This is a genomic window from Bradyrhizobium sp. Bra78 (genome assembly GCF_024519855.1).
Lineage (GTDB): Bacteria > Pseudomonadota > Alphaproteobacteria > Rhizobiales > Xanthobacteraceae > Bradyrhizobium > Bradyrhizobium japonicum_G.
Genome location: NZ_JALJRE010000017.1, coordinates 1 through 109,999, shown reverse-complemented (window position 1 = coordinate 109,999; position 109,999 = coordinate 1). Strand labels below are relative to the sequence as shown.

The window sequence follows — 109,999 nt, the reverse complement described above, 5'->3', positions numbered from 1 at the left end:
CATCACGACGGACGAGACCGCGTGCTTGGTCGCCGTGACGCGGACGGTGCCGGACGGCTTGCCGCGCAGAGCGCCGACCGCGTCTACACCTGAGGAGATTTCGTCCAGCGCGGGACGCAGCGAACGCAGCAGCGTCTCCCCCGCTTCCGTCGTCGACACGGAACGCGTGGTCCGCGACAGCAGCCGCACCCCGAGCCGCTCCTCCAGCGCCTTCATGGCATGGCTCAACGCCGACTGCGACATGCCGAGCTCGGCCGCCGCACGGGTGAAGCTGCCCTGTTCCGCGACCGCAGCAAAGGCTGCGAGGTCATACAGATCGTCTCGCTTCATTCATGCACCACATACATAAGCTTAAGCAGATTATAATGACTAATCGAAATCCGCATCTAGGTTTATCAGGCTGTCAGCGGGCCCGTAGCGCACCGGTCGAGACGACGCCGTCGTGGCTGTCCGACGGCTCCAAACGTAGCCGAATGTCGGCACGCCTAGTTGACCAACTCGGCCTGCGCGACAGGCCGCAAGGAGCGGATTGATGAAGCTTATCGTGAACAACCGGGAGGTCACGATCGATGCAGACCCTGCGATGCCCCTGCTCTGGGCGCTGCGCGACGTGATCGGGCTGACCGGCACCAAGTTCGGCTGCGGTGCCGCCCAATGCGGCGCCTGCACGGTGCATCTGGATGGCGAGGCCATCCGTTCCTGCATCACGCCAGTCTCGGATGCCGAGGGCAAGAAGATCATCACCATCGAGGCCGCGACCGACGGCACCGACCGCGTCGGCGCCGCCGTGCATGCAGCCTGGGTCAAGCACGACGTGGCGCAGTGCGGCTACTGCCAGAGCGGCCAGATCATGAGCGCCATCGCCTTGATCAAGTCCCTGCCCGCCGGACAGCAACCCACCCCCGACAACATCGACGCGGCGATGGCCGGCAACATCTGCCGTTGCGGCACCTACGTCCGCATCCGCGCCGCCGTCGCCGACGCCGCGCGCACGCTCGCCTGAAGGAGCCGCCATGCTGCCGAACATCGACTACAGCGAATTACCGCGCGCGCTCCAGCACATGCTGGAACGGGGTCAGCCCGTGAAGACGCTGCCGCGCCGCAGCTTCCTGAAACTCGCCGGGGCCACCGGGCTGGCGCTCGGCGCATTTCCCCACGTCGCCATGGGCGCGACGACCGCTGGTGGTAACCCCGCCAGCGCCCTCAAGCCGACACAGCAGCCGTCGGCCTTCGTCCAAATCGCCGGCAACGGCGAGGTCACCGTGACCATCAACCGGCTGGAATTCGGACAGGGCGTCCACACCGCGCTGCCGATGATCCTGGCCGAAGAGCTCGACGCCGACTGGACCCTGGTGCGCAGCCGGCACGGCACCAACGATGCCGCCTATGTCGATCCGCTGTTCGGCATTCATCTCACCGGCGGCTCGCATTCGATCAAGAACAGTTTTTCGCAGTATCGCGAACTCGGCGCACGCGCACGGGCCATGTTGCTCGCAGCTGCCGCGGCGCGCTGGAAGGTGGATATAGCCACGCTGCGAACGCAGGCCGGGACGGTGCTTGGCCCCGGCGGCCGCAAGCTCGGTTATGGCGAACTGGCCGAAGCCGCCATGGCACGGCCGGTGCCTGAGAAGGTTACGCTGAAGGATCCGAAGGATTTCCGCATCATCGGCTGCCCTACGCCGCGCCTGGATGCGCGGGCCAAGAGCAGCGGGCGACAGGATTTCGGCATCGATACGCGCCTGCCCGGTCAGTTGACAGCCGTCGTGGCGCGTCCGTCAGTATTCGGCGCACGCCTAGCCGCGGTCGATGACAGCGCGGCGCGCGCCGTCAATGGCGTGAAGGCCGTGCTGCGCGTGCCGCTGGATGGCGGCGCCGAAGGCGTCGCGGTGGTCGCCGACGGATACTGGCAGGCCACACAGGGCCGCGACGCCCTGAAGCTGAAGTGGGACTCCGCGAAGGTGGAGAAGGTCGACAGCGAACGGCAGCTCGTCCACTACCGCGAGCTGGCCGGCCGTCCCGGCCCGCGCAAGTTCGACGCCGACATGGCGCCGCTCGCCACAGCGCCCCGGCAACTGGAAGCCGAGTTCGTCTTCCCCTACCTCGCCCACGCGGCGATGGAGCCGTTGAACTGCACCGTTGCCCTCACCGAGGGCCGCGCCGAGCTGTGGGTCGGCAGCCAATGTGCCGGGCTGGATGCGGGCGCGGCGGCGCGCGTGCTGAACCTCAAGCCCGAACAGGTGACTGTGAACGTGCAAATGGCCGGCGGTGGCTTCGGCCGGCGTTTCTCCAGCACGAGCGACACCGTGGTCGAGGCCTGCGAGATCGCGAAGGCTGCGCGGGCCGCCGGACTGAATGCGCCGGTGCGCACGCTGTGGAGCCGCGAGGATGACATGCGGGGCGGCTTTTACCGTCCCATGCATCTGCACCGCGCCCGCATCGGCTTCGACGAGCGCGGCAACGTACTGGCCTGGGATCACGTCATTGTCGGCCAATCCATCACCACCGGCTCCGTGTTCGAGCAGTTCCAGGTCAAGAACGGCATCGACGGCACGGCAACCGAAGGCATGCGCGACCCCTACCCGCTGCCGATGCGCCTGACCGTGCATCATCCCAAGCTCAACGTACCGGTGCTGTGGTGGCGCAGCGTGGGCTCCACCCACACCGCCTTCGTGATGGAGACCCTGCTCGACGAGATCGCCCGTGCGACGCAGCAGGATCCGGTCACCTATCGGATGCGGCTGTTCGGCGACAAGCATCCGCGCCACAGGGACGCGCTGCAACTGGCGGTGGACAGAAGCGGCTACGGCAAGACGCACCTTGCTGCGGGCCGGGCCTGGGGCGTGGCCGTGCACGAGTCCTTCGATTCCGTGGTGGCTTATGTGGTGGAAGCGTCGGTGAAAGACGGCCGGCCTGCGCTACACCGCGTAACCGCCGGCGTGCATTGCAATCTGGCCGTGAACCCACGCACCGTGGAGGCCCAGGTACAGGGCGCCGCAGTCACTGGCCTCTCGATGTGCCTGCCGGGGTCGGCGATCACGCTCAGGGACGGCGTGGTCGAACAGAGTAATTTTGATGGCTACACCGTCGCGCGCATCACCGACATGCCCGAATTCAACGTCCACATCGTGCCCAGCGTCGAACCACCCACCGGCATCGGCGAGCCTGGCCTGCCGCCCCTGGCACCGGCGTTCGGCAATGCCATCGCACGGCTGACCGGCAAGCCGCTGCGTCAGCTCCCGTTCAAACTGGCCTGATCAGGCGGCGGCCGCCACGGTCGTCTTCCGAATATCCACATTGTCCATGAATAGAGAGATGACGTCATGACATCAGACGTGAGCAAGAAGGTGATGATCCGTTTCACGGAGTTCATCAACACTGCTAGCCAGACTCTGGCCGCAGAGCTCATTTCTCCCGATGCGACCTTCCATGTCCCCGGACGCAGCGAGCCGATGCGAGGGCCGGCGGGTTATCTTGCCATCATCCAGATGATGCGCGGAAGTTTCCCGGATATTCAATGGACGCTCGAGGAGATGGTTGCCGAAGATGACAAGGTGGCTGCGCGCTTCACCATGGGAGGGACTCACCTCGGCACCTTCTTCGGCACCCCATCGACCGGGAAGAAGATCGCGGTCCAGGCCCTGAACATCTATCGCCTGTCGCATGGGCAGATCATCGAAGAAACAGGCCAGCCCGATCTGCTCGGATTGCTTCAGCAAATCGGCGCAGTCCCTGCAAATTAGCGGCTGACCGCCAAGCCCCGGCGCCAGTGCCCTCTCAACACCGAGAACAGGAAGTAATCATGAGCAAGGTCTGGTTCATCACGGGCGCCGGCAGCGGCATCGGTGTGGCAACCGCAAGGGCGGCATTGAAGGCCGGCGATCGCGTCGTCGCGACCGGCCGCAACCTCGACAAGGTCCGCAATGCCCTGAACGACGTCGCAGGCGACAACCTCGCGTTCGTGCAGTTGGACGTCGCCGACGAGGCCCAGGCCAAGCCCGCTGTCGACGCGGCGATCAAGGCGTTCGGCCGCATCGACGTTCTCGTCAACAATGCCGGCTATAGCCTGCTCGGCAATTTCGAGGAGTTGAGCACGGCTGAAATCGAGCGACTGATCGCGACCAATTTCTACGGCGTGATGTACATGATGCGCGCGGTACTTCCGGTGATGCGCAAGCGGAGATCCGGCCGGATCATCAACATCAGCTCCCTAGCAGGTATCGTCGGTTTCAAGCATTGCGGGGCCTATAGCGCCGCAAAGTTCGCGGTCGAAGGCCTGTCGGCATCGGTGGCCCATGAGGTCGAGCCGTTCGGCATCAAGATCGTCGCAGTCGAGCCCGGGTTCTTCCGGACAGACCTGCTCGATGCTCACAACGCCAAATATGCCGGCAGCACGATCGAAGACTACGCCGCGGAAGGCACCGCAGAAAACATGTGGTCAGGCTACCACGGCGCCCAGCAAGGTGATCCGGCCAGGCTCGGCGATGCCCTGGTCAAAATCGCCGGGATGGACAATCCGCCGAGGCAGTTCGCGGCCGGCAGCGACGCGCTCGCGGTGGCCCAGCCGGCCCTCGAAGCTCGCCTCGAGGAACTGCGAGCGTACTCTGACCTGTCCAAGTCGACAGACGGCTCTTTCTGAGATCACGCCGCCGTCGGAGCTCGAACGCTCAAACCATCACGAGCTTGACCTGGCCGTCCTCAACGGTTCCCGTCGCGAGAGCGTCGCGCGCCATCTTCTCGACGGCCGGCCAATTCGCCAGAAGGTATCTCTGCGCCTGCACTTTGGTGGGGAAATTGGTTTGCAGAATACAGCTCTGCCGCGCGTTCCCATTCGCGATCTGAAAGGACACTGCCTGGGGCCCCTCTCTAAGCTCTTGCTCGGTGGGCTGGGGAAGCTTGCGCATGCTGGTCCTTCTCGTGGCTCAGCGAACCGGTGCGGCGCCCCCGGACGCTGGATTGGCGGGAGCCGTCCCGGCCGCGATCTTCCTGGATTTCGACAGCCGCTCCGGCTCAAGGCCCGGCTGCGTATTGCGGACCGCCTCGGTCAGCATGAGCCGGAGCTCAGCCTTGGTCTTGGGTGCTTGTCGCGTGGTCGACTTCTGCCAATTGCTCATGGAGTCCATATGGGGATCTTTGCGCGAAATGCGACCATTGGCGTTCTCATTTGCGACGGGCGTCAGCCGGTGCAAAAAACCCGCGGCCGATGAACGGTCGCGGGTCCAGAAATCAGAAGCTCTGCCAGTACATCCGTGGTCAAAGCGACGTCATGGCGATTGCGGCAGCCTATGCGGCGCGCAGATCCTCAGCAGCAGACTTGCCGGTTCGGCTGTCTGCAACGATTTCGAAAGAAACCTTCTGCCCTTCGTTGAGGGTATTCATGCCGGCGCGTTCAACGGCGCTGATATGAACGAACACATCCTGGCTTCCCTGGTCTGGCTGAATGAAGCCGAAACCCTTTTGGCTGTTAAACCACTTCACAGTTCCCGTCGTCATGGGGGTCGTCCTTTAAGACAGATAAGCGTTTGGCCGGGCTCAGAAGCGCGGTCGGTGTCGTCGAGATCTGGAGGGAGGGTCGTCAGTCAGGCGCGCTTGAAAGCGGCGAGGCCAAGTCATTCGGCCGAAACTCGATGGAATGGATATGGCTACTGCTCGGTCATTCCGCAAGTAGCCATAAGTCGTTGTTTTCGGATCCAGGAGCGCCGCATCGTTTCGCGCTGCGCCGCTCCTGGAGGCGCGATAGCGTCTACGCCGCCTTCTTGCTCTGCGCGAGGTGCGCCAGTTGGCGCATGATCTCGGTGGTACCGGCGAGACGCTCTTCCGGCGTCTCCCAGTCCTGGAAGAACACCACCTTCATGTCGGGCCGCACCTTGGCGGCCTGGCCGTGGCTGCGGATGAACGACACCAGTCGGTCGGGATGGGCGAACGAACTGTCGCGGAAGGCGATGACGGCGCCCTTCGGACCGGCATCGATCTTCTCGACATTGGCCTGGCGGCAGAACGCCTTGATCGCGGCGACCTTGAACAGGTAGCGCACCTCGTCCGGCAGCACGCCGAAACGGTCGCGCATCTCGGCGCCGAAGTTCTCGATCTCCTCCTCGCTGTCGAGATCGGCGAGCCGCCGGTAGAGCGACAGCCGCACCGAGAGGTCGCCGACATAGTCCTCCGGGATCAGCACGGGCATGCCGATCGTTATGGTCGGCGACCAGCGGTCGGCGGCCGGCTCGGACACGCCGGCCTTGAGGTTGACGATCGCCTCCTCGAGCATCGACTGGTAGAGCTCGAAGCCGACTTCCTTGATGTGGCCGGACTGCTGCTCGCCCAGGATGTTGCCGGCGCCACGGATGTCGAGGTCATGGGAGGCGAGCTGGAAGCCCGCGCCCAGCGTCTCCAGCGATTGCAGCACGGTGAGCCGGCGCTCGGCCTGCGCCGTGATCTTCTGCTGCGCCGGCAGCGTGAACAGCGCATAGGCCCGCAGCTTGGAGCGACCGACGCGGCCGCGGAGCTGGTAGAGCTGGGCAAGGCCGAACATGTCGGCGCGGTGCACGATCAGAGTGTTGGCGTTGGGGATGTCGAGGCCGGATTCGACGATGGTGGTCGACAGCAGGATGTCGAACTTGCCGTCGTAGAACGCGGTCATGATGTCCTCGATCACGGCGGGCGGCATCTGGCCGTGCGCGACCGCGACCTTCATCTCCGGCACGTTCTTGTCGAGGAAATCCTTGACCTCGGCGAGGTCGTCGATGCGCGGCACCACGTAGAACGCCTGGCCGCCGCGATAGCGCTCGCGCAGCAGCGCCTCGCGGATCATCAGCGGATCGTGCGGGGCGACGAAGGTGCGCACCGCGAGACGGTCGACCGGCGGCGAGGCGATGATCGAGAGTTCGCGTACGCCGGTGAGCGCCAATTGGAGCGTGCGCGGAATCGGCGTTGCCGACAGCGTCAGCACGTGCACCTCGGCGCGCAGTTGCTTCAGCCGTTCCTTGTGGCTGACGCCGAAATGCTGCTCCTCGTCGACGATCAGCAGCCCGAGATCCCTGAACTTGATCGACTTGCTGAGTAGCGCGTGGGTGCCGACGACGATGTCGACCGAACCGTCGGTGAGGCCCTTCTTGACCAGATTGAGCTGCTTGGTCGGGACCAGGCGCGAGGCCTGTGCGACCTGCACCGGAAAACCCTTGAACCGCTCGCTGAACGTCTTGTGGTGCTGACGGGCGAGCAGCGTGGTCGGCACCACGACCGCGACCTGCTTGCCTTCGAGCGCCACGGCGAAGGCCGCGCGCAAGGCCACCTCGGTCTTGCCGAAGCCGACGTCGCCGCAGATCAGCCGGTCCATGGGACGGCCCGTTTCGAGGTCCTTCAGGGTGGATTCGATCGCCCCTAGCTGGTCCTCGGTCTCGTCGTAGGGGAAGCGTGCGCAGAACTCGTCGTAAAGGCCCGGCTGCACCGGAAGCTTCGGCGCCTCGTGCAAATGCCGCTCCGCGGCGATCTTGATCAGCTCGCCCGCGATCTCGCGGATGCGGTTCTTGAGCTTCGCCTTGCGGGTCTGCCAGCCGCTTCCGCCGAGACGGTCGAGCTCGACCGTGGTCTGATCGGAGCCGTAGCGCGACAACAGCTCGATGTTCTCGACCGGCAGGAACAGCTTGGTCTCGGCGGCGTAATGCAGCTCGAGGCAGTCGTGCGGCGCGCCGGCGACGTCGAGCGTCTGCAGGCCGATGAAGCGGCCGATGCCGTGGTCGACGTGGACCACGATGTCGCCGGCGGCAAGGCTCGTCACCTCCGAGATGAAATTGTCGAGCTTGCGGCTCGCCTTGCGCGGCCGGACCAGGCGGTCGCCAAGGATGTCCTGTTCGCTGATCAGCGCGATCTCGTCGGTCTCGAAACCGCTTTCCAGGCCGAGCACGGCGAGCATGGTCTCGTTGCGCGGGGTCGCCTGCACCGTGCGCCAGCTGTTGACGCTGGTGGTGTGGGTCAGCTTGTGGTCGCGCAGCATCGAGGTCATGCGGTCGCGCGAGCCTTCGCTCCAGAGCGCGATCACCACTTTCTTGCGCTGGGCGTGCAGCCCCATCACGTGGCTGACGACGGATTCGAATACGTTGGCGGCGGTGTCGTTGCGCTCCGGCGCGAAGTCGCGGCCCTTGCGCGCTCCGGCATCGACGACGCTCGTGCCATCGGCCGGAACCGAAAACTGCGTCAGCCGCACCAGGGGCATCTCGCTCTCGCGCCTGCCCCACTCCTGCTCGGTCAGATAGAGCCTGTCAGGCGGCAGCGGCTTGTAGATGGCGCCGCCGCCCGGATGCTCCATCGCATCGTGGCGGGCCTGGTAATAGTCGAGGATCTGCTTGAAGCGCTCGCGGATGGCGTCCTCGGCCTGTGGCTCGATCGCGACGGCCGCGCCTTGCAGATAGTCGAACAGCGTATCCATCCGGTCCTGGAACAGCGGCAGCCAATGCTCCATGCCGGGATGGCGGCGCCCCTCGCTGACGGCCTCGTACAGCGCGTCGTCGCGCTCGGGCGCGCCGAACTCGGCGACATAGCCCATGCGGAAGCGGCGGATAGTGTCGGTGACGAGCTGGAATTCGGAGATCGGCACGAGATCCAGCGATCGCATGTCGAGCAGCGTGCGCTGGGTCTCCGCGTCGAAGGAGCGGATCGATTCCAGGCTGTCGCCGAAGAAGTCGAAGCGGACGGGCTGCTCGAGGCCGGCCGGAAACAGGTCCAGGATGCCGCCGCGCACGGCGTATTCGCCGGGCTCGCGGACGGTGGAGGAGCGGTTGTAGCCGTTGTGCTCGAGCCAGGCGATGATGGTGTCCATCGGCACGACGTTGCCCGGCGCCACCGACAGCGCTTGTGCCGCGACCAGCTCGCGCGCCGGCACGCGCTGAACGACGGCGTTCACGGTGGTCAGCACGATCAGTGGCTTGTCGCTGCCGGTAAGCGAGGCAAGCCGCGCCAGCGTCGTCAGGCGCTGCGCCAAAACGCCGCCATGCGGCGAGACGCGGTCATAGGGCTGGCAGTCCCAGGCCGGAAACGTCAGCACCGGCAGATCGGGCGCAAAGAATTGCAGCGCGCGCTCGAGCTGCTGCATCCGCGGGCCGTCGCGGCAGACCACCGCGAGGCTGACGGCCGGCTTCTTCGGCCGCGCCGCGATGGCGCGTGCCAGATCGGAGACGACGAGGCCCTCGGCGCCCTCGGCAACATTGGCAAGCGTCAGCGCACGGCCGGGCGTGAGCAGCTCGGCCGGAGATTTCATCCCCTGCTTCATGCGTTGCCGTCCGCGATCGGAAACGCCTTGATGCGGGCAAACAGCGCGCCGGTGACATCAGCCGGCAGCACCTTGTCGCCGGTGATGGCGGCATAGAGATCGGGATCGTTGACCTCGAGCAGCGTCTCGAGCTCGGTCAGCTCGGTGTCGGACAAATTGCCGATCTCGGCGTCCGCGAAGCGGCCGAGAATCAGGTCCATCTCGCGCGTGCCGCGGTGCCAGCAGCGGAACAGGAGCCGCTTGCGGCGGTCATCCAGCCCGTTGCTCGATCGTGTCGTTCCCGTCATGTCTCAAATCCAGTCAAACGCAGAAAGCCCGGACGTGCCGGGCCGGGGTGATATAGCCATTCAGGCGAGCCGTGTCAGCCCTTTGTTATTGCAATTGTTTGCGGACCGTCATTGCCGGGCTTGACCCGGCAATCCATCGTCATTGAAAAGATGGACGCGCGGGTCGAGCCCGCGCATGACGAATGTTGCAAGAATGCGCCCCAGCCTGCTCAATCCGCTGTTCGCTCCCGTGACCAGCCTGCCCGGCGTCGGTCCGAAGCAGGACAAGCTGCTGCAATATTTGCTCAGCCGCAGCGAGACGCCGCGGCTGGTCGACCTGTTGCTGCATCTGCCGAGCCAGGTCATCGACCGCCGGGCCCGGCCGAAAATCCGCGACGCCGCCCAGGGAACCATGGTGACGCTGGAGGTCACCGTCGATCGCCACCGCCCGCCCCCGCCGCGCAATGCGCGCGCGCCCTATCTCGTCTATGCCAGCGACGACACCGGCGACGTCGTGCTGACGTTCTTTCGCGCCAAGCCCGGCTATGTCGAAAAGCTGCTGCCCGTTGGCGAGAAGCGCTACGTCTCGGGCACGCTCCAGATGTATGACGGCATCCCGCAGATCGTGCATCCCGACCGCGTGCTGGACGAGGAGGCGATCTCGAAACTCTCCGGGATCGATCCCGTCTACCCGCTGACCGAGGGCCTCGCGCTCGGGTCGCTGCGCCGCGCGGTCACCCAGGCGCTGCATAAACTGCCGGCCCTGCAGGAATGGATCAGCCCGGAGGTGCTACGCCGATGCAATTTCCCGCCGATCACCGAAGCGCTGACCCGCGTGCATCAGCCGGTCGAGCTCACGGACATCTTGCCCGACCAGCCGTTCTGGTCGCGCCTTGCCTTCGATGAGCTATTGGCAGGACAACTGGCGCTCGCCCTGATCCGCGCGCAACTGCGCCGCCCCGCCGGCGTGCGCAACGCCGGCGACGGGCATCTCCGCAACAAGATCATCGACGCGCTGCCCTATGCGCTGACGTCATCCCAGCGCGACGCGGCAGCCGCCATCGCCAATGATCTGCAACAGCCCGTGCGCATGCTGCGCCTGCTCCAGGGCGACGTCGGCTCCGGCAAGACCGTGGTGGCGCTGCTCGCTGCCGCGGCCGTCACCGAGGTCGGCAAGCAGGCGGCGCTGATGGCCCCGACCGAAATTCTGGCCCGCCAGCACATCAAGACCATCGCGCCGCTCGCCGAGCGCGCGGGAATGCGAGTCGCGATCCTCACCGGCCGCGAAAAGGGCAAGGAGCGGCGCGACATCCTCGCGCAGCTTGCGGAAGGCGAGATCGACCTGCTCGTCGGCACCCATGCGCTGATCCAGGACGACGTCATCTTCCACGATCTCGCGCTCGCGATCGTCGACGAGCAGCACCGCTTTGGCGTGCGCGAACGGCTCGCGCTGACCTCGAAAGGCGAAGCGGTCGACGTCCTGGTGCTGAGCGCCACGCCGATCCCGCGAACGCTGGTGCTGACTTATTTCGGCGACATGGACATCTCCGAGCTGCGTGAAAAGCCTGCCGGCCGCCAGCCGATCGAAACCCGCACCATATCGATGAGCCGCCTCGAGGAAGTCACCGACAGCATCGGCCGAGCGCTTCAATCGGGCAAGCTGGTCTACTGGATCTGCCCGCTGGTCGAGGAATCCGAGGCCGAGGGCACCGAGCACCTGACCAATGCGACCAAGCGCTTCGAAAATCTGCAAAAGCGTTTCGGCGACCGCGTCGGCCTCGTCCACGGCCAGATGAAAGGCACCGAGAAGGACCGGGTGATGGGCCAGTTCGCCGCCCACGAAATCGGGCTGCTGGTTGCGACCACTGTGGTCGAGGTCGGTGTCGACGTGCCGGCGGCGACCATCATGGTGATCGAGAACGCCGAGCGCTTCGGCCTCGCCCAGCTGCACCAGTTGCGCGGCCGCATCGGGCGCGGCTCGGAGGCATCGACCTGCCTGCTGCTCTACTCGGAGCCGCTCGGCGAGATGTCGAAGGCACGGCTGAAGGTGATCCGCGAGACCACCGACGGCTTCCGCATCGCCGAGGAGGATCTGAAGCTGCGCGGCGAAGGCGACGTGCTTGGCGTGCGCCAGAGCGGCCTGCCCGGCTACCGCATCGCGCGCTCGGAGGTGCACGGCCAGCTCATCACGCAGGCCCGCGACGAGGCGCTGCGCATCCTGAAGGACGACCCGAAGCTCAAGGGCGAGCGTGGCGAAGCGCTGCGGTGCCTGCTGTATCTGTATGAGCGGGACGAGGCGATCCCGCTGATCGGGGCAGGTTAGCCCGCAGCTCTCTGACGCCCGATCTCATAAGCCGCCACATGCGCCCGGGCGAGATCCAGCAGCGGCGTGTCGATGCCCAGCGCACGGGCCCGGTTGGCCATATCGCCGAGGATGTGCTCCGCCTCGGTGATCGAGCCGCGCTCGATATCGCGCAGCATCGAGGCCTTGAGCGGAGAGTCCAGGGTCGTGAACAGCTTACGGTCGAACTCGATGAACGGAGCGCGCGGCTCAAAACCGGAAGCCGTCGCGACTGCGCAGCATTCGGCGAACAGGCGGAAAATAGATTGCTCGCCGTTCGGCACAGCCAGGATGTCGCCAACGCTTGCACGCATCAGGCAGGTGATGCCGGCAAGCGTGCTGAGCTGGACGAACTTCTCCCACATGTCCTGCATGATCGCTTCGCTGGCGCGTACGTCGATGCCGGGGACATGGAGCAGTGCCTCCAGCGCAAGGGCGCGCTCGCTCAACGAACCCTTGATCTCGCCGAACACAATCGTCTGATTGGCCATGAACTGAACGACCCTGCCATCCGCATCGAGTCCGGCACTGACGTTCGCAAGCCCGCCGAGGACGCACCTCGCGCCGAACCGCGCGATCAGAGCATCGATATGCTTCAAACCGTTGAGGATCGGCAGAACCATCGTATCGGCGCCGACTGCCGGGGCAAACTGGGCCATCGCATCGTCGAGCGAGTAGGATTTCACCCCGACGAGCACGACGTCGAACGCTTCCTTGAGGTCGTCAGCCAGGATGACTTTCGGCTGCACGGCAAAGTCGCCATGCGGGCTCACGACCTGCAGTCCGTTCCGCCGCAATTGCTCCGCCCGCCCCAGCCGTACCAGAAAGGTCACATCGCCGCCGGCGCGGACCAGGCGAGCTCCGTAGTAGCCTCCGAGCGCCCCTGCGCCGATCACGAGCACTCTCATTCGAACTCCTATTGCACGCGACGCACATACAGCCACCCGGCCCCTGGAACGGCAAGTTGAAATCCAATCTATCGTCTCGGCGGTTTTCGTGAAACCTTGCCGCGATGCGCCGGATCATCGTCGTAGGCAGTCAGGGTAGCGGAAAGACGAGCCTCTCCCGGAATCTCGGGAGCAAGCTCGGGCTGCCCGTGGTGCATCTCGACGTGCTCTACTGGCGGCCGGGCTGGAAGCCGTCCGACAAGCCGGGCTTTCGGGCGCGCGTCGCCGAGGCGATCGCCGGCGAGGCGTGGGTCGTCGACGGCAGCTTTTCCGGTCTGGCCTTCGATCTCACCCTCGCCCGCGCCGATACTCTGGTCATCATCGACCGCCCGCGTTGGCTCTGCCAGTGGCGCATTCTCTGGCGCTCCGCCCTCGATCGCGACACGACGCGGCCCGATCTGCCCCAGGGGTGTCCGGAACAGTTCGACTGGAAACTGATGAAGGAAGCCTGGCGCTACGACACGGAACGTGTGCCAGTCATTGAGGCCGAACGCATCCAATATGGCCCTGACGTCCCGGTCGTGCGCCTGAGACGCGACCGGGACATCCAGGGCTTTCTGGATTCGGTTTCAGTGCACGACGAGTGAGTGATTGGCTGACAATCAGGATTTCTTCTGTGCAACGCGCGCGGCAAACGCCTTCATCAAGTCCGCCTCCATCGCATCGCCATTCGCGTCCTCGGCGAGATGCTCGAACCAGCGCGCAAAGCCCTCGTAGATCTGGCTGGCCGGATGATCGGAGCCGAGAAAGCCGGAAATCTCCCGCATCTCAGCCACCCAGCGATAGGCTTTTGGAACCATGTCCGGCAGGGCGACTTCGAGGCGGGCCAAAATCGCGGGCTGGCTCAGCGCGAGTTCGTCGCGCAGCGCGTCCGCCGCGCCTGCCTTCGTTGCCGCGACCACCATCGCCGAGCCGATGCCGGCGAGGCCCTTGACGATACCGGCATAGGACATTTTCAAGGCCGACGCGGCGCCGACCGGGCCTTCGACGATCCGCACGTCGAGCCCGAGTTCCTTCAGCACCGCGACGTCTTTGGCGTGCTCGCCGGACATGTAGAAGGCCGGGCTCTTGCCGCTGGGCTGCGGCGGGAATCCGATGATGCCGGCATCGACGAACGGCGCCTGTGCCGAGCCGATGATCTCCTCGATCCGCATCACGGTATCGACATTGACGGCGTTGCAGTCGACCACGACCGGCTTCTTCTCGCGCCTGACGATCAGGGCGGCCAGCCGCTCGGCGAGTGCCACAGCTTCGCCCGGCGGCACGATCGAGAGGATGATGTCGGCGTCCGCGATCGCTTCGTCCTCGGCGCCGATCATGCCGGCGTCCGCCGCGCGCTTTTGCGTCGCCTCGCTCCGCCCCTTCAACGACGTCAGCACGCGTGCACCGTGCTCGCTGAGCCGGCGGGCCACCGCGCTGCCCATGGCGCCGGGGGCGAGGATCGCAATGGTTTTGGACATCGTGCACTCCAGGTCGAATTCCGAGCGAGGCGCTCAATTCGACCGGGAGACTAGCAGAGGACGAAAGTGCTTTGCGCCAATGCGGCCATCCGAAACGGGAATGGCCCTACTCCACCTTCGCAGGCTGCGGCTGGAGCGCCGCCGCATTGGCAATGCGCGCGGCGTTCGCCATGCCGGCGAGTGCCGCAGCCTTCTTCGGGTCGGGCGCCGAGCCCGGCTGCACCACACCGGCCGACATGATCAGGGTCGCGGCATCCTCGGTGCTCATGTCGACCTCGACGATCTTGCTCTTGGGCACGTAGAAGAAGAACCCCGTGGTCGGGTTCGGCGAGCAAGGCAGGAACACCGAAACGTGCTCCTGCTGCCCCGGCAGGCTGCGCGCGACCTCTTCATTCGGCGATTGCGAGATCAGCACGATCGACCACATGCCCGGCGAGGGAAACTCGACCAGGCCAACTTTCCGGAAGCTCGAACCCTTGCCCGAGAACAACGTCTCGAACACCTGCTTCAGGCCGCGATAGATGGCGCGCACCGCCGGAATGCGACCGAGAAAGGTCTCGCCGACATCAACCAGCGTCCGCCCGATCAGGTTGGCCGCAAGGAAGCCGACCAGCGTCAGCGTGAAGAACGCGACAATCAGTCCCCAGCCGGGAATGACGTAAGGCAGATAGGTCTCGGGCCGATAGGCCAGCGGCACGAAAGGCCGCACCACGCCGTCAACCCAGGTGACGAACCACCAGACCAGATACAGCGTGATCGCAATCGGCCCCGTCACGACGAGGCCCGTGAGGAAATAATTGCGGAAGCGGCCCATCAGGCCGGTATGCGGTTCCGGCAGGGGATCCAGAGGCGCAGGCGCGTCGTCACGGGGGGTCATTCGGGTTCCAGGTCGGTCGCAGCACACAAGCTATGGTCTTGTAGCAGGTTTTGGAAGACCACGAAGCGAACCGGCCGATATCCCCTCTGCCTATTCCACGGTCACCGATTTTGCGAGGTTGCGTGGCTGGTCGACGTCGGTGCCCATGACGACGGCCGTGTGATAGGCGAGCAGCTGCACGGGAACGGCATAGACCATCGGCGTGAACGCCGCCGCCATGTCAGGCATGACGATGGTGACGAGGGACTCGACGGTCGCCTCCGCCGCGCCCTTGGCGTCGGTCATCAGGATGATCTTGCCGCCGCGGGCCGCGACCTCCTGCATGTTGGAGACGGTCTTCTCGAATACGCGGTCGTAGGGCGCGATGACGACGACCGGCATGGTCTCGTCGATCAGTGCGATCGGGCCGTGCTTGAGCTCGCCGGCGGCATAGCCTTCGGCGTGGATATAGGAGATTTCCTTCAGCTTCAGCGCGCCTTCGAGCGCCAGCGGGAAGCTGGTGCCGCGGCCGAGATAGAGCACGTCGCTGGATTTGGCGATCCTGTGCGCGAGCTTTTCGATCTGGACCTCGGTGGTGAGCGCATCCGCCATCAAACGCGGAATCTCGACAAGACCGTGGACCAGCTTGGTCTCGTCCTCGTCGGACAACTCACCCCGGGCCTTGCCGGCCGCGATTGCAAGGTTCGCCAGCACCATGAGCTGGCAGGTGAAGGCCTTGGTCGAGGCGACGCCGATCTCGGGTCCGGCGAGCGTCTGGAGGACGGTCTCGCTCTCGCGCGCGATCGTCGAGGTCGGCACGTTGACGACGGCCACCGTGTGCACGCCCTCGGCCTTGGCATAACGCAATGCCGCCAGCGTATCGGCGGTCTCGCCCGATTGCGAGATGAAGATGGCAAGGTCGCCCTTGCGCAGCGGCGCCTCGCGGTAACGGAATTCGGAGGCGACATCGACCTCGACCGGCACGCGCGCAAAGCGCTCGAACCAGTATTTTGCGACGAAGCCGGCATAGCTCGCGGTGCCGCAGGCCGTGATGTTAATGCGCTGGATGTCCTTGAAGTCGAACGGCAGCTTGACCGGCAGCGAGACGCGCTCGGTCGCCATGTCGACATAGCGCGCCAGCGTGTGGCCGACCACTTCCGGCTGCTCGTGGATCTCCTTCGCCATGAAGTGGCGGTAATTGGCCTTGTCGACCAGCGAGGTCGAGGCGGCGTGCTTGATCTTGTCGCGCTGGACGGCCTTGCCGTCCTTGTCGAAGATATCAGCGCTCTTGCGGGTCAGAACGACCCAATCGCCGTCCTCGAGATAGCTGATCGTGTCGGTGAACGGGCCGAGCGCGATGGCGTCGGAGCCGAGATACATCTCGCCGTCGCCATAGCCGATCGCGAGCGGCGGGCCGTTGCGGGCCCCGATCATGAGGTCGTTATCGCCTGCGAAGATGAAGCCGAGCGCGAAGGCGCCGCGCAGCCGCGCCAGCGCCAGCTTCACCGCCTCGACCGGCTTGTTGCCGCGGGTCAAGAGATCGTCGACCAGATGCAGCACGATCTCGGTGTCGGTCTCGGTGTGGAACACCGCGCCCTTCTTCTCGAGCTCCTCGCGCAGCTCGCGGAAATTTTCGATGATGCCGTTGTGGACCACGGCGACGCGCTCGGTCGCGTGCGGATGGGCGTTGTTCACGGTCGGCTTGCCATGGGTCGCCCAGCGGGTATGGCCAATGCCGATCGTGCCCTTCAGAGGCTCCGCTTCGAGCCGCTTCTCCAGATTCTTCAGCTTGCCCTCGGCGCGGCGGCGCTCCAGGTGGTTGCCTTCGAGCGTGGCGACGCCCGCGGAATCGTAGCCGCGATATTCAAGACGTTTGAGCGAATCCACCAATTGCTCTGCAACCGGTTCGCGCCCGAGAATGCCGACAATCCCGCACATGCGGATCAATATCCCCCAAATCGTCGAAAAATCGCCTAAACGACGCGCTCGGCTTTTAGCGAAGTTCCTAAGGAACCAGATACTCAATAATTATTGCTGATTGAGACAGCACCGGCACGCACGCGACTTCGCCTGCGTCGAACTGGCCGGCCTTAAATCGCGCGCGTTAACTTGTTGTCAACAGGTTTGGCCAACGATTCCGGGTCAGGAGAGCAAGGCCATGAAGAGCTCGTCCGACCGCAAAGGTCTGTCACCGATGTCCATGCGCGCCAGCGAGACCTCGGGCACGCATCTGGCGCATTGGCCGCCGCCCCACCGCGGCAAGGAAAGCAAGCCCGTCTTCGTCAAGCATGCGGAAGGCGAACCGGCCAAGCGCGCCAAGCCCCGCGGCTGGCGCCTGACGCGCGCCATCTTCTCCGAATTCGCCGACGACGAATAGCGCAAGCCTATTTCCCGGTCTTCTTGCCGCCTGTCTTCATCTCGCGATAGCGCGCCGCGCCGCCTTCCCTGATGGTCTGCGGGCTCCGCTCCAGCGCCATCGCATCGTCGGGCACGTCGCGGGTGATCACCGAGCCCGAACCGATATAGGCGCCGTTGCCGATTTTCACCGGCGCGACCAGCGAGGAGTTGGTGCCGACGAAGGCGCCCTGCCCGATGATCGTCTTGTGCTTCTTGAAGCCGTCATAGTTGCAGGTGATGGTGCCGGCGCCGATGTTGGAATTGGCGCCGACAGTGGCGTCCCCGATGTAGGAGAGATGGTTGACCTTGACCCCGGCCTCCAGCGTCGCCGCCTTGGTCTCCACGAAATTGCCGATCCGCGCGCCGTCGCCGAGCGAGGTGCCGGGCCGCAGCCGCGCATAGGGGCCGATCGAGACCTTCTTGCCGAGCGACGTCTCGACGATGTGCGAGAAGGAATGGACCACCGTGCCGTCGCCGATCGAGACGCCGGGGCCGATCACCACGAACGGCTCGATCGTGACGTCCTTGCCGAACACGGTGTCGGCGCACAGATAGACGGTCTCGGGCGCGATCAGCGTCACGCCGGCCTCCATCGCAGACCTGCGCAGCCGCGCCTGCATGACGCTTTCGGCCTCGGCGAGCTGCGCCTTGGTGTTGATGCCGCGCACTTCGTCCTCGCTGGTTTCGATCACCACGGCATCCCATCCCTTGTCGCTGATAATGCCGACCGCGTCGGTCAGATAATATTCGCCCTTGGAATTCGCATTGCCGATTTGCCCGAGGATCTCGAGCGCGCGGCGCCCATCGATCGCCATCACGCCGGCATTGCAGAGATCGATCTTGCGCTCTTCGGAGCTCGCATCGGCCTGCTCGCGGATCGCGACCAGGCGGTCGCCCTCGACGATGAAGCGGCCATAGCCGGTGGGATCGGCGGCGCGAAAACCGAGCGCGGCAATCGCAGCGCCTTTGGCGAGCGGCGCGCGCAGGCGCGCAAAGGTCTCGGCCGAGATCAGCGGCGTATCGCCGAATGCAATCAGCAGGTCGTCCACGCCCCGCGCAATGGCATCACGCGCCGCCAGCACCGCATGCGCGGTGCCGAGCCGTTCGGCCTGCACGAAGGTGAGCGCGTCGGGACGGATGCGCTTTGCTTCGTCCGCGACCGCCTGATGATCGGGGCCGATCACGACGGCGAGCGCGGTGCCGGTTCCCTTGGGGGCGGCGGCGAGCACGTGGGCGAGCAGGCTCTGCTGTGCGACGGGATGCAGCACTTTCGGCAGGCTCGATCGCATGCGCGTGCCTTCCCCGGCGGCGAGCACGATCGTGAGGCTGGAACGGGCGGTCATCAAAATCCTGTCAGATACGGCCGAATCAAATGGTGCCGGCGGGCGGCGACCGCCCTCATGAGCTGCCCGCCTTGCTACCCCCGCAAACGCCCGGAGTTCAAGTGCGACGCAGTTTTACTGCTAATGTTCCCTGATTGATTCGGGGAAGCCGGACAGGGGCTGGGCACTTAACGTTCATGGCAAAGGATTCCGACCCACTGGCGGACGCCTTCGGGACCAAGCAGACCGGCGGGCTGTTCTCCGGACTTTTGGCCGAGGAGAGTTCGTTCGATCGCCGCATGATGTGGCGGCTGGGCTCATGGGGCGTGGCGGCTGTCGGTGCGGTCGTGCTTGCCGTGACGGCCAACCAGGCCCAGCTCGGCTGGCGGCGCGACCAGGTTGCGTCCGCCGATCTCGCCCGCCAGTCCGACCGGCTCCAGCTGCTGACCAAGGAGAGCCAGAACGAGGCCCGCCGCCTCGCCTCCGCCATCGAGACGCTGAACACCGATCGCGACCGGCTGTATTCGCGCGTCACCGTGCTGGAGCAAGGGCTCGATTCCGTCACCGGCGCCATCGCCAAGCAGAGCGCCGCAACACCGCCGCCGGCGTCCGCAGCCAAGTCGCAGGATACGCCGGCCTTGATCGGGCCAACGGCCCCCAGCGTCGCGCCGGTCGCCTCGACGCCCGCCCTGGCCAACGACAAGCCGCGTGCTGAACTCGCCAAGGACGCTCCAAAGGACGCTCCGAAGGACGCCGCGAAGGAGCAGCTGATCCCCCCGCCTCAGAGCGCGGCCGCGGCCTCGCTCGTGCAGCAGGCGCCGCTGACGACGTCGGCACTGCCGATGCTTCCGCTGGTGCCCTCCAAGTCGATCATGGCGCCGCCCGATCCGGCTGCGTCGAAACTGGTCCAGCCCGAGGCAACTGAGAAGCCAACCGAGAAGGCCGCCGAGACGAAGCCCGAGCCGGCGCCCGCTCCGACCGAAGTCGCAGCCGCATCAGCCAAGCCGCCGGAGGCAACCGAAAGCGAGACTCCAGCGATCCCGGTTCAGCAGACGCGCTTTGCGATCGATCTCGGCGGCGCCCACTCGATCGACGGCCTGCGCGCACTCTGGCGCGGCCTGACCAAATCCAATCCGGAAGTTGCGGCGCTGCGGCCGATCATCATGATCAAGGAAGGCAATACCGGCCTCGGCATGCAGCTTCGTCTCGGTGCCGGCCCCCTGATCAATGCGGCTGCCGCTGCAAAGCTCTGCGCAGGTCTCGCGGAGAACAGCCGCCACTGCGAGACCACTGTGTTCGACGGCCAGCGCCTGTCGATGCGCGGCGGCCAGGAGAAAGGTCAGGACAAGGCTCAGGAGAAGGGACAAGAAAAGTCCCAGGACCGGGTTCAGGAGAAGAACGCCGATAAGAATCCGGACGCAGCGCCGCAAGCCGAGACTGCACCTGCGCCCGCCCCCACCGCCAAGCCGGACAAGCGCCGCCGCAGCTACTCCTCAAAGCGTTCGTCAAAGCGCGAGGAGCCCGCGCCCGCACCTGCGGCGCAACCGGCCGCGCCGGCCAAGCCGGAGACGGCGTCGGCGGGCTCGACGCTGTCGTCGTTCTTCAGGCGGTAGGGTCGAAGTTTCTCACGCAGGCCCGCGAGAAACTTCCACCCGCCCTGTTGCCCCTCCGCGCCTTCCCGACCATATTGCCGCCATGACAAAAAAGCCCTTCCGCCTCACGCCCTACCAGGTGCAGTTCCTGATCGTCGTCGGCTTCGCATCCGTCGGCTATGCGCTCTACTTGCGCTATCTCGGCATCGAGTTCTCGACCGTCGGGCTCGCCTGCGACGCCGGGCTGCAGACACTGATCTGCAAGGCGCGCTCGGTCGCGACCGTGCTGTTCAAGAACTCGGTGTTCGGGATCGTCGCGCTGGTGGTTGCGGCGCTGAACCTGATGCGGCCGTCGATCGTGCTGCTCACCGTCGGCATCATCGCCGCCGGCCTCGGCATCGTGCTCTACAATGTCGTGCTGTCTGGCCTGGCGATCGGCCTGTTCATTCTTGGATTTGCTCGGCCCGCGCCCGCCACAGCGTGAGCGCGAACAACAGATAGATCGCGCAGGTCCACAGCGACTGCCAGTTGTCGCGCCCCTCGTTGAAGAGCACATACGCGGCCGACAGCGCCAGCACACCCGCGAACACCGACTCCGCGATCGGACGCTGGCCGATCTGCGGCCGGTTCAGCATCAGCAGCGCGAACGGCACCACCGCCATCGTCAGCGCGGCGTAAGGGAAATCCTTGTAGCGTGGATCGAACACGAAGCCGAGCGCGGTCTGCGCCGCAATCACCGCCGTCACCGCCAGCGTGAGACCCAGCACGGCGGTGAGCTTCGACCATTTCCGGCCCTCGCGCGGGCCCAGCAGATCGAGAAAGGTCGGAAGACTGCGGCCGATCACCATCGCCTGCGCGCAGAAGATCGGCGACAGTATGCCGGCCGCGAGCAGCATGCCCCACAACAGCCAGCCGCCGATGCCGTAGCTCTCATAATACATCTTGTCGGCGCCGATCCCGAGCAGGATTCCCGCCGAGGTCGCCGAGATGCCGACCCCGAGCCAGGCCGAGAAGCGCGGCGTCCAGGGCCTGCGCCGCAACGTCAGGCCGGCGACCGCGAACACCAGGACGCAGAGGCCCATGCCGACGCCCATGTACCATTTCCAGTACGGGAAATTGCTGATCGGCTCGCCCGGCGGATATTTCAGGCTTCGGCGCACCGAGTCGTAGAGGCCCCAATAGCCGCCGACGGTGCCTTCCAGCTTGCGCTTCCACGGCTGGTCGTATGACTCGATCAGATTGACGCGGAATTTCTGCGCTTTCGCCAGGCCCAGGATTTCCGACACGACGCGCGCCTGATTGGTGCGCGACGGCAGCGCGCCATCGCGCATGCGGCCTTCGCTCGGCCAACCGGTTTCGCCGATCAGGATCTCCTTGCCCGGAAACGCCACCGCCATGCGCTCGCGGATTGCCTCGACATGGGCGGCGGCGAATTTTGCTTTAATCGGGAAATCCTCCCAATAGGGCAGGATGTGGATCGTGACGAAGTCGACGGCGTCATAGACCTCGCGGTTCTTCAGCCAGTACTCCCAGACGTCGGCATAGGTGACGGGCACGCTGACCTGCGTCTTCACCAAGTGGATGATGGAGACGAGGTCGGCCGTCGTCATCTCTCCGCGGAGCAGCACCTCGTTGCCGACGATGACCGCCGTGATGATGGAAGGGAATTCCTTGGTGAGGCGAACCGCGAGCGCGGCCTGCTCAAAATTCTTGGAGCGGTTGCTGGAGAGCCAGATGCCCTGGAGCACCTTCAGCCCGCCGACCTTGGCGGCGATCGCCGGCACCTGGTCGAGCCCGTTCTCCATCGAATAAGTGCGGACGCAGTCGGTGATTTCCTTGAGCTGGCGCAGGTCCTGCTCGATCTGGTCCGCGTCGATATGAGTCCACGCGTCCAGCGGCGACTGTTCGCCGCGGAACGGTGCATAGGAGACGCATTGGACCTTCTCGGCAGGATCGATCGGAGCGCGCGCGAGTGTGATCGGCGTCGCCAACCACCACCACACGGCAGCAATCGCACCCAGCGAAACGAGCAGAAGCGCCAGTGGCGTACGAAGAGAAATCGGTTCCGTCCTCCGCGAAGGGTCCGTCGATTACCTGCTTGCAAGCCGTCTGCCAAGGGGGGTGCCCGGGTGCGGATCCGCTCCTCCCCCAAAGGAATTTGGCCGCGGCCGTTCGACCGGGAGCTAGGATCGTGACTTTGCTGGACAAAATTCCAAATACAGGTCATGGACTCCCGAGGACTTTTCCGCCGCATTGGGGACCCATTTGGACGCCATCACCGGCGCGTCCGCGAGGTCGGGATGCGGACGGTCAGCGGATCTATTGGGGAATTCATGCGGCAACGGGTGTTCGAGTTACGAAATGCGGTCCTGCGGCGGTTCGCCGCCACCTTGGCCGTTTCTTCCCTTCTCGTCCTGGTCGGCGTTAACGCCACCTCCGCCCAGAGCGGCACGCCCGCCCCGGACCAGAGCAAGGCAGCGGCCCAGCCCGCCGACGCCGCCAAGGATGCCGCACTGAACCAGCGCCGCACCGATGAGTTCGCCGAAGCGGCCCAGGTCATCAACGGCCCGGCCGGCAATCCCGAATGCGTATGGCTCGGCCGGCGCGTGGTGCGGCTGATGTGGCGGGATGACCTCGATACCGCATTCCGCCATCTCGATCTCTACGACCGCTTCGGCTGCCCCGGCGGCCACATCCAGGCCGCCTTCCGCTGCCTGACCCGGTTCGGCGGCCAGATCGATCCCAAGGTCGCCGAGACCCTGGACAGCCGCGTGCACGCTTGCTGGATCAACCCGGCCTCCCAGCCACAGCAGGCGGCCGCCGCGGCATCTCAGCCGGCCGCGCCGACCACCGGCAACTCGCAAGCCCCGCAGCCGGCCGCGACCCCCTCGCCTGCGGCAAGCCCGTCGCCGGCGCCCCCGAAATAGCCGCGATCGTTTCAGCCTGCGTTCAGGAACGATCGGCGATAAGGGCGGTTGGCACTGCCGCACATTCCGAAACTGGCCATGCCCTCATAAGGTCATGAGGGCATGACAGTTGTGAAACCGCGCAGCAGAGATATGCTCCATTTGCCGCGGACTTGGTCGGATCTCGGGGTCGGATCCGCTTCCCTGCCACCTCAGCCCCTTTTGGTTTAGCCGCGATGCGCGTTGTCGCCGCCGTCCTGTTGCTTGTGTCCGTGCTCCACGCCGGCCTGTGGGGAGTCTTGCGCGACAAGGAACCCGCACCGGACTTCAAGGGCCTGCTGCCCAGCGTCTCCTACGCGCCGTTCGAGGGCTCGGCTCACCCCGACATCGACAACATCCCGACGGTAGAGAAAATCCGCGCCGACCTGAAGACGCTGTCGACCATGACGCGCGCGATCCGCCTCTATTCGTCCACGGGCGGCGTGGAACTGGTGCCGCCGATCGCAGCCGAGTTCGGGCTCAAGGTCACCGTCGGCGCCTGGATCGACAAGGACAAGGACCGCAACGAGCGCGAAATCAAGGCCGCGATCGAGCTCGCCCGCAAGAACAGCAACGTCAACGGCGTCGTCGTCGGCAACGAAGTGATCTACCGCGGCGAGCAGAAGGTCGAAGACCTCATCGACATGATCAAGAAGGTCAAGGGCGCGGTCCGCGTGCCCGTCACGACCGGCGAGATCTGGAACATCTGGCGCGACAATCCCGACCTCGGCTCCAACGTCGATTTCATCGCCGCCCACGTGCTGCCCTACTGGGAAAACTTCCGCTCGGACCAGGCGGTCGATCAGGCCGTCGATCGCTACAATTTGTTGCGCAACCTGTTCCCCGGCAAGCGCATCGTGATCGCCGAGTTCGGCTGGCCGAGCGCGGGCTACAATCTGCGCAATGCCGACCCGGGTCCGTTCCAGCAGGCACTGACCTTGCGGAATTTCGTCAGCCGCGCCGACGCCATCGGCATGGAATACAACATCGTCGAAGCCATCGATCAGCCCTGGAAATATTTCGAGGGCGGCGTCGGTCCGTACTGGGGCATCCTCAACGCCAGCCGCGAGCCGAAATTCGCCTGGACCGGGCCGGTGGAGAATCCCGACTACTGGAAGCTGATGACGATCGCCCTGCTGGTCGGAATCCTGCTGTCGCTGCCGATTCTGCGGCTGCAGCAGCCGACGGCGAAGCAGGCGTTCCTGCTGTCGGCCACCGCCAACGGCGTCGGCGCCTGGGCCGCCACCGTGTTCGCGTTCTGGAACGGACACTATTTCATCTTCGGCTCGGCCTTCGCGCTGACGCTCGGCATGATCCTGCTTGTTCCCCTCGTCCTCATCGCGATGGCGCGCATCGACGAGATCGCCGCGGTCGCGTTCGGCCGGCCGCCCCAGCGGCTGCTCAGCAAGGACAAGCCGGTCGAGAACGTGCCCGAGAACTACTTTCCGAAAGTCTCGATCCACATCCCCGCTTATTTCGAGCCGGTCGAGATGCTCAAGCAGACGCTCGATGCGCTGTCGCGGCTGAACTATCCGAACTACGAATGCGTCGTGATCATCAACAACACGCCGGACCCCGCCTTCTGGCAGCCGATTCAGGACCATTGCCGCACGCTCGGCGAACGCTTCAAGTTCATCAATGCCGAGAAGGTGCAAGGCTTCAAGGCCGGGGCACTTCGCATCGCGATGGACCGCACCGCCGTCGATGCCGAGATCATCGGTATCCTCGATGCCGACTACGTCGTCGAACCCGACTGGCTGAAGGACCTCGTGCCGGCGTTCGCCGATCCGCGCGTCGGCCTCGTGCAGGCACCGCAGGAGCATCGCGACGGCGATCTGTCGATCATGCACTACATCATGAACGGCGAATATGCCGGCTTCTTCGACATCGGCATGGTCCAGCGCAACGAGACCAACGCCATCATCGTGCACGGCACAATGTGCCTGATCCGCCGCGCCGCGATGGACATGGCCGGCGGTTGGTCGAGCGACACGATCTGCGAGGACAGTGATCTTGGCCTTGCGATCCAGGAGCTCGGCTGGACCACCCATTACACCAACCACCGCTACGGCCAGGGCCTGCTCCCCGACACCTACGAGGCGTTCAAGAAGCAGCGTCACCGCTGGGCCTATGGCGGCCTCCAGATCGTGAAGAAGCACTGGCGCCACTTCCTGCCCGGCCGCAGCCGGCTGACGCCCGACCAGAAGCGTGAATACGGCCTCGGCTGGCTGAACTGGCTGGGCGCCGAAAGCCTCGGCGTGGTCGTGGCGCTGCTCAACCTCGTCTGGGTGCCGATCGTCGCCTTCGCCGACATCGCCATCCCCGACAAGATCCTGACGCTGCCGATCATCGGCGCCTTCATCGTCTCGCTCGCGCACTTCCTGTCGATGTACCGCGCGCGCGTCGCGATCAAGCCGGGCCAGATGCTGGGCGCCATGATCGCGGCGATGAGCGTGCAGTGGACGGTGTCGCGCGCGGTCGCGCAGGGTCTCATCACCGAGCACATCGCGTTCGCGCGCACCTCCAAGGGTGGCCTGTCCAGGATGTCGATCGAGTTCCAGGCGTTCTGGGAGGCCGTGATCGGCGCCCTGCTCCTGATCGGCGCCGGCGTCCTTGTTGCCTCCAACAGCTTCAGGCAGATCACCGAGATCTACATCTTCGCCGGCGTGCTGGTGCTGCAGAGCCTGCCGTTCCTGGCGGCGGTCGCCATCGCCATCCTCGAACTCAGCCGCATCAACTCGTTCCAGTTCTGGCGCGACAGCGCGATCCGCACCGCCGAGCTGATCGGCCTGCGCCCCGTCGCGCTGCCGACCCCCGCAGGCACGCCGCAGCCCGTGCCGAGCGAGGTGCGGCGGGAGACGAATTGACGGCGCAGGCAAGCCATCGGTGCCGTTCGGCGTGGACAGCGGGCCGCCAATCGAGTTGAAAATTCCGGCCTAAGCGGCGGATACCGCGAGCAAATCCCCGCTCCTGCTGCGAACTTCGGCAGCAACCGCTGCTATTGACCTCAGCGCCCCATCCCCCTACACAGCGCGGGCCGAGAGCATGATCCGGAAACAGCCGGTTTTCCCCGCGACGCGAGCTTCAGCGCAGCGGCAAGACATGCTTCTCGAATGTCCGAAGACGATGGCGATCGATCTTGAATGCCATCAGCGGCCATGGGAGCGCGTAGCTCAGCCGGTAGAGCACGTGACTTTTAATCACGGGGTCCTGGGTTCGAGCCCCAGCGCGCTCACCAAAATTCCTTGGTTTCGTCGCGATCACGACACCGGGCATTTGGCGCGGGATCGACCACGCCGCGAGTGACTGAAGTCACTCGGCCAAGCCCATTTCGTCGAAACCAACTCCGCCGATTTGCTCGACGCGTCCTCAACTCTCCGGAGCCGACGCCGCGACCGGCACACTCAGCGGCGCTCCGCCGACCGAAACCGGCCCGATAGCTTTCGGCTGCCGCGCCATCCGTTTGCGAATCGCCGCAGACAGTCCATAGCGAGCATGCGCTCTTCGGATGGAGGACGTGACGTCCGACATCATTGTAGTTTGCAGCGAGTCGACCTTCGCGATGAGCGTGGACAGCTGCGAGGAGATCTTCCTCACATCGACCCGCTCGTCCGTAATGCTCTGTCGCAGAGACAGCAGCACCATTGTATCCTGCTGCCGAACAGCTGCATTTTGCTGCGCTAAGTAATTGTTCTCCTGCAGCGAAGCCGTGTGTTGCTGCTGGGCCGACTGAATATCCTTCAAGGCAGCGACAACCGGATCCGGTTTAGGCACGGAAGCTTCCCGGCGCGGAAGCAGTTCAGCCAGACTTCCGACATTCAGCGACGCAAAATCAGACGGCAATGTGTAGATGGCGGCCGCTCCGTTGATGGCCAGGGCACACACCGACAGTGCCAGGACCGATTTCCGGCTGGACCGCTCGACCGGGACTGCTGCTTCCGGCGCTGCAGTTTCGGGTGCGGCGGCGAGTGCGAGTGCTACGGGGTCGAATTGTTCGACGATGCCTTGCGCTTCCGGTGTCGTGGTCATGTGCATTGACCTCAAATGAGCGAGCAAAAGGAAGCCGACGCCGGAACGTCCTAGCGACGGCTCCTCTACGCAGCACCCACCTACAACTGCCTAAAATTGTGAACATTTCGGATTAATTCCACCTTAGCGACGTAGCCGCCCGGCGTCTCCAGCCACCCCGGCCGATTACGGGGTCCATGCGCTGGAACTGGTCATGCGGGCAGCCTGCTTCGAGGCGCGACAAAGCCGCAGACAACGCCCCAAAAAGGTGTAGGATTCGCCAAAACAGGAGGGAGCGGCATGTTTGAAATCAGCGGTTTCGACACGGCAGGCGCGGTCAGCCTGAAGCGGCTGTCACTCGCGGCCGCCCTCAAGAAGGCAAGAGAGCTTGTCGAGGACGGGTGCCGAGACGTTCAGATCGTTGATCCAAATGGCCGGGTCTACACCTCGTTCGAGGAGCAAGCAGCCTAGCCGCCCCGCCTCCGCTATTCGGAAGCCACCACCCGCCGATCAGATCGCGCTTCGCGAAATCCGGGCGTTGAAGTCTGGGCTTTGCGGCGATCTAAATGAAAACCCCAGCGCCTGGTGGCAGCGCTGGGGCGTTTTCAAATATCAATCGGTAAAGCAATGGAGCCTTTATAGCGGCGGCCCCGGAGATCGCGTGTGAACTGGTTCACAATCCTGCGCCGATCTTTCCACAGCCACGATACGCCAACCGTCGCACCCCGATCTGACGCGGTTTCACGGCCGAGGGATGCGAGTGCGACGCAACGCGCTGCATCGTTGCCAATCAACTCGTTTGGGAGCACGTTCGCTTCAGGCGCTCAAGACGCCGCACAGGGAGAGGCACATGAAGGGATCGGGCCTGGATGGTCGCCATCGGGACAAGGATGGCGCGATCGGCAAGAAGCATGGCAACACGCTGGTCGGCACGTTGCGCAAGATCTACGGCAAGGGTTTTGCGGCCGGCTATCCGGATGCGACTGAGCTCAACGAGGTCCTGCTTCAGCTGAACGAGACGTCGTTGAGCCAGTTGCGCCGCGATCACGACACCGGGCATCTGGGACACAAGATCGACCACGCCGTGAAGTGACGGGCCTGGCTTGATCAACTTCAAGTCGCCGATTCCAGCTCCGCCAAGCCCACAGCGACGCGGCCCGGATGCATTGCGCCATCGGTCGCCTCATCGCACTTAGCGTTTGAGCCCTCGCAGCGCTCGCGCTAGCATGAGCCTTTTTACGGAGGCTCATTTGAAACAGCTCATTATGGTCGTCGCCATTGCACTCGCCGTGACAGCCCCCGCGCGCTCCCAAGCCCTCGTCGATCCTAACAAGGTTGCTCCCGAATATCGCGAGGCGGCCGAGAAGCGGCGCGCCGAGCAGATCAAGCAGCGCGAATGCGCGCTGAAGGCCGATCTCGAGAAGGTGCTGCCGAGGGACCGCACCGCCTTTCTCAACCATTGCCTGGACACGATAGCGGCCAAGCAATAGCGACCGATCGGGCGGTTCTGACGGGCTGATCCCGTCGCCTGTTGCGGCGGCCTGATGACGCCTCACCGTGCGGCTTTTGCGAGCGGCTCCGGCGCATCCGCATCGGGCGCGGCGAACCCGATGGTGAATTGGCGGAACCATTCAGGCTTTCTTCAGACATTTGGGATCACCTGACACTCCATTTCCATCAATCATTTTCGGCGGCGCATGAGTTTCATCCAGATTCAGTGCCAGCGCTGCAAGACCGCATTCCGCGACCGCGCCGGGCGGTTGCAGGACGGCTACTCCAGGCAATGTCCGAGCTGCGAGGTGGTGCTGTTCTTCGCGGAGGATTCGCCGAACCCTCAGGTCAAGGCGGCGATGAAGCGCGCGCGCAAGGCTCGCAAGGAGCAGCGCGAGACCGAAATGACCATGGCGTTCGCGCCCAAATCACGCAGCAATGCCTCGCGATCATACGACGGACGGACGGAGTCGTCGGCAGAGGACGCAGACGAAGACTAAACGCTCCAGCTCACCCGCGCCGACGCGGTTTCCTCGGAAACAGGCGGTCGCGGATGTAGCGCGAGGTCGGCGTCAGGCGGATGCCGCGCGGCTTCTGCCACGCAGCCCGGTCGATCTCGTTCTTGTCTCCGATCGCGAGCCTTCCCTTGGCGCCCTTGGCGATGAAGATCGCGTCGCTCATCTTGCGGCCGGAGCGCTTGTTCCTGGCCGTTACCTCCTTCCAGAGGCTGATGCGGCCGAGCTTCAGCTTGGGCAGCTCTTCCTTGATCTCCCGCCGCAGGCAGTCCTTGTCGGACTCGCGCGCACGCTTGCGGCCGCCCGGGAACATCCACAGGCCGTCCGACCGGCGTCTGACCAACAATACCTTGCCGCGCTTCGCTGCAACCAGCTTGGAAGACTTCGCCATTACAATCGTAGGCTCGAACAGAATCTAACCTATCGTAACTTGTCTAGCTGAATAGACAAGTTCGGCCGGGGCGTTGATCACAGCCCGCGCGGGCAGCTCAGCCCTCCCCCGTCCGCGCCTCCGCCTCGGCCCGGTCCTCCGTCCTGATCCAGGCCATCATCATCTCCCATGCCACCGACAGGATGATCGGCCCGATGAACAGGCCGACGATGCCGTGGGCGAGCGTGCCCCCGATCACGCCGACGAAGATCACGATGGTCGGCGTCGTCAGGCCGCGCCCCATGACGAGCGGCTTCAACATGGTGTCGAGGAAGCCGACGAGGACGAGAAACACGGTGAGCAGCAGCGCCGTGGTGACGTCCTTGGCGGTCCATATCCAGATGATCACCGGCAGCAGCACCAGGAAGGCGCCGATCTGCACGATCGAGAGCAGCAGCACGATGAAGGCGAGCAGGCCTGCGCTCGGCACGGCCGCGAGCTTGAAGCCGATGCCGGCGAGCAGTGCCTGCACGATCGCGACGCCGATCACGCCCTGCGCCACGGCGCGGATGGTCGCGCCCGCGAGCCCGAGGAAATGCTCGGTCTGCTCGGGCACGATGCGAAACAGGAAGCCGCGGCCGGCCGCAACCAGCCGCGGCCCGTGCGGAAACAAGAAGCCGGCGACGAACACCGAGACCAGGAACTGGAGGGTGCCGACGCCGGCATCGCCCGCGAGCGAGAGCAGTGGTCCGGCCAGCGGCTGGAGATAGGGCGCGACCTCGCGCAGCACCGCGCGGATGTTGTTGTAGGCCTGCTCCCAGAGGTCATAGAGCCACGGGCCGACGAGCGGCCACGATTTGAGCTGCTCCGGCGCCGACTGGAGCGCGAGGTCGCCGGTGCCGAGCTGGCGCGCCAGCTCACGCACGCCATCCACCGCGCTGATGCCGAGCCAGGTCGCAGGGCCGATGACGATGCCGAGCGTGATCAGGGTCAGGATCGCCGCAGCAGTCTTGGGCCGGCCGCCGAGGACTTTGGCGACCCAGCTGAAAGCGGGGTAGAACGCCACCGCGAGCACGCCGCTCCAGGCCAGGATCGGCACGAACGGGCGGATGATCAGGAAGGTCCAGATGATCAAAAGGCCGAGCAGGCCGACCCGGATCACGAGCTGGATGATGTCCTCTCCGGTCAGGAGCTGGCGGAGACTTTTCACGGGCACAGCTTTCCTTGCGGCATGAACGCGCCGGCGCTTGCGGGCCTAGCGTTATTGCCAGCCGTGCCTCCCGCGTCAAGGCGACAGGGCCCGCCCGAGCCGGCGGCCAGGAACGTATCGGCCATCCCGCATTGCTAGACGATGGGGCGCCGTCACAAAGAGCCTGACGCACATGCGGGAATTCACCGCGGCATCCACTTTTCCCTGACGCGAAACGCCGCACCTGGCTATTGGTGCTATGCCTATGCGGTCGGGGCGCGGGTTCGCTCCGGGCGTGTGCAAGGCAGGCTGTCGCTGCTCGCCATCAGGCGCGTGCAGATGTGCATCGACCGGGACATGCGGAGCAGCCGGACCGGCGATTAATCTTGCGGCAGCGCCGGCGTGGCTAGAAGTGGTAGTTCACGCCGACCGTTCCGGTCTGGATGTTCAGCTTCACGTTCGCCGGCGTCGCCGCCAGATTGCCCGTCGTCACCGGCTGCTCGGTGATGGTGCCGAAGCCCATGTAATTGTATTCGGCCTTCACCGACCAGTTCGGCATGAACATCCATTCGACGCCGCCTCCGGCGAGCCAGCCGGTGCGGTTGAAGCTGCCCGAGGCGGAGCCGGCGAGAGCACCGGCGAGGCCGTTATCGGCGCTGTACCTGTCGCGGGTGAAGGCCGCGCCGCCCTTGGCGTAGAGCAGCACGCGGTCGAAGGCGACGCCGAAGCGCCCGGCAACCGTTGCGATGTAGTCGTTCTTGAGCGACAGGTTGAAGCCGGCGCCGCCGCCGAACGGCCCGCCTGTGTTCAGCGTGACGCTCGACCACGCGCCGGTGCCTTCGAGGCCGACCACGAAATTGCTGATCTGGTAATTGCCGCCGAACTGGCCGCCGACGACGCCGCCGCTGGCCGTGACGGAGCTCCAGACGGCAGCCGGATCGGTCGGATCGATGCCGGTCCACTTGCTCCAGGCGCCGCCGCCATGCGCGCCGATGTAGAAGCCGGTCCAGCTGAAGATCGGCGCGGGCACCTGTGCCTTCACCGGCACGGGCGCGATGATATCCGCAGCGAATGCCGGCGTTGCCAGCGACAGCAGCGCAGCCGTCAGTACAAGTTTCTTTCCCATGACTTCACCCCCAATGATGCGCCTTCCGACCGAGGCGACCGAGGTGAAATCTAGCGGCCGGATCAGGCGCGCGCTTGGACCGACCGGCGGCGCGAATTGGACTGACGGGCGCTCGCCCTGGCGCGGCTCCCGCATGGTCCGCGGAGGAGGCAGGCTTGGCTAACGCCCGTTAACCGGATTTCCCTGCGCCGGTTTACGCCGTTGCAAAGGCCCGCTCCTACCGTGAATGAAGGTCCCCAAAAAACAGTCTGTGCAATGGCCAACAGCATCTGGACGATCGAAGAATTCACCTGCACCGGTTGCAGCATGAACTACACCGCGACGAGGGAAGAGCATGCCGAAGCGCATTCCGGCAGCTTCAAATGCAGCATCTGCAGCGGCGTGGTGCACACCTGGTCCGGCAAGCATCATTTCTTCGGCTGGGAAGCGGTGAAGACCAAGCCGCCCGTGTTCGGCCGTCGCTGGGCCGGAGTCGGATGGTAGGCTTCGGCGGGATCGTACGGGCGCGCGAGCCTGACCGGCGGATCGCCCCAATTGCGCTGATGTCATTTGGATTCCGTTCACCGATCGCCGCTAGATCAGGATGGATCTTCCGCAGCGAACACCCGCCATGGCCGACCTCAACGCCGTCCTCACCAGGCTCAACGACCGTCTGCTCCGCCTCGAGGGCGAGCTGTTCGTGCTGCGCTCGCTGGCCCGCGCGACGCTGACGGCGGGCGACGACCATGCGGTGCGGATGCGCAAGCTGGTCGAGGCTGCGAAGATTGCGCTCGACGACGAGGCAAAACGCGAACTCGACAAGCCGACGCGCAAATATGTCGATGCGGCGACCGCGCTGGTGGAGGAATTGCTGGTCGAGCCGACCCCGGCGCGGCCGTTGTTCACCGTCATCGACGGCGGCCGGCGCGACTGAGCGTCAAATTGAGCCGACGGTGCGGCTCGCGTCGGCATCGTCGGCCTTGAGCCGGCTGAGACCGGCTTCGATGATCGCGATCTCCTCGTCAATCTGGCCGATTGGCAGGCTGAAATCATAGCCTGACCTGCTCTTCAGGTCGACCGCGAGCCGCTGCCGGTGCATCATCAGTTGATCGAGGCCGCGCCGGTTCTTCAGTCGGACATAGACGTCGACGATCTGCTCAATCGCGCTCGGCATGAAATCCGTCCCGGCGAAAAAGCCCGCACGGCGCACCCACGCCGGCGGGACGATTTCGGTGTCGCGGTACGCAATACTAATCCGCGACGGATTCGTCGATACGCCAGGCAGGTTGAGATCGTGTTACCGTCGGATGATTTCGTGATCGCCGGGCACGAAAAAGCCGCTGGCGATCACGCCAGCGGCCAAACCCGGGTTCGAAAACGGATGCGGATTGAAATGTCGCCAGCCCCGGTTGGTGCACGTTCTAGCGCAAACCAGGGATCGATCTGTTAAAAACGAAACACAGGAACCGCGCATTCACCCAATTGCCATCCGACCGTGGCAGCCCGGCAACGCTAGTCAGTGACGCAGAAATACTTACGCGGCAGCCTCCGATAGGCACTGTAGCGGTAATACGGCCTGTAGGCGTAGCCGCGATAGAGCGCCGGCGGCTCCTCGCCGTAATAGGCGCCGTGATAGAAATTGATCACCGGCCCGTCAGCGCAGCGATGAGCCTCCCAGGTCGGGCCGATGAAGGGCGCCACCCCGGTCTCGGGCGGCACCGCCGGGTACGGCCCGCCGGCACGGGCGGGAGCTGCCGCGATCAGGGTCGCCACAAGGAAAAACCACGCGCTCCGCATCCGCCCGCTCCAAGCCGGTGCCATGCGCGCATGGAAGCACCGGATCGGCCAGCTCCGCAATCGCGGAATTCACCGTGCTCGGCGCCCGGCGCATTGTTGATAACCGGCGCAAACGCCGCCCGGGTGGTGACAGGACGTACCGACGTGTTATCGGGTGAAGACGCAGTTGCGAGACGGATCGGATACCCATGCGCATTACCCTCGTCGGCTCCCGCCATTTCGGCGTGACCACCCTGAACATGCTCCGGGAGCACGGCGTCTCGATTGTGCGCGTCGTGGTAGCCGACCCCGAGGATCGACTTGCCGCGACCGCCAAGGCGGCGGGCATCGAAGTCGTGGTGCAGGCCAACCCCAAGCTGGTGGTGGCGGCCGAGATCGCCCCCGACACCGATCTGATCGTCACTGCGCACAGCCACGCCCGGATCGGCAAGGACGCGCTCGCCGCGGCGAAGCTGGGCGGGATCGGTTATCACCCCTCGCTGCTGCCGAGGCACCGCGGCAAAGCCGCCGTGGAATGGACCATCAAGGAAGGCGATCCGATCGCCGGCGGCACGATCTATCACCTCGCCGACCGCATGGATGCCGGCGCCATCGCCGCCCAGGAATGGTGCTTCGTCAAGAAGGGCGAGACTGCGCGGGAGCTATGGGAGCGCGCGCTCGCTCCGCTCGGGCTCAAATTGCTGGCCGACGTGATCGACTATGCCAAGGTCCACAAGGCGCTCCCGTCCAAGGCTCAGGACGAGCAGTTCGCGACCTCGGCGCCAAGCCTGTCCTGAGCCCCTGTCTTGAGCCCGGTCCTGAGTCTCCGTCCTGACGTTTACCCTTAACGTCAGGGCGCTTTGATTCTGCTTCGAAAATTGCGGCCGGAACACAAATAAACCATTGTTTCCACAGGAACAATTTTCAATTTGGCATTGCAACAAATTTCCGTCACATTTCGCCCGAATAAGCGTCACCATATCAGACAGATTCAAGGACGGAATTCATGCGTTTTGCCCGCATCGCGGCGTTTTGTGCCGCCTCAATTGTTGCCTTCGCCGCTCCCGCTTTTGCCCAGACCCCTTACGACGGCAACTGGCAGGTCACCATCGTCACCAAGAGCGGCACATGCGAGCCGACCGCGAGTTCCTTGCTGACGGTCGCCGACGGCAAGATCACCGCTCCCGGCGCTAACGTTTCCGGCACCATCGGCAGCGGGGGTCTTGTGAAAGTTTCGATCAATGGTGCATATGCCAACGGTCAACTCAGCGGCAACGCCGGATCGGGGAAGTGGAATGGAGCATCTGCAGGCATACCGTGCAGCGGGCGGTGGGAAGCATCGCGCCAATAAGAAATTCGGGACCAGCGTCCTAAGCCGGCGGCTGCTGATCGCGGTCGCCGTTCTGTTTGTGGCCGGGATTGCCGGCTCCGAGAGCAAGGCTCAGTCCGGCCCGTTCGCTCCCATGGCGGGCAGCTGGAGCGGCTCGGGAACCGTCACTCTGGATGACGGCTCGACCGAGCGGATTCGCTGCCGGGCCAAATACGCTCCGATCGGACCGACCATGGAGATGTCGTTGACCTGCGCCAGCGACGCCTACAAGTTCAATCTCGGAGCCAACGTCAAGGCCGAGGGCAGCGCCATCACCGGTAGCTGGTCTGAAGCCAGCCGGAACATCAGCGGCTCGCTCCAGGGCCGCGGCGGTGGTGGGAGCTTCGAGGTGGTCGCCTCCGCTGCGGGCTTCAATGCCAACATCGCGCTGAGGACGAGCGGCAACAAGCAAACTGTCACGATGCGCGCGGACAGCCAGTTCCGCGGCGCCAACATCTCGATGTCGCGCTAAGCGGCTACAGCCACATGACAATCGATCCGGTGCCCCCGCCGGATCGATTTTTTTATGCGTTCGGCACGAATGCCGTGACCTCGATCTCGACCTTGGCGCGCTCGTCCACGAGGCCGCCGATATAGAGCAAGGTCGAGGGCGGGAAATTGCGTCCCAGCGTTTCCTTCCAGCCCGCGCCGATACCGGCGCCGGCGGCCTCGTATTCGCTGCGGCTGGTCAGGTACCAGGTCAGGCGGGCGATGTGCTCCGGGCCGGCCCCGGCTTCGGCGAGCAGCTTGATGATCCGCTTCAGCGCGGTTGTCACCTGCCCCGCCATGTCAGTCGCGTAATTGCCGGTCTCGTCGCCGCCGGTCTGTCCGGCCAGCACCACCCACCGGCCCGGTCCTTCGACCACAACGCCATGGGAAAAGCCGCGCGGTTTCGTCCACTCGGCCGGCTGCAGGATGTGCATGAGCTGTTTCTCCCGTTTCGCTCGTTGACCTTCCCTTAGCACGCACCGGCGCATCGCTGCATCCGCAGTTTTGGCCGTTGCAAACCCAATTGATGTCGCGGATACCAGCCTCCCCTCCAACGCCCCTCTTTCCTTCCGCATTCCGCGCCAATGACCACTCCTCCGTCCAAATCGATGGCTGCATTGTGGATGGCTGGCTGGCTGTCGCTGACACTGGTGATGGCGGTCGCGGGGCGCGAGGCTGTGCGCGTGATGAACGTCTTCCAGGTCATGGAAGTGCGCTCGCTGCTCGGCCTCTGCATGCTCTATCCGATGATCCGGCGCGCCGGCGGCTTCGGGACGCTCAGGACGGGTCGCCTGCCGCAGCACATCGCGCGCAACCTGATCCACTACGTCTCGCAGCTCGGCTGGTTCTTTGCGCTGACGCTGATTCCGATCGGCCAGGTGGTGGCGATCGAGTTCACGATGCCGATCTGGACCGCGATCCTCGCCGCCAGCTTCCTGTCCGAGCGCATGACATCGTGGAAGATCGCTGCGATCGTGCTCGGCCTCGTCGGCGTGATCGTCATCGTGAGGCCCGCGACCGGCGAGATCAATCAGGGCCAGTTGATCGCGCTCGGCGCGGCGGTCGGCTTCGGCGTGTCCATGGCGTTGGTCAAATCGCTCACCCGCACCGAGAGTGCGCTGGCGGTCCTGTTCTGGATGCTGGTGGTGCAGTCGGTCGCGGGCTTCCTGCCGGCGCTTTATGTCTGGGCCTGGCCGCCGACTTATGTCTGGGGTTGGGTGGCGGTGATCTCGGTCTGCGGCACGTTCGCGCATTATTGCCTTGCCAGCGCGATGCGTTATGCCGACGCGACGGTGGTGGTTCCGATGGACTTCCTGCGGGTTCCTCTCACCGCGACAGCCGGCTGGCTGCTGTATTCAGAACGGCTCGACGGCTGGACCGTGCTCGGCGCCGCGCTGATCCTGTTCGGCAACCTCCTGAATTTGAAGCCGGCCGGCCCGGTTACTGCACGCGCGCAGTGAACCCGCGCGCGGCCTCGCGCGACAAAACAAGTGGTCGAGCGTGATTTGGATCACGTTGGAGGAGCATTCCATCGTGCAACACTCGGCCGCCAAGCAACGGGTTGCGGTCGTTTTGCTTGCACGGAGCCGGGCGATTTCGTGTAGGTTTGCGGCCAATTTGTTGCTGCCTGCAATTCGATTCTGTTGGGGATTTCAGATGCGCACTCTCACCCTCCTCGCTTCGCTGATGTGCATGGCACTGTCGGTCAGCGCCGCGAAGGCCGACCGCCGTGTGGCTTTCGTCGTCGGCAATGGTACCTACAAAAACGTCGCGCAATTGCCGAACCCGCCGATCGACGCCAAGGCGATGGCGGCGACGTTGCGCAATGTCGGCTTCGAGGTGATCGAGGGATCCAACCTCACCCGCGACCAGATGACGGAGAAGCTGCTGGACTTCGGCCGCAAGGCGCAGGGCTCCGACGTCGCGGTGTTCTATTATGCCGGCCACGGCATCGCCGTCGGCGGCAGCAACTACCTCCTGCCCGTCGACGCCGACATCAAGTCGGAGATGGACGTCAAGTTAGGGGCCGCCATCAACATCGACCTGACGCTCGAGCAGACCATGGGCGATGCCAAGGTCAAGCTCGTCTTCCTCGACGCCTGCCGCGACAATCCGTTCGCCGCCAAGATCAAGTCGAACTCCGCGACCCGCAGCGTCAACGTGCAGAGCGGTCTTGCCGAGATGAAGTCGGGCGAAGGCACGCTGATCGCATTCGCCACCGGACCCGGCCAGACCGCGCTCGACGGCCAGGAGGGCAACAACAGCCCGTTCACCCGCGCTCTGATCGACAACATCACCAAGCCCGGTGTCGAGATCCAGCAGGCGATGACGTCGGTGCGCGCCCAGGTCAATGAGGAGACCCACAAGGGCCAGCTGCCCTGGGGCCACACCAACCTGATCGGCGCGGTCTATCTCAACCAGGCCCCGACCACCCAGGTTGCCAATGCGGCGCCGACGGCCGCGGGTGTCGTGCCGGCGGCGACCAGCAGCTCGGATGGTGTCGAGCTCGAATACTGGCGCTCGGTCAAGGAGAGCAACAAGCCGGAAGAGCTCAACGCCTACCTCTCCGCCTACCCGAACGGTCAGTTCAAGGCGCTGGCGCTGGCGCGGCTCGCCGCGGTCAAGAGCGGCCCGTCGACGACGACCCGAAACCTGAACGCTGGTGTCGACCCCGCCACCTTCACCGACGATGCGAGCCAGCTCACCGAGGACCAGATCGGCCTCGACAAGGGCCAGCGCCGCGACGTGCAGCGCCGTCTGACCGGTCTCGGCTTCGACACCAAGGTCACCGGCGCCTTCAGTGAGGATACCCGCACGGTGCTGAAGCGCTGGCAGGCCGCCCGCGGCTATCCGTCGACGGGCTACCTGAACAAGCTCCAGCACAAGGCTCTGCTCTCCGAGATCGTGGCCGCGCCGGCCACGGCGAGCGATGAGAGCGCGAAGCCGGCCCGACGTGCCCCCGCACAGGCCCAGAGCGCCCCGGCCCCCCGTCACAACGGCGGCGGCGATGCCGGCGCGGCCTTCGTCGGCGGTGTCGTCGGCGGCATGATGGGCGGCATGTTCCGCCGCTGAGGCGCAAGGCCAGATCCAAAGACGCAAGAGCCCGGCTTACGCCGGGCTTTTTCTCTTTCCGCCCGTCATGGTGAGGAGGCGCAGAGCGCCGTCTCAGACCATGAAGACCCCTGCCTCTCCAGTGGTCATCCTTCGAGACGACCGCTCCGCGGTCTTACTCAGGATGAGGACCGTGTGTGCTCCAGAAAGAGCCCCTACTTCCCCGCCGCCTTGCGCAGCGCATCGTTGATGCGATCCTGCCAGCCGGGACCGCCCCCCTGGAAGAACTCGAGCACGTCCTGGTCGATGCGCAGCGTGACCTGCTCCTTGATGCCTGGCGCCACGTTCTGCTTCGGCGGCGCCGCAGCGACCTTGGCCGTCACCTTCTTGAACGCCGCCTCGGCTTCGGTCCTGGCATCGCCGAGCGTGCGCGGCCGCCTCGGTGGTTGATCCGCCATGTCCTAGATTCCCTCAAACAGAGCCGTCGAAAGATACCGCTCGGAGAAAGACGGCACTATAGCCAGGATGGTCTTTCCCGCAGTTTCCGGCCGCTTGCCGATCTCGAGGGCCGCCGCGATCGCCGCGCCAGACGAGATGCCGCCCGGAATGCCCTCATGCCGCGCCAGCGCGCGCGAGGTCTCGATCGCCGTCGTCGAGTTGATCTTCACGATCTCGTCGATCACGGCGCGGTCGAGAATGTCGGGGACGAAGCCGGCGCCAATGCCCTGGATCTTGTGCGGTGTGTGCTGGCCGCCGGAGAGCACCGGGCTCTCCTCAGGCTCGACCGCGACCACGCGCAGCGAGGGTTTGCGCGGCTTGAGCACCTGGCCGACCCCGGTGATGGTGCCGCCGGTGCCGACGCCGGCGACGAAGAAATCGATGGTACCGGCGGTGTCGTTCCAGATCTCCTCTGCCGTGGTGCGGCGATGCACCTCGGGATTGGCGAGGTTCTTGAACTGCTGCGGCATCACCGAATTCGGTGTCGTCTTCAACAACTCTTCAGCCGTCGCGATCGCGCCCTTCATGCCTTGCGCGGCGGGCGTCAGCACCAGCTCGGCGCCGAGAAAGGCCAGCATCTTCCGCCGCTCGATCGACATCGATTCCGGCATGACCAGCTTGAGCCGATACCCCCGTGACGCCGCGACGAAGGCCAGCGCGATGCCGGTGTTGCCGGAGGTCGGCTCGATCAGGACGGTGTCGGGCTTGACGATGCCGGCCTTCTCCATCGCGATGATCATGGCGGCGCCGATGCGATCCTTCACGCTGGCGGCCGGGTTGAAATATTCAAGTTTTGCCAAAATCGTCGCGTTCACGCCGTGCATGCCCGGCAGCCGTCGCAACCGAACGATCGGCGTGTCGCCAAAAGCCTCGACGATCGAGTCATAAATTCGGCCGCGACCTGGTTGGTGCGCCGCACCCCTGTTGGACGATGCGTCCATGATGAACTCCCTCTGGCAACAATTCGCGCTTCTATCGTGGCCCTTGCGCAGTTACGGACAGCTGGCGGCGACACGCAAGCGGCAATGGGGCACATGTTAAATACGCTGCATCGCAAAATCGCGTGAGCATTAATTATCAGAAAACCAACGCATTTGTGTTGCGACCTCGTCAACTGATTCTGTTTATGTTAGACTTACGTCTCAAAGCAGGGAGGTCACCACGATGTCAGCAGTCGCTGAAGTGTTGTCGACCGTCGCACACCAGCGCGATCCGCGTTGTAGCGAGTTGCCCACGTGCCCCGTCTGCGCCGACTCCATGGTCGCCGCCGAAGCGTCTGCATATGTGTCGGACCACATGATCAGCTACCTCTGGACGTGCGACAATTGCGGCTATGGCTTCGTGACGAAGCACATGGTCAAGCAGCGCCTCGTGTGCAACTGACGCCTGCGACGCTCTAGCTAGCGCGGGGCGATGTCGCCCCTCGCCCAGTCTTCACGCGTACGCTGATAGAACTGCTCGAACGTTCCGTGCGCGATCGCGTCCCTGATGCCCTGCATCAGGAACTGGTAGTAGGCGATATTGATTTCGGACAGCAGCATCGCTCCCAGCGTCTCGCCCGCCTTCACGAGATGGTGCAAATAGGCGCGCGCGTAATTGCGCGCCGACGGCCAGGAACTCTCGTCATCGAGCGGACGCGGATCGTCGGCGTGGCGCGCGTTGCGCAGATTGACCTGGCCGAAGCGCGTGAAGGCAACCCCATGCCGGCCATTGCGCGTGGGCATCACGCAGTCGAACATGTCGATGCCGCGCTTGACCGCTTCGAGGATGTCGTCGGGTGTGCCGACGCCCATCAGATAGCGCGGTCGCTCTCGCGGCAGCAGCGGCGCGGTCTCGTCGATCATTGCCAGCATCACGGCCTGCGGCTCGCCGACGGCGAGACCGCCGATCGCGTAACCATGGAAGCCGATCGCGACGAGTCCTTCGGCGCTGGCATGGCGAAGCTGCGGCACGTCGCCGCCCTGCACGATGCCGAACAGCATATAGCCGTCGGGCGCGCTCTCGAAGGCACGCTTGCTGCGCTCGGCCCAGCGCAGCGACAATTGCATCGCGCGGTCGATGTCGGCGCGCTCGGCCGGCAGCCGCACGCATTCGTCCATCTGCATGGCGATATCGGAGCCGAGAAAGCGCTGCACCTCGATCGAGCGCTCCGGCGACAGCTCGACCTTGGCGCCGTCGATATGCGAGCGGAAGGTCACGGCATGTTCGGTCACCTTGCGCAGGTCCGACAGCGACATCACCTGGAAGCCGCCGGAATCCGTCAGCATCGGCCCGTTCCAGCCGGTGAACCGCTGCAAGCCGCCGAGCGCCGCGATCCGCTCGGCGCCGGGACGCAGCATCAGATGATAGGTGTTGCCGAGCACGATGTCGGCACCGGCCTCGCGCACCTCGCGCCAGTGCATGCCCTTCATGGCGCCGGCGGTTCCGACCGGCATGAAGGCGGGCGTGCGCACGACGCCGTGCGGCGTGGTCAGGCGCCCGGTGCGCGCGGCGCCATCGGTGGCAAGCAGTTCGAAATGATTGGGCAGATCGGTGTCAGGGCGATTCATGGCGGTGCTTATTGCGTGTCGGAGGAAGCCGATCAACCCGCTCAGGCGATGCTGCGGCCGGCTTGTGCCTCATACCGGGACACAATCGACGAGCCCAGAAGCGCCCCCGCGCTTGCTAAACAGAACGATACAGTGTAGTTTTATCCGTGGGGCCGGACGAGCTGCCGCGGCAAGGTTGCCGGCGGCGGTACAAGCGTGATCGCCAGCCACCGACGATGCCCTCCCCTTCGAGTTCGACTGACGCGTCCGGCCACCTGCTTGGCTGGATCAGGCGAACAGGCGCCCGCCTGATCGCATTCCAGCTCCTCGCGTGCAGCCTTGCGCTGGGCGCCTGCACGACGTTGCCGCGGACGCCCTACACGGCGGCCGATGCCGGCAATTCGCGCGTGCTCGATATCGACGGCTTGAGGCGCTACGCCGACGAGCCCATCACGAAATTCAGCTTTCCGGCGACGAGGAGCTATCTGGCGCTCTCCGGCGGGGGAGCCGACGGCGCCTACGGTGTCGGCGTGCTCAGCGGCTGGAGTGCGGCCGGCACCCGCCCGACCTTCTCCGTTGTCTCCGGCGTCAGCACCGGCGGCCTGATCGCGCCCTTTGCGTTTCTCGGTCCGCAATACGACGATACGCTGAAAGACGTCTACACCAGCGGCATCGCCGAGAGCCTGCTGAACGACCCCAGCATCATGCGGGTCCTGTTTGGCTCCGGCCTGTTCGGCAACACTCGGCTGCGCGAGCTCGTTGCGCGCTATGTCGGGCCGGAGATCCTGGCTCAGGTCGCGCGCGAATATGCCAAGGGCCGACGGCTGCTGGTCGTCACCACCGATCTAGACACCCAGCGCACCGCGATCTGGGACATGGGCAAGATCGCAGCGGTCGGCACGCCCGAGGCGCTCGAGCTGTTTCGCGACGTGATGGCGGCCTCCGCCAGCATACCCCTGGTGTTTCCGCCCATCATGATCGACGCCGAAGGCCAGGGCCGCAAGTTTCAGGAGATGCACGTCGACGGCGGCGTGACGGCCCCAGTGCTGACATTGCCTGAAGCCCTGCTGTTCCAGGGCAGTCGCCTGCCCGGCAATGCGAGGATGGACATCTACATCCTCGTCAACAAGAAGATCGAACGCAACTTCGAGCTCGTCTCCAACAGCACCATCGACGTCGCCTCACGCAGCCTGTCGTCGATCACCCAGTCGCAGACCCGTTCGATCATCTTCTCGACCTATGATTTCGCCAAGCGCAACCACCTGGGATTCCACCTCTCCTACATCGCGCGCGACTATCCGGCGGCGCCTTCGGAAGGATTCGACACCGCCTATATGCGGGCGCTTTATCAGTACGGATACGAGAAGGCGGCTTCGGGCCAGGCCTGGACTTCGACACTTCCGTGATCTGTCGCGACGGAACGACGCCATGCGAAAACCGTTGAAGATGCGGCCAATTCGGCCAGATTCGCCATGACGCCCCGGTTGCTGCGCGTTATAGAGCAATGACTGATGTCACGACCGCGCAGGAATCATTGGGCATGGGATTGACTGCGACCAGGACAAGAGCGGCTGCGCCGCGGCGCGAGGTGCCTAAATCGCGCGGCGGCCGGCCGACCAAAACCGCCGCGATCGAGCGCGATCAGCGCCTGATCGAGGTCGCGACCCGCCTGTTCCTGGACCGCGGCTTCGACGCGACCTCGCTCGATGCAGTCGCCGAAGCGGCGCGGGTGAGCAAGCCGACCGTCTATTCCCGTTATGGCGACAAGCGTGGCCTGTTCGCGGCGGTGCTGAGGCGCGAGATCGCGCGGTGGCTTGCGCCGCTGTCGGCAGCCGCCGAGACGCAGCTCTCCAGCGGCTCGGACATTTCCGTCGAGCAGCGGCTGGTCGAGATCGGGCGCGAGATGCTGACATTCACCTGCGGTCCCGATGCCGTCGCCTTCAGCCGCATGATGACGTCACAAGCCATCAACTTCCCCGACGTGGCCAAGCTGGGCAAGGAGGAAGGCTGGCTCAAGGCCGTCGCCACCACGGCGCGTTTCTTCGACCAACTGGCGGCGCAAGGCGCGCTCGACGTCGACGACACCACTATCGCGGCGGAAGTTTTCCTCGACGTCGTCGTCGGTCACACCCATCGCATGGCGACGTTCGGAACGGCGCTCGAATTGAAGCCCGCGGAAAAGCGGATGCGGGCTGCGATCAAGCTGTTCCTGGCCGGTGCGATTGGACCTGCGGACCGCGTCCGGGACGCGGCCAAGGGCACGCCGCGGCGGCGCCAGTCCCGCTGACAATTCCGTGAGGTTGCGCCCTATTCCCCGGAGGGATATGCCCGCACGATTGACCAAAATAAAACGATACGGTATGGTTTAGTTATAGGGCGATACGGACCGCTTTTTCACCAGCCCCAAGAGGTCCGCACCGCTTGATCGCCGCACCGGGTGCAGCCCGTAGCGACGTTCCGCGGCCGGCCGATGCCCAAGGTCGGCCGCGACTTCTTTCGGATGATCGGGCCAGCGAGCCGGTCGGAGGTTTCGAACATGAAGCCAACCAAACGATGGACCTTGCCGTTGCTGGCGATCAGCTTGTCTGCGCTCCTTGTTGCGGCGCCGGCGCGGGCGATCGTCACCGCGGGCACGCCGACCACGCTTCACAGCGACACAGATGGTGATGCCGAAGCGGATCGCCAGGCTGTCAGCCGAGAGATCGAACGCTTCCGCAGCTCGTCGATCTCGATCCGCCAGGCCATGGCGATTGCGGAAGCCCGCCACACCGGCGCCACCACGGCAGATGTGAGTTTCGATGGAGCCTCCGGCGTGCCGGTCTACCGGGTGAAGACCCTGCACAACGACCGGATCTGGCGCCACACCATCAATGCCACGACCGGCGAGTTCGTCGGCGGAGAAGCCGCCCTCCCCTTGGCCGAGCTCGACGGCGACGATCGCAGCAACCTCGCAGCGCTGGGCGCCATCCGGCAACGGCTTACCGATGCGGTGCGGGTCGCCGAACGCGCGGCCTCGGGCAAGGCAATCAGCGGCGGGCTGGTGCGCGAAGGCGGACGGCTCAATTTCGCGATCGTCGTGATCAGCGGCGACGACCTCAAGGAGGTCATCCTGGAGCCGCCGGGCGCCCGGGCCAAATAGCGACAGGTCCCTCGCGCGGCCGCAATCCTGCCGAAAAGCCATTGACGGGCGCAAAACTCTCCCCCATAAGTCGCCGCCATGATCACGACCACCAAACGCACGACCAAAACCACCGCGGCCTTCGGGGCCCGGGGAGGCGTGCGCTTATAGTCGTCGACTAAAACGCAATCAGCTCTACCGAAGCCCCGCCCACGATGGTCCGGGGCTTTTTTGTTGTCTTGATCTCAATGCAATGGAGGAGAATGTGAGTAACGATCCCGTCGTCGCGATTGTCGGCGTCACCGGTGCGGTGGGCGCCGAATTCATCGCCACCATGGACAAGCGCGGCTTTCGCGTCGGCAAGCTCAAGGCGCTGGCCAGCGCCCGCTCGGCCGGCAAGACGGTGTCGTTCCGTGGCCAAAACGTCGTCATCGAGGAGCTGACCGAGCGCGCCTTGGACGGCGTCGACATCGCGCTGTTTTCCGCCGGCGGCAGCATCTCCAGGAAGTTCGCGCCGCTCGCGGTCAAGGCCGGCGCCGTCGTGGTCGACAACTCCTCCGCCTTCCGCATGGATCCGAACGTGCCGCTGGTGATCCCGGAGGTCAACGGCAAGCGTATCCGCGATCACAAGGGCATCATCGCCAACCCGAATTGTGCCGCGATCACCGCGCTGGTGCCGCTGTGGCCGATCCACCAGAACAACCGCATCAAGCGCGTGATCATCTCGACCTATCAGGCCGCGAGCGGCGCCGGCGCCGCCGCGATGGAGGAACTCGTCGAGTCCACCCGCGCCAATCTCAACGGCCAAGTCTATACGCCCAGGGTGATGCCGCACCCCTACGCCTTCAACCTGTTCAACCACAACACCGCCATCGATCCCGAGACCGGCTACAACGACGAAGAGACCAAGGTCATCAAGGAAACCCGCAAGATCTTCGAGGACGAGGCGATCGCGATCGGCGTCACCTGCGTGCGCGTGCCGGTATTGCGTGCCCATTGCGAGGCCATCACCTTCGAATGCGAGAAGCCGATCAGCGAGGACCAGGTCCGCGCCATCATGGCGCAGGCGCCCGGTGTGAAGGTGGTCGACGACCGCGCAAGGAACTATTTCCCGATGCCGATCGACGCCTCGGGCCAGGACGAAGTTTTGGTCGGCCGCATCCGCAAGGATCTCAGCGATCCCTCGGGTCATTCGATCTCGATGTTCGTGGCGGCGGATCAGTTGCTCAAGGGCGCGGCGCTGAACGCGGTGCAGATCGCCGAACTCTTGCCGCAGCGCGTGATGGCGTGAGTTGACCAGCGGACAGGCGGCGCCAAGCGTCCGCCTGTCCTACGCGCGCCGCTTCAATGCCTGTTTCATCGCAAGCCTGACTGGAACGTCGACGAAAACGGTGGCTGCGTACGCCGCCGCCAAGACAACCGGTAGTGCGGCAAGCCCGACGATTGCGGATCGGGTCCCGAGATGCTGCGCGCAGACCTCCACCACATGGAACGTCACGACCTGCAGGACATAGATCCCGTAGGACAGCAGTCCGAGGGTCTGCATCGTATTCGTCAAGGCGCCGCTCGGAGGATCAAATCGCGCGCAGATCATGATGGCCAGCGGAAATACGACGATGACGGAGAGCAGGCTCAACGCGAGATCGAGACCTCCGGGAAAACCCGTTGCGAGAACAACGCTGACGAGAGCAAAGGCCCCGATTGCCATTCCGGGACTCGCCGGCGGCAATCGGGCCTTTTCATAGAATCGGTAGATCAGGACCCCCGCAAAGAACGAGAACCCGACCCGGATCACACCCGCGCCCATGGTTTCCCAGGTCGGTCCGCCGCCGAGAACTCCCCGCTTGCCGACTTCGATGCCGAACCCGAGCCATCCCGTGATGGCGCAGACCACAAGGCCAAGCGCGAAGCCGCTGACGAGCCAGATCAGGGTTTTCGTCTCGAGCCGTGGTCCGAAGGCCGCGAACAGCAGGTTTGCCGCAAGCTCGAAGAACAGCGACCAGGCGGCGAAGTTGAACGGGTAGAGATCGGCGCCGGGATGACCGGGATTGGGGGTCGGCAGCATCAGCGCGCTGCAAAGGAGGCCGAGGATCATTTGCGCCGGATCCGGCACGCCATCTGCAAATTGCCCGAGGAGGAAAGGCAAGGAGACGAGGAACGCCAGAGCGTATAACGGGTATAGCCGCTGCAGCCTGTCGAGCATGAAAGACCGGACCGACAACCCCTGGCGGAAGCGTTTTCGATAGGCGTGCTCCAGCACGAAGCCCGACAGAACGAAGAACAGATCGACAGCCAGATAGCTGTTCCTCATCCATCCGGTCGACCCGGCCGGGACGTCCCAGAGGAACGGAGCATGCCGCAGGGCGACCATGATTGCCGCGATACCCCGCAACCCGTCGAGTGCGACGAATGTTCGTTCCGTGAACGGGGCCATTGCGGTGGGCGTTGCCGGGCTCGGCAAGTGTGCGGTTCCTCAGCTGATCGACGACGCCGGCTGGCGAACCCTCCCCGCCCGGCAAACCGCCCGCATCGGGAACACCTCGATCGTCCATCAAATCGGCACGACGATACGCTCAATTACTTGCGAAACAGCAAACATGCCTCGAACCTGGCGGCGCGGCGCTAATCCTGCGAGCGGAACAGCAGGCAGGCATCCCCATACGAGTAGAACCGATAGCCATTCGCGATGGCATGCGCGTACGCCTGCTTCATCGTCTCCAGCCCCGAGAATGCCGACACCAGCATGAACAGCGTCGACTTCGGCAGGTGGAAATTGGTCATCAGCACGTCGACGGCGCGGAAGCGATAGCCGGGGGTGATGAAGATCGACGTCTCGGCCGCAAACGGCTGGATGGTGCCGTCCACGCTCGCGGCGCTTTCAAGCAGCCGCAGCGACGTGGTGCCGACGGCAATGACGCGGCCGCCGTTGTTTCGCGCGATGTTGAGCCTCGCAGCCGTTTCGGCCGAGATCGTGCCCCACTCGGCATGCATCTTGTGGCCTTCGGTATCGTCCACCTTCACCGGCAGGAACGTGCCTGCCCCGACATGCAGCGTCACGCGGTTGAGGCCGACGCCGCGCGCGCGCAGCGCCTGCTCCAGCGCGGGCGTGAAATGCAGGCCCGCGGTCGGCGCGGCAACGGCGCCCTCGTTCGCCGCGAACATGGTCTGGTAGTCGGCAAGGTCCTGATCGTCGGGCGTGCGCTTGGAGGCGATATAGGGCGGCAGCGGCGGGCTGCCGAGATCGGCGATCGCCTGGTCGAGCGCCGGGCCGTGGAACGAGAAGCCAAGCGTCACCTCGCCCTCGGCGCCCTTGGCCTCGACCTCGGCGTCGAGATGGCCGAGCAGGCAGACCTTGCCCTCGTTGCCGAAGCGGATGCGATCGCCGGCGGCAAGTTTCTTGGCGGGCTTAACCAGCGCCTGCCAGCGCGAGCCGTCGATGCGCTTGATCAGCGTCGCCTCGATCTTCGGCTCGGTCTCGCGGCCGATGCGCCGGCCCTTCAATTGCGCCGCGATCACCTTGGTGTCGTTGACGACGAGCTGGTCGCCGGAGCGGAGCCAGTGCGGCAGGTCGGCGATCGCTTGATCGCGCAGCGCGCCGCCTTCCACGACCAACATCTTGGCGGAGTCGCGCGGGCTTGCCGGGCGCAACGCGATGCGCTCGGCAGGCAGGTCGAAATCGAAGAGATCGGTGCGCATGTCGGGCTCAGCGCCACACAGTCAAACAAGGTGAGGAGGCGCTTAGCCCGCCTCGAACCATGAAAGCCGAGCTGCAGCAGCGGGGCCTTCATCCTTCGAGACGCGCGTTCCGCGCTCCTCAGGATGAGGGGCGAGCAATTATTCCGCGTCCGCGGCCATCCGCGCCTTGACGATCTTGTCCGGGTTCTGCACCGGCTCGCCGCGCTTGATCTTGTCGACGTTCTCCATGCCCTCGGTGACCTTGCCCCACACCGTGTACTGGTTGTCGAGGAAGCGGGCGTCGTCGAAGCAGATGAAGAACTGGCTGTCGCCGGAATCGGGGCTCGCGGCGCGCGCCATCGAGGTGGTGCCGCGCACATGCGGCTCCTTGTTGAATTCTGCCTTCAGCTTCTTGCCGGAGCCGCCGGTGCCGGTGCCCTGCGGGCAGCCGGTCTGCGCCATGAAGCCGTCGATGACGCGGTGGAACACGATGCCGTCGTAGAAGCCCTCGCGCACCAGCTCCTTGATGCGCGCGACATGGCCGGGCGCCAGATCAGGCCGCATCTCGATGGTGACGGGGCCCTGCGTGGTCTCGAGGATCAATGTGTTTTCGGTGGCGCTCATGCTCGTCTCTCTTGCGTTGGGGGTGAAGTCTTCCGGCTACGGAACTGGATCGTAAATGGACGCCCTGCGGCGGCGCCGGCCATCGCATCGGTAAATGGCATCGGCGTGCAACGTTGCAACGCCTCCATCACTGCGATCCGGTATTGCAGCCGGTCATCGTCGGAGGCCTCCGCGGATTCATAGGTAATCCTCGGATGGCCCAGAATGTTTCCGGACCGGTTAAAGCTCACGACGACGGTGATGTCGAGTGGGCGAGCCTTGGCCGGCGGCGGCGGCTTCCAGCAGGTGCGCAGATGCCGGAAGATGTCCTGGATGGTGTTGACCTGCGCGTCCTCGGCAGTCGCGGGACAGGCGCCGAGCAGCAGCGCAGCGGCGATCAGCAGGAGCTTGCCGCCGCAGCGCGTCATCGCCCTCTCCTATTTGATGTCGGAGGCGACCTGCACCTTCACCATCTTGTCGGGATCGGTGACGGTGCCGCTGCTCGATCCGGGCGGCGCCTTCTTCAGCTTGTCGACGACGTCCATGCCCTGCACGACCTCGCCGATCACTGTGTACTGGTTGTCGAGGCTGCCGCCGTCGGCGAACATGATGAAGAACTGCGAATTGGCGGTGTCGACGCTGTCGCCGCGCCGCGCCATCCCGACGATGCCGCGCGCAAAATGCACCTTGGAGAATTCCTGCTTCAGGTTCGGGTATTTCGAGCCGCCGGTGCCGTTGAAGTTCTGGCCGTCGCCGGTCTGCGCCATGAAGCCGTCCATGACGCGGTGGAACGGCACGTTGTTGTAATAGCCCTCGCGCGCGAGCTGCTTGAGGCGCTCCGCATGCTGCGGCGCCAGGTCGGTCCTCAGCTTTATGACGATGCGGCCCTTGGTGGTGTCGATGACGAGCGCGTTGGCCTTGTCGAGGTTCGCCGGTAGTTGCTGCGCCACCGCCGGGACCGCGCTGACGAGCGCGGCAACGATCGTGGCAAGAATTGCGAGACGACGGATCATGAAAACTCCGGATCAGGTGAGATGAAGAAGTGCGCCGTTATCCGGCGAATTTGGCCTTGAGCAGACTTGCTACGAGCGGCGGCACGAAGGTCGAAACATCTCCGCCCATGCCCGCGATCTGGCGCACCAAAGTGGCGGTGATCGGGCGGACCATGGGAGAGGCCGGCAGAAACACCGTGTGCACCTCCGGCGCCATGGCCTCGTTCATTCCGGCAAGCTGCATCTCGTAGTCGAGGTCGGTACCGTCGCGCAGGCCGCGAATCATGATGGTCGCGCCATGCTTGCGCGCGGCCGTCACCGACAGATCGTCGAACGTCACAGTCTCGAGCACGCAGCCGGCCTGCACTGCGACCGGCCCGCAGACGTCCTCGAGCATCTTCAGCCGCTCCTCGGTCGAGAACAGCGGCTTCTTGCCGGGATGGACCCCGATCGCGACAACGAGCCTGTCGCACAGGGACACGCTGTGCCGGACCACGTCCAGATGGCCGTTGGTGATGGGGTCGAAGGAACCGGGATAGAAGGCGATGCGCGGCATAGCTCCCTCCTACCGCGCCCGGCCCGGCCCGGCAAGCCGGGCAGGTTCCCCGGCGTTATTTCCGCAAAACCATGTCGGATTCCGCGAATTGTTTCGTCCTGAGGGCGGCCACGAAACAAAGGACGCGCGAACGAAACCATTTCCCGTGCCGGCGAAGACGTCCGGAAACTGGCCATGGTTACTAATCCGGCCAACGAACGACGGGCCGCACACTGGGCGTGGCGGCCACATCACAGGGGACCGTCAATGATCAAGGCTCTTTCAGCGATCGCCATCTCTGCATGTGTTGCTGCCGCCCTCACCATCCTGCCCGGCTTTGCCCCGACCGTCGAAGCCAGCGTGCCGCAGCCGCTCGCCAAGAGCGACCGGCTCGATATCCGCACCATCGGCAAGGACTGCTCGCAGCAGGCCTGGCCGAACTTCGAGGCATCGTGCCTCCGTCAGGCCGGTACCAAGACCAACATCCGCGAGGCTCGCCTCGTGACCGCCGACCGCACCCCGTAGTCGCGTCTGTCAGCTTCGCGTCCGGTTACCCTCAAGATAAACCCCATGGATATTTGCGACGTCCCGTCGCAGACTGGGTGATGCTCGCGCCCTGCGGAATGGCCCGCCGGGCGTGAACCCATCGGGGGGTCGACCGTGTCCAGTACGCCCGCAGTCGCTTCCGGCCACCATCCCGCGCCTCTGCCGATTGCGATGACCATGGGCGCCCTTGGGGTGGTCTATGGCGATATTGGCACCAGCCCCCTCTACGCCCTGAAGGAAGCAGCCAAGGCGGCGGCCCATGGCGCTGCTCTCGCTCCCGACGCCGTGCTGGGGATCGCATCGCTCATCCTCTGGGCACTCTTGCTGATCATCTCGCTGAAATATGCGCTCCTGATCCTGCGCGCGGACAACCGCGGCGAAGGCGGCATCGTGGCGCTGCTGGCGCTGCTGCATGCCCGCAATGCCCTGCCGGGGACATGGCGCGCACATCTTTTGGTAGTCGGCCTCGTTGGCGCCGCGCTGCTCTATGGCGACGGCGCCATTACCCCTGCGATCTCGGTGCTCAGCGCCATCGAGGGCCTCAAGGTCGACGCGCCCTCGCTCGCGCCTGTGGTGGTACCCATCACGGTGGCCATCCTGATCGGCCTGTTCATGATGCAGAAGCAGGGCACCGGATTCATCGGCCGCATCTTCGGACCGGTGATGCTGGCCTGGTTCGTGGTGCTCGCCGTGCTCGGCATCCACGGCATCGTCAAGGCGCCGGCGGTGCTGGCCGCGCTCAGCCCGCTCTATGCCTTCGACTTCCTGATCCACCAGGATTTCCATGTCTCCTTTGCAATCCTCGGAGCCGCCTTTCTCGCGGTGACCGGCGGTGAGGCCATGTATGCCGACATGGGGCATTTCGGTCGCCTGCCGATCCGGCTGGCCTGGTTCGCGATCTGCCTGCCCGCGCTGGTGCTGAACTATTTCGGCCAGGCCGCGCTGCTGATCACCGACCCCACGATGATCGAGAATCCGTTCTTCCAGCTCTGCCCCGACGCCCTGCACTATCCGCTGGTCGCGTTTTCGGCTGTTGCGACCGTGATCGCCTCGCAGGCGATCATCTCCGGCGTGTTCTCGCTGACCCAGCAGTCGATCCAGCTCGGCTTCCTGCCGCGCATGCAGATCCGTCACACCACGAGCGATGCGATCGGCCAGATCTACGTGCCCCTGGTGAACTGGCTGCTCGCCGCCGCGACGTTGGGTGCGGTCCTCAGCTTCGGCACGTCGGACGCGCTCGCCGGCGCTTATGGCATCGCGGTGTCGCTGCTGATGGCGATCACCACGCTGCTTGCGGCACTGGTCGCGATCCAGTGGGGCTATTCGCCGTGGCTCGTGGTTGCCGTGAACGGATTCTTCTTCGTGATCGACGTGATCTTCTTCTCGGCCAATTCGATCAAGCTGTTCGAGGGCGGCTGGTTTCCGCTGCTGCTCGCGGCCTTCGTCGCCTTCCTGATGCTGACCTGGCGCGCCGGCGTGAAGCTGGTCGAGGCCGCGCGCGCGAAGCTGCGCCAGCCCGAGGAGGATCTGATCGAGACCGCGGTCAACAAGTGCCACACCCGGTTGCCGGGAACGGCGGTGTTCCTGGCCTCCGCGCCGCGCGGCGTGCCGCTCGCGCTGACCCAGTTCGTCAAGCACAACCACGTGCTGCACGAGCGCGTGCTCCTCGCCACCGTGCTGATCGAGGAATCCCCGCACATCACGGACGAGGAGCGCGCGGAGGTGATCGAGATCATCCCCGGCATCACCCGCATCATCCTGCATTACGGCTTCATGCAGAACCCGACGATCTATGAGGGGCTGACGCTGACCTGCCGGCAGGGCAAGCTGCCCGGCATCGACCTCTCCGACATCACCTATTACGTCGGCCGCGAGACCATCATCCCGCGCGAGGACGTGCCGGGCATGTGGGTCTGGCGCGAAACCGTGTTCGCCTTCCTACAACGCAACGCCGAGCGCTCGGCCGCGTTCTTCGGCGTGCCGACCAAGCAGGTGGTGGAGTTCGGCACGGAGCTGGAGATTTAAAGGGTGAGTGGCGAATAGCGATTGGAGTTGTACACCCTATTCGCCACTCGCTATTCCCCATTCGTCCCGTTCCCGTTCTCGGCCTCTTCCGTGATGTGCTCGACCGAGACGACGTGCTCGTCTTCGGCGGTGTCGAACACGATCACGCCCTGCGTCGAGCGGCCGGCGATGCGGATGCCTTCGACCGGGCAGCGGATCAGCTGGCCCTTGTCGGTGACCAGCATGATTTGATCAGCATCTTCGACGGGGAAGGACGCGACCAGATTGCCGTTGCGGTTGTTGACGCTCATGGCGACGATGCCTTTGCCGCCGCGGCCCGTGGTGCGGTATTCGTAGGATGAGGTCCGCTTGCCGAAGCCGTTGACGGAGACAGTCAGGACGACCTGCTCCTGCGCCGACATCTCGATGTAGCGTTCCTGGGCCAGCTGGAAGCTGCCCGAAGTTTCCTCCGCCTCGGCGTCCGCTGCAGGCTCCTCGGCCACGGCTTCTCCGGCGACCGCACGGCGCATCTTCAGGTACGCCGAGCGCTCGTCCGAAGAGGTCTCGACATGGCGCAGGATCGCCAGCGAGATCACCTTGTCGCCCTCGCCGAGCGCAATGCCGCGCACGCCCATCGAGGTGCGCCCGGTGAACACGCGGACATCGGTGACGGGGAAGCGGATGCACTGGCCGGCGGCGCCGGTCAGCAGCACGTCGTCGCGCTCGGTGCAGATCTGCACGTCGACGATGGCTTCATTGTCGTCGAGCTTCATCGCGATGATGCCGGAGCGGCGGACGTCGACGAAGTCGGACAGCTTGTTGCGGCGGACATTGCCGCCGGTGGTCGCGAACATCACGTCGAGGTTGCCCCAGGTGGACTCGTCCTCCGGCAGCGGCATGATGGTGGTGATGCGCTCGCCCTGCTCCAGCGGCAGGATGTTGATCAGAGCCTTGCCGCGCGCGTTGGGCGCCGCCATCGGCAGGCGCCAGACCTTCTCCTTGTAGACCTGGCCGCGCGACGAGAAGAACAGCACCGGCGTATGCGTGGAGGCCACGAACAGCCGGCTGACGAAATCCTCGTCGCGGGTCTGCATGCCGGCGCGGCCCTTGCCGCCGCGGCGCTGGGCCCGGTAGGCCGACAGCGGCACGCGCTTGACGTAACCGGCATGTGACACGGTGACGACCATGTCCTCGCGCTGGATCAGGTCCTCGTCCTCGACCTCGCCTTCCTGCTCGATGATCACGGTGCGGCGCGGGGTGGCAAACTCGGCCTTCACGTCGGCAAGCTCGGTCTTGACGATGTCGAGCACGCGCGCGCGTGAGCGCAGGATGTCGAGATAATCGGCAATCTCGCCGGCGAGCGTGTCGAGCTCGTCGCGGATCTCGTCGCGGCCGAGTGCTGTGAGGCGCTGCAAACGCAGATCGAGAATGGCCCTCGCCTGCTCCATCGAGAGCCGGATCGTGCCGGCCTCGCTGATGCGATGGCGCGGGTCGTCGATCAGGGTCAGCATGTCCTCGACGTCACGGGCCGGCCAGTCGCGCGACATCAGGGTATCGCGCGCGGTGGTCGGGTCGGGCGAGGTGCGGATGACGCGGATCATCTCATCGATATTGGCGACTGCGATCGCGAGGCCGACCAGGATATGGGCGCGGTCGCGCGCCTTGGCGAGAAGGAACTTGGTGCGACGCGTGACGACCCGCTCGCGGAAGTCGACAAAGATGGCGAGCAGGTCCTTCAGATGCATGATCCGCGGACGGCCGCTGTCGAGCGCAACCATGTTGACGCCGAAGCTCGTCTGCAGCGGCGTAAATCTGTAGAGCTGGTTCAGCACCACGTCGGGCACGGCGTCGCGTTTCAGCTCGATGACGACGCGGAAGCCGTCGCGGTCGGATTCATCGCGCAGGTCGGCGATGCCCTCGATCTTCTTCTCCTTGACCAGTTCGGCGATGCGCTCGACCATCGTCGCCTTGTTCACCTGGTAAGGAATCTCGGTGACGATGAGCGCCTCGCGCTCCTTGCGGATGGTGTCGATCGTGACCTTGCCGCGCATCACCACCGAGCCGCGGCCCAGATGGTAGCCGGCGCGGATACCCGCCCGTCCGAGAATGATGCCGCCGGTTGGAAAATCCGGGCCGGGAACGATGTTGATCAGCTCGTCGATGGTGAGCGCGGGATTGTCGATCAGCGCCACGCAGGCATCGATGACCTCGCCGAGATTGTGCGGCGGGATGTTGGTCGCCATGCCGACGGCGATGCCGCCCGCGCCGTTGACGAGAAGGTTCGGGAACTTGGCCGGAAGAACCGACGGTTCGGTCTCGTTGTTGTCGTAGTTCGGCTGGAAGTCGACGGTGTCCTTGTCGATATCGGCCAGCAGGGCCAGCGCCGACTTGGTCAGCCGCGCTTCGGTGTAACGATAGGCGGCCGGGGGATCGCCGTCGACCGAACCGAAATTGCCCTGGCCGTCGATCAGCGGCACGCGCATCGAGAAGTCCTGCGCCATCCGGACCATGGCGTCGTAGATCGACTGGTCGCCGTGCGGGTGATACTTACCGATGACGTCGCCGACCACACGCGCCGACTTGACGTACTTCTTGTCCGGCGTGTGCCCCTGCTCGTGCATCGAGTACAGGATGCGGCGGTGCACAGGCTTCAAGCCGTCGCGGGCGTCAGGCAGCGCGCGTGCCACGATCACGCTCATGGCGTAGTCGAGATAGGACTTCTTCATCTCCTCGAAGATGGAGACGGGGCGAATGTCCGAGGGTTGCGCCGGCTGGTCGCCGGGCTTGTTGTCGTCGTCGTCAGCCAAGGGGGAATCCGATGAGGTTTATCTGGGAATCATATAGCGCATCAGGCCCCTGATAACCACCCTCGCGGGGGTCAAGGGAAGCGCTTTTTCCGACTGTTTTTCCAGAGACTTACGTGCTCCGCGCCACCACCTTGAACGGGGCCGGATGCGCCGCCGGGAGCCGCCCTCTTACGCGCCGAAAATCACCCGATGCATGATGCGTCCGGGCACCAGCGTGAACAGGCCCGCCACAACCAGCGCGCCCGCGAAGACGAGGATCATGATGCGCCGGTGATCGGCAACGCGATGGGTGCGCGCCCGCCACACCGCCAGCGGAAGCATCACCAACGTGAAGATCGACAACAGGTGGATCGGACTGAACGGCCCGACCAGGCGGATCTGGTGGATCCAGAACGACGATGCAGCCACCACCGCCATCAGCGCGACCCAGATCCACCCGATCGTCCGGTGCGGCAACGTGCCCTTGGGAGCCGCGAACTGGACCAGGCCCAGCAGAAAGGCCGCCATCGCGGCAAATGCGTGCAACGGAATGGCCGGAGCAGCCTCAAGCAGCGGCGCAAGGCTCATTGCGAGGCTTCCCCCGTTAGAGGCGCGAGCCATGTAAACAGGATTAACATCAAGTTAATACCATTCACATGACTGCCCGTCAAAAGCTTGAAGCAGCACATGAGGCAAGCCCGGGAAACCCGAGCCTTACCCGCAAATTGGTAAGAAATCCTGCCGCATCACGCGAGCAAGGCGACGTTAAGGACGAAGCGCCCCGCCGCTCAGAACGGGATATCGTCGTCCATGTCGCTGTTGCGGCCACCGCCGCCAGCGGCAACGGGACGGCGCGGTGCGCTGCTGACTGGACCGGAGGAGCCGAAATCGCCGGCCGGCTCATCGCCGAAGCTGCCGCCTCCCGCGCCGCCACTGCGGCCATCGAGCATCGTCAGGGTCGAGTTGAAGCCCTGGAGCACGACCTCGGTGGAGTACTTCTCGACGCCCGCCTGGTCGGTCCATTTGCGGGTCTGGAGCGCGCCCTCGATGTAAACCTTGGCGCCCTTCTTCAGGTACTGCTCGGCGACCTTGCACAGCCCTTCATTGAAGATCACCACGCGATGCCACTCGGTCTTTTCCTTGCGCTCGCCGCTGTTCTTGTCGCGCCAGGTCTCCGAGGTGGCGATGCTCAAATTCGCGATCGGCCGCCCGTCCTGGGTGCGGCGGATTTCAGGATCCTTGCCGAGATTTCCAACCAGAATGACCTTGTTGACGCTTCCCGCCATCGCCGCTCTCCACTCCGAATGCCACTGAATTTAAAAAGGCCGGCCCGCTCCCCGCGTTCCGCTGCCCCTGTTGAGGCGACCCTATACGCTCGCCGGACGCTTGCGGACGCCGATCACCGCGCCACCCCTCAGGTTATCCCCACATATAGCATCGACCTCCGGTTTGTTCCAGATTTGTTCTTGCAAATGACGGAGCCGAAGGGGCGGCCTTGAGCGGCCAGCGTCCTGCGGAAGGCAGGCGCAAACATGGAACTTTTTCGGGTTCCCTGAAAAGAGCAAAACAACTTAACATTCAGCAAGTTATCGCGGCTCCGCCGATCTGCGACTGTGGCATTTCGGCGACGGACTCTGTCCCTCGCTCGGACTAGGCTTGCCTTGGAATTAATGCATTTGGGCCTCGCGCCTGATCAAACCGCTTCGGGGATTTCAAGAAGCGGACGAACCTGGGGAAACTTGCAATGAATAAGATCCTGATTGGTGCAATCGGTGCAGTGGCGTTGAGCCTGTCGGCTCCCGCCAGCGCGGCGGACATGGCCGCGCGTCCCTACACCAAGGCTCCGGCGCCGATGGTCGCCGCCATCTACGACTGGAGCGGCTTCTACATCGGCTTCAACGGCGGCGGTGGCACCAGCCACAAGTGCTGGGACGGCGATGTCGGCGGTGGCGTTTTCGTCGGCGAAGGCTGCCACAACGCGGTCGGCGGCACTGCCGGTGGCCAGGTCGGCTACCGCTGGCAGTCGGCCAATTGGGTGTTCGGCCTCGAGGGCCAGGGCAACTGGGCCGACTTCTCGGGTGACAACATCAGCGCGATCACCGGCCTGCGCGATCGTTCAAAGATCAACGCCTTCGGCCTGATCACCGGCCAGGTCGGCTATGCCTGGAACAACGTCCTGCTCTACGTCAAGGGCGGCGGCGCCGTCGTCGGCGACCGCTACCGCAGCTTCGACGTCGTCTCCGGCCTCGAGGTCGACCGGGCCGACGAGACCCGCTGGGGCGGCACCGTGGGCGCAGGCATCGAGGTAGGCTTCGCACCGAACTGGACCGTGGGCTTCGAGTACGACCACATCTTCCTCGGTAACCGCACCATCGGCTTCACCGGCTCCGGCAATTTCCTGTTCGCGCCGCTTGGCGCTGCCACACGCTCAGATCGCATCAGCCAGGACGTCGATATCGGCCTCATCCGCTTGAACTATCGCTGGGGTGGCCCGATCGTCGCGAGGTACTGAACCTACTGATATCATTCAAAGACTTGAAGGCCGGCCTCGCGCCGGCCTTTTCGTTTCTGTTCCCCTTGAGGAACAATAGGTCAGCACTTGCTACATTTTCAGGCTGCTGTGGCTGATGGGACACACAACTTGCGGCTTTGCTGGTGTAAGCACGACATCAGTTGGACGAGAGCGTCCGATACCCCTTCCCGATCGTGGAAGGCACAAACAGAAACTGGGACTGGGATTAGATCGAAAATGAAGAAGGTTTTGTTGGCTTCGGCCTGTTTGTTCGCACTTGCCGCTCCGGCTTCGGCCGCTGATCTGGCGGCTCGCCCCTACACCAAGGCCCCGGTGGCTATGGCTTCGGTCTACAACTGGACCGGCTTCTACCTCGGTATCGTCGGCGGCGGCGCCTGGGAAAACGCTTCCGGCGACCCGAAGATGAAGGGTGGCTTCGTCGGCGGCACCGCCGGCTACAACTGGCAGACCGGCAACGTAGTGTTCGGCGTCGAGGCCGATGGCGCCTGGGCTGACGTCAGCGCCACCGCGACCGGCGCCACCGTCGTTCCCGGCTTCGGCGTCGTGACCGCAACCGCGACCTCGAAGACCGACGCGATGGGCACCGTGCGCGGCCGCCTCGGCTGGGCCGTCAACAACGTCCTGTTCTACGGCACCGGTGGTTACGCCTGGATCGACAACAAGATCACCCTCTCCGCGCTCGGCGTGACCGCTTCGGACAGCAAGTGGCACTCCGGCTGGACCGTCGGTGCGGGCATCGAAGCATTCTTCGCGCCGCAGTGGTCGGTCAAGGGCGAGTACCTCTATCGCAGCCTCGGCGGCGAGAGCTACTTCTCGGGCGCCCTGCCCACCGGCACGCTCAACTTCCACACCGTGCAGGTCGGCGTGAACTATCACTTCGGGGGCCCGGTGGTCGCGAAGTACTGATCTTCGCCTCCAACGCCATCGTGTTACGAAAGGCCGGCCTTGCGCCGGCCTTTTTGTTTGACCGGCCGGTCCCCGCGCAGTTCCGCGCACGTGCTCCTGCCAGATGCCGCCAGCGCGCCAACAATCCGTTGACGATTCGCAAGTCCCACTGGAAATCCGTGCTCGTTCTTCCTACGTTCGCTGACATACCCATCGGCGCCGATCCCGGTTCCGGGCGAAGCGCGCCTTCAACGTTGGCGCGATCGCGCGCCTTTGGGATTCCTTGAGGACCACCAGGATGGATGAAGTGATCAAGGCGAAGCGCCAACAACAGAACGCGGGATCACACCTGCGCGCAATTACGATCCGTGGCGCGCGCGAGCACAACCTCAAGAACGTCGACGTCGAGATTCCCCGCGACAAGCTCGTGGTGTTCACCGGTCTCTCGGGCTCCGGCAAGTCCTCGCTCGCATTCGACACCATCTACGCCGAGGGCCAGCGCCGCTACGTCGAATCGCTGTCGGCCTATGCGCGCCAGTTCCTGGAAATGATGCAGAAGCCTGATGTCGACCAGATCGATGGCCTGTCGCCGGCAATCTCGATCGAGCAGAAGACGACGTCGAAGAACCCGCGCTCGACCGTCGGCACCGTCACCGAGATCTACGACTACATGCGCCTGCTCTGGGCCCGCGTCGGCGTGCCCTATTCGCCGGCCACGGGCCTTCCGATCGAAAGCCAGACCGTCTCCCAGATGGTCGACCGCGTGCTGGCGCTGCCGGAAGGCACCCGCCTCTACCTGCTCGCGCCTGTCGTGCGCGGCCGCAAGGGCGAGTACAGGAAAGAGCTCGCCGAATGGCTCAAGAAGGGCTTTCAGCGCGTCAAGATCGACGGCACCTTCCATGAACTGGCGGAAGCGCCGACGCTGGACAAGAAGTTCCCGCACGACATCGACGTCGTCGTCGACCGCATCGTGGTGCGCGCCGACATCGGCCAGCGCCTCGCCGAGAGCTTCGAGACCGCGCTGAAGCTGGCCGAAGGCCTTGCCGTCGTCGAGTTCGCCGACGCGCCGGCGGCCGCTCCCGCGGAAGAGAAAGAGAAAAAGAAGACCGCGAAGATTCACGACAAGAGCGGGCCAGAGCGCATCCTGTTCTCGGAAAAGTTCGCCTGCCCGGTCTCGGGTTTCACCATCCCCGAGATCGAGCCGCGCCTGTTCTCCTTCAACAACCCCTACGGCGCCTGTCCTGCCTGCGGCGGCCTCGGCGTCGAGCAGCATGTCGACGAAGACCTCGTCATCCCCGACAAGGAGCTCGCGATCGGCAAGGGCGCGATCGCGCCCTGGGCCAAATCGTCGTCGCCCTACTACACGCAGACGCTGACGGCGCTCGGCAAGCACTACAAGTTCACGCTGACCACCAAATGGAAGGATCTGCCCAAGAAGACGCAGAACGCGATCCTGCATGGCTCCGGCGAGGACGAGATCAAGTTCTCCTACGAGGACGGGGTCCGCTCCTACGACACCAAGAAGCCGTTCGAGGGCGTCATCACCAACATCGACCGCCGCTACCGCGAGACCGAGAGCGAGTGGGCGCGCGAGGAGCTGGCGAAATATTTCCACGACGTGCCCTGCGGCGGCTGCAACGGTTTCCGGCTCAAGCCCGAGGCGCTCTGCGTCAAGATCGGCGGCAAGCATATCGGCGACATCTCGGAGCTGTCCGTCAAAGGCGCCGGTGCATGGTTCGAGACCGTGCCGGAGGCGCTGAACACGCAGCAGAACGAGATCGCCGGCCGCATCCTCAAGGAGATCCGCGAGCGACTCACCTTCCTGCTCGACGTCGGCCTCAACTATCTCACCCTGTCCCGCTCCTCCGGCACGCTGTCCGGCGGCGAGAGCCAGCGCATCCGCCTCGCCTCGCAAATCGGCTCGGGCCTGACCGGCGTGCTCTACGTGCTCGACGAGCCCTCGATCGGCCTGCACCAGCGCGACAACGCGCGCCTGCTCGACACCCTCAAGCGCCTGCGCGACCTCGGCAACACCGTGATCGTGGTCGAGCATGACGAGGACGCGATCCTGCTGGCCGACTACGTGCTCGACATCGGCCCGGGCGCCGGCATGCATGGCGGCAACATCGTCGCCGAAGGCACGCCCGCCGAGATCATGCGAAACCCGAAATCGCTGACCGGCAAGTACCTCACCGGCGAGCTCGAGGTCGAGGTGCCGGAGCGGCGCCCACCGAACCATCGCCGCACCATCAAGGTGGTCAACGCGCGCGGCAATAACCTCAAGAACGTCACGGCCGAAATCCCGCTCGGCCTGTTTACCTGCGTCACCGGCGTCTCCGGCGGCGGCAAGTCGACGCTGCTGATCGACACGCTCTACAAGGCGATCGCCCGCAAGCTGAACAACGCCAGCGAAGGCGCAGCTCCGCACGACCGCATCGAGGGCCTGGAGCACATCGACAAGATCATCGACATCGACCAGTCGCCGATCGGCCGCACCCCGCGCTCGAATCCGGCGACCTACACCGGCGCCTTCACGCCGATCCGCGAATGGTTCGCAGGCCTCCCCGAATCCAAGGCGCGCGGCTACGAGCCCGGCCGCTTCTCCTTCAACGTCAAGGGTGGCCGCTGCGAGGCCTGCCAGGGCGATGGCGTCATCAAGATCGAGATGCACTTCCTGCCCGACGTCTACGTCACCTGCGACGTCTGCAAGGGCAAGCGCTACAATCGCGAGACGCTCGAAGTCCTGTTCAAGGGCAAGAGCATCGCCGACGTGCTCGACATGACCGTCGAGGAGGCCGCAGACTTCTTCAAGGCGGTGCCGCGCGTGCGCGAGACCTTCCAGACCCTGCACCGCGTCGGCCTCGACTACATCCATGTCGGCCAGCAGGCCACGACCCTGTCGGGCGGTGAAGCCCAGCGCGTCAAGCTCGCGAAAGAACTGTCCAAGCGCGCCACCGGCCGCACGCTCTACATCCTGGACGAGCCGACCACTGGCCTGCACTTCCACGACGTCAAGAAACTGCTGGAGGTGCTGCACGAGCTGGTCGCGCAGGGCAACACGGTCGTCGTCATCGAGCACAATCTCGAAGTCATCAAGACCGCCGACTGGGTCATCGACCTCGGCCCGGAAGGCGGCGACGGCGGCGGCGAAATCGTCGCCTGGGGCCCGCCGGAAGACATCGCCAAGGCGCCGCGGAGCTACACCGGCAAATTCCTGGCGCCGGTGCTGGAGAAGGCGCGGAAGCCGAAGCGGCGGCGCGCGGCGAGCGAGGCGGCCGAATAGGTTACGTACCGGGAGCGTGCCGACACATTGTCTGAGGGAGACGGAGTTTGCCTGCCGGACTTGTGCAAACCTACAGTGCGTTCGCCCACAATAATGCTTGGGCCAACCACCGGCTGCTCACCGCTTGTGCTGCGCTGTCTCAGACCGACTTCGAAGCCGAGCGGACCGGCTTCTTTCCGAGCCTGCAACGCACACTGAACCACATCCATGTCATCGACCTCTTCTATGTCGATGCACTGGAGGGCGGATGGCTCGGGCCTGCGGCCTGGAAGAACCAGATTCCGTACCCCTCACTCTCTGAGCTGAAACCTGCCCAAGCCGAAATGGACAAGCGTTTGCTCGCCGTCTGCGATGCGCTGACACCCGAACTTCTCGACGGCATTGTGCGGATCAACCGCGACACGCGCGTCCAGACCGAACGTCGCGACCGACTGCTCATGCATCTGTTTCAGCATCAAATTCATCACCGCGGACAGGCGCACGCGATGCTCTCTGCAACAAGTGTCCCGCCGCCTCAGCTCGACGAATTCTTTGCCGAGGGAGAAGCACCGCTCAGGGCCGCCGAGTTCGACGAGCTCGGATGGACCGAGGAGACCGTGTGGAAATCCTAGCGGTGTAATTTCTTCCCCATGCCCTACGCCCTCGCCATCTTCGATCTCGACGGTACCCTCGCCGACAGCTTTCCGTGGTTCCTGCGCACAATCAACGACGTCGCCGATCGCTTTGGCTTTCGGCGCGTGGCCGATGAGGACGTCGAGGGGCTGCGGCATGCCTCGACGCGGGAGATCCTCAGCCGGCTCGAGGTGCCGCTGTGGAAGCTGCCGGCGATCGCGCGATATGCGCGGCGGCTGAAGGCGGAGGCGGCTGCGGAGATCTCGCTGTTCGCGGGCGTCGAGGCGATGCTGCGGACGCTGGCCGAGCGCGGCGTGCAGCTGGCGCTGGTGACATCGGACAGCGAAGCCAATGCGCGCGAGAAGCTCGGCGAGGCCGCGGCGCTGTTCGCGCATTTCGATTGCGCGGCATCGATCTTCGGCAAGCCCACGAAATTCCGCCGGGTCATCCGCCGCGCCGGCGTGGACCCCGCTCACGTGATTTCGATCGGCGACGAGGTGCGCGACATTGAGGCGGCGCGGGCCGTCGGCATCGCCTGTGGCGCGGTGTGCTGGGGCTATGCGGCACCGGCCGCGCTGCGGGCGCTTGCGCCCGATCGCATCTTCGCGCACATGGATGAGATCGCGGACGCGGTCTGCCGGATGCCGTTGAAGGCCTGAGCCCGGCATCCGCCCATCCAGGGAGACGCCGATGACACTCACGGATGCAGCCCGCCTCAAGCTGCTGGAGCCGCCGGTCGGCCGGATCCGCGTCGTGCTCGACACCGACACCTACAACGAGATCGACGATCAGTTTGCGCTGGTTCAAATGCTGCTGTCGAAGGATCGCTTCGACGTCGAGGCGATCTATGCCGCGCCGTTCTTGAACGCGCGCGCGGACAGCCCCGGCCACGGCATGGAGCTGAGCTATCAGGAAATCCTGCGCTTGCTGGAGCGTCTGAACATCGCAGCCGAGGGCCTGGTTCATCGCGGCGTCACCGCCTATGTCGGGCCCGGCAAGGCCGCGCGCGAGGCGCCTGCCGTCGACGACCTCGTGGCCCGGGCGCGCGCGGGCTCGCCGGACCATCCGCTCTACGTCATCGCCATTGGCGCCATCAGCAACGTCGCCTCTGCGCTTCTCAAAGCCCCCGATATCATCGACCGCATCGTCGTCGTGTGGCTCGGCGGCCATGCGCTGGAATGGCCGCACACGATCGAGTTCAACCTCAAGCAGGACGTCGGCGGCGCCCAGGTGCTGCTCGACAGCGGCGTGCCGCTGGTTCTGGTGCCGTGCAAGGGCGTCACCTCGCACCTTCACTCGACAGTGCCGGAGATCGAGCGTTACGTCGAACCGCACGGCAGCATCGGCGCGTTCCTCGCCATGCGCTTCAAGGAATATTCGTCCGACCATCTGGGTTGGGCGAAGGAGATCTGGGACATGGCGCCGGTCGGATGGCTGCTGAACCCCGTGTGGGCGCCGAGCGTGATCATCCCGGCGCCGGTCCTGACGGAGCAGATGACCTGGAGCGTCGATCGCAGCCGGCATGCGATCCGCTACGTGACCTATGTGGATCGCAACCCCATCCTGAGGGACTTCTTCCTGAAATTGAGGGCCTACGCCGGGACGACGTAGGTCGCCTCTCCGCCCCCTACTCCGTCCTGCGCAAGAACGCCCCGAACGCGCGCGGGCCGTCGCCCACCTTGACCTCGCCGACGACCTTCAGCTCGGCTGCATCGATGATATGAAGCGTGTTGCTCTCCCAATTGGCGACGATGATGCGCTTGCCGTCTGCGGTCGCATTGATGCCTTCGGGATAGTCGCCGACATTGATGCGCTTGATCGGCTTCAGCGTCGCCAGGTCGAACACGCTGACGGTGCCGCCATACTGGTCGGTCACGAAGCCGCGGCCCTGCGCCATCGCCACCGCATAGGGACGCATCCCGACCGGCACGCGACCGATCGCCTGACCTGCCGCGATGTCGATCACGGAGACGTCGTCAGAGCCGACATTGGCGGTGTAGGCGCGCTTGCCCTCGGCGTCGATGGTGACACCGAACGGACGCGTGCCGACCTTGATGGTCGCCTTGCGTTGGCGCGTCGCGGTATCCACGACCGAGACGCTGTCGTCGTCGCGGTCCGCCGAGAGCAGCAGCTTGCCATCAGGTGTCACCGCCAGGCCCGACGGCGAGGCGCCGACTGCGATGCTGGCCGTGACGCTGCGCGTCGCCGCGTCGATCACACGCACCGCCGCGGCGTACCAGTCGGCGACATAGACCGTCTTGCCATCGGGCGCGACCGCAATGCCGAGCGGCCCGCCGCCGACCTCGATCCGCCCCGCGACCTGCCGCGTTGCTGCGTCCACCACAGTTACGGCCTTGGCGTCCGGGCTCGTGACATAGGCAAAGCGGCCGTCGGCACTGACGGCGACGCCCGCCGGCTTGCCGCCGATCGGGATGGTCGCCACGCTGCGTGCCGTGGCGAGGTCCACGACCATCAGATCGTCGCTGAGCTGGTTGGTGACGAACGCCTCTTCCGCGAACGCGCTGCCGAGGCAAGCAAGGCTGGCGGCCAGTGCCGCCATGACCGGGATGCGCACCGTCAGCTTCCGCTCTCGACCTTCTTCTTCAGCGCCGCGAGGCCGGCCTTGTAGAGCCCGCTCACAGCGGTCTTGGCAGCCTCGTCGCTCAGTTCCGGCGGCGGGTCGTTGTTGGGAAAGCCGCGGTAGAACGCACCAGCCCATTCCAGGGTCGAGCCCTTGCCGTCAGCGCTCGGCGTCACCGTCAGCGTCGAGGAATAATTGGTGACCGGCAGCACCTTCACGTCGACGGTGGTGATCCGGTAGGAATAGGTCATCGCGGCGGCGTCGAACTTGTAGAGCTCCTCGTCGACGGTCGCGCCTCCCGTCAGCGTCAGCTTCCGCGTGGCGCCGATCTCGTTGCCCTTCTCGCCCTCGGTCTTGGTGACCGGCGGGAGCCAGCTCATGTCCTGGAAATTGCCGATTGCGGCCCACACTTTGGCCGGGGCTGCGTTGATCTCGATGGATTCGCGCACCTTCTGCCGGGTCGGCCCATGCGCCCAGGCCGGTGTAGAAGCCGGGCCAAACGCCGCCGCCAAAGCCGCCGCACTCGCGGCAGTCAGCACCGCGGCCAAGACCGTGCGCCGTCCAATCGTCACCCTCATCTCGTTTCCCCATGCGTCTCGTTGATCGTGCGCGACTTGAAGCGCGCTGGGATCATCGTAGCCCATTTTGCGGCCGAGGGGAGACCTGTTCATGGCCTCGTTGGGGCGCGCACCCGCGTTCTTTCGGAGGTGTTCAGGACCACGTTCGATCTGCCTGACTCGATGGCTGCGATGCCGATCGATCAGCAAGCCAAGTTCGTGGACAAATTCATGAAGATCAAGGATCTGTCCGATCCCGCGAAAGTTGCAAAGCTGTTGAACCGTTTCTCCGCGATGTATGACGTCAGAAACAGCCAGAGCACCGATCAGGGCCAATCTCCATTGCTCGACCTCTTTCAAGGATCGAACTCAGGGGTAAGTCAATCTACGTACCTGGCCATTGCCAAGCTACGTTCTCACCCCTGATGACCGCTCGCCGATCCTAGCCCAACACCTCGAGCACCAGCTCCATGGTCATCAGCACGGGATTGTCGCCACGGATCAGACGGCCCTCCGCAATGCCGCCGGTGTAGTCGATCAGGGCGGCATCCAGTGCGGCTTCGAGCGCACCCGAAGGGCCCGGCGCGATCGTCCCGGCCGTCACCGCAAGCTCCGTTGCGAACGGCTCGGTCACGCCGCCATGGATGAAACGCGCGCCGACGGTCGAGCCGACGCCGCCGTGGATTTTCGCGCGCGCGATGCCGCGCGCGCGGCAGAACTCTTCGAGGCAGCCGGCAAAATCCTGGTTGGGGCGCAGCCGGAGCGCGAAGGCGCGGCTGGTCGTGCGCGCGCCGGTGCTCGCGGAGGCGACCGGCCCGAACAGCTTGAAATTGGTCTCGGGGTCGGGCTCGGCGGTGAACATCGCACCATCGAGACCGAAGGCCTCGACCTCGAACGGTTCTGCTACAACAGTCTCGTCCGGCATCATGTGGCCGCCGCCTGGCTTGCCGTCCGCCTCGGTCCACAGCCCGTGGCAATGAAAGAACGGCGCGCCGTCGCGCATACCGAGCGTCATGCGGCCGAACTTCACACGCGTCAGGCCCGCGGGGCGATATGTATCGCTGTAGAACGCAGCATTCTCGCCGGTCTTCGACAGTGCCGGCATGACGTAAGCGAACGGCCCGACCGCGCCGCTACCGAAGTTCAGCACGCCGCCGGCAAAGCCTTCAGCGGCGAAACCGCGGCGCGCGGCCTCCAGCAGCGGCACACCGGCCTGAAGCGCGAAGGAGAAAGCGCGCCCCCTCGCCTCCACCCATTGGATGCGTTCTGCGACTGGCGCGCCCGGCTGCTTGATGCTCCGCATGACCTGCGCTCAGCCCGTCTTCGTCTTGTCGAGGTCGAGCAGCCCGCGTGCCTCGAGCTCGTCGCGCACCATGCGTTTTGGAATCTTGCCATAGCCGGATTTCGGCAACGCCTCCCAGAAGAAGAAGCGCTTCGGCATCTTGTAGCGCGGCACCTTCGGCAACAGGAACGCCGCCATCTCCGCTTCACTCACCGGCTTCTCGCCCTCACGCGCAACGCAGACGGCGACGCCGACCTCGCCCCAGGTCGCATCGGGCACGCCGAGCACGGCGACCTCACCGACCGCAGGATGCGTCAGGATCTTCTCCTCGATCTCGCGCGGATAGATGTTGGAGCCGCCGGAGATGTACATGTCGGAGGCGCGGCCGGTGATGTAGACGAACCCCTCCTCGTCCATGTGGCCGAGATCGCCGGTGCGGAACCAGCCATTGCGGAACGCCTTCGCATTGGCTTCAGGGTTGTCGTAGTAGCCGGCGAGCACGGCGGGGCCGATCACGCAGATCTCGCCGCTCTGGTTGGCCGCGAGTTCGCGGCCCTCGTCGTCCTGGATCGAGACCTGCATTCCGGTGCGCTCGAAGCCGCAGGTGCCGATCTTCGCATGCGGACCATCCTCGGGATCATGCAGCGCCGCCGGCAGCACGGTGATGTTGCCGGTGACCTCGCCGAGACCGAAATACTGCACGATGACCTTGCCGAGCTTCTTCAGCGCGGCCTTCTGGTCCTCGCGATACATCGGCGCGCCCGCATAGATCACATGGCGCAGCGAAGAATGATCGTATTTGTCCACCGCCGGATGCTCGACCATCATCTTCAGGATCGTCGGCACGGTGAAGAGATTGGCGACCCGATGTGTCTCGATCAGGCGGAACGCCTCGTCGATGTCGAACTTCTCGGTCGGCAGCAGCACGGTCCGCACACCGCGCGCGGCCTGCACCAGCTGATGCACGCCGGCGCCATGCGACAGCGGCGCCACCACCAGCGAGGCATCGTCTTCGGTGACGCCTGGCGTCAGATCGGCAAGATGATTGGTGACGACAAAGCCCATCTGGCCATGAGTCAGCACCGCAGCCTTGGAGCGGCCGGTGGTGCCGGAGGTGAAGAAGAACCAGCAGGGATCGTCGTGCTCGACCGCAACGTTCTCTACGGTACTGCCGGCCTGCGAAGCGATGGCATCAGCCACCGAGCGCTCGCCGAAGGCGGCCTCGCCGTCGATGCTCCAGGTGAATTCCAGCGCGCCACCGCTCACGGCCGCGGCGTGCTCGGGAAAATCGACATGGCACAGAAACGCCTTCGCACCGGAGGCCTGAGCGAGATAGGTCACCTCGTCCGGCATCAGGCGGAAATTGGTGGGCACCCAGACGGCGCCAAGCCGGAACGCCGCGAACATCGAGAGAAACATCTCGTCGCCGTTCTTGGAATGGACGAGGATGCGGTCGCCCTTGGCGATACCACGCGCGGCGAGTGCGGCGGCGAGCGCCGAGACCTGCGCATCGATCTCGCGCCAGGTCCAGGATTTGTCACCCCAGACGAAGCCGGGACGCGCCCCATGCCGCCGCGCATTCTGGGTCAGCATGTAAGCGAGATTCATGACGCGGCGGGACATGCGCAGGGGCTGCATCGGGCTTCCTCTTGGGCGGCGGACGGCACGCGAGCCGCCCGCTCATTGCAGCCCATTTATCGCCATCGAACGCGCCCCTGCAAGACCACCGGCCGCACACCTGCCTTACGGCTGCCTGAATGCGAACGGCGTCGCCGTAATGGCCTTCTCTTTCCAGCAGGCCTGCGCGCCAAAGCCGCCGCAGAAGCTGCCATGCAGGTCGAATCGGATCGTGCGCGCGGCGCCGCGCTTGATCGGCGGCGCCACGATCTTGTAGCTGCGCACATAGCCGTCGAACACCGGGCGCACGCCGCCATCCGGCAGCGTCACCAGGATGGTCATGACGCAGCCGCCGGTTCCGCAATAGGTGGTCTCGCGCTCCCCGCATTTGGTGTCGCGGAAGTCGACGACGTAGTCGTCGCGGCCGTCGCCGGTCAGATCGATCTTGCGCACCGTGTCCGCCGCAAAGGTCACCGCGCCGCCGCCCTGGCTCTCGCATTCCTCATTGGCATAGTGCAGCGCCTTCTGCACCCCGGGCGGATAATCGGAGGGGTTGAACGGTTTTGCCTCCTCGGCACGCGCAGCGGTGGCGAAGAGAGCGAGCAGGAAGACGAGATATCGCATTCGCGTTGGTCGCAGCCGAGGCCGCAATCGTTCAGGGAATTTTAAACATGATCGGCGCACCCTTGATCAGTCTCCGCGTACAGAGTGCCGCATCATGGTCAAAGTGCCCGCCTTCCTCCTGTTGTCGCTGGCGCTCGCCGGATGTGCCGTGGGCCCGCAAGCCCATCTGGCGTCCGATCCCGCCTTCAAGCCGGCGCGCTATGCCTGGGATGGCGCCGGCGAGAATCCCAATCAGCCGCGTGCGGCCTCCGCACCTGCGCGGACCGCGGCCCGATCCGAGCGCAACGGGGCGCAAGCCGGGCTTCAACCCTATTCGAAGGAATGGTGGCAGGCCCAGGACGGCATCGAGGCCGAGCAGGACGCGAGGGTCAACCGCTCCCTCGTCATCTGCCAGGGCTGCCTCCGCCCGCAGCCGCAGCCCGAGGATGCGCGGCTGGCCAAAGCGACCGATTGAACCGAACGGCCGCTCCATTGGTCTACACAGATGCGCGCTGACTCCGGCCGCCGGCCTGTCGTCGCGCGCCATCACCCCAGGGACATTTCATGCTCACCCGCCGGACCTTCGTCGTCGCCTCTCTGCTTGCCAGTACCTCCCCGGCATTCGCCGTGATGCCCGCCCCCGGCGATCCCGTCGCCATCGTGACCGCGATCTACACCCGCGCGGCCAATGGCAAGGGCGATGGCGGCGGTGCCTTCATCATCGAGGACAAGGCGGCCAAGAGCCAATATCTCTCCAAGGCGCTGATCGCGCTGTGGGCCAAGGCGGATGCGCACACGCCCAAGGGCGACGTCGGACCGGTCGATTTCGATCCCGTCACCAACTCGCAGGAACCCGACGTGAAGTCATTCAAGGTTGACGCGGAGAAGATGGGGGCCGACAAGGCGACGTTCGCGGTGACCATCACCGGCCACCGCAACGACCGGAAACCGGCCGACCTGATCGTGCGTTACGACTTCGTGCGCGAGGCCAGCACTTGGAAGATCGACGACATCAAGGGCTCGTCCGAAGGCGAAGCCTGGTCGATCCGCAAGATGCTGACGGACTCGCTGAAGAGCTGACCGGAGACGCCATGAGCGACGTCATCGACAACAGGGACCATCACCGCTTCGAGCTGGAGGTGGAGGGCTATCTTGCCACCGAACACTACAAGCTCGACGGCAAATTCATCACGTTCGAGCACACGGAGGTGCCGAAGGAGCTCGGCGGCAAGGGTGTCGGCTCAAAGCTGGTGCAAGGCGCGCTCGACCAGGTCCGCGCCGCCGGATTGAAGCTGATCCCGCAATGCCCGTTCGTGAAGGCGTGGATCGAGAAGCACCCCGACTATCAGGACCTGATGGAGCGATGAGCGCGCAGGCCCGCTGATGACGGGCCTCGCCTACGGCCTAATGCCCATGCCTGAGCATGTCCTGGTCATTCAAATCCCAGTCCTGCCAGAGCTGGAGCACGCCGAGCAGCACCACCATCGCACCGAGGCTCGTATGGTAGATGCGGACAAAGCCTTCACCGGAATAGCCGAGGACATAGGGCGAGGCGATGAGCCACAATCCGACCAGGATCGTCGTCACCTCTTGCCAGCGTTGCAGCGCGACATACTCGAGCTGGCTGATGCCAAACACGATCAGGCCGACTGCGACCGCGTTCAGGATCATCATCTCGTGTCCGGCGATGGGCGACCGATCCTGGATAGGGAACCACGGCGAAACGACAATCAGCGCGCCGAGCAGCATCCCGCACCAATCTTCCCATGTTCGATGAGTATTCAAGAAACCAAAGTCCGACATAGTACCCTCCTACAACAGAGGCATACGTCTGCGGCTGGCGATCGTGACATACCGAATGTCTGGCGACCTGCCGGCCGCATTCGGGCGTATGTCCTCCAAAAGACGTGGGAGTCGCCGTGGAACTTGCAAGAGCGATGTCGGGAATTATTAGACTCTTGCGGGACAAGACCTATTGCGCTGCGGCCACAGGGATGCGCGTTTGCAGATATCTCCCGTGCGCCCCCTCTGGCCCCGCTTGCCAAGGGCGGGATCGGGCTTCCTAGATCGGCAAGCAATACGCACTTCGGAAGGATTTTGCATGGCGGCATCGGTACGCGATAACAAGGATAGAAGCCGCTTCGAGCTCGATGTCGGCAACGAAATCGCCTTCGCCAATTACCGGCTGACGCCATCGGCGGTCATCATCACCCACACCGAGACGCCGCGCGCGCTCCGCGGCCGCGGCATCGCATCCGAGCTCGTCAAGGGCGCGCTCGACTTGATCCGCTGCGACGGCAACAAGGTGATCCCCGGCTGCGGCTTCGTCGTCGACTATCTCGACAGGCATCCGGAAGATGCCGATTTGCTGGCCTGAAAGCAAAAGGGCCCGCGGCATCGCGCGGGCCCTTGGCTTGCAACCGAACGATCGGTCAGTGCTTGATTTCCGGCGGCAGCTTGCCGCCATTGGCGGCGAGCTTTGACATCACCTGCTTGTGCAGCCAGACGTTCATGCTCGCGGAATCGTTGGTGTCGCCGGTGTAGCCGAGCTCCTTGGCGAGATCCTTGCGCGCAGCAAGGCTGGAGTCGATGTCGAGCGCCTTCATGAGGTCGACGATCGAGGTGCGCCATTCGAGCTTCTCGCCCTTGTGCGCCGCGACCGCCGCGTCGACGATCGCAGCAACGTCCACTGTCGACGCGGGCGCGGCAGCAGGCGCCGATCCACCTGGAGCGGCGCCTGCGGGCGCGCTGCCCGAGGGAGCGCCGCCTGCGGGCGCGGCGGAAGCCGGGTGGCTGCCGAAGATCGCGCCCATGATTTTTCCGAAAATGCTCATGTCTGCTCCCCGAGAAGGATCCGTTGGAAAGGCCTTGAGTGGCACTTATAGACGAAGTTACTGCGTTGCGCCCGCGAAGTTCCGCGAAACAGCAACCAGCATCAGCTTATCTGCGGCGAAATGACGACCGAATGACGTCATCGAGGTTGCGCTGCGGCATCGAATCTCACCCAGGCGTGAGGGACAGGACTCGGAAATAGGCGTACGGTTCATGTTCAGTTCGCGATGCCATCCGGAATTCGCGTCTGGTTGGGATCGCGAAACTCAGAATTGCGGCCGCTTGCGCCGTTACCGGCGCCGAATTCGGCCGCTTGGCAAGGAGCTAGCGACCATGGCCACCCTCTACCAGGGCAATGTGCCCACAGTGGTCCAGACCGCGGATGCGGATGGACCGGTGATCCGAACCATCCAACTCTCCGATCTGCACGACGCGCTCCGGCGCGGCTGGGAGGATTTCAAGGCGGTGCCGAGCCACGCCATCATCCTCTGCGTGATCTATCCGGTGCTGGGCCTCGTGCTCGCCCGCGTGGTGATGGGCTATTCGGTGCTGCCGCTATTGTTCCCGCTGGCCGCAGGCTTCGCGCTGATCGGCCCGTTCGCCGCGCTCGGCCTCTACGAACTCTCCAGCCGGCGCGAACGCTATGAGGAGGCCAGCGCCTGGGATGCCATGGAAGTGCTGCGCTCGCCCTCGTTCGGCGCCATGCTGGGACTCGGCACGCTGCTGCTCGCACTGTTCGTGACCTGGGTCGCGACCGCGCAGGCGATCTATGTCGCGGCGTTCGGCTATGAGGGCGCGTCCGGGATCTCGGATTTTCTGATCCGCGTGCTGACGACAAGGCAAGGCTGGTGGCTGATCGTGGTCGGCTGCGGCGCCGGATTCCTGTTCGCGCTCGCCGCCCTCTGCATCAGCGCCGTATCATTCCCCCTGATGCTCGATCGCCATGCCGGCGCGTTCGAATCGATGGTGACGTCGCTGCGCGTCGTCGCCAAAAATCCCGTCCCGATGGCAGCCTGGGGCCTGATCGTGGCGGTGCTGCTGGCGCTGGGCACGATCCCGGCGTTCCTCGGCCTTGCCGTGGTGATCCCACTGCTCGGCCACGCCACCTGGCATCTCTACCGCAAGGTAATCGTGTCCGATCCGAGCGCGCGTCCGGTGCCGCCGCCGCATCGTCCGCGCAAGCCGGCCGCCGACTTCCCCGCCAACCTCTTCCCCTGGCGCAATCGGACGGACGCCTGACGATATCGTGACATGCGATCCTGCCCCGGGCCGGGCAGGATCGCGCTGTCACGCGCCTTGCTTTGGCCGCGGTTACAATCGAGATTGCGCCCCGCCGGTCAGATCACTTCACGGAATTCATTTACTCGAATGACCCCGACGATTTCTCGTCTCGCTCTCGCAGCCTTCATCCTCTCCGCCTCAATCCTGTCCACCGCACCAGCGCTTGCCGCTGTCGCCTGCGGCTCGGGCAATTTCGACGCCTGGCTTGCGGACTTCAAAACCGACGCCGCCGCCAAAGGTATCTCGCAGCAGGCGATTTCCGCCGGACTTGCCGGCGTCACGCTCGACCAAAGCGTGCTCAACCGCGACCGATCGCAAAAGGTGTTCAACCAGACTTTCGAGGAGTTCTCCGGCCGCATGGTGCCGCCGCGGATGATGCGCGGCTCCAACATGATGAAGCAGTACGGCTCGGTGCTCTCGCGCATCGAGCAGACCTACGGCGTCCCGGGCGAGGTCCTGGTCGCGATATGGGGTCTCGAGACCGATTTCGGCGTCAATACCGGCAAGTTCGCAACCATCCGCTCGCTGGCGACGCTGGCCTACGACTGCCGGCGCGCCGAGCAGTTTCGGGCCGAGCTATTGGACGCGCTGCGCATCGTCCAGCGCGGCGACCTCGCGCCGGCCGACATGAAGGGCGCCTGGGCCGGCGAGCTCGGCCAGACCCAGTTCATGCCGTCGTCCTGGATGAAATATGCCGTCGATTTCGACGGCAATGGCAAGCGCGATCTCCTGCACAACGCGCCCGACGTGCTCGCCTCTACCGCCAACTATCTCGCCGGCTATGGCTGGCAGAAGGGCAAGGATTGGCAGCCGGGCAGTCCGAACTTCGCGGTGCTGCAGCAGTGGAACAAGAGCGAGGTCTACTCGAAGACCGTCGCGCATTTCGCCACCCAGCTCGCACACGCCCCTTAGTCTAGCAACCCCTCGTCAAAACGCGTAGGGCCGGTCGGCTGGCGACCGGCCCTCTCAGTGCGTCTTCCTCTCGACGTTTCTATTTGCCCATGGTGGCGTGCATCGCCTTGTTCAGATGCGCGCCGCACGCACCCATTTTGCCGTTGAGCAGCGAGTCCTGAGCAGCCGCGATCTCCTTCTGCGCGACGAACTTGCCGTCACCATCGGCCATGTTCTCGATCGCGGTCTCGGTCTTCTCCAGATTGCCCGAGCTGCAGCCGCCGGCAGCGTGCTTGGCAGCCTGAGCCGGCGCGACGGCGAATGCAGCGACAGCAATTGCGATAACCCCGAGTAACTTCGTCATGACGTTACTTTCCTTCTCTTGTTCTTGCGACAGACCCAGCGACATTGCCGGAATCTGCGACATGACTTTCCATCGGGCGCGACAACTTGCCGCAATAAATTCCTCGCGAGAATTGCGTGATGTTGCGCGCGACGCAGAGGCGCATGCCGAATTTCTGATTTTCATTACAACCTCGTAATGAATCCTACACGTTCGGCGTGTGTGCACTGCATTATCCGGCGGCTTCGGCTGTCAACCGAAGCCAGGATCCGGTCCGCCCCTAGCTTGGCCCTCTTTCGCATGTTGATCAGGCGGCCCAATCCAAACGCTTCGCTGGCGCATACCCGTCGGAGCAGAGTCAGCTCGCAGGCGATTGAAATGAATTTAAAATCAGTTTTTATATTTGAGGCTCATGCGATTCGCGCATGCGAGAATTGGGTGTAGGCGCTGATCGATTGCCTTGTGAATGATTGGAACTGAACCTATTTCAGATCCAGACGAGCACGAAAATCTCGACTAAATCCGTGAATTCACGGGATTTTACTGCCCCTTAGTCCTCACTCCGCCTGCCCTTTGGGCGGGAGTGCTTTCAAGTTAATCGTCCGTTACCGACGCTATGCATTCGGCGCTTAGCTGCATCGCAACATCGGAACTTTCGCAGTGCACCACTCTCACCTATATTCATTTCAACGATGAGGCCCGGGCAAGGGCTGAATCGAACTACAGGAGACTATCTATGCTGCTCTCGCTCATCCGCATGATCCAGGCTTTCCGGGACTATCAGCGCAATGTTGCCGAGCTGTCCCAGCTCAGCGATCGCGAACTGGCCGACATCGGCCTCGATCGCTCGGACATCCCGCGCGTTGCCGCCGGTCAGTATCAGGGCTGAAATCGTTCAGCCCTAACCGGACGAACCGATAGCGCCCGCCTCGTGCGGGCGTTGTCGTATCCGATGGCAGAAAACTCGATCTCGGCGATTCCACTGGCCGCCGAAAAGCGCTACCTGTCCGCCCCATGACAGGACCCCAATCCAATACCGTGCACGTTATCGGCGCAGGCCTTGCCGGCTCCGAAGCCGCCTGGCAGGTGGCCAAATCCGGCGTGCGCGTGGTGCTGCACGAGATGCGGCCGACCCGCATGACCGAGGCGCACCGCACCGACGGACTTGCCGAACTCGTCTGCTCCAATTCGTTCCGCTCGGACGATGCCGCCAACAACGCCGTCGGCCTGCTCCATGCCGAAATGCGCCGCCTCGGCTCGTTGATCATGCGCGCGGCAGACACCAACCAGGTGCCCGCCGGCGGCGCGCTGGCGGTCGACCGTGACGGCTTCTCAGCGGCCGTCACCAAGGCGCTGAACGATCACCCCCTGATCGAGATTGCGCGCGGCGAGATTGCAGGCCTGCCGCCGGCCGACTGGAGCAACGTCATCGTTGCCACCGGCCCCCTCACCTCCGCGCCGCTGGCTGATGCCATCCGCGAGCTGACCGACGAGAATGCGCTCGCCTTCTTCGACGCGATCGCACCGATCGTCCACCGCGAATCCATCGACATGTCGGTGGCCTGGTTCCAGTCGCGCTACGACAAGGTCGGTCCCGGCGGCACCGGTGCCGACTACATCAACTGCCCGATGACCAGGGAGCAGTATGACGGCTTCGTCGCCGCGCTGATCGCCGGCGAGAAGACCGAGTTCAAGGAATGGGAGACCAACACGCCCTATTTCGACGGCTGCCTGCCGATCGAGGTGATGGCGGAGCGCGGCCCCGAGACCTTGCGCCACGGGCCGATGAAGCCCGTTGGCCTCACCAATCCACACGATCCTGCGACGAAAGCCTACGCGATCGTTCAACTGCGCCAGGACAACAAGCTCGGCACGCTCTACAACATCGTCGGCTTCCAGACGAAGCTGAAATACGGCGAGCAGCAGCGTATCTTCCGCACCATTCCGGGGCTTGAGAAGGCGGAGTTCGCCCGCCTCGGCGGCCTGCATCGCAACACCTTCCTCAACTCGCCAAAGCTGCTCGACGGCCAGTTGCGCCTGCGTGCACAGCCGCGGCTGCGCTTTGCCGGCCAGATGACGGGCTGCGAGGGCTATGTGGAGTCTGCCAGTGTCGGCCTGATCGCCGGCCTCTATGCGGCCGCAGATGCACGCGGCGAGACGCTTGCGAGCCCGCCGGGCACCACGGCGCTCGGATCGCTGCTCGGCCACATCACCGGCGGCCATATCGAAACCATCGAGCCCGGCACGCGGTCGTTCCAGCCGATGAACATCAATTTCGGCCTGTTCCCGCCGCTCGCCAGCGCACCGACGAAGAAGCCCGACGGCACGCGCCTGCGCGGCAACGAGAAGACGGTGGCCAAGAAGCAGGCGATGAGCGCGCTGGCGCTCGCCGATCTCGATCGCTGGATCGCCGATCATTTGCGCATTGCCGCAGCCGCGTGAGTTTTCGATGAGCCTCCCAAAAGACGACGCCGCGGTGCTCTCGGCGCGCTGGACCGAGGGCGTGCTGCTCAAGCGCGACGTGTTCTCGACCGTCGAGCGCGGCCGCTTCCGTAGTGCCAATGGCGAGGTCGACGCGGTGCTGCGCCGCCTCGACGAGGTGCCGTGGTGGTCGTTCCTGCTGGCGCGCCATTTGTTCGCCCGCGAGAAGCACGCGCTGGCGCTTGCCAAGGGCCTGAACGTCGGTCCCGAACTGCTGTGGGCCGGCCGCCGCGCGCTGGTGCGCGGATTCGTCGACGGCGTCGCGTTGCATCTGGCGAAACCGCATGGCGACCTCGTCTATTTCCGCTCGGCCAAGGCCGCGCTGCGCCGGCTGCGCCGCGCCGGCATCTGCCACAATGATCTCGCCAAGGAACAGAACTGGCTGGTCGGCCGTGACGGCCGTGCCTACGTGACCGACTTCCAGCTCGCGGCCTGCTTCAACCGACGCGGCCGGCTCTATCGCATCCTCGCCTATGAAGACCTCCGGCATTTGCTCAAGCACAAGCGCTCCTACGCGCCGGAAGCGCTGACACCGAGCGAGCGCAAGATCCTCGCAAAGAAATCCGTTGCCGCGAGCCTGTGGCTCGCCACCGGCAAGAAGGTCTATCGCGCGATCACCCGCGGCCTGTTCAACTTCACCGACCGTGAGGGCGGCGGCCGCCGGCTCGTCAACGACGCCCCGGTGCTGGCGGAACTGATCCGCAAGAATCCCGCCGTACGCGACACCGCCATCGTCGCCTTTGCCGACCGCCGCTCCGGGGTTGGACTCTATGCTTTCGTCGAAGCCGATCAGGCCGCACTCGAAGGCCAGCTTCGCAACGAGCTGGCGGCCGCCAAGGGTCCGAAGCCTCCGGAACATATCCAAATCGTCCACGCGCTGCCCCGCGATTCCGGCGGCAAACCGCGCACCGAGATCCTGCAACTGGTCGCCATGAACCAGCTCGACCTGATCGAGCCGATGATGAAGAACGACCAGGACCGCGCCTTCCTCAAGGACATCCTGGAGCAGCGCAAGAACCTGCGCGACCGCTTCAATTTCGAGGCGGACTTGCCAGCGAGCTGACAGGCCGCCCGCGCCTTGAAGCGTCCACATTGGCGATAGAGAAGCGACCGGATAATTCGGGACTTGGTGGGATCATGGGCACTCGGGGGACGATGATGCGTCGTGTGGTTGGCAGCCTGATTGCCAGCCTTCTGCTGATGACCGCCGCGCCCGCAGTGGCCGAATCCCCGGCCGAGCTGATCTCGAGCTTCCGCCTCAAGCATGGTGAAGCCCGCGTCGTCCGCGATTCAACCCTCGACCGGATCGCCATGGATCAGGCCCGCGCGATGGCGGCGAAGGACGACCTCAGTCACGACGCCCTCGGCCCGTTCAACCGCCGCGTCGCACCAGCCGGCGCAGGTCGCGCCGCCGAGAACATCGCCTACGGTTACGACAATTTCGAGAAGACGCTCGGCCAGTGGATCGACTCGTCAGGGCACCGCAAGAATTTGCTGCTGCACAATGCGTCCCGCGTCGGCATCGCGAGCGCCAAGACCGACAGCGGCAAGCGCACCTACTGGGCGATGGTGATCGCCGGAGACTACGAACCGAAGGGCAAGGGCAAAGGCAAGAAAGACGGGGAGCCTCTGGTTGCCGTGAAGCGCGAGGCCGCGCCCGCAAGCAAGCCCAAATCCAGCAGCTGCCACATCAGGCTGCTCGGCCTCTGCATCTGAGACGAGACGCCGCGGCGGCGGCACTGTTGCGTGGACGTCTCAGGCCAGCCAATATTACCGCGCCGGAGTCTTGGACCAACCTGAGGCGATCTATGGCCAAAAAATATACAGCTCGATGCGCTTGCGGCGCCATCAAGTTCGAATTCAACACCGATCCGTCCTTCATCGCCAATTGTCATTGCAACGATTGCAAGCGCGCCTCGGGCGGCGAGATGGCGACCTTCTTCGCGGTGCCCGAGGATGACTTCACGCTTCTCAGCGGCAAGCCGAAGACATTTCACTACATCGCCAATTCCGGCAAAGGCCTGGATCGCAATTTTTGCCCGGAATGTGGTTCGCGGGTCTTCACGTCGAACCTCGACAGTTTCCCTGGGACGATCTTCGTCCAGTTGGGCAGTCTCGACCGGCCCGACCTCGTCGCACCGAAGCTCGAGATGTTCACCAAGCGCCGCATGTCATGGAACACGCCGCTCAACCTGCCGCAGTTCGAAGAAATGCCGCACTGAAGCGACGATAGCACGAGGCAAAATCACTTGATCGACATCAACCGAATTCGCGCCGACACGCCGGCCGCCTCCCGGCTTGCCTACCTTCACAATGCCGGGGCGGCGCTGATGCCGGTGCCCGTCGCCGAGGTGATGAAGCAGCATATCGATCTGGAGAGCGAGGTCGGAGGCTATGCCGCCGCCGACCTCGAGGCCGATCGGCTCGACGCGGTCTACGGTTCGGTGGCCCGGCTGCTGAAAGCCGCGCCTGACGAGATCGCGCTTGTCGAGAACGCGACGGTCGCCTGGCAGATGGCGTTTTACGCGCTCGAGTTTCGCAAGGGCGACCGCATCCTGACCGCCGAGGCGGAGTATGCCGCCAACTATGTCGCCTTTCTTCAGGTCGCCAAACGCACCGGCGCGATCATCGACGTGGTGCCGAGCGATTCCAGCGGCGAGCTTGACATCCAGGCGCTCGAACGCATGATCGACGAGCGCGTCAAGCTCATCGCGATCACCTGGGTTCCGACCAATGGCGGACTGGTCAATCCCGCGGCGGCGATCGGCAAGATCGCGCGGGCGCGGGGTATCCCCTATCTGCTCGACGCCTGCCAGGCGGTCGGCCAGATGACGGTCGACGTCGAAGCCATCGGCTGTGACATGTTGTCTGCGACGGGGCGCAAATTCCTGCGCGGCCCGCGCGGCACCGGCTTTCTCTACGTCCGCCGCGCGATGCTGCAACAGCTCGAGCCGCCGATGATCGACCACTTCGCAGCGCCCTGGGTCTCGCGAGACGAATATCGGCTTCGCGACGATGCGCGCCGTTTCGAGACCTGGGAAAACAACTACGCGGCACGCCTTGGGTTGGGGGCTGCCGTCGATTATGCGCTCGATATTGGAATCGGTCCTATCGAGCAGCGCTGCCGCCTGCTTGCGGACCGCCTTCGCAGCGGACTAGCCGCCATTGGCGGTATCAGGATTCGCGACCTTGGACGCGCACCGGGTGCCATCGTCAGCTTCACAATGGAGGGGCATCAGGCAGATGCTGTCGTCGAAAGTGCCCTTGCGGCCGGCATCACCATCGGCGCTTCAGATCCCGCGAGCACACGGATCGATGCCGAAGTGCGCTCGCTGCCACCGGTGGTGCGGGCTTCCCCGCACTACTACAATACGGAGGCCGAGATTGATCGGTTGATCGGCCACCTCGCGGCCCTGGCGCCGCGATAGTGCCGCGCCGCTCAGGTGCAGCGCGCGCTCAACCCGGATGCCCCGAGCCTCGCCATGACCTCGTCGAGATGGGCGCTGTCCCGGGTCTCGATGACGAGCTGCAGCAACGTCGCCTTGGCCGGCAGGTCCGAGAAGGTGCGCTGGTGCGAGACCTCGATGATGTTGGCGCCGGCCTCGGCCAGCAGCGTCGCGACAGCGGCCAGCTGGCCTGGCCTGTCGGGAATATCGAGCGACAGCTGAGTCAGGCGCCCTTCGCGGGCGAGCTCGCGGGTGAGCACGGATGCGATCAGCCGCGTATCAATATTGCCGCCGCTCAGGACGAGGCCGACCTTCTGACCGGCAAATCGGGTCGAATCCGACATCAGCGCAGCGAGGCCGGCGGCTCCGGCGCCTTCGACGACCGTCTTCTCGATCGAGATCAGCGTCGCAACCGCACGCTCCAGCTCGGCCTCGTTCACCAGCGCGATGTCGTCGACGAGGCGGCGAACGATTTCGGTCGTGATCTTGCCCGGCGATTTCACGGCGATACCTTCGGCCAGCGTGTCGCCGCGAGCCGGCAGATTGCCGTCATGGATGGCGTTGTACATCGAGGGATAAAGCCAGGCTTCGACACCGAGGATCCGCAGCGACGGCTTGATCGATTTCGCGGCAATGGCGATGCCGCTGATCAGCCCGCCGCCGCCGATCGGGACGACCAGCGTATCGAGCTCCGGCACCGCCTTCAGCATCTCCAACCCGACCGTGCCCTGCCCCGCGATGACGAGCGGATCGTCATAGGGGTGGACGAAGATCATGCCGCGGGCTTCACCGTGGCTGCGCGCGAAAGCGGCCGCCTCCTCCAGCGTTGCGCCCGTGACCATCACTTCAGCGCCATGGTGCCTGGTGTTCTCGATCTTCACCATGGGCGTGCCGACCGGCATGACGATGGTGGCGGGAATGCCGAGCCGCCTGGCGTGATAGGCAACGCCCTGCGCGTGATTACCCGCCGACATCGCAACGACGCCACGCGCACGCTCCTCCCGCGTCAGCGCCGCGAGGCGGTTGAGCGCGCCGCGCTCCTTGAACGAGGAGGTGAACTGGAGGTTCTCGAATTTGAGCCAGACGTCGCAGCCGCAGATGTTGCTCAGGGTGCGGCTGTAGCCGCAGGGCGTCTCGATGACGGCGCCGCGGATGGTCTCGGCGGCGGCATGAATGTCGCCCGGTGCGACCGGAAACCCGCTGAGACCGGAGGACGTGATTGGGGACAACTCAGCCATAGGACAGCATAGGGCATTTGGCGGCTCGAGGCGATAAGCCAACCGCTATTTGGTAAATTCCCGGGATCGTGAAGCCCGCCACAACGTCCACAGTGTGCGCAACCGCGACGAGGACTGCGGCGTGAACGGATTGCGCCCTGGCTGCGACAGGCGCTTGAGGTCGGCCCGCACCTGGCTCAGCGGCAGAAACGCCGGCCGTGCCGACGCCGGCACCTCCGCCAGCAATGACGAGGCCGTTGCCAGATGCTGCTGTGCCTCGCCCGCGAGTTGGTCCAGCACGGCGCGCAAGTTCGGCGTCTCCCGGCCGGCGAACACATCCTCCATGTTGCAATCGTGACTCGCCAGCAGCTGCTGCGGCAGGAACAATTGCCGGTGCGCCGCATCACGCGGCAGATTGGCAATCACCTGCACGATGCCCTGGGCCAAGCCTGCATGACGGGCCATATGCTCGCCTGCTTCCGAAGGTGACACCATGATCCGGGCCGCAAGCTCGAACAATGCCGAGCAAGTCGCGGCCAGATAGCCTTCGAGCGCAGCCATTGTCGGCATCGGATCGTTGTAGAGATCGAATTGATGCTCGTCGGCGAGCAGCGACAGCGGCTCGACCGGCAGGTCGAAATCGCGGATCGCACGCAGCAGTTCCGCCGCCACCGGATTGCCCTCGGCGCTGCCATGGATATGACCCGAGAGCATGTCGGTCCACCATTGCAGGCGGATTTCGCCGGGCAAAGGCTGGCTCACCTGGTCGCGGACGCGGACGATCTCGACATTGAAGGCATAAAGCGCCAGCAGCGCGCGGCGCTCCGCGGCCGGCGCGAACAGGGTCGCAGCGTAGCGGGAGAAGTCGTGACTGCGCACGAGGTCGGCGCAGAAGGCCACCGTATCGGGCGCCGGCACAGTGGTGCTCATGGCACAGCGATCAGCGCGGCCGCGACGCGGCGCCGTTCCCCGATCATGATGTTGTAGGTGCGCACGGCAGGGCCGGTCTGCATCGTGTCCAGCACCACCCTCGCCGCCTTCAGCGCCTGCCGCAGGTCCGGCGGCGGCAGCCACACGCCGGTTCCGGTGCCGATCAGGAGCGTGTCGATGCTGCTCGCGGCCGTGAAGACCCGATCCAGCGAATAGCGATCGATACTCGCCGGGTCCGTCACGTCCCAGGCCCAGATCGCGTCAGGCAGGCAGAGCAGCGAGCCTCGATGCGACATGCCGGCAAAGGCGAAGCCGCCCTTGCCATAGGCTTCGATCGGTGCCGAACGAGGGAAATGCGGTGCGTTGGGATCGCCGGCCATCAGCTTCATCCGAATGGGCTTCCTGCCCCCGCAAACTCCTGCGAGGGCATACGGTTCGGATCATGCCTTGTTTTTCTTCGCCGGCGTAGCCGTATCCGGCGCATCCTCGCGATGCTCGCCGACGCCGAGATAGATCAGGATCGGCGCCGCGATGAAAATCGAGGTGTAGGTGCCGACCAGCACCACGCCGAACATCATCACCGCGGTGAAGCTGTGGATGGCATGACCGCCGAACAGGAGCAGCGCCAGCAGCGCCAGCGTCACCGTGAAGTGGGTGATGATCGAACGCGACAGCGTCGAGTTGATGGACTCGTTGAGCAGCTGCGGCATCGGCATCTTCTTGTAGCGCCGCAGCATTTCACGGATGCGGTCATAGATGACGACGGTGTCGTTGAGCGAATATCCGAGAATCGTCAGGAGCGCCGCGATGCTGGTCAGGTCGAAATCGACCTGACTGATCGACATGAAGCCGATCGTCAGCACGATGTCGTGCACGTTGGCGATCATGGCTCCCAGCGCGAACTGCCATTCGAACCGGAACCAGAGATAGATCAGGATCGAGACGATCGCGAGCATCAGGCCGAGCATGCCGTAGGCCAAGAGCTCGCCGGAGACTCGCGGGCCGACCACCTCGACGCGGCGATAGTCGACGGAATCACCCAGCGCGGTGCGGACCTTCTGCACCGCCTCCTGCTGGGCGGCGTCGCCGCCCGGCTGCTCCGCGACCCGGATCAGAACGTCGGCGGGACCGCCGAATTGCTGGAGCTGGACTTCGCCGAGACGCAAGCCGTCCAGCGTCGTGCGCATCGCGGCGATGTCGGCAGTGCCGGACTTGGCCTGCACCTCGAGCAGCGTGCCGCCGCGGAAGTCGATGCCGAAATTCAGGCCGTGGGTGAAGAACAGCGTGATGGCGACGATCGACAGCGCCGCCGAGATCGGGAAGCTGATGCGGCGGAAACGCGTGAAGTCGAAATGCGTATCGTCCGGAACGATGCGCAGCGACGGCAGCAGCCCAAGCGCGGCAACCACGGTGAGGACGGCAATCAGGATGCCGAGCCCGATGAGAACGGTGTGAGTCACGATCAGGCTCCTAGATCGGCACGCTCTGCGGCCGCTTCCACCGCACCCACCCGGCGACGATCAGCCGCGTCAGGGTGAAGGCGGTGAACACCGTTGTGATGATGCCGATGCCGAGCGTCACGGCGAAGCCGCGCACCGGACCGGTCCCGATGTAGAACAGCACCGCGGCGGCAATGAAGGTGGTGATGTTGGAATCGAGGATGGTCGCGAGCGCCCGCTTGAAGCCGGCGTCGATCGCCGAGATCGCGTTGCGGCCACCGCGCAATTCCTCGCGGATGCGCTCGTAGATCAGCACGTTGGAATCGACCGCGATGCCGACGGTGAGGACGATGCCGGCGATGCCGGGCAGCGTCAGCGTGGCGTTGAGCAGCGACAGCAGGCCGAAGATCATCGCGACGTTGATCGCCACCGCGATGTTGGCGAACACGCCGAACAGGCGATAGGTCAGCAGCATGAAGATGATGACCAGGATCGAGCCGACATAGGCAGCAAGCTCGCCCTTCTCGATCGAGTCCTGGCCGAGGCCCGGACCGACGGTGCGCTCCTCGACGACCGTTAGAGGCGCCGGCAACGCGCCGGCGCGCAAGAGGATCGCGAGATCGTTGGCCGATTGCACGGTGAAACTGCCCGAGATCTGGCCCTGGCCGCCGGTGATGGGCTCGCGGATGACGGGCGCCGAGATCACCTTGTTGTCGAGCACGATCGCGAAGGGCAGCCCCACGTTCTCTTGCGTGGCCTGCGAGAACTTGCGCGCACCCGAGGTGTTGAACTTGAAGCTGACGACCGGTTCACTCGTGCGCTGGTCGAAGCTCGCCTGGGCATCGGTCAGATCGCCGCCGGCAACCAGCACCTGCTTCTTGACCACATAGGGTGTGGGCGGCGGCGAGGCGCTCATAAGGAGCTCGGATTCCGGCGGCAACCGCCCCTGCTGCGCCTGATCCGGCGGCACGGACGTGTCGACCATGCGGAATTCCATCTTCGCGGTCTTGCCCAACAGTTCCTTCAGGCGGGTCGGGTCCTGAAGGCCGGGCACCTGCACCAGGATGCGGTCGTTGCCCTGGCGCTGGATCACAGGCTCGACGGTGCCGAGCTCGTTGACGCGGCGTTCGACGATCTGGATCGACTGCTCGATGGTCTTGCGCATGCGGTCGAGCATCGCGGCCTGCGGGATGCTCAGGCGGATCACGCCGCCGGTGGCGTCCGTCACGTCAAGGTCGCGCTGACCGCTGGATCCCATCAGCCCGCCCAGCGGCTGGGACAGCTCTCGCAGCTTGGCGAGCGCTGGCTGCACGTCGGATTCCTTGGTGATGCGAACCTCGGCCGCGTCATTGCGCACGGTGACGCCGCCGGTGAAGCCGATCTTCGCATCGCGCAGCGTCCGGCGAACGTCGTCGCGGACCTGGTCGAGCCTCTCCTTCTTCACATAAGCGCCGTCGACCTCCAGCAGCAGATAAGAGCCGCCCTGGAGATCGAGGCCGAGCACGAGCCGGCGCTGCGCCCAGCCGGGCCAGGTCTTGACCTGCGCTTCGGGAAAAAAATTCGGGACCGCGCAGAGGCACACGATCAGCGCCGTCAGGATAATCCCCAGCGCTTTCCACCGCGTGAAATACAACATCGACTGGACCTGTCAGATCGGGAGACTTGAGATGCTCGCGGAAGCGCTCACTTCGCCGCGCTGTCGTCCTTGGCGCTTTCCTTCGCGCTATCCTTGGCGGATTCTTTGGCCGGCTCGCCCTTGGCACGAACGCCGGAGATCATCTGGCGCATCTGCCGCACGCGCACGCCGTCGGAAATCTCGAACTCGATCTGGTCGTCATCGACGACCTTGGTGACCTTGCCGACGAGGCCGCCCGAGGTCACCACGGTGTCGCCGCGGCGGATGTTCTTCACGAGATCGGCATGGTCCTTCACCTTCTTCTGCTGCGGGCGCAGAATCAGGAAGTACATGATCACGAAGATCAGGGCGAACGGCAGCAGCGACATCAACATGCTGTTGGTGTCGCCGGCGCCCGCGGCCTGGGCATACGCAGGGGTAATCAGCATTCGGACGATCCTCGTGGAAACGGGGGAAAGCCGGTCAGGCCCTCAAAGGCGACCGGCTGAGTCAAATTCGCGCGGACTATAGCGGCCATTGCCCCAATTGCAACGCTGCCAGACCGCCCTTTTGGCCACCTTGCGGCGCGCCGTCAGGCCCGATAAGGCTGCATTCTCAGGAACTTCGGACATGCCCAAAAAACCAAGCAAAAGCCCGGCCAGCAAAGGCCCCCGCACCCCTGCCACGAAGCCTGCCCGCGTCGCGGCAAAACGCCCCAAGGCAGCCCCCAAGGCCGTTTTAAAGGCAGTTTCCAAGCCTGCTTCCGGCCTCTCCCAGGAGCGTATCGTCCGCGCGCTGGAGATCATCGCAGCGCACCTCTCCGCCCAGGGCAAGCCCGCCGTCGAACGTGAGTCGTTCAAGCAGGCGGATGCTTTCGTCTGGCACCCGGACGGCCGCCTCGCGGCGGTGCCGCGGGTCAGCCGCGTCGAGCTGTTCCTGCTCAAGGGCGTCGACCGGATGCGCGACATCCTGATGGAGAACACCGAGCGTTTCGCAGGCGGGCTGCCTGCCAACAACGCCCTGCTCTGGGGCGCGCGCGGCATGGGCAAGTCGTCGCTGGTGAAGGCCGCACACGCCAGCATCAACGCGGAGCGCAGACCGGCCGACAGGCTGAAGCTGATCGAGATCCACCGCGAGGACATCGAGAGCCTGCCCGCCCTCATGGAGCAGCTCCGCGCCTCGTTCTTCCGCTTCATCGTGTTCTGCGACGATCTATCCTTCGACGGCAATGATGCGTCATACAAGTCGCTCAAGGCCGTGCTCGAAGGCGGCATCGAGGGCCGGCCCGAGAACGTCATCCTCTACGCCACCTCCAACCGCCGCCACCTGCTCGCGCGCGAGATGATTGAGAACGAGCGCTCGACCGCGATCAATCCCGGCGAAGCCGTCGAGGAAAAGGTCTCGCTGTCGGACCGTTTCGGACTGTGGCTCGGCTTCCACCGCTGCAGCCAGGACGAATACCTCGCGATGGTCCGCGGCTATTGCAGCCATTTCGGAATCAAGGTCGACGACGAGGCGCTGGAGCGCGAGGCGCTGGAATGGTCGACTACGCGCGGCTCCCGCTCGGGCCGCGTCGCCTGGCAGTTCGTGCAGGAACTCGCCGGGCGGCTGGGCGTGAAGCTGGCAGCGACGTAGCGGGAGCCCGAAGCCACCCACAACTGTCATTCCCCGCGAAAGCGGGGATTCTCTACTGAATCGCCCGCTTTCGCGGGCGATGACAGCGCGTATGTGGCGGAAGTGTACCCCGCTGAAGCGCAGGCCTCACGCGCCGTTCAGGAATTGAAGCGGGTCAACCGGGCTCGATCCTTTGCGGATCTCGAAGTGGAGCTGCGGCGACGCCACCTCCCCGGATTGACCCGACTTGGCAATGACCTGACCGCGCTTGATGGTATCGCCGCGCTTCACCAACAGCTCACTCGCATGGGCATATGCGGTGACGTAGCCGTTGGAGTGCCGAACCAGGACCAGATTGCCGTAACCCTTCAGCTCGTTGCCGGAATAGGCGACGACGCCGTCTTCTGCCGCCTTGATCGGCGTACCCTCGGGCACCGCGAGATTGATGCCGTCATTGGATTTGCCATTGGTCTTGGCGCCGTAGCTCGTGACCACCTTGCCGCGCACCGGCCAACGGAAGGTCGGCAGCGCGCTGGTGGTCTCCGCCGCTTTCGCCGGAGCCTCGGCGGTCTTTTCCTCGACATTGGCCGTGGCCTGGGCCAGGCGCGCGCTCTGCAGCGGCGCGGCAGCAGCGGCCATCTTGGTAGCGGGCGCAGCAGCAACGGGCTGCAGCGTCCCCGCGACGGGGGCGGCCATGACGGGAGACGCAACAACCGGCGCAGTGAGAGCTGCGGTCTTGGCACCCGGCACGGTCAGCTTGGTGCCGAGCTTGAGCTTGGTCGACGGCGCAAGGCCGTTGGCACGGGCGAGTTCGGCGGTAGAGATATGGTTCTTGCGGGCGATGCTGGCGAGCGTATCGCCATGATTGACGAAGTGGGTGCCCGGCGCGGCAGCGACGGCCGCAACCGGCCTCGCAGCGGGCGCCGGCGCCGCGGCGACGGGAGCCATCGCCGGCGCGGTCGCGGCCGGATGCGGGATGATGATCTGCTGCCCGGGCGACAGTGCGCGCGGACCCTTGTAGCCGTTAGCGGCAAGGATCGCCTGCGGCGTGACGTGATAGCGCCTGACCAGCACGTCGAGCGTATCGCTGGTGCCGACGATGATCTTGGTCCCGCCGGCTGGCTGGGCGGCCGCGACCGAGCGCGGCGGCACGGTGGCCGTGGTCTCCAGATGCGGCTGTGCCGGGGGTGCGTAGGAGCCGACACCGCGGCCGCCTCCGGACACGCCAGCTGCCGCAACCGGATAGGATTGCGGCGCGGATACCGCCGGCGGCGGCAAGGGCTGCGACTGGTAATAGCCGGACTGCGTCTGCGGCCGCGAATATTGCGGCAGCTCACGCTGCGGCGGCGGTGCCTGCTGCACCGAACCGGTCTGCTCAGACGCGAAGGGATTGGAGAAGTTCGACTGGGACAGCCGCGACGACATGTCGGCGCTGCACCCTGCGAAGCTGAAGGAGATCAGCGCCAGCACCGCGACCTGCGGTGCGCGGCGCGAGTAAAGCAACTCGGCGACGACGGACATGGTTACTCACTCGTACGCAACTGAACTGGTCTTTTAAGTAAACACGCGCCGAGTAAATAACGGCTTAACCCTCCCAATAAGATGTTGGCAGCACAGCCGATCCGGAAATCTACAGCTCCCGCGCCACTCCGGGCAGCGCCGGCACAAAGCGGACCTCGACGAGTTCCTTGCGCTCTATCCCGGCTTCGGTCCGGACGAGGCGGATCAGCGTCTGCACGCCCTGATGCGGACCAACGGGCGCGATCAGGATACCGCCCACCTCCAGCCGCTCGACCAGGTTCTCCGGAAGCCGCTCCATCGCGGCCGTGACGATGATGCGGTCGAACGGGCCGATATTGGGAGGCAGGTTGAGACCGTCGCCCAGCATCACCTCGACATTGTGACAGTTGAGCTTTTCAAGCCGGGCGCGAGCGGCATCCGCGAGCTTGCGATAGCGCTCGACGGTCAGCACCTGGCCGGCAAGCCGCGACAGCACCGCGGCCTGATAGCCGGAGCCAGCCCCGATCTCGAGCACGCGGTGCTGCTTCCGGAGCTGCAGCTGCTCGGTCATGTAGGCGACGACGAAGGGCTGGCTGATGGTCTGCCCGCACGCGATCGGCAGCGCACTATCGCGATAGGCGCCCTCGCGATCGGCTTCGTCGACGAACTGCTCGCGCGGCACCTCCTCCATGGTCCGCAGCACCGCCTGGTCGCTGATGCCGCGACGCCTCAGCGTGAGCTGAAACATCATCTTTTCGGGCGGGGGCTGATGGGAGGTCATTGCCTGCTCTTTGGGGCCTTGGCGCGAAGCCCGAGGGCGGAGAATCCTGTTCCTGCGCAGGAACCCATGATATCGTTCGGATGGCGTATCTGACCACAAATGGGCTTGCAACGGGCGAGCCGCGATGGCCATTTTCAGACATCCGTTCGTCGAAACGCGCATTGCGTCGATTCGTGTTATCTGCGAACGTTTTTGGCAATGGGCAAGGACTCAACCATGACCGCCGCGACAGGGCTTTCGGGCCGCTCTGTATTCCTCGTCGAGGACGAGGTGATGATCAGGATGATGGTCGCGGACATGCTCGAAGAGCTCGGCTACAAGGTCGCAGCCGAAGCGGGCGACATCGCCGAAGCCATGCGGCTCGCCCAGGCGACCGAATTCGACATCGCGATCCTCGACGTCAACGTCAACGGCAAGGTCATCTCGCCGGTGGCCGATGTGATCAAGGCGAAAGGCTGCCCCTTCATCTTCGCCACCGGATACGGCTCCTCCGGACTGCCCGAGCAGTACCGCGACCGGCCTGCGCTTCAGAAGCCGTTTCAGCTCGACGCGCTCGGCAAGACCATCGAAGCCGCGCTTCGCGGCAGCTAGCCGCTACTTCAGCGTCGCACTCAGTTCCTCTGAAAACGCTTCGTTGGTACGGTCGAGCCTGAGCGGCGTGACCGAGACGTAGCGCTCGCGGAGCGCCGCGAGATCGGTGCCGTCTGCCGGCGTATCCATCATTGCCGCGCGCTCGAAGCCGATCCAGAAATAGGGATTGCCGCGGCCGTCCCTGCGCTCGTCGATCCTGAGGAAGCCGAGATTGCGCTTGCCCTGGCGCGTAACGCGAATGCCCAGCACATCCTCCGGCGCGCAGGCCGGGAAATTGACGTTGATGACGGTGTCCTTCGGAATTCCGGCGGCGATCACCTTGCGCAGGATATCGGGCCCGAATTTGCGCGCGGTGTCCCACAGCGGACGCTCGCGGGTTTCGACGCTGAACTCCTGCGACAGGGCGAACGACGGCAGCCCCAGGATGGTGCCTTCCAGCGCCCCGGCGATGGTGCCGGAATAGACCACGTCCTCGGCGACGTTGCGGCCCTTGTTGACACCGGACAGCACGACATCGGGCAGCTGAGCGCCGAGGATATGGCGCGCACCCATGATCACGCAGTCGGTCGGCGTGCCGCGCACCGCGAAATGGCGCGGACCGACCTCGCGCAGGCGCAAGGGATCATTCAGCGACAGCGAATGCGAGACACCGGACTGGTCGAGCTCGGGCGCAACCACCCAGACGTCTTCGGACAATGCGCGTGCGATCTCCTCCACGACCTTGAGGCCGGGGGCGTGAATGCCGTCGTCATTGGTGCAGAGAATGCGCATGGAAGGGTTCGATTCCTGAAGCGGGCCTAAAGCCGTCTTATCCGGCCGGGACCGATCAGGCAAACCAGCCGATTGGGTCCGGCGTCGGGTTCCCGGCCTGATCCTGCTACCGGCGGATGCGCCATTGCGGCAGGAAGCGTGCGAGGCTGCCTTCCGCGCGCAGATTCATGGCCGGCACGACAGGGCTCGCGACGGGAGTCTCGATCACGCCGAGCGCTTCCAGCTGAGCCACGATCAGATCCGCATCCGGCGCCTGCGGGAAACGTTCACGTGCGAGCGTCAGGGCCTTGTCGAAATCCGCGGCATTGACGCCGGGCTTGACCCGCCGGCTTTGCACGAGATGATCGTCCCAGAGCCGCGCGATGTCGATGTCGAGCACTCCGCGCAGGCGCTGATCGACGGCCTGGATGCCGGCACCTGTCACCGCCCATTGTCGGCCGACCCAGAAGATATCGCGGTGCAAGGCCATGAACGGTGGGTCCGCGTTGTCGGGTGGCCGGCAGGATAACCTGCCGCCCGATCTTCGCAACCAAACGTTTCTGCGTTTACAGGCGAGCAACGCTGCCTTAGTCGCGCGCGACCACCTTGAGTCCTCCCATATAGGGCTGGAGCACGTCGGGAACCGCGATCGAGCCGTCCTCCTGCTGATAGGTCTCCATCACGGCGATCAGCGCACGGCCGACCGCGGTGCCGGAGCCGTTCAGCGTGTGCACGAAACGCGGCTTGCCGTCGGGACCACGCGAGCGCGCATCCATGCGCCGCGCCTGGAAGTCGCCGCACACCGAGCAGCTCGATATCTCGCGGAACATGCCGCCGTCGCCCTGCCCTGGCATCCAGACCTCGATGTCATATGTTTTTTGCGACGAGAAACCCATATCCCCTGCGCAGAGCGTCATCACGCGGTAATGCAGGTCGAGTTTCTGCAACACCTGCTCGGCGCAGGAGAGCATCCGCTCCAGCTCGTCCTTGCTGGTTTCGGGTGTCGTGATCGAGACCAGCTCGACCTTGGTGAACTGGTGCTGGCGGATCATGCCGCGGGTGTCGCGCCCCGCGGCGCCCGCCTCGGCGCGGAAGCACGGCGTCAGCGCGGTGAGCCGCATCGGCAATTGCTTCTCGTCGAGAATGGATTCGCGCGCGAGGTTGGTGAGCGACACTTCTGCGGTCGGAATCAGGCCGAGCCGCTCTGTCTTCAGCCGCTCATGGTCGGGCGCGGCCAGGAGTTCGCCCTTGATCGCCCAGAACTGATCGTCCTCGAATTTCGGCAACTGCCCGGTGCCGAACATCACCTCGTTGCGCACCAGCAGCGGCGGGTTGATCTCGGTGTAGCCGTGCTCGTTGGTGTGCAGGTCGAGCATGAACTGGCCGATCGCGCGTTCGAGCCGCGCCAGCCCCTTCTTCAGCACGACGAAGCGCGCGCCGGAAAGCTTTGCCGCCGCCTCGAAATCCATGTAGCCGAGCGCGGTGCCGAGATCGTCATGCAGCTTCGGCGCGAACGAATAGTTGCGCTTCTTGCCGAAGACGTGGTGCTGCACATTGCCGTGCTCGTCGACACCGTCGGGCACTTCGTCGAACGGAATGTTCGGGATCGCAGACAGCTCTTTCGTCAGCTCCTCGTCGGCGGCCTTCGCGGCAGCTTCGAGCTCGGGCATCGTGGTCTTGAGCTCGGCGACCTCGGCCATCAGCTTGGCCGCGCGCGCCTCGTCCTTGGCCTTCTTGGCATCGCCGATCTCCTTGGAGGCCGCATTGCGCCGCGCCTGCGCCTGCTCCGAGGCCAGGATCGCCGCGCGCCGCGTCTCGTCGATCGCGAGCAGCGAGGCCGACAACGGCTTCAGGCCACGCCGGGCGAGGCCGGCGTCGAAGGCTTGCGGATTGTCGCGGATCGATTTGATGTCGTGCATGGCCGTGGTCCTGGGCTTGTTGCAAACATGCAAATCCTTGATTTGCATTCATGCAAATGGCTGGGTTTCCCCTAGCACTCTGTCATCGCCCGCGAAAGCGGGCGATCCAGTATTCCGAAGACGGCGGTGATTCTCCGAGAGAGCACGGCATACCGGATTCCCCGCATTCGCGGGGAATGACGGAGGCGTCGCGCCTTATTCGGCCGGATTGGCCGGCGTCGACACGTCGGTGCCGGTGGTCTGCGACGCCGCAGCCTTCTTCTCCACCATCGCCACCGCGATGATCGAGCCCTCGTAGAGCAAGAGCAACGGGATCGCGAGCGAGCACTGGCTGAGTATGTCGGGCGGCGTCAGCACGGCCGCGATCACGAAGGCGACGACGATGAAATAGCGGCGCTTCTCGCGCAGCATTTTTGCCGTGACGATGCCGATGCGGCCGAGCAGTGTCAGGATCACCGGAAGCTGGAAGGCGATGCCGAAGGCGAAGATCAGCGACATCATCAGCGACAGATATTCGCCGACCTTGGGCAGCAGTTGAATCTGCGCGGTCTCGTCGCTGCCGGCCTGTTGCATGCCGAGTGAGAAGCGGACCAGCATCGGCAGCACGACGAAATAGACCAGCGCCGCACCCAGCACGAAGAAGAACGGTGTCGCGACCAGATACGGTACGAAGGCGCTCTTCTCGTGCTTGTACAGGCCCGGCGCGACGAACTTGTAGATCTGGGTCGCGATGATCGGGAACGAGATGAAGCCGGCCCCGAACAAAGCGAGCTTGAGCTGGGTGATGAAATATTCCAGCAGCGCGGTGTAGATGAACTTGGAATTCTCGGGACCCGCGACCCACACGAACGGCCAGACCAGCACGTTGTAGATCTGCTTGGCGAAGAAGAAGCAGAAGATGAAGGCCAGGCCGAAGCCGAGCAGCGCCTTGATCAGCCGCGACCGCAGCTCGATCAGATGGTCCATCAATGGGGCTTTGCTGGCCTCGATATCGGCGTCGCTCATGACGCTTTGGCGTCCTTGATCGCTTCGGATGGCGCGGTGTCCTGCGCAACGACCGACGCCTGCTCGACCTCACGGGTGATGGCGAGCGGCTCGTTCACCGCCGCATGGGCTTCCGCTTCCACGAAGGTTTCCGGTGTCGGCGCTTCCGGTGTCGTCGGTGTCGCCGGCGCTTCAATAGTCACGGGCGATTCGACAGCGGCGATGGCCGGCGTCTCGGCCGGCTTGTCGAGCGCATCGACGCGGAGCGCGTCGCTGACGTCCTTCTGGAGCGAGGTCATCAGATTGTTGCCGGCGAAGCCGGAGGCGGCTTCCTTGACCTCGTCAAAGCTCTTCTTGAGGTCGGCCATCTCGGCCTCGCGCATCGCTTCCTGGAACTGGCCCTGGAATTCGGCGGCCATCTTGCGGGCCTTGCCCATCCACTGCCCGACCATGCGCAGCACGCCCGGCAGCTCTTTCGGGCCGATGGCGACCAGGGCCACGACCCCGATCAGGACCAGTTCACTCCACCCGATGTCGAACATGAGGTCTTCCGTTCACGCCAGCCGCAGCCGGCCCAATCCCTCGCGCGCAGGATCGGGGCCGCTCTACCCGCGTCTCGCGTGCTCTCTGGCTCAGACGGCCTTGCTGCCGACGTCGGACCGTGCCGCGGTCGGGGCGGCATTGTGCTCGATGGACTTGGCCGGCTCGGGCTTGTCGGCGACCTTGTCGTCGTCCTGCATGCCCTTCTTGAACGCCTTGATGCCCTGTGCCACGTCGCCCATCAGATCCGAAATCTTGCCGCGACCGAACAGCAGCAGGACCACTGCGATCACCAGGATCCAGTGCCAAATGCTGAGTGAACCCATCCTGCAACCCTCCAAACGCGCATGGCCGGGGACCCGGCCGATCTTCACCGAAACCTAGGCTTGGCGGGTGTCAAAAACAAGGACCAAGGCAGCGCCAATTCGCTGTTGGCACTACGTAATCTTGCTAGTGTTAACTGGTCGCAGGGGGACGCAAAAATGCTGCAACGTCAGTCCTCGCGGCCGCCCTCGCCACCCTCATTGCCGCCTTCCGGCGGCGTCTCGGGCTCCACCGCAGGCGCCAGCGCCAGATCAAGGTCCTCGCCCGGTTCGAGCGGATCCTCGTCCTCGCGCAACTGCGGGTCATCCGACGGCGTCGGCACGCTGAATCCGGTCGGCAGGCGCGAATCCAGCAGGCCCGTGCCCTTCAGTTCCTCCAGGCCCGGCAGGTCGCCGAGCTGTTCCAGGGTGAACTGCGACAGGAAGTCCTCGGTGGTTCCGAAGGTCAAGGGACGGCCGGGCGTCTTGCGCCGGCCGCGCGGCTTGATCCAGCCGGTCTCCAGCAGCACGTCGAGCGTGCCCTTCGACGTGACGACGCCGCGGATCTCTTCGATCTCGGCGCGCGTCACCGGCTGGTGATAGGCGATGATCGCCAGCACCTCGATCGCGGCCCGCGACAGGCGGCGGGTCTCGGTGCTTTCGCGGGTCATCAGCCAGGCGAGATCGCCCGCGGTGCGGAAGGTCCATTTGTTGGCAACCCGCACCAGATTCACGCCGCGCAAGGCATAGTCCGCCTGCAGCTGCTCGAGCGCAGCCTTCACGTCCACGCCCTCGGGCATGCGCTTGGCCAGCGTCGCGGTATCCAGCGGTTCGTTCGAAGCGAACAGCAGCGCTTCCAGCAGCCGCAATTCCTCGGGACGTGCCTGGGACTCGCTCTCCATCGGCTCGGCCTCTTCTACCCGCACTTCAGCCAGGCTTGCCATGGCAGATTCTCCTTCTTGCACTTAAGCGACCGGCGCATCAGGCGCAGGAGCTGCGTCCGGGACCGGCTTGGGACGCCCCTTCCGGAAGTAGATGGGCGCAAATGCCTCTTTCTGGTTCAGCTCGAGCTGCCCCTCGCGCACCAGCTCGAGCGCAGCGGCGAAACTCGAGGCGAACACCGTCGCACGCTGGGTCGGATCGGCGACGTGTCTGATCAGGAAATCGTCGAGAACGCCCCAGTCGTCCTGTTCGCTGATGCTGCCGACCAGCCGCTCCAGCGTCGCGCGCGCCTCGGCGAGCGACCACACCGTGCGCTTGGCCAGATGCACACTCGCCAGCACGCGCGACTGACGCTGCGCGGCGTAGGCCGTGAGCAGGTCGTAAAGTGTCGCGGTGTATTTCGGATGCTTGATCTCGGCGATCCGTTCGGGCTCGCCGCGCGGGAAGATGTCGCGCTGCAATTGCGGCCTGTTCATCAGCCGGTTGGCGGCTTCGCGAATGGCTTCCAGCCGGCGCAGACGGTTGGCGAGCGCGGTCGCCATCTCTTCCGCGCTCGGACCTTCCGCGCTCGGCGGCTCCGGCAGCAGCAGGCGCGATTTCAGGAAGGCAAGCCAGGCTGCCATGACGAGGTAGTCGGCAGCGAGCTCCAGCCGGATTTTTCGCGCGGCTTCGATGAAGTGGAGATATTGGTCGGCCAGCGCCAGGATGGAGATCTTGGCGAGGTCGACCTTCTGCTGCCGCGCCAGTGCGAGCAGCAGGTCGAGCGGGCCCTCATAGCCCTCGACGTCCACCACCAACGCCGGCTCACCCTCGGCAAGCTCTGCGGGCCGCCCGGTTTCAAACGATAGGATTTCTGCGGTCATGCGGATGCCGTGTTTGCCCGTGCGATCAATGCGTCCAGTTCGGCGCGCGCGGCCGCCCGGTCGAACGGCTGCGGCTCTCTGCGCGCCGCGAGCGCAGCATTCGCCCGCTGCAGCGCCCTGCCCGACAGTTCAGGGGTCTGGCCGGCGACCTCGCGCATCTCCTCGATGTTGCCGTTGCAATGCAGGGCCATGTCGCAGCCGGCCGCGAAGATGGCGCGGGTCCGCTCCGCGATATTCCCCGACAGCGCGTTCATCGACACGTCATCACTCATCAACAAACCCTGGAACCCGATTGCGCCGCGAATCACCTGAGCGATCATTGTCGCAGATGTCGTCGCCGGATGGGCGGGGTCGACCGCGCTAAACACAACATGTGCAGTCATGGCCATCGGCAAATCCGCCAGCGGCTTGAAGGCTGCGAAGTCGGTCCGCTCCAACTCATCCCGTGGCGTATCGACCGTCGGCAGCTTGAAATGGGTGTCGGCCGTGGCGCGGCCATGGCCGGGAATGTGCTTGAGGACCGGCAGCACGCCGCCCTGCTCCAGGCCCTCGGTGACCGCGCGGGCGATCGCCGCGACCTTGCCGGGCTCAGTGCCATAGGCCCGATTTCCGATCACGGCATCGGCACCCGCCACCGGTACGTCAGCCAACGGCAAGCAATCCACGGTAATGCCGAGTTCGGCGAGATCGGCCGCGATCAGGCGGGCACTCAGGCGCGCCGCAGTCAGCCCAAGCGCCGAATCAGTGTTGTACAGACCCGCGAAAATGGCGCCCGGCGGATAGACCGGCCAATGTGGCGGCCCCAGCCGCTGCACCCGACCGCCCTCTTGATCGATCAGGACCGGCGCGTCGGCGGCTTCGGAAACCGCACGCAATTCAGCAACGAGTGCAGCAACTTGTGCCGGCGTCTCGACATTGCGCTTGAAGAGGATGAAGCCCCATGGGCGCTCGCTGCGGATAAACTCCCGCTCGGCGGCGGTCAGTTCCGTTCCGGATACGCCCGTAATGAAGGCCCGCGTGCTCATAAGGGCCGATTAACCCTGCCCCGCGAGGGGGTCAAGGAAACGGCCGTTAATTCCTCTGGACGAAGCAGGCGGACAGGCCTGCGGACTTCAGGCTGTTGCAGGCCTGCGTCGCTTCCTCAGCCGAACCATAGGGCCCTGCGAAAGCGCGGTAGACGATTCCCTTGCCCTTGTCGGTGAGATCGACCCGCTTGATCACCGGCGAGCGGGAGCCCAGCACGCTGCCATACTTGCTCTGAAGCACGCGATAGGAGGCGTGGGCGCTGTCTTCCGTCTGCTGCGAGGAGACCTGCACGACATAGCCGCCGCCACCGCTGCTGGGGGGCGCAATTTGCGTCGGATTGGTCGCAGCCATCCGCTGCGGCGGTTCAGCCGGCGCCGCCTGCGGAGCCAGCGACATCGGCTGGTTGGCGCTGGCATTGGCCGAGGTCGGCGGATTGCGCGGCGCGGCCGGGGCAGCGACCGGCTTTGGTGCAGTTGCCGGCTTGGCCGCAGCCGATTGTGGCGCGGTGCTATCGGTCTGATCACCCTTCACGGCCACAGTCCTGATCGGGCGCGGCGAATTGTTCGGCAGGGTCCCGTTGCTCGCGTTTGTGCCGGCGCTTTGTAATGGAACCATGGACGGCGAAACGCTCGCCACCGGAGGCGGATTCGCATTCTGGTTCAGCGGCGGGAACACCACGCGGGGACCGCCCGCCTTGGCGTTGACGTCGACAGGCGCCTCCTCGCGCGGCACGATCTTCTCGGTGCCATCGCCGCTGACCATGCGATCCGGCACCTTGGCCGAGGAATCCGTCGGCGCAGGCACGATCTTGGTCGGGGTGTTGTCGGCCTTGATGATCGGCGGCTCGCCGCTGCGGGGCGAGCCCACATAGGTCTTGTAGGCGAAGGCCGCGCCAGTGCCTACCACGGCGAGCGCGAGAATCGCCGCGACGGTCATCATGCCGCCGCGCTGCTTCTTCGGCTCGTCGAGATCTGCTTCGGGATAATCGCTCTGGAACGCGTAGGGATCGTCCGGATAGGCCGGATCGCGCTGGTAGTCCTGCTCGCCCGCCTCCAGCCGTCCGTAGAGCGCATCATCGTAGCGCGCCGGATCGGGCTGCTGATGCAGCTCCTGATAGGCATGCTCCTGATAAGCCTGATCATGTTGCTGGCGAGCATGCCCTTGATAGGCCTGAGCTTGATAAGCCTGATCCTGATATGCGTGATCCTGATAGGCTTGCGGCTGATGAAAATCAGGCTCGGGCGCGGTCGGCTGGGCCGAATAGCGATGCAATGGATGAACCGGGTTCACAGAGACCGGATAGTCGGGTTCGGGTGCCGGCTGCGGCTGCACGTTGGCGCGCCGCATCCATGAGGGCGGCCCGGCCGGAGGCGGCGACGCCTGCTCGGCATAGTCCTGCTGGTCATCGTCCTGCGAATAGTCGTCGTCCTGATAGCTCTGGGCCGGCGCTGGCGCCGCCGGCGTGCGGGTACCGGGCCGTCCCTGCGCTGCGAAGGGATCGGTCTGTCCGATCAGGCGGGCAAGTTCGGCTAGGGGATCATTTTCCGCCTTGCCATGCTGGTCGCCACCGCGACCGTAGTCATCGGAAGGAAACGGTCTGTCCTGATATCGTTCGGCCATCGTGATGATGCGTCCCTTCGGGAAAGCCGCGCGCCCCTCGACCAAGGCACGGCTTTCGACCCACAAGGCTTTCAACCAAGTCTAAGTGATCCGGCTTCTGCCGGTTACCCCCAAAATTCCCCTTAAGTAGTTCGCCCCAAACTACCGCATCTCGTCCGGAGCATGGACGCCGAGGATGGCGAGGCCCGATGCCAGGACGGAGACGACGCCCTGGACCATGGCCAGCCGCGCCTTCGTTAGCTCTGCATCATTATTGATAATGAAGCGTAAATAGGGCAAATCGCGCCCCTTCGTCCAAAGCGCATGAAATTCACTGGCTAACTCATAGAGATAGAACGCAATTCGGTGCGGCTCATGGGCACTGGCGGCCGCTTCCAGCATGCGCGGATAAATTGCGAGGCGCTTAAGAAGGTCGAGTTCCACCGGATCAGACAGCCGTTCCACCGCCGACTCACGCAGCCATGCAACGCGCTTGCCTGAGTCCTCCGGGAGTTCCGGGAACACCTCGGTACGCGCATTCCGGAAGATCGAGTGGCCGCGGGCGTGGCCGTACTGGACGTAGAACACCGGGTTGTCACGCGACTGTTCCATGACCTTGGCGAGGTCGAAGTCGAGCACCGCGTCGTTCTTGCGGTAGAGCATCATGAAGCGCACGGCGTCCTGACCGACTTCATCCACCACCTCACGCAAGGTGACGAAGTCCCCGCTTCGCTTCGACATTTTCACCGGCTCGCCATTGCGCAGCAACTTCACGAGCTGGACGATCTTGACGTCGAGCGCGCCCTTGCCGGACGTCGTCGCCTTCACCGCCGCCTGCATCCGCTTGATGTAGCCGCCATGGTCGGCGCCCCAGACGTCGATCATCTCCGCAAAACCGCGGTCGAACTTGTTCTTGTGGTAGGCGATGTCGGAGGCGAAGTAGGTGTAGGAATTGTCCGACTTGATCAGCGGCCGATCGACGTCGTCGCCGTAGGCGGTCGCCTTGAACAGCAGCTGCTCGCGGTCTTCCCAATCCTCGACCGGCGCGCCCTTCGGAGGCGGCAGGCGGCCTTCGTAGATGTCGCCCTTGGCCTTCAGGAAATCGATGGTCTCGGCGACCTTGTTGTCCCCGGTCTCTATCAGCGTGCGCTCGGAGAAGAACACGTCGTGGCGGATGTTGAGGGCGGCGAGATCATCCTTGATCTCGTCCATCATCATCGCGATCGCCTTGGCGCGCACCGTCGGCAGCCATTGCGCCTCGCTCATCGCGAGCAGCTTGTCGCCATGCTCCCTGGCTAGCGCCTGCCCGACCGGCTTCAGATAGTCGCCGGGATAGAGCCCTTCCGGGATCGCGCCGATGTCCTCGCCGAGCGCCTCGCGATACCGGAGAAATGCTGAGCGCGCGAGCACGTCGACCTGGGCGCCGGCGTCGTTGATGTAATATTCGCGCGTGACGTCGTGGCCGCCGAACTGGAGCAGGCTCGCGAGCGCGTCGCCGAACACGGCACCGCGGCAATGGCCGACATGCATCGGTCCGGTCGGATTGGCCGAGACGTATTCGACATTGACCTTGGAGCCGCCGCGGACGCGGCCGTAATCGGCGCCCTCGCGCAGCACCGTGCGCAACGCCTCGGCCCATGCGGCCGGCCTGAGCGTCAAATTGATGAAACCGGGACCGGCGATGTCGACCTTGGCGATCAGCGCATCGGCGCGCAGCCGTTCGGCGATCTGCTCGGCGAGGTCGCGGGGCTTCGCCTTTGCCTCTTTCGCAAGCACCATGGCGGCATTGGTCGCCATGTCGCCATGGGAGGCGTCGCGCGGCGGCTCGACCACCACGCGCGAGAAATCGATGCCCTCGGGCCAGCTGGCATCCACCGCGAGCGCGCGGCAGGCGGCGTGCACGCGCGCGAGCACGTCGGCGAACAGGTGCAGGGATGAGGATGTGTCGGGCATGGGCGCCGCCTAACGCAAATCCGGGGTCGAGTCAAAGAGCCGCTGGTGCTCGGTCAGGGCGAAACGGTCGGTCATTCCGGCGATGAAATTGCCGATCCGGCGAGCCCGGTCGCCCGCGTTGTCCGCCTCCGCCCCCAGCAGCCATTCTGGCGGCAGCTCGGCCGGCACCTTCAGGTATTTCGCGAACAGGTCGAACAGGATCTGCTCCGCCTCCCCCATCACCCGCATTACCCGCTTGTGGCGGTACATGTGCTGGTAGAGGAAGCGCTTGATGGCAGCCTCCTCCTCCGCGACTGCGGCGGGGAACGCGATCAGCGCCCGGCTCTGCTGGCGCACGTCCCGGGCCGATTGCGGCTTGACGACGGCGAGGTTCTTCTGCGCCTCTGCAAACACGGCGCCGATCAGATGCGAGATCAGTTCGCGCACCAGCTCGGCCCCGCGCCTGACGTCTTCGAGATCTGGATAGTGCGCGGACGTCTCGGCGATGATCTCGGCCGTGAGCGGCATCGCCTTGAGATCGTCGAGATGGAACAGGCCGGCGCGCAGGCCGTCGTCGATGTCGTGGGCATCATAAGCGATGTCGTCGGCGATCGCGGCGACCTGTGCTTCCAGCGAGGCGAAGCTCCACAGTTCGAGATCGTAGGCCTTGACGTAGTCGGCGATCCCGACGGGAATGCCGTGCTCGCGATAGCGCCCGACCGGCGCGCCGTTGCGATCGGTCAGCGGGCCGTTGTGCTTGACGATGCCCTCCAGCGACTCCCAGGTCAGGTTGAGTCCGTCGAACTCGGGATAGCGGTGCTCCAGCGCCGCGACGACGCGGAGCGTCTGGGCGTTGTGGTCGAAGCCGCCAAAACCGTTCAGGCAGGCGTCCAGCGCCCGCTCGCCGGCATGCCCAAAGGGCGGATGGCCAAGGTCGTGGGCGAGCGCCAGCGTCTCCGTGAGGTCCTCGTCCAGCCCAAGCTGCCGGGCGAGTGCGCGCGCGATCTGTGCCACCTCCAGCGAATGGGTCAGCCGGGTGCGGTAGTGGTCGCCCTCGTGGAACACGAACACCTGGGTCTTGTACTTCAGGCGGCGGAACGCGGTCGAATGGATCACCCGGTCGCAATCCCGCCGGAACGGGCTGCGGGTCCGGCTCGGCGGCTCGGCGACCAGCCGGCCGCGGCTGCGATCGGGATCGCAGGCATAGGGCGCGCGGGGGGCAGCCATTCCGACGGACACGGCGAATTTAGTCCCTATCCATTTGATTCTGCGTATCCTTGCACTTAACTATGCCGGACGCGGGATACCAAATGAATTGGGCAAGTGATCCTGACAAGTGAATTTGGTATGACCGCGGGACTATCGGAGACGAGCTATGACGACTGACGTGACCATCAGTGACCGCGCCGCACGCCGGATTGGGGAGATCCTCAAGGGCGAAGGTTCTGGCGCGATGCTGCGCATCTCCGTCGAGGGCGGCGGCTGCTCGGGATTCCAGTACAAGTTCGACATCGACCGCGACCGCACCGACGACGATCTCGTGATCGAGCAGGAGAATGCGGTGGTCCTGGTCGATTCCGCCTCCCAGCCGTTCTTGGCGGGCTCGCAGGTCGATTTCGTCGACGACCTGATCGGCGCTTCGTTCCGCGTCAACAATCCGAACGCGACGGCGTCCTGCGGCTGCGGGACCAGCTTCTCGATCTGACCGGCTACGCGCCGGTCATCTGCCTTTCCTCGTCCGTCCAATCCGCCTCGACCGGAATCAGTTCCGGCTGAAGCGGCGCCTCATCAGGCATCGTGTGGCCGTCCAGCGCACGCAGCAATGCCGCGACCAGCGCCGGCTTGCGCAGCGGCTTTGCCAGGAAATCGGACATGCCTGCCTCGCGGCAGATCCTCACGTCCTCGGGAAACGCGTTGGCGGTCAGCGCGGTGATTGGCAACGTCGCGTAGCGCCCGCCTTGCGCGCGGATCGCACGGGTCGCGGCCAAGCCGTCCATGTCGGGCATGCGCACGTCCATCAGCACGATGTCGTAATCGACCTCGGAAACCGCGGCGACGGCCTCGACGCCGTCGGTGACGACACGCAGCTCGACATCGAAACCGCCGAGCATCTTGCTCACGACCATCCGGTTGACGGCGTCGTCCTCCGCGACCAGCACCTTCAGCGGCCGGTCGAGCCCGGCGATACGCGCCTTGAGCTCGTCGGCCTCATCGCGGCCGTCCGCCAGGTCGGAGGCCTGCGCCTGGCTCCAGGGCAGCACCAGCGTGAAGCGGAAGGTCGAGCCCTCGCCCGGCGTCGAGGTGACGCCGATGGTGCCGCCCATCTGCTCGATGATGCGCCGGGAGATCGCAAGCCCAAGCCCGGTGCCGCCGAAGCGGCGGCTGATCGAGGCGTCGGCCTGCGCGAAGTCACTGAAGAGCTTGTCGAGCTTCTCCGGAGCGATGCCGATGCCGCTGTCGGTCACCGTCCATTCGACGGTCGCGAGCAGATCGCGGCGCGCCTGGCAGGTCGCGGATATCGTCACCTCGCCCTCATCGGTGAACTTCACCGCGTTGGAAGCAAGGTTGAGCAGCACCTGGCGGATGCGCGCGACGTCGCCGCGCAGCGTCGGCGGCAGGGTCGGATCGAGCTCGACCTTGACCGCCAATCCTTTGCTCTTGGCGCTCGCGCGCACGACGGTTGCGACCGCTTCGACCAGCGACTGCGGTGCAAAATCGATCGCCTCGAACGCGAAGCGCCCGGCCTCGAGCTTGGAGAGATCGAGGATGTCATTGAGGATGCGCTGGAGATTGTCGCCGGACTCCCGGATCGTGGTGACGGCCTCGTGCTGCTCAGGATCGAGCCTGGTCTCCAGCAGCATGCTGGCGAGCCCGAGCACGCCGTTCATCGGGGTGCGGATCTCGTGGCTCATCACCGCCAGGAAATCGGACTTGGCGCGGCTTTCGGCCTCGGCCTTTTCCGCGCGCCAGCGCTCGGTGACGTCGCGCCCGAAGCCGCGATAGCCGAGAAACTGGCCGTCGCGGTCATAGGCCGGCTTCGCGGTCAGCGACCACAGCCGCGCCTCGCCGCCGGCAACGACCTTGAGGTTCATCTCGTGCAGCGGCTCGGCATGCTCCATCAGGCCGACGATGTTGTAGGCGGCCGCCTTGTCCTCGGGACAGAGCATGTCGAGCACGTCGGCGAAGAGCGATCCCTTCAGGAGCGGAAGCGGCAATTGCGCGACGTCGGCGAAGCGTTGGGGCACGTCGGTGAGATGTCCTTCGGCATCCGTCTGCCACAGCCAGTCGCTGGCGTTCTCCTGAAAATCCTTCAGCAGCAGCGAGATGATCTCGGTCTGCCGTTCGAGCTCGAGCCGGGCCTTGAGATTGCCGAGAAACAAATTGCCCTGCGAGACGATGTTGCGCGCCATGAAGAACGCGAACAGCAGCAGGAACACCGCCGTCACCAGATACGGCCCCGTCCCGCACACGAACAGCGCACCGGCGCAGGCGATCGTCATGGTGGCGAGATAGGCGAAGCCGGCGCGCGGGAAGGTCGACAGCGTGAAGGCGCCGCCGGACATCATGCCCACCATCAGGCAGGCCAGGATGAGCTGGCTGGTCGGCTCGACGCGGCTGAACAGCGCGAGCGGCAACGTGCCCCAGATCGCGGCGAGGAAGAATGCCTGCCGCAGCATCTGCCGCGCGGCATGCGGCGAGGCTTCCTGCGGGGGGCTCGCGTGCGATCGCTGCCATGACCGGAACGCGACGAGGGCGACGGCGGCGAGCGTCACGCCCCAGATTGCGAGGAAGTCGTTCCAGCCCCGGCCCCAGAACAGGATCAGCACGATGGCGACGTTGAGCATGGTGACGGCCATCGTCACCGGAATCAGCCGCGTCACCGCGTCGATCTGCTTGGCGCGGATGCGGCGCAGCTCGCGCTCGCTGAGATCGGCGGTCAGGCCCTCCTCGATCTCGTAGCCGCCGAGCCAATACAGAAACGCGCCGATCAGGCCGCTGCGCGGTTCGGTTCGCTTCATGGATTTGTCCGGCCATCCCATTCGAAAAACCTTTTTGGTATCAATGGCCCGGGGCGGGCTTAAGCCGGGTTAATTTTGTGGGAGATTTTGCGGCGTCCTTGACGGGCGCGTTTGCATTTTGTTCTAACCATGGCCCCTGCCCGGAGCCGCCGACATGCCCATCAGAATTGCCACCTGGAACGTGAACTCGGTTCGGCAGCGGATCGATCTCCTGCTGAGCTGGCTGAAGGAGTGCCAGCCGGACATCGTCTGCCTCCAGGAGATCAAATGCGTCGACGAGGCCTTCCCGCGGCTGGAGATCGAGGCGCTCGGCTACAACGTAGTCACCCACGGACAGAAGACCTTCAACGGTGTCGCCCTGCTCTCGAAGCTCCGGTTCGACGAGACCAAGTCGGGGCTGGCCGGCGACGACGAGGACGCCCATGCCCGCTTCCTCGAAGGCGTGGTGACGCTCAAGCGCGGGGTGTTGCGCATCGCCTGCCTCTATCTGCCCAATGGCAACCCGGTCGGGACCGAGAAATATCCCTACAAGCTCAAATGGATGTCGCGGCTTCTTGAATATTCGAAGGAGCGCCTCAAGACCGAGGAGCCGCTGATCCTCGCAGGCGACTTCAACGTCATCCCGCATGCCCGCGACGTCCACAATCCCGCCGCCTGGACCGAGGACGCCCTGTTCAAGGCCGAGACACGGGAGAGCTTTCAGTCACTGCTCGGCCTCGGCCTGACCGATGCCTTGCGCGCCGTCACCGACGAGCCCGGGCTCTACACCTTCTGGGACTATCAGGCCGGCGCCTGGCAGAAGAACCATGGCCTGCGGATCGATCACCTGCTGTTGTCGCCGCAGGCCAGCGACAAGCTCTCCAATGTCGGAATCGACAGCTATGTGCGGGCTTGGGAGAAGCCGTCGGACCACGTGCCGGTATGGGCGGATCTGGATCTCGAGGCGGCGTAACCACCGAACGGATGGTGGGCACGGCGCTTGCGCGCCTATGCCCACCGGAACCGAGCTATTCGCGGCGGCCCTGCACCCACTGTTCCAGCATTTGCAGGCACATGGCGCGGTCGTCGTCGGAGGCCTTGGAGAAGGCGCGGTTGTAGCTTTCCTTGATCCAGACCTCGTCGGTCCCGGCGCTGTCACGCGCGAGCGTCAGCCACATCAGACCGCGGGCGGCCTGCCGCGGCAGGCGGTCGCCGTTGAACAGCATCTGACCGAGCAGCGCCTGCGCCTCGTGCTGGCCCTTCTGGGCCGCGAGGCCAAGCCAGCGCGCGCCATAGCGGAAATCCTCGCGCGAGGCGTCCGGGGTCTTCAGGTACAGCCGGGCGAGATCGTATTGCGCATCCGCATTGCCGAAATAGGACGCCGCGTAGGAGAACATCTCCCGCGCCCGGTCCGGATCGGCCTTGATCTTCGAGTTCGGGATGCCGGCGAGATAATAACGGCCGAGCGCGACGAAGGCGTTGGCCACGACCTGCGCCTGCGGCGCCGACGGGCTGTCCTCGGCATGCGCGTTGGCGATCCGGCTGAAATATTCGAAGGCGCGCACGTCGTCCTGAGCGACGCCGTCGCCATTGGCGTACATGCGGCCGAGCTTCCACTGCGCGATCGGGTGGCCACCTTCGGCGGCGTATTGCAGGGCGCTGAGCGAGGTTTCCTGGGGCACGGCCGCCGGCGGCACATTGCGCACCTTGCCCGCTGCGCCCGGCAAGGTCGTGACCACCGGGATGGTCGCATCCTTCGGGCTGACAGGTGCGCCGTCAAAGGCGAGCGCCGGCGCGGCCAGCGCGCCGGCCCCCAACACAAACGCAACTATGGTACGCCTAGATATCCGCATAGCACTGTTTCTCGTGCGCGCCGCCCGGATGGGTGACTGCCCCACCGACCGCTGGTCCAACCTGCTGAGCATATTTCCAGAGCGCGCCCGTCGTGTGGTTAGTCGCGCGAGCGCTCCATTTGGTCTTGCGCTGGACCAGTTCCTGGTCGCTCAATTTTACGTTAAGGGTCCCGGCCACCGCGTCGATCTCGATGATGTCGCCGTCTTCGAGCAGGCCGATGGGACCGCCGATGGCGGCTTCCGGCCCGACATGGCCGATGCAGAAGCCGCGGGTGGCGCCGGAGAAGCGGCCGTCGGTGATGAGCGCGATCTTGCCGCCCATGCCCTGGCCGGTCAGCGCCGCGGTGGTCTGGAGCATTTCCCGCATGCCGGGACCGCCCTTCGGCCCCTCGTAGCGGATCACGATGACTTCGCCTTCGCGGTAGGTACGCTTCTGGACCGCCTCGAAAGCATCCTCCTCACGGTCAAAGCACCTGGCCGGACCGGTAAACCTGAGGTTGGACATTCCCGCGACTTTCACGATCGCACCTTCTGGCGCCAAATTGCCCTTCAGACCGACCACACCGCCCGTGACGGTGATGGGTTTGTCTGCCGGGTGCACCACGTCCTGGTGCGGATTCCATTTCACGCTCTTGAGGTTTTCGGCGATCGTTCGACCGGTGACGGTGAGGCAGTCACCGTGGAGAAATCCATTGTCGAGCAGCGTCTTCATCAGAAGCGGTATGCCACCTACTTCAAACATGTCTTTGGCGACATAACGGCCGCCCGGCTTCAAATCCGCGACATATGGTGTCTTTTTGAAGATTTCGGCGACATCGAACAGGTCGAACTTGATGCCGCACTCATGCGCGATTGCCGGTAGGTGCAGTGCAGCATTGGTCGAGCCACCCGAGGCGGCGACAACGGCGGCCGCATTCTCCAGCGCCTTGCGGGTGACGATGTCGCGCGGCCGGATGTTTCGGGCGATCAGATCCATGACCTGCTCGCCCGCGGTCATGCAGAAAGCGTCGCGGATTTCATACGGCGCCGGAGCGCCGGCCGAATACGGCAGCGCCAGGCCGATCGCCTCGGAGACGGTCGCCATGGTGTTGGCGGTGAACTGCGCGCCGCAGGCGCCCGCCGACGGGCAGGCCACGCGCTCGATTTCGTCGAGGTCCTCGTCCGACATGGCGCCGACCGAGTGCTTGCCGACAGCTTCGAACATGTCCTGCACGGTGACCTGCTGGCCCCGGAAATTGCCGGGCAGGATCGAGCCGCCATAGATGAAGATCGAGGGAACGTTGAGGCGGACCATCGCCATCATCATGCCCGGCAGCGACTTGTCGCAGCCGGCGAGGCCCACGAGGGCGTCATAGGCGTGGCCGCGGACAGTTAGCTCGACCGAGTCGGCGATGCATTCGCGCGACGGCAGCGAGGAGCGCATGCCGTCATGGCCCATGGCGATGCCGTCGGTCACGGTGATGGTGCAGAATTCGCGCGGCGTGCCGCCAGCGGAAGCCACGCCCTTCTTCACGGCCTGGGCCTGGCGCATCAGGGAAATGTTGCAGGGCGCGGCCTCGTTCCAGCAGGAAGCGACGCCGACGAAAGGCTGGTGGATCTGCGCGGTAGTCAGGCCCATGGCGTAGAAGTAGGAGCGATGGGGCGCGCGCGTTGGCCCTTCCGTCACGTGACGGCTCGGCAGCCTCTGCTTGATGTCGGTCTTCGCGTCCATCGCAACCAGTTTCCCCGGCCAACCCTTTCAGACCCGAAAAATCAGAGCCAAGATTTGAATCGACCTTGGGATTTCCCGTCGCCTTCCAAGACCACCGCTGCCGCCAAACATTCGAGTTATTTTATTCATGTTCAGGTGTGGCTAAAAAGCGGCGCCGATACGAACGGACGGAGATATGGGTTAAATCCGCGATCAGTGTGGCATGGACGGCACAATCGTGACCCGGAAGACACGAATTGGCTTACCGAGATACCTCTTGCTGGGGTGACGCTCTACAACTTGAGATTTCGTGCCAGCGCATTGCGCCCCCATCCGGCTCGACGATTGCGCCAGGCGAGGTGAGTCGGCGTATTCGCCTTTACACATCGCAATGGCGGAGCAAGGGGCGCCATCGCAGTCCTCCGAACACATTTCGACTTGCAGATACGGCTTCGCATCCTCGCGGCGCAATTCGCCCGAGCTTTGCTTGGTCACTCCACCCTCTCCAAGCCAAGAGGGCGCAGGGAAGGCCGGGTGCCGGCTGGCACCCGCGGTCCGCTGCGCGAAGATGTAGCGCAAAAGAACCGCACAGCAGCATGCAGGTGTAGCCAATCACTCGGCCTTCCCTGCGCAGTGGTTGGACGGCTTATGCCG

113 protein-coding genes, 1 tRNA gene and 1 pseudogene (1 of these 115 cut by a window edge) are annotated in these 109,999 nt (G+C 64.9%); 53 read left to right on the top strand and 62 right to left on the bottom strand.

The window, feature by feature from the left end; translation table 11 throughout:
* Positions 1-330, bottom strand: partial view of a LysR family transcriptional regulator gene (locus OC450_RS30155; protein WP_256806635.1) — the 5' end (the start) only. 564 nt of this gene lie to the left of the window's left edge; only the first 330 of its 894 coding nucleotides appear in the window; its start codon is at positions 328-330; its stop codon lies beyond the left edge, outside the window.
* 202 nt (positions 331-532) lie between these two features.
* Here OC450_RS30155 and OC450_RS30150 point away from each other — a divergent pair, with 202 nt between their 5' ends.
* The 4 genes from OC450_RS30150 to OC450_RS30135 all read left to right on the top strand — a co-directional run bounded on the left by OC450_RS30150 (position 533) and on the right by OC450_RS30135 (position 4,636).
* Positions 533-1,003, top strand: coding sequence for a (2Fe-2S)-binding protein (locus OC450_RS30150; protein WP_211386401.1), 471 nt, complete (start codon positions 533-535; stop codon positions 1,001-1,003).
* A gap of 10 nt (positions 1,004-1,013) precedes the next feature.
* The gene (locus OC450_RS30145) at positions 1,014-3,254 is read left to right on the top strand and encodes a xanthine dehydrogenase family protein molybdopterin-binding subunit (protein ID WP_256806634.1); all 2,241 of its coding nucleotides are present in this window, start codon (positions 1,014-1,016) and stop codon (positions 3,252-3,254) included.
* Between the two features lie 66 nt (positions 3,255-3,320).
* On the top strand, positions 3,321-3,740 hold the full coding sequence (locus tag OC450_RS30140; protein ID WP_256806633.1) for an ester cyclase: 420 nt from the start codon (positions 3,321-3,323) through the stop codon (positions 3,738-3,740).
* 59 nt (positions 3,741-3,799) lie between these two features.
* Entirely contained in the window at positions 3,800-4,636 is an 837-nt protein-coding gene (locus OC450_RS30135) for an SDR family NAD(P)-dependent oxidoreductase (RefSeq protein ID WP_262049211.1), read from the top strand.
* 28 nt (positions 4,637-4,664) lie between these two features.
* Here OC450_RS30135 and OC450_RS30130 read toward each other — a convergent pair whose 3' ends face one another.
* The 5 genes from OC450_RS30130 to OC450_RS30110 form a co-directional block, all read right to left on the bottom strand.
* Positions 4,665-4,901 (bottom strand): hypothetical protein, encoded by a 237-nt coding sequence (locus OC450_RS30130; RefSeq protein WP_211386397.1) that lies wholly within the window; start codon positions 4,899-4,901, stop codon positions 4,665-4,667.
* 18 nt (positions 4,902-4,919) lie between these two features.
* Entirely contained in the window at positions 4,920-5,120 is a 201-nt protein-coding gene (locus OC450_RS30125; RefSeq protein ID WP_211386396.1) for a hypothetical protein, read from the bottom strand.
* A gap of 160 nt (positions 5,121-5,280) precedes the next feature.
* Positions 5,281-5,490: a cold-shock protein gene (locus OC450_RS30120; RefSeq protein WP_211386395.1), complete on the bottom strand. Its 210-nt coding sequence runs from the start codon at positions 5,488-5,490 to the stop codon at positions 5,281-5,283.
* A gap of 250 nt (positions 5,491-5,740) precedes the next feature.
* On the bottom strand, positions 5,741-9,259 hold the full coding sequence (gene mfd / locus OC450_RS30115) for a transcription-repair coupling factor (protein ID WP_256806631.1): 3,519 nt from the start codon (positions 9,257-9,259) through the stop codon (positions 5,741-5,743).
* Complete coding sequence (locus OC450_RS30110) at positions 9,256-9,546, bottom strand: succinate dehydrogenase assembly factor 2 (RefSeq protein ID WP_211386393.1); 291 nt, start codon at positions 9,544-9,546, stop codon at positions 9,256-9,258. Before OC450_RS30110 ends, mfd begins: the two co-directional genes overlap by 4 nt.
* Before the next feature lie 193 nt (positions 9,547-9,739).
* On the opposite strand from OC450_RS30110, the gene recG reads away from it, so the two are divergent.
* The gene (gene recG / locus OC450_RS30105; protein WP_262049239.1) at positions 9,740-11,848 is read left to right on the top strand and encodes an ATP-dependent DNA helicase RecG; all 2,109 of its coding nucleotides are present in this window, start codon (positions 9,740-9,742) and stop codon (positions 11,846-11,848) included.
* Here recG and panE read toward each other — a convergent pair.
* Entirely contained in the window at positions 11,845-12,774 is a 930-nt protein-coding gene (gene panE, locus OC450_RS30100; RefSeq protein ID WP_211386392.1) for a 2-dehydropantoate 2-reductase, read from the bottom strand. The genes recG and panE overlap by 4 nt on opposite strands.
* A gap of 104 nt (positions 12,775-12,878) precedes the next feature.
* Here panE and OC450_RS30095 point away from each other — a divergent pair, with 104 nt between their 5' ends.
* A complete protein-coding gene (locus OC450_RS30095) occupies positions 12,879-13,400 on the top strand; it encodes an AAA family ATPase (protein ID WP_211386391.1) in 522 nt (173 codons plus the stop codon).
* A gap of 15 nt (positions 13,401-13,415) precedes the next feature.
* Here OC450_RS30095 and OC450_RS30090 read toward each other — a convergent pair whose 3' ends face one another.
* From OC450_RS30090 to glmS, 3 genes are all read right to left on the bottom strand, one after another.
* Positions 13,416-14,273, bottom strand: a complete 858-nt coding sequence (locus OC450_RS30090; RefSeq protein WP_262049210.1) for an NAD(P)-dependent oxidoreductase — start codon at positions 14,271-14,273, stop codon at positions 13,416-13,418.
* Between the two features lie 106 nt (positions 14,274-14,379).
* Positions 14,380-15,150, bottom strand: a complete 771-nt coding sequence (locus tag OC450_RS30085) for a DUF502 domain-containing protein (RefSeq protein WP_211386389.1) — start codon at positions 15,148-15,150, stop codon at positions 14,380-14,382.
* Between the two features lie 90 nt (positions 15,151-15,240).
* Positions 15,241-17,067: a glutamine--fructose-6-phosphate transaminase (isomerizing) gene (gene glmS / locus OC450_RS30080; protein ID WP_262049209.1), complete on the bottom strand. Its 1,827-nt coding sequence runs from the start codon at positions 17,065-17,067 to the stop codon at positions 15,241-15,243.
* Between the two features lie 220 nt (positions 17,068-17,287).
* On the opposite strand from glmS, the gene OC450_RS30075 reads away from it, so the two are divergent.
* Entirely contained in the window at positions 17,288-17,506 is a 219-nt protein-coding gene (locus OC450_RS30075; protein WP_211386387.1) for a hypothetical protein, read from the top strand.
* 7 nt (positions 17,507-17,513) lie between these two features.
* Here the strand turns inward: OC450_RS30075 and glmU are convergent, their stop codons facing one another.
* Positions 17,514-18,869, bottom strand: coding sequence for a bifunctional UDP-N-acetylglucosamine diphosphorylase/glucosamine-1-phosphate N-acetyltransferase GlmU (gene glmU, locus OC450_RS30070; RefSeq protein WP_211386386.1), 1,356 nt, complete (start codon positions 18,867-18,869; stop codon positions 17,514-17,516).
* A 176-nt stretch (positions 18,870-19,045) separates the two neighbouring features.
* On the opposite strand from glmU, the gene OC450_RS30065 reads away from it, so the two are divergent.
* Both OC450_RS30065 and OC450_RS30060 read left to right on the top strand, forming a co-directional pair.
* Positions 19,046-20,461 (top strand): hypothetical protein, encoded by a 1,416-nt coding sequence (locus OC450_RS30065; protein ID WP_211386385.1) that lies wholly within the window; start codon positions 19,046-19,048, stop codon positions 20,459-20,461.
* A gap of 82 nt (positions 20,462-20,543) precedes the next feature.
* Positions 20,544-20,924: a hypothetical protein gene (locus tag OC450_RS30060; protein WP_211386384.1), complete on the top strand. Its 381-nt coding sequence runs from the start codon at positions 20,544-20,546 to the stop codon at positions 20,922-20,924.
* Here OC450_RS30060 and OC450_RS30055 read toward each other — a convergent pair.
* The gene (locus OC450_RS30055) at positions 20,884-22,443 is read right to left on the bottom strand and encodes a beta-(1-6) glucans synthase (RefSeq protein WP_262049208.1); all 1,560 of its coding nucleotides are present in this window, start codon (positions 22,441-22,443) and stop codon (positions 20,884-20,886) included. The genes OC450_RS30060 and OC450_RS30055 overlap by 41 nt on opposite strands.
* A gap of 330 nt (positions 22,444-22,773) precedes the next feature.
* On the opposite strand from OC450_RS30055, the gene OC450_RS30050 reads away from it, so the two are divergent.
* From OC450_RS30050 to OC450_RS30040, 3 genes are all read left to right on the top strand, one after another.
* Positions 22,774-23,367 carry a beta-1-3, beta-1-6-glucan biosynthesis protein gene (locus tag OC450_RS30050; protein WP_211386499.1) on the top strand — a complete coding sequence of 198 codons (594 nt, stop codon included), beginning with the start codon at positions 22,774-22,776 and terminating at the stop codon, positions 23,365-23,367.
* A 215-nt stretch (positions 23,368-23,582) separates the two neighbouring features.
* Positions 23,583-26,252 carry a glycosyltransferase gene (locus OC450_RS30045; protein WP_262049207.1) on the top strand — a complete coding sequence of 890 codons (2,670 nt, stop codon included), beginning with the start codon at positions 23,583-23,585 and terminating at the stop codon, positions 26,250-26,252.
* Between the two features lie 295 nt (positions 26,253-26,547).
* Positions 26,548-26,623: transfer RNA gene (locus tag OC450_RS30040), tRNA-Lys, on the top strand.
* A 131-nt stretch (positions 26,624-26,754) separates the two neighbouring features.
* Here OC450_RS30040 and OC450_RS30035 read toward each other — a convergent pair.
* Positions 26,755-27,420, bottom strand: coding sequence for a hypothetical protein (locus OC450_RS30035; RefSeq protein ID WP_262049206.1), 666 nt, complete (start codon positions 27,418-27,420; stop codon positions 26,755-26,757).
* A gap of 273 nt (positions 27,421-27,693) precedes the next feature.
* Between OC450_RS30035 and OC450_RS30030 the strand changes: the two genes are divergently transcribed.
* The 4 genes from OC450_RS30030 (at position 27,694) to OC450_RS30015 (ending at position 29,384) form a co-directional block, all read left to right on the top strand.
* A complete protein-coding gene (locus tag OC450_RS30030; protein WP_211386381.1) occupies positions 27,694-27,864 on the top strand; it encodes a hypothetical protein in 171 nt (56 codons plus the stop codon).
* Positions 27,865-28,243: 379 nt separating this feature from the next.
* Positions 28,244-28,486 carry a hypothetical protein gene (locus OC450_RS30025; protein WP_211386380.1) on the top strand — a complete coding sequence of 81 codons (243 nt, stop codon included), beginning with the start codon at positions 28,244-28,246 and terminating at the stop codon, positions 28,484-28,486.
* A 172-nt stretch (positions 28,487-28,658) separates the two neighbouring features.
* On the top strand, positions 28,659-28,883 hold the full coding sequence (locus tag OC450_RS30020) for a hypothetical protein (protein ID WP_372703104.1): 225 nt from the start codon (positions 28,659-28,661) through the stop codon (positions 28,881-28,883).
* A gap of 207 nt (positions 28,884-29,090) precedes the next feature.
* Positions 29,091-29,384: a hypothetical protein gene (locus OC450_RS30015; RefSeq protein WP_262049205.1), complete on the top strand. Its 294-nt coding sequence runs from the start codon at positions 29,091-29,093 to the stop codon at positions 29,382-29,384.
* Positions 29,385-29,394: 10 nt separating this feature from the next.
* On the opposite strand, the gene OC450_RS30010 is transcribed toward OC450_RS30015, so the two are convergent.
* The 3 genes from OC450_RS30010 to OC450_RS30000 form a co-directional block, all read right to left on the bottom strand.
* The gene (locus OC450_RS30010) at positions 29,395-29,790 is read right to left on the bottom strand and encodes an NUDIX hydrolase (protein WP_211386377.1); all 396 of its coding nucleotides are present in this window, start codon (positions 29,788-29,790) and stop codon (positions 29,395-29,397) included.
* A gap of 97 nt (positions 29,791-29,887) precedes the next feature.
* Positions 29,888-30,985 carry an AI-2E family transporter gene (locus tag OC450_RS30005; RefSeq protein WP_211386376.1) on the bottom strand — a complete coding sequence of 366 codons (1,098 nt, stop codon included), beginning with the start codon at positions 30,983-30,985 and terminating at the stop codon, positions 29,888-29,890.
* A gap of 379 nt (positions 30,986-31,364) precedes the next feature.
* On the bottom strand, positions 31,365-32,084 hold the full coding sequence (locus OC450_RS30000; protein WP_262049204.1) for an outer membrane protein: 720 nt from the start codon (positions 32,082-32,084) through the stop codon (positions 31,365-31,367).
* Between the two features lie 255 nt (positions 32,085-32,339).
* Here OC450_RS30000 and OC450_RS29995 point away from each other — a divergent pair, with 255 nt between their 5' ends.
* On the top strand, positions 32,340-32,567 hold the full coding sequence (locus tag OC450_RS29995) for a hypothetical protein (RefSeq protein ID WP_211386374.1): 228 nt from the start codon (positions 32,340-32,342) through the stop codon (positions 32,565-32,567).
* Positions 32,568-32,694: 127 nt separating this feature from the next.
* Complete coding sequence (locus tag OC450_RS29990; protein WP_027534614.1) at positions 32,695-32,997, top strand: hypothetical protein; 303 nt, start codon at positions 32,695-32,697, stop codon at positions 32,995-32,997.
* Between the two features lie 3 nt (positions 32,998-33,000).
* On the opposite strand, the gene OC450_RS29985 is transcribed toward OC450_RS29990, so the two are convergent.
* Together OC450_RS29985 and OC450_RS29980 are read right to left on the bottom strand one after the other, a co-directional pair.
* The gene (locus tag OC450_RS29985) at positions 33,001-33,237 is read right to left on the bottom strand and encodes a hypothetical protein (RefSeq protein WP_262049203.1); all 237 of its coding nucleotides are present in this window, start codon (positions 33,235-33,237) and stop codon (positions 33,001-33,003) included.
* Between the two features lie 338 nt (positions 33,238-33,575).
* On the bottom strand, positions 33,576-33,860 hold the full coding sequence (locus OC450_RS29980) for a hypothetical protein (RefSeq protein ID WP_211386372.1): 285 nt from the start codon (positions 33,858-33,860) through the stop codon (positions 33,576-33,578).
* Between the two features lie 188 nt (positions 33,861-34,048).
* On the opposite strand from OC450_RS29980, the gene OC450_RS29975 reads away from it, so the two are divergent.
* The 3 genes from OC450_RS29975 (at position 34,049) to OC450_RS29965 (ending at position 35,680) form a co-directional block, all read left to right on the top strand.
* Positions 34,049-34,636 (top strand): formyltransferase family protein, encoded by a 588-nt coding sequence (locus OC450_RS29975; protein ID WP_211386371.1) that lies wholly within the window; start codon positions 34,049-34,051, stop codon positions 34,634-34,636.
* 209 nt (positions 34,637-34,845) lie between these two features.
* Positions 34,846-35,190: a hypothetical protein gene (locus OC450_RS29970; protein WP_211386370.1), complete on the top strand. Its 345-nt coding sequence runs from the start codon at positions 34,846-34,848 to the stop codon at positions 35,188-35,190.
* Positions 35,135-35,680, top strand: coding sequence for a hypothetical protein (locus OC450_RS29965; RefSeq protein WP_211386369.1), 546 nt, complete (start codon positions 35,135-35,137; stop codon positions 35,678-35,680). The genes OC450_RS29970 and OC450_RS29965 overlap by 56 nt, the downstream gene beginning before the upstream one ends.
* Positions 35,681-35,732: 52 nt before the next feature.
* Here the strand turns inward: OC450_RS29965 and OC450_RS29960 are convergent, their stop codons facing one another.
* Positions 35,733-36,131 carry a RidA family protein gene (locus tag OC450_RS29960; protein ID WP_262049202.1) on the bottom strand — a complete coding sequence of 133 codons (399 nt, stop codon included), beginning with the start codon at positions 36,129-36,131 and terminating at the stop codon, positions 35,733-35,735.
* A gap of 150 nt (positions 36,132-36,281) precedes the next feature.
* On the opposite strand from OC450_RS29960, the gene OC450_RS29955 reads away from it, so the two are divergent.
* Together OC450_RS29955 and OC450_RS29950 are read left to right on the top strand one after the other, a co-directional pair.
* The gene (locus OC450_RS29955) at positions 36,282-37,157 is read left to right on the top strand and encodes a DMT family transporter (protein WP_211386367.1); all 876 of its coding nucleotides are present in this window, start codon (positions 36,282-36,284) and stop codon (positions 37,155-37,157) included.
* Positions 37,158-37,353: 196 nt separating this feature from the next.
* Positions 37,354-38,769 carry a caspase family protein gene (locus OC450_RS29950; RefSeq protein ID WP_262049201.1) on the top strand — a complete coding sequence of 472 codons (1,416 nt, stop codon included), beginning with the start codon at positions 37,354-37,356 and terminating at the stop codon, positions 38,767-38,769.
* A gap of 194 nt (positions 38,770-38,963) precedes the next feature.
* On the opposite strand, the gene OC450_RS29945 is transcribed toward OC450_RS29950, so the two are convergent.
* Both OC450_RS29945 and cysK read right to left on the bottom strand, forming a co-directional pair.
* Positions 38,964-39,206, bottom strand: a complete 243-nt coding sequence (locus OC450_RS29945) for a BrnA antitoxin family protein (protein WP_256806623.1) — start codon at positions 39,204-39,206, stop codon at positions 38,964-38,966.
* A 3-nt stretch (positions 39,207-39,209) separates the two neighbouring features.
* Positions 39,210-40,187 (bottom strand): cysteine synthase A, encoded by a 978-nt coding sequence (cysK, locus tag OC450_RS29940; RefSeq protein ID WP_262049200.1) that lies wholly within the window; start codon positions 40,185-40,187, stop codon positions 39,210-39,212.
* Between the two features lie 223 nt (positions 40,188-40,410).
* On the opposite strand from cysK, the gene OC450_RS29935 reads away from it, so the two are divergent.
* Complete coding sequence (locus OC450_RS29935) at positions 40,411-40,629, top strand: hypothetical protein (RefSeq protein ID WP_211386363.1); 219 nt, start codon at positions 40,411-40,413, stop codon at positions 40,627-40,629.
* 17 nt (positions 40,630-40,646) lie between these two features.
* On the opposite strand, the gene tgt is transcribed toward OC450_RS29935, so the two are convergent.
* Positions 40,647-41,795 (bottom strand): tRNA guanosine(34) transglycosylase Tgt, encoded by a 1,149-nt coding sequence (gene tgt / locus OC450_RS29930; RefSeq protein WP_211386362.1) that lies wholly within the window; start codon positions 41,793-41,795, stop codon positions 40,647-40,649.
* 215 nt (positions 41,796-42,010) lie between these two features.
* Between tgt and OC450_RS29925 the strand changes: the two genes are divergently transcribed.
* The 4 genes from OC450_RS29925 (at position 42,011) to OC450_RS29910 (ending at position 46,183) form a co-directional block, all read left to right on the top strand.
* On the top strand, positions 42,011-43,180 hold the full coding sequence (locus tag OC450_RS29925; RefSeq protein WP_262049199.1) for a patatin-like phospholipase family protein: 1,170 nt from the start codon (positions 42,011-42,013) through the stop codon (positions 43,178-43,180).
* A 134-nt stretch (positions 43,181-43,314) separates the two neighbouring features.
* Positions 43,315-44,061, top strand: a complete 747-nt coding sequence (locus tag OC450_RS29920) for a TetR/AcrR family transcriptional regulator (protein WP_211386360.1) — start codon at positions 43,315-43,317, stop codon at positions 44,059-44,061.
* A 249-nt stretch (positions 44,062-44,310) separates the two neighbouring features.
* On the top strand, positions 44,311-44,913 hold the full coding sequence (locus tag OC450_RS29915) for a PepSY domain-containing protein (protein WP_211386498.1): 603 nt from the start codon (positions 44,311-44,313) through the stop codon (positions 44,911-44,913).
* Between the two features lie 232 nt (positions 44,914-45,145).
* Positions 45,146-46,183, top strand: a complete 1,038-nt coding sequence (locus OC450_RS29910) for an aspartate-semialdehyde dehydrogenase (RefSeq protein WP_262049198.1) — start codon at positions 45,146-45,148, stop codon at positions 46,181-46,183.
* A 39-nt stretch (positions 46,184-46,222) separates the two neighbouring features.
* Here OC450_RS29910 and OC450_RS29905 read toward each other — a convergent pair whose 3' ends face one another.
* The 6 genes from OC450_RS29905 to coaD all read right to left on the bottom strand — a co-directional run bounded on the left by OC450_RS29905 (position 46,223) and on the right by coaD (position 50,718).
* Complete coding sequence (locus OC450_RS29905; RefSeq protein ID WP_262049197.1) at positions 46,223-47,353, bottom strand: acyltransferase family protein; 1,131 nt, start codon at positions 47,351-47,353, stop codon at positions 46,223-46,225.
* 161 nt (positions 47,354-47,514) lie between these two features.
* Positions 47,515-48,588 carry a tRNA preQ1(34) S-adenosylmethionine ribosyltransferase-isomerase QueA gene (queA, locus tag OC450_RS29900; RefSeq protein WP_262049196.1) on the bottom strand — a complete coding sequence of 358 codons (1,074 nt, stop codon included), beginning with the start codon at positions 48,586-48,588 and terminating at the stop codon, positions 47,515-47,517.
* 138 nt (positions 48,589-48,726) lie between these two features.
* Positions 48,727-49,191, bottom strand: coding sequence for a peptidylprolyl isomerase (locus OC450_RS29895; RefSeq protein ID WP_028144513.1), 465 nt, complete (start codon positions 49,189-49,191; stop codon positions 48,727-48,729).
* Positions 49,188-49,598, bottom strand: a complete 411-nt coding sequence (locus OC450_RS29890) for a hypothetical protein (RefSeq protein ID WP_211386356.1) — start codon at positions 49,596-49,598, stop codon at positions 49,188-49,190. The genes OC450_RS29895 and OC450_RS29890 overlap by 4 nt, the downstream gene beginning before the upstream one ends.
* A gap of 9 nt (positions 49,599-49,607) precedes the next feature.
* Entirely contained in the window at positions 49,608-50,183 is a 576-nt protein-coding gene (locus OC450_RS29885) for a peptidylprolyl isomerase (RefSeq protein ID WP_211386355.1), read from the bottom strand.
* Positions 50,184-50,220: 37 nt separating this feature from the next.
* Complete coding sequence (coaD, locus tag OC450_RS29880; RefSeq protein ID WP_211386354.1) at positions 50,221-50,718, bottom strand: pantetheine-phosphate adenylyltransferase; 498 nt, start codon at positions 50,716-50,718, stop codon at positions 50,221-50,223.
* A gap of 246 nt (positions 50,719-50,964) precedes the next feature.
* On the opposite strand from coaD, the gene OC450_RS29875 reads away from it, so the two are divergent.
* Positions 50,965-51,222, top strand: a complete 258-nt coding sequence (locus OC450_RS29875; protein WP_211386353.1) for a hypothetical protein — start codon at positions 50,965-50,967, stop codon at positions 51,220-51,222.
* Between the two features lie 192 nt (positions 51,223-51,414).
* Positions 51,415-53,268, top strand: coding sequence for a potassium transporter Kup (locus OC450_RS29870; RefSeq protein WP_256806912.1), 1,854 nt, complete (start codon positions 51,415-51,417; stop codon positions 53,266-53,268).
* A gap of 50 nt (positions 53,269-53,318) precedes the next feature.
* On the opposite strand, the gene gyrA is transcribed toward OC450_RS29870, so the two are convergent.
* The 3 genes from gyrA to OC450_RS29855 form a co-directional block, all read right to left on the bottom strand.
* Positions 53,319-56,054, bottom strand: a complete 2,736-nt coding sequence (gene gyrA, locus OC450_RS29865; protein ID WP_211386352.1) for a DNA gyrase subunit A — start codon at positions 56,052-56,054, stop codon at positions 53,319-53,321.
* A 168-nt stretch (positions 56,055-56,222) separates the two neighbouring features.
* Positions 56,223-56,621, bottom strand: a complete 399-nt coding sequence (locus OC450_RS29860; RefSeq protein WP_211386351.1) for a DUF2306 domain-containing protein — start codon at positions 56,619-56,621, stop codon at positions 56,223-56,225.
* Positions 56,622-56,821: 200 nt separating this feature from the next.
* Positions 56,822-57,319, bottom strand: coding sequence for a single-stranded DNA-binding protein (locus OC450_RS29855; RefSeq protein ID WP_211386350.1), 498 nt, complete (start codon positions 57,317-57,319; stop codon positions 56,822-56,824).
* Between the two features lie 458 nt (positions 57,320-57,777).
* Here OC450_RS29855 and OC450_RS29850 point away from each other — a divergent pair, with 458 nt between their 5' ends.
* From OC450_RS29850 to OC450_RS29825, 6 genes are all read left to right on the top strand, one after another.
* Positions 57,778-58,545 carry an outer membrane protein gene (locus OC450_RS29850; RefSeq protein ID WP_211386349.1) on the top strand — a complete coding sequence of 256 codons (768 nt, stop codon included), beginning with the start codon at positions 57,778-57,780 and terminating at the stop codon, positions 58,543-58,545.
* Between the two features lie 237 nt (positions 58,546-58,782).
* Positions 58,783-59,472 carry an outer membrane protein gene (locus tag OC450_RS29845; protein WP_256806620.1) on the top strand — a complete coding sequence of 230 codons (690 nt, stop codon included), beginning with the start codon at positions 58,783-58,785 and terminating at the stop codon, positions 59,470-59,472.
* A 277-nt stretch (positions 59,473-59,749) separates the two neighbouring features.
* Positions 59,750-62,734 (top strand): excinuclease ABC subunit UvrA, encoded by a 2,985-nt coding sequence (gene uvrA / locus OC450_RS29840; protein ID WP_256806619.1) that lies wholly within the window; start codon positions 59,750-59,752, stop codon positions 62,732-62,734.
* A 47-nt stretch (positions 62,735-62,781) separates the two neighbouring features.
* Positions 62,782-63,345, top strand: coding sequence for a DinB family protein (locus OC450_RS29835; protein WP_211386346.1), 564 nt, complete (start codon positions 62,782-62,784; stop codon positions 63,343-63,345).
* A gap of 18 nt (positions 63,346-63,363) precedes the next feature.
* Positions 63,364-64,005, top strand: coding sequence for an HAD-IA family hydrolase (locus OC450_RS29830; protein WP_262049195.1), 642 nt, complete (start codon positions 63,364-63,366; stop codon positions 64,003-64,005).
* A 31-nt stretch (positions 64,006-64,036) separates the two neighbouring features.
* Positions 64,037-64,957 (top strand): nucleoside hydrolase, encoded by a 921-nt coding sequence (locus OC450_RS29825; protein WP_262049194.1) that lies wholly within the window; start codon positions 64,037-64,039, stop codon positions 64,955-64,957.
* Positions 64,958-64,973: 16 nt separating this feature from the next.
* Here the strand turns inward: OC450_RS29825 and OC450_RS29820 are convergent, their stop codons facing one another.
* Together OC450_RS29820 and OC450_RS29815 are read right to left on the bottom strand one after the other, a co-directional pair.
* Complete coding sequence (locus tag OC450_RS29820) at positions 64,974-65,921, bottom strand: cytochrome D1 domain-containing protein (protein ID WP_262049193.1); 948 nt, start codon at positions 65,919-65,921, stop codon at positions 64,974-64,976.
* Between the two features lie 2 nt (positions 65,922-65,923).
* Positions 65,924-66,505, bottom strand: a complete 582-nt coding sequence (locus OC450_RS29815; RefSeq protein WP_256806616.1) for an SRPBCC family protein — start codon at positions 66,503-66,505, stop codon at positions 65,924-65,926.
* Between the two features lie 114 nt (positions 66,506-66,619).
* Between OC450_RS29815 and OC450_RS29810 the strand changes: the two are divergent.
* Positions 66,620-66,910: pseudogene (locus OC450_RS29810) on the top strand (DUF1217 domain-containing protein); the annotation flags it as partial.
* Between the two features lie 16 nt (positions 66,911-66,926).
* On the opposite strand, the gene OC450_RS29805 reads toward OC450_RS29810, so the two are convergent.
* The 3 genes from OC450_RS29805 to OC450_RS29795 all read right to left on the bottom strand — a co-directional run bounded on the left by OC450_RS29805 (position 66,927) and on the right by OC450_RS29795 (position 70,007).
* A complete protein-coding gene (locus OC450_RS29805; RefSeq protein ID WP_262049192.1) occupies positions 66,927-67,787 on the bottom strand; it encodes a DNA-binding protein in 861 nt (286 codons plus the stop codon).
* A 9-nt stretch (positions 67,788-67,796) separates the two neighbouring features.
* Positions 67,797-69,404, bottom strand: coding sequence for an acyl-CoA synthetase (locus OC450_RS29800; RefSeq protein WP_211386340.1), 1,608 nt, complete (start codon positions 69,402-69,404; stop codon positions 67,797-67,799).
* A 105-nt stretch (positions 69,405-69,509) separates the two neighbouring features.
* A complete protein-coding gene (locus tag OC450_RS29795; protein WP_211386339.1) occupies positions 69,510-70,007 on the bottom strand; it encodes a hypothetical protein in 498 nt (165 codons plus the stop codon).
* A gap of 94 nt (positions 70,008-70,101) precedes the next feature.
* On the opposite strand from OC450_RS29795, the gene OC450_RS29790 reads away from it, so the two are divergent.
* The 3 genes from OC450_RS29790 to OC450_RS29780 all read left to right on the top strand — a co-directional run bounded on the left by OC450_RS29790 (position 70,102) and on the right by OC450_RS29780 (position 71,353).
* Complete coding sequence (locus OC450_RS29790) at positions 70,102-70,461, top strand: hypothetical protein (protein WP_211386338.1); 360 nt, start codon at positions 70,102-70,104, stop codon at positions 70,459-70,461.
* Positions 70,462-70,550: 89 nt separating this feature from the next.
* A complete protein-coding gene (locus OC450_RS29785) occupies positions 70,551-71,066 on the top strand; it encodes a DUF3828 domain-containing protein (protein WP_211386337.1) in 516 nt (171 codons plus the stop codon).
* A gap of 11 nt (positions 71,067-71,077) precedes the next feature.
* Positions 71,078-71,353 carry a GNAT family N-acetyltransferase gene (locus tag OC450_RS29780; protein WP_211386336.1) on the top strand — a complete coding sequence of 92 codons (276 nt, stop codon included), beginning with the start codon at positions 71,078-71,080 and terminating at the stop codon, positions 71,351-71,353.
* 37 nt (positions 71,354-71,390) lie between these two features.
* Here the strand turns inward: OC450_RS29780 and OC450_RS29775 are convergent, their stop codons facing one another.
* Positions 71,391-71,789 carry an SPW repeat protein gene (locus OC450_RS29775; protein ID WP_211386335.1) on the bottom strand — a complete coding sequence of 133 codons (399 nt, stop codon included), beginning with the start codon at positions 71,787-71,789 and terminating at the stop codon, positions 71,391-71,393.
* Between the two features lie 298 nt (positions 71,790-72,087).
* Here OC450_RS29775 and OC450_RS29770 point away from each other — a divergent pair, with 298 nt between their 5' ends.
* The gene (locus OC450_RS29770) at positions 72,088-72,363 is read left to right on the top strand and encodes a GNAT family N-acetyltransferase (RefSeq protein WP_262049191.1); all 276 of its coding nucleotides are present in this window, start codon (positions 72,088-72,090) and stop codon (positions 72,361-72,363) included.
* A 55-nt stretch (positions 72,364-72,418) separates the two neighbouring features.
* On the opposite strand, the gene OC450_RS29765 is transcribed toward OC450_RS29770, so the two are convergent.
* Positions 72,419-72,820: a DUF3597 domain-containing protein gene (locus OC450_RS29765; protein WP_211386333.1), complete on the bottom strand. Its 402-nt coding sequence runs from the start codon at positions 72,818-72,820 to the stop codon at positions 72,419-72,421.
* Between the two features lie 331 nt (positions 72,821-73,151).
* On the opposite strand from OC450_RS29765, the gene OC450_RS29760 reads away from it, so the two are divergent.
* Entirely contained in the window at positions 73,152-74,057 is a 906-nt protein-coding gene (locus OC450_RS29760) for a DUF2189 domain-containing protein (protein WP_211386332.1), read from the top strand.
* A 129-nt stretch (positions 74,058-74,186) separates the two neighbouring features.
* Positions 74,187-75,011: a lytic murein transglycosylase gene (locus OC450_RS29755; RefSeq protein ID WP_211386331.1), complete on the top strand. Its 825-nt coding sequence runs from the start codon at positions 74,187-74,189 to the stop codon at positions 75,009-75,011.
* Positions 75,012-75,090: 79 nt separating this feature from the next.
* Here OC450_RS29755 and OC450_RS29750 read toward each other — a convergent pair whose 3' ends face one another.
* Positions 75,091-75,417, bottom strand: a complete 327-nt coding sequence (locus OC450_RS29750) for a hypothetical protein (RefSeq protein WP_262049190.1) — start codon at positions 75,415-75,417, stop codon at positions 75,091-75,093.
* A gap of 652 nt (positions 75,418-76,069) precedes the next feature.
* On the opposite strand from OC450_RS29750, the gene OC450_RS29745 reads away from it, so the two are divergent.
* The 6 genes from OC450_RS29745 (at position 76,070) to OC450_RS29720 (ending at position 81,242) form a co-directional block, all read left to right on the top strand.
* Complete coding sequence (locus OC450_RS29745; RefSeq protein ID WP_007590701.1) at positions 76,070-76,222, top strand: DUF1127 domain-containing protein; 153 nt, start codon at positions 76,070-76,072, stop codon at positions 76,220-76,222.
* A gap of 125 nt (positions 76,223-76,347) precedes the next feature.
* Positions 76,348-77,775 (top strand): methylenetetrahydrofolate--tRNA-(uracil(54)-C(5))-methyltransferase (FADH(2)-oxidizing) TrmFO, encoded by a 1,428-nt coding sequence (gene trmFO / locus OC450_RS29740; protein ID WP_262049189.1) that lies wholly within the window; start codon positions 76,348-76,350, stop codon positions 77,773-77,775.
* 7 nt (positions 77,776-77,782) lie between these two features.
* Positions 77,783-78,877 carry a serine/threonine protein kinase gene (locus OC450_RS29735; RefSeq protein ID WP_262049188.1) on the top strand — a complete coding sequence of 365 codons (1,095 nt, stop codon included), beginning with the start codon at positions 77,783-77,785 and terminating at the stop codon, positions 78,875-78,877.
* A gap of 95 nt (positions 78,878-78,972) precedes the next feature.
* Entirely contained in the window at positions 78,973-79,530 is a 558-nt protein-coding gene (locus OC450_RS29730; protein WP_262049187.1) for a CAP domain-containing protein, read from the top strand.
* A 92-nt stretch (positions 79,531-79,622) separates the two neighbouring features.
* On the top strand, positions 79,623-80,036 hold the full coding sequence (locus OC450_RS29725; protein ID WP_211386326.1) for a GFA family protein: 414 nt from the start codon (positions 79,623-79,625) through the stop codon (positions 80,034-80,036).
* A gap of 27 nt (positions 80,037-80,063) precedes the next feature.
* Positions 80,064-81,242, top strand: a complete 1,179-nt coding sequence (locus tag OC450_RS29720) for an aminotransferase class V-fold PLP-dependent enzyme (RefSeq protein ID WP_262049186.1) — start codon at positions 80,064-80,066, stop codon at positions 81,240-81,242.
* A gap of 11 nt (positions 81,243-81,253) precedes the next feature.
* Here the strand turns inward: OC450_RS29720 and OC450_RS29715 are convergent, their stop codons facing one another.
* Genes OC450_RS29715 through yajC form a run of 6 tightly spaced genes read right to left on the bottom strand, consistent with a single transcriptional unit; the run spans position 81,254 to position 86,910 of the window.
* The gene (locus tag OC450_RS29715) at positions 81,254-82,498 is read right to left on the bottom strand and encodes a threonine ammonia-lyase (protein ID WP_211386324.1); all 1,245 of its coding nucleotides are present in this window, start codon (positions 82,496-82,498) and stop codon (positions 81,254-81,256) included.
* 45 nt (positions 82,499-82,543) lie between these two features.
* A complete protein-coding gene (locus OC450_RS29710) occupies positions 82,544-83,407 on the bottom strand; it encodes a phytoene/squalene synthase family protein (protein ID WP_262049185.1) in 864 nt (287 codons plus the stop codon).
* Positions 83,404-83,787 carry an Mth938-like domain-containing protein gene (locus OC450_RS29705; protein ID WP_211386496.1) on the bottom strand — a complete coding sequence of 128 codons (384 nt, stop codon included), beginning with the start codon at positions 83,785-83,787 and terminating at the stop codon, positions 83,404-83,406. The genes OC450_RS29710 and OC450_RS29705 overlap by 4 nt, the downstream gene beginning before the upstream one ends.
* 60 nt (positions 83,788-83,847) lie before the next feature.
* Positions 83,848-84,867, bottom strand: a complete 1,020-nt coding sequence (gene secF, locus OC450_RS29700; protein ID WP_211386322.1) for a protein translocase subunit SecF — start codon at positions 84,865-84,867, stop codon at positions 83,848-83,850.
* A 10-nt stretch (positions 84,868-84,877) separates the two neighbouring features.
* Positions 84,878-86,482 carry a protein translocase subunit SecD gene (gene secD, locus OC450_RS29695; RefSeq protein ID WP_211386321.1) on the bottom strand — a complete coding sequence of 535 codons (1,605 nt, stop codon included), beginning with the start codon at positions 86,480-86,482 and terminating at the stop codon, positions 84,878-84,880.
* A gap of 47 nt (positions 86,483-86,529) precedes the next feature.
* A complete protein-coding gene (gene yajC, locus OC450_RS29690) occupies positions 86,530-86,910 on the bottom strand; it encodes a preprotein translocase subunit YajC (protein ID WP_211386320.1) in 381 nt (126 codons plus the stop codon).
* A 181-nt stretch (positions 86,911-87,091) separates the two neighbouring features.
* Here yajC and OC450_RS29685 point away from each other — a divergent pair, with 181 nt between their 5' ends.
* Entirely contained in the window at positions 87,092-88,096 is a 1,005-nt protein-coding gene (locus OC450_RS29685) for an ATP-binding protein (RefSeq protein ID WP_211386319.1), read from the top strand.
* A gap of 126 nt (positions 88,097-88,222) precedes the next feature.
* Here the strand turns inward: OC450_RS29685 and OC450_RS29680 are convergent, their stop codons facing one another.
* Both OC450_RS29680 and OC450_RS29675 read right to left on the bottom strand, forming a co-directional pair.
* Positions 88,223-89,596 (bottom strand): LysM peptidoglycan-binding domain-containing M23 family metallopeptidase, encoded by a 1,374-nt coding sequence (locus OC450_RS29680; protein WP_262049184.1) that lies wholly within the window; start codon positions 89,594-89,596, stop codon positions 88,223-88,225.
* 109 nt (positions 89,597-89,705) lie between these two features.
* Positions 89,706-90,356, bottom strand: a complete 651-nt coding sequence (locus OC450_RS29675; protein ID WP_211386317.1) for a protein-L-isoaspartate(D-aspartate) O-methyltransferase — start codon at positions 90,354-90,356, stop codon at positions 89,706-89,708.
* A 198-nt stretch (positions 90,357-90,554) separates the two neighbouring features.
* Between OC450_RS29675 and OC450_RS29670 the strand changes: the two genes are divergently transcribed.
* Positions 90,555-90,947: a response regulator gene (locus tag OC450_RS29670; protein ID WP_211386316.1), complete on the top strand. Its 393-nt coding sequence runs from the start codon at positions 90,555-90,557 to the stop codon at positions 90,945-90,947.
* Between the two features lie 3 nt (positions 90,948-90,950).
* Here the strand turns inward: OC450_RS29670 and surE are convergent, their stop codons facing one another.
* From surE to OC450_RS29610, 12 genes are all read right to left on the bottom strand, one after another.
* Positions 90,951-91,718: a 5'/3'-nucleotidase SurE gene (surE, locus tag OC450_RS29665; protein WP_211386315.1), complete on the bottom strand. Its 768-nt coding sequence runs from the start codon at positions 91,716-91,718 to the stop codon at positions 90,951-90,953.
* A gap of 106 nt (positions 91,719-91,824) precedes the next feature.
* A complete protein-coding gene (locus OC450_RS29660; RefSeq protein ID WP_256806601.1) occupies positions 91,825-92,187 on the bottom strand; it encodes a hypothetical protein in 363 nt (120 codons plus the stop codon).
* A 97-nt stretch (positions 92,188-92,284) separates the two neighbouring features.
* Positions 92,285-93,616: a serine--tRNA ligase gene (gene serS, locus OC450_RS29655; protein ID WP_211386313.1), complete on the bottom strand. Its 1,332-nt coding sequence runs from the start codon at positions 93,614-93,616 to the stop codon at positions 92,285-92,287.
* 195 nt (positions 93,617-93,811) lie between these two features.
* Positions 93,812-94,621 carry a twin-arginine translocase subunit TatC gene (tatC, locus tag OC450_RS29650; RefSeq protein ID WP_211386312.1) on the bottom strand — a complete coding sequence of 270 codons (810 nt, stop codon included), beginning with the start codon at positions 94,619-94,621 and terminating at the stop codon, positions 93,812-93,814.
* Positions 94,618-95,142: a Sec-independent protein translocase protein TatB gene (gene tatB, locus OC450_RS29645; RefSeq protein ID WP_211386311.1), complete on the bottom strand. Its 525-nt coding sequence runs from the start codon at positions 95,140-95,142 to the stop codon at positions 94,618-94,620. The genes tatC and tatB overlap by 4 nt, the downstream gene beginning before the upstream one ends.
* A gap of 90 nt (positions 95,143-95,232) precedes the next feature.
* Positions 95,233-95,466, bottom strand: a complete 234-nt coding sequence (locus tag OC450_RS29640; RefSeq protein WP_074120659.1) for a twin-arginine translocase TatA/TatE family subunit — start codon at positions 95,464-95,466, stop codon at positions 95,233-95,235.
* Between the two features lie 167 nt (positions 95,467-95,633).
* Positions 95,634-96,386 (bottom strand): SMC-Scp complex subunit ScpB, encoded by a 753-nt coding sequence (scpB, locus tag OC450_RS29635; protein WP_211386310.1) that lies wholly within the window; start codon positions 96,384-96,386, stop codon positions 95,634-95,636.
* A gap of 21 nt (positions 96,387-96,407) precedes the next feature.
* Positions 96,408-97,247: a segregation and condensation protein A gene (locus OC450_RS29630; RefSeq protein WP_211386309.1), complete on the bottom strand. Its 840-nt coding sequence runs from the start codon at positions 97,245-97,247 to the stop codon at positions 96,408-96,410.
* On the bottom strand, positions 97,244-98,272 hold the full coding sequence (nagZ, locus tag OC450_RS29625; protein ID WP_262049183.1) for a beta-N-acetylhexosaminidase: 1,029 nt from the start codon (positions 98,270-98,272) through the stop codon (positions 97,244-97,246). Before nagZ ends, OC450_RS29630 begins: the two co-directional genes overlap by 4 nt.
* 46 nt (positions 98,273-98,318) lie before the next feature.
* Positions 98,319-99,893, bottom strand: coding sequence for an SPOR domain-containing protein (locus OC450_RS29620; RefSeq protein WP_211386307.1), 1,575 nt, complete (start codon positions 99,891-99,893; stop codon positions 98,319-98,321).
* Positions 99,894-100,034: 141 nt separating this feature from the next.
* Positions 100,035-101,825: an arginine--tRNA ligase gene (gene argS / locus OC450_RS29615; protein ID WP_262049182.1), complete on the bottom strand. Its 1,791-nt coding sequence runs from the start codon at positions 101,823-101,825 to the stop codon at positions 100,035-100,037.
* Positions 101,826-101,834: 9 nt separating this feature from the next.
* Positions 101,835-103,043, bottom strand: a complete 1,209-nt coding sequence (locus tag OC450_RS29610; protein WP_211386305.1) for a deoxyguanosinetriphosphate triphosphohydrolase — start codon at positions 103,041-103,043, stop codon at positions 101,835-101,837.
* Positions 103,044-103,179: 136 nt separating this feature from the next.
* On the opposite strand from OC450_RS29610, the gene erpA reads away from it, so the two are divergent.
* Positions 103,180-103,509, top strand: a complete 330-nt coding sequence (gene erpA / locus OC450_RS29605) for an iron-sulfur cluster insertion protein ErpA (protein ID WP_014495044.1) — start codon at positions 103,180-103,182, stop codon at positions 103,507-103,509.
* 4 nt (positions 103,510-103,513) lie between these two features.
* On the opposite strand, the gene OC450_RS29600 is transcribed toward erpA, so the two are convergent.
* Positions 103,514-105,844, bottom strand: a complete 2,331-nt coding sequence (locus tag OC450_RS29600) for an ATP-binding protein (RefSeq protein WP_262049181.1) — start codon at positions 105,842-105,844, stop codon at positions 103,514-103,516.
* A gap of 133 nt (positions 105,845-105,977) precedes the next feature.
* Here OC450_RS29600 and xth point away from each other — a divergent pair, with 133 nt between their 5' ends.
* A complete protein-coding gene (gene xth, locus OC450_RS29595) occupies positions 105,978-106,775 on the top strand; it encodes an exodeoxyribonuclease III (RefSeq protein ID WP_262049180.1) in 798 nt (265 codons plus the stop codon).
* 55 nt (positions 106,776-106,830) lie between these two features.
* Here xth and OC450_RS29590 read toward each other — a convergent pair whose 3' ends face one another.
* Both OC450_RS29590 and ilvD read right to left on the bottom strand, forming a co-directional pair.
* On the bottom strand, positions 106,831-107,655 hold the full coding sequence (locus OC450_RS29590; protein WP_262049179.1) for a tetratricopeptide repeat protein: 825 nt from the start codon (positions 107,653-107,655) through the stop codon (positions 106,831-106,833).
* Positions 107,642-109,366, bottom strand: coding sequence for a dihydroxy-acid dehydratase (ilvD, locus tag OC450_RS29585; protein WP_211386301.1), 1,725 nt, complete (start codon positions 109,364-109,366; stop codon positions 107,642-107,644). The genes OC450_RS29590 and ilvD overlap by 14 nt, the downstream gene beginning before the upstream one ends.
* Between the last annotated feature and the right edge of the window lie 633 nt (positions 109,367-109,999).

Coding starts and splice junctions, on each gene's coding strand:
- OC450_RS30150 (WP_211386401.1), top strand. CDS start 533: ATGAAGCTTATCGTGAACAACCGGGAGGTCACGATCGATGCAGACCCT.
- OC450_RS30145 (WP_256806634.1), top strand. CDS start 1,014: ATGCTGCCGAACATCGACTACAGCGAATTACCGCGCGCGCTCCAGCAC.
- OC450_RS30140 (WP_256806633.1), top strand. CDS start 3,321: ATGACATCAGACGTGAGCAAGAAGGTGATGATCCGTTTCACGGAGTTC.
- OC450_RS30135 (WP_262049211.1), top strand. CDS start 3,800: ATGAGCAAGGTCTGGTTCATCACGGGCGCCGGCAGCGGCATCGGTGTG.
- OC450_RS30130 (WP_211386397.1), bottom strand. CDS start 4,901: ATGCGCAAGCTTCCCCAGCCCACCGAGCAAGAGCTTAGAGAGGGGCCC.
- OC450_RS30125 (WP_211386396.1), bottom strand. CDS start 5,120: ATGGACTCCATGAGCAATTGGCAGAAGTCGACCACGCGACAAGCACCC.
- OC450_RS30120 (WP_211386395.1), bottom strand. CDS start 5,490: ATGACGACGGGAACTGTGAAGTGGTTTAACAGCCAAAAGGGTTTCGGC.
- mfd (WP_256806631.1), bottom strand. CDS start 9,259: ATGAAGCAGGGGATGAAATCTCCGGCCGAGCTGCTCACGCCCGGCCGT.
- OC450_RS30110 (WP_211386393.1), bottom strand. CDS start 9,546: ATGACGGGAACGACACGATCGAGCAACGGGCTGGATGACCGCCGCAAG.
- recG (WP_262049239.1), top strand. CDS start 9,740: ATGCGCCCCAGCCTGCTCAATCCGCTGTTCGCTCCCGTGACCAGCCTG.
- panE (WP_211386392.1), bottom strand. CDS start 12,774: ATGAGAGTGCTCGTGATCGGCGCAGGGGCGCTCGGAGGCTACTACGGA.
- OC450_RS30095 (WP_211386391.1), top strand. CDS start 12,879: ATGCGCCGGATCATCGTCGTAGGCAGTCAGGGTAGCGGAAAGACGAGC.
- OC450_RS30090 (WP_262049210.1), bottom strand. CDS start 14,273: ATGTCCAAAACCATTGCGATCCTCGCCCCCGGCGCCATGGGCAGCGCG.
- OC450_RS30085 (WP_211386389.1), bottom strand. CDS start 15,150: ATGACCCCCCGTGACGACGCGCCTGCGCCTCTGGATCCCCTGCCGGAA.
- glmS (WP_262049209.1), bottom strand. CDS start 17,067: ATGTGCGGGATTGTCGGCATTCTCGGGCGCGAACCGGTTGCAGAGCAA.
- OC450_RS30075 (WP_211386387.1), top strand. CDS start 17,288: ATGAAGAGCTCGTCCGACCGCAAAGGTCTGTCACCGATGTCCATGCGC.
- glmU (WP_211386386.1), bottom strand. CDS start 18,869: ATGACCGCCCGTTCCAGCCTCACGATCGTGCTCGCCGCCGGGGAAGGC.
- OC450_RS30065 (WP_211386385.1), top strand. CDS start 19,046: ATGGCAAAGGATTCCGACCCACTGGCGGACGCCTTCGGGACCAAGCAG.
- OC450_RS30060 (WP_211386384.1), top strand. CDS start 20,544: ATGACAAAAAAGCCCTTCCGCCTCACGCCCTACCAGGTGCAGTTCCTG.
- OC450_RS30050 (WP_211386499.1), top strand. CDS start 22,774: ATGCGGCAACGGGTGTTCGAGTTACGAAATGCGGTCCTGCGGCGGTTC.
- OC450_RS30045 (WP_262049207.1), top strand. CDS start 23,583: ATGCGCGTTGTCGCCGCCGTCCTGTTGCTTGTGTCCGTGCTCCACGCC.
- OC450_RS30035 (WP_262049206.1), bottom strand. CDS start 27,420: ATGCACATGACCACGACACCGGAAGCGCAAGGCATCGTCGAACAATTC.
- OC450_RS30030 (WP_211386381.1), top strand. CDS start 27,694: ATGTTTGAAATCAGCGGTTTCGACACGGCAGGCGCGGTCAGCCTGAAG.
- OC450_RS30025 (WP_211386380.1), top strand. CDS start 28,244: ATGAAGGGATCGGGCCTGGATGGTCGCCATCGGGACAAGGATGGCGCG.
- OC450_RS30020 (WP_372703104.1), top strand. CDS start 28,659: ATGGTCGTCGCCATTGCACTCGCCGTGACAGCCCCCGCGCGCTCCCAA.
- OC450_RS30015 (WP_262049205.1), top strand. CDS start 29,091: ATGAGTTTCATCCAGATTCAGTGCCAGCGCTGCAAGACCGCATTCCGC.
- OC450_RS30010 (WP_211386377.1), bottom strand. CDS start 29,790: ATGGCGAAGTCTTCCAAGCTGGTTGCAGCGAAGCGCGGCAAGGTATTG.
- OC450_RS30000 (WP_262049204.1), bottom strand. CDS start 32,084: ATGGGAAAGAAACTTGTACTGACGGCTGCGCTGCTGTCGCTGGCAACG.
- OC450_RS29995 (WP_211386374.1), top strand. CDS start 32,340: ATGGCCAACAGCATCTGGACGATCGAAGAATTCACCTGCACCGGTTGC.
- OC450_RS29990 (WP_027534614.1), top strand. CDS start 32,695: ATGGCCGACCTCAACGCCGTCCTCACCAGGCTCAACGACCGTCTGCTC.
- OC450_RS29985 (WP_262049203.1), bottom strand. CDS start 33,237: ATGCCGAGCGCGATTGAGCAGATCGTCGACGTCTATGTCCGACTGAAG.
- OC450_RS29980 (WP_211386372.1), bottom strand. CDS start 33,860: ATGCGGAGCGCGTGGTTTTTCCTTGTGGCGACCCTGATCGCGGCAGCT.
- OC450_RS29975 (WP_211386371.1), top strand. CDS start 34,049: ATGCGCATTACCCTCGTCGGCTCCCGCCATTTCGGCGTGACCACCCTG.
- OC450_RS29970 (WP_211386370.1), top strand. CDS start 34,846: ATGCGTTTTGCCCGCATCGCGGCGTTTTGTGCCGCCTCAATTGTTGCC.
- OC450_RS29965 (WP_211386369.1), top strand. CDS start 35,135: ATGGAGCATCTGCAGGCATACCGTGCAGCGGGCGGTGGGAAGCATCGC.
- OC450_RS29960 (WP_262049202.1), bottom strand. CDS start 36,131: ATGCACATCCTGCAGCCGGCCGAGTGGACGAAACCGCGCGGCTTTTCC.
- OC450_RS29955 (WP_211386367.1), top strand. CDS start 36,282: ATGACCACTCCTCCGTCCAAATCGATGGCTGCATTGTGGATGGCTGGC.
- OC450_RS29950 (WP_262049201.1), top strand. CDS start 37,354: ATGCGCACTCTCACCCTCCTCGCTTCGCTGATGTGCATGGCACTGTCG.
- OC450_RS29945 (WP_256806623.1), bottom strand. CDS start 39,206: ATGGCGGATCAACCACCGAGGCGGCCGCGCACGCTCGGCGATGCCAGG.
- cysK (WP_262049200.1), bottom strand. CDS start 40,187: ATGGACGCATCGTCCAACAGGGGTGCGGCGCACCAACCAGGTCGCGGC.
- OC450_RS29935 (WP_211386363.1), top strand. CDS start 40,411: ATGTCAGCAGTCGCTGAAGTGTTGTCGACCGTCGCACACCAGCGCGAT.
- tgt (WP_211386362.1), bottom strand. CDS start 41,795: ATGAATCGCCCTGACACCGATCTGCCCAATCATTTCGAACTGCTTGCC.
- OC450_RS29925 (WP_262049199.1), top strand. CDS start 42,011: ATGCCCTCCCCTTCGAGTTCGACTGACGCGTCCGGCCACCTGCTTGGC.
- OC450_RS29920 (WP_211386360.1), top strand. CDS start 43,315: ATGGGATTGACTGCGACCAGGACAAGAGCGGCTGCGCCGCGGCGCGAG.
- OC450_RS29915 (WP_211386498.1), top strand. CDS start 44,311: ATGAAGCCAACCAAACGATGGACCTTGCCGTTGCTGGCGATCAGCTTG.
- OC450_RS29910 (WP_262049198.1), top strand. CDS start 45,146: ATGGAGGAGAATGTGAGTAACGATCCCGTCGTCGCGATTGTCGGCGTC.
- queA (WP_262049196.1), bottom strand. CDS start 48,588: ATGCGCACCGATCTCTTCGATTTCGACCTGCCTGCCGAGCGCATCGCG.
- OC450_RS29895 (WP_028144513.1), bottom strand. CDS start 49,191: ATGAGCGCCACCGAAAACACATTGATCCTCGAGACCACGCAGGGCCCC.
- OC450_RS29890 (WP_211386356.1), bottom strand. CDS start 49,598: ATGACGCGCTGCGGCGGCAAGCTCCTGCTGATCGCCGCTGCGCTGCTG.
- OC450_RS29885 (WP_211386355.1), bottom strand. CDS start 50,183: ATGATCCGTCGTCTCGCAATTCTTGCCACGATCGTTGCCGCGCTCGTC.
- coaD (WP_211386354.1), bottom strand. CDS start 50,718: ATGCCGCGCATCGCCTTCTATCCCGGTTCCTTCGACCCCATCACCAAC.
- OC450_RS29875 (WP_211386353.1), top strand. CDS start 50,965: ATGATCAAGGCTCTTTCAGCGATCGCCATCTCTGCATGTGTTGCTGCC.
- OC450_RS29870 (WP_256806912.1), top strand. CDS start 51,415: ATGACCATGGGCGCCCTTGGGGTGGTCTATGGCGATATTGGCACCAGC.
- OC450_RS29860 (WP_211386351.1), bottom strand. CDS start 56,621: ATGAGCCTTGCGCCGCTGCTTGAGGCTGCTCCGGCCATTCCGTTGCAC.
- OC450_RS29855 (WP_211386350.1), bottom strand. CDS start 57,319: ATGGCGGGAAGCGTCAACAAGGTCATTCTGGTTGGAAATCTCGGCAAG.
- OC450_RS29850 (WP_211386349.1), top strand. CDS start 57,778: ATGAATAAGATCCTGATTGGTGCAATCGGTGCAGTGGCGTTGAGCCTG.
- OC450_RS29845 (WP_256806620.1), top strand. CDS start 58,783: ATGAAGAAGGTTTTGTTGGCTTCGGCCTGTTTGTTCGCACTTGCCGCT.
- uvrA (WP_256806619.1), top strand. CDS start 59,750: ATGGATGAAGTGATCAAGGCGAAGCGCCAACAACAGAACGCGGGATCA.
- OC450_RS29830 (WP_262049195.1), top strand. CDS start 63,364: ATGCCCTACGCCCTCGCCATCTTCGATCTCGACGGTACCCTCGCCGAC.
- OC450_RS29825 (WP_262049194.1), top strand. CDS start 64,037: ATGACACTCACGGATGCAGCCCGCCTCAAGCTGCTGGAGCCGCCGGTC.
- OC450_RS29815 (WP_256806616.1), bottom strand. CDS start 66,505: ATGAGGGTGACGATTGGACGGCGCACGGTCTTGGCCGCGGTGCTGACT.
- OC450_RS29805 (WP_262049192.1), bottom strand. CDS start 67,787: ATGCGGAGCATCAAGCAGCCGGGCGCGCCAGTCGCAGAACGCATCCAA.
- OC450_RS29800 (WP_211386340.1), bottom strand. CDS start 69,404: ATGCAGCCCCTGCGCATGTCCCGCCGCGTCATGAATCTCGCTTACATG.
- OC450_RS29795 (WP_211386339.1), bottom strand. CDS start 70,007: ATGCGATATCTCGTCTTCCTGCTCGCTCTCTTCGCCACCGCTGCGCGT.
- OC450_RS29790 (WP_211386338.1), top strand. CDS start 70,102: ATGGTCAAAGTGCCCGCCTTCCTCCTGTTGTCGCTGGCGCTCGCCGGA.
- OC450_RS29785 (WP_211386337.1), top strand. CDS start 70,551: ATGCTCACCCGCCGGACCTTCGTCGTCGCCTCTCTGCTTGCCAGTACC.
- OC450_RS29780 (WP_211386336.1), top strand. CDS start 71,078: ATGAGCGACGTCATCGACAACAGGGACCATCACCGCTTCGAGCTGGAG.
- OC450_RS29775 (WP_211386335.1), bottom strand. CDS start 71,789: ATGTCGGACTTTGGTTTCTTGAATACTCATCGAACATGGGAAGATTGG.
- OC450_RS29770 (WP_262049191.1), top strand. CDS start 72,088: ATGGCGGCATCGGTACGCGATAACAAGGATAGAAGCCGCTTCGAGCTC.
- OC450_RS29765 (WP_211386333.1), bottom strand. CDS start 72,820: ATGAGCATTTTCGGAAAAATCATGGGCGCGATCTTCGGCAGCCACCCG.
- OC450_RS29760 (WP_211386332.1), top strand. CDS start 73,152: ATGGCCACCCTCTACCAGGGCAATGTGCCCACAGTGGTCCAGACCGCG.
- OC450_RS29755 (WP_211386331.1), top strand. CDS start 74,187: ATGACCCCGACGATTTCTCGTCTCGCTCTCGCAGCCTTCATCCTCTCC.
- OC450_RS29750 (WP_262049190.1), bottom strand. CDS start 75,417: ATGTCGCAGATTCCGGCAATGTCGCTGGGTCTGTCGCAAGAACAAGAG.
- OC450_RS29745 (WP_007590701.1), top strand. CDS start 76,070: ATGCTGCTCTCGCTCATCCGCATGATCCAGGCTTTCCGGGACTATCAG.
- trmFO (WP_262049189.1), top strand. CDS start 76,348: ATGACAGGACCCCAATCCAATACCGTGCACGTTATCGGCGCAGGCCTT.
- OC450_RS29735 (WP_262049188.1), top strand. CDS start 77,783: ATGAGCCTCCCAAAAGACGACGCCGCGGTGCTCTCGGCGCGCTGGACC.
- OC450_RS29730 (WP_262049187.1), top strand. CDS start 78,973: ATGCGTCGTGTGGTTGGCAGCCTGATTGCCAGCCTTCTGCTGATGACC.
- OC450_RS29725 (WP_211386326.1), top strand. CDS start 79,623: ATGGCCAAAAAATATACAGCTCGATGCGCTTGCGGCGCCATCAAGTTC.
- OC450_RS29715 (WP_211386324.1), bottom strand. CDS start 82,498: ATGGCTGAGTTGTCCCCAATCACGTCCTCCGGTCTCAGCGGGTTTCCG.
- OC450_RS29710 (WP_262049185.1), bottom strand. CDS start 83,407: ATGAGCACCACTGTGCCGGCGCCCGATACGGTGGCCTTCTGCGCCGAC.
- OC450_RS29705 (WP_211386496.1), bottom strand. CDS start 83,787: ATGGCCGGCGATCCCAACGCACCGCATTTCCCTCGTTCGGCACCGATC.
- secD (WP_211386321.1), bottom strand. CDS start 86,482: ATGTTGTATTTCACGCGGTGGAAAGCGCTGGGGATTATCCTGACGGCG.
- yajC (WP_211386320.1), bottom strand. CDS start 86,910: ATGCTGATTACCCCTGCGTATGCCCAGGCCGCGGGCGCCGGCGACACC.
- OC450_RS29685 (WP_211386319.1), top strand. CDS start 87,092: ATGCCCAAAAAACCAAGCAAAAGCCCGGCCAGCAAAGGCCCCCGCACC.
- OC450_RS29680 (WP_262049184.1), bottom strand. CDS start 89,596: ATGTCCGTCGTCGCCGAGTTGCTTTACTCGCGCCGCGCACCGCAGGTC.
- OC450_RS29675 (WP_211386317.1), bottom strand. CDS start 90,356: ATGACCTCCCATCAGCCCCCGCCCGAAAAGATGATGTTTCAGCTCACG.
- OC450_RS29670 (WP_211386316.1), top strand. CDS start 90,555: ATGGGCAAGGACTCAACCATGACCGCCGCGACAGGGCTTTCGGGCCGC.
- surE (WP_211386315.1), bottom strand. CDS start 91,718: ATGCGCATTCTCTGCACCAATGACGACGGCATTCACGCCCCCGGCCTC.
- OC450_RS29660 (WP_256806601.1), bottom strand. CDS start 92,187: ATGGCCTTGCACCGCGATATCTTCTGGGTCGGCCGACAATGGGCGGTG.
- serS (WP_211386313.1), bottom strand. CDS start 93,616: ATGCACGACATCAAATCGATCCGCGACAATCCGCAAGCCTTCGACGCC.
- tatC (WP_211386312.1), bottom strand. CDS start 94,621: ATGAGCGACGCCGATATCGAGGCCAGCAAAGCCCCATTGATGGACCAT.
- tatB (WP_211386311.1), bottom strand. CDS start 95,142: ATGTTCGACATCGGGTGGAGTGAACTGGTCCTGATCGGGGTCGTGGCC.
- OC450_RS29640 (WP_074120659.1), bottom strand. CDS start 95,466: ATGGGTTCACTCAGCATTTGGCACTGGATCCTGGTGATCGCAGTGGTC.
- scpB (WP_211386310.1), bottom strand. CDS start 96,386: ATGGCAAGCCTGGCTGAAGTGCGGGTAGAAGAGGCCGAGCCGATGGAG.
- OC450_RS29630 (WP_211386309.1), bottom strand. CDS start 97,247: ATGACCGCAGAAATCCTATCGTTTGAAACCGGGCGGCCCGCAGAGCTT.
- nagZ (WP_262049183.1), bottom strand. CDS start 98,272: ATGAGCACGCGGGCCTTCATTACGGGCGTATCCGGAACGGAACTGACC.
- OC450_RS29620 (WP_211386307.1), bottom strand. CDS start 99,893: ATGGCCGAACGATATCAGGACAGACCGTTTCCTTCCGATGACTACGGT.
- argS (WP_262049182.1), bottom strand. CDS start 101,825: ATGCCCGACACATCCTCATCCCTGCACCTGTTCGCCGACGTGCTCGCG.
- erpA (WP_014495044.1), top strand. CDS start 103,180: ATGACGACTGACGTGACCATCAGTGACCGCGCCGCACGCCGGATTGGG.
- OC450_RS29600 (WP_262049181.1), bottom strand. CDS start 105,844: ATGGGATGGCCGGACAAATCCATGAAGCGAACCGAACCGCGCAGCGGC.
- xth (WP_262049180.1), top strand. CDS start 105,978: ATGCCCATCAGAATTGCCACCTGGAACGTGAACTCGGTTCGGCAGCGG.
- OC450_RS29590 (WP_262049179.1), bottom strand. CDS start 107,655: ATGCGGATATCTAGGCGTACCATAGTTGCGTTTGTGTTGGGGGCCGGC.
- ilvD (WP_211386301.1), bottom strand. CDS start 109,366: ATGGACGCGAAGACCGACATCAAGCAGAGGCTGCCGAGCCGTCACGTG.